Source organism: Kosakonia sp. S57 (assembly GCF_016516575.1).
Lineage (GTDB): Bacteria > Pseudomonadota > Gammaproteobacteria > Enterobacterales > Enterobacteriaceae > Kosakonia > Kosakonia cowanii.
The window spans coordinates 1-115,343 of sequence record NZ_JACVUL010000002.1 but is presented as its reverse complement, the minus strand read 5'-3'; the positions used below and the strand labels follow the sequence as shown (position 1 = coordinate 115,343).

Here is a 115,343-nt window from a genome sequence, read left to right as displayed (position 1 = left end):
AGATGATGGTGACACCGCAAGCCTTGGGCTCGGTTACAACCTGCCGCTCGGGCCGTTCCTGGCAACCGTTGGTGGTAAAGGCATCTACCTGAACCCGGATGAGGGCAGCGAAGGTTACGCCATTGCTGTCGGCGGCGGTTTGCAGTGGGAGATCGCCCGCAGCTTTAACATTTTCGGCGAGTATTACTACTCTCCGGACTCGCTCTCAAGCGGCGTCAAAGAGTACCAGGAAGCCAAGGCCGGTGCGCGTTATACCATTATGCGCCCGTTCACCGTCGAAGCCGGTTATCGCTACATTGAGATGGCAGGCAAAGATGGCCGCCGCGACAGCATCGTTGCGGATGGTCCTTATCTCGGCGCCAGTGCCAGCTTCTGATCCCCCGGCGCGGCAGCCGCCGCGCCCGTTTCCCTCTCTTTACCCTGTGCATGCGCTATAGTGTTTCAATCCCGATTGCAGGAGCGAACGATGTTAAATGTGGAGATGTTATCGACCGGCGATGAAGTGCTGCATGGCCAGATTGTCGATACCAATGCGGCCTGGCTGGCCGACGTATTTTTTTACCAGGGGTTGCCGTTAACGCGCCGCCATACCGTTGGCGATAACCTCGACGACTTGATTGCGATTTTGCGCGAGCGCAGCGAGCAGGCCGATGTGTTGATCGTCAACGGCGGTCTTGGGCCAACCAGCGACGATTTGAGCGCGCTGGCAGCGGCCACCGCCAAAGGCGAAACGCTGGTGCTGCACGAAGCGTGGCTTAAGCAGATGGAGCGCTTTTTTACCGATCGCGGCCGCGTGATGGCCCCCAGCAACCGCAAGCAGGCGGAGATCCCTGACAGCGCCGAGCTGGTCGATAACCCGGTCGGCACCGCCTGCGGGTTTGCATTGCAATTTAACCGCTGCCTGATGTTCTTTACCCCTGGCGTCCCCTCAGAATTTAAAGTGATGGTCGAGCAGGAGATCCTGCCGCGTCTGCGTGAGCGCTTTACTTTGCCGCAGCCGCCGGTCTGCCTGCGTTTGACCACCTTTGGTCGCTCCGAGAGCGATCTGGCAGAAAAACTCCAGCATCTCGATCTGCCGCCCGGCGTGGTAATGGGTTACCGCTCATCGATGCCGATTATCGAACTGAAACTGACCGGTCCGGCAGAGCAGCGCGCGGCGATGGAAGCGCTGTGGCCGGAAGTGAAAAACGTGGCGGGGGAAAGCCTGATTTTTGAAGGCACCGAGGGGTTACCGGCTGCGATTGCCTCCGCACTGCGTGAGCGTCAGCTGAGCCTCACCCTGAGCGAGCAGTTCACCAGCGGGCTTATCGCCTTGCAACTCTCCCGCGCCGGTGCACCTCTACTTGCCAGCGAAGTGCTGCCGTCGCAGGCGGAAGCGCTGGCACAAACCGCGCGCTGGACAACCGAGTCACGCAACCGGCATCTCGCCGGGCTGGCGTTAACCGTCACCGGGCTGGAAGAGGATCATCTCAACTTCGCGCTGGCGACGCCGGAAGGCACCCGCGCCCTGCGGGTGAAGTTCAACAGCAGCCGCCACAGCCTGGCGGTGCGCCAGGAAGTCTGTGCAATGATGGCGCTCAATATCCTGCGCCGCTGGCTGGCGGGCAAAGATATCGCCAGCGATCACGGCTGGATTGCGGTGGTTGAAACCCTCGCTGTGGAATAACTTGTAAAACAATCGCGGGCGTTAGCCTAATGCCCGCGCCAGCAGCGTAATGGGGTGTTCGCAGGGTTTGCCGGTGGACATCTCAATCTGCCATTTGCAGGTCTCACAATCCGTTACCACCAGATCCGCACCGCTGGCCTCGATTTGCGCAAACAGCGGTGCGCCAATGGCCTGCGAGGTGGCGTAGTTCTCCCGCTTAAAACCGTAGGTGCCCGCGATGCCGCAGCAGGCAGAATCGAGCACCGTCAACTCTAAACCCGGAATGCGCCGCAGCAGATCTAGCGTGTAGTGCGTCCAGCCCATCTTCTCCATATGACACGGCGTGTGATAAACCACTTTCAGCGGCATCTCTCTGAGCCGCAGAGTGTGCCCCTCATCGAGCTGTCGCCAGATCCAGCGGGTGGCTAAATCAATATGCGTGCGCAGATGGCTGTTATCGACCTCCAGCAGGTGTGGATACTCATCGCGCAGGGTGAAGGCGCAGGTGGAGGAGGTGGCGATCACCTGCATTCCATCCATGCCAATCGCCTGCTCCAGTGCGCTGAGGTTGAACTGCGCCTGCTTTTTCGCCTTTGCGAAGTAGCCGTTGGCAATCAGCGGGACGCCGCAACACTTCTCACGCTGCAATAACTGCACGCCAATGCCCATCTGGTTCAGCACGCGGATGAGGTCTTTCCCCAGTTGCGGATGGTTGTAATTGACATAGCAGCCGTGGAAAAACGCCACCTGCTCGCCGTAGGCCCGCTGCTGCGCCGCCACGCTGCGATACCAGTGGCGAAACGTGCCGCCGCTGGCATATTTCGGCAGCGTGCGGTGATGATCGATTTTTAACGCTTTATCCAGCAACTGGCGCACCGGCTTCAGGGAGGTCGCGGCATTGACCAGCGGCGCGAGAGGCGTCGACAGGGTACCCATCAAATCCGTATGGCTGAGAATGGCGTTACGCACTGAGAGCGGTTTCGCCGCATGCTGCACGCGGGCGCGCTGGATCAGATCGCCAATTTTTACCCCGGACGGGCAGGCGGTTTCGCAGCGCTTGCAGTTGGTGCAATATTTCAGCGCTTCATCATACAGCGCGGCATCTTTCAGCCGCAGCCGCTCGCCATCTGGCCCCGCCTGTTTTGGCCCGGGGTAGGCGGGGTTTACCCGGCTTACCGGGCAGGCGGTGGTGCAGGCGGTACATTTGATACAGCTTTCGAAAGAGTTATGCATTAGGGTTTTCCTCCCTGATCGAGGATCTGCTGCGCGGCATGCAGCGCCGTTACGGCGCAAACACCGCCGCCGCAGCCCTGCGCGATGGCGTCATAGCCGCCAAGTAGCGAGCCGATCGCATAGAGATTTTCAAGCGCTTGCCCGTCGCGCAGACCATGAAGCTGTTCATCGGTGCGCACGCCAAACTGGTGCCACGGCTGCGGGGCAAAGAGATCGTCGCCATACCACTCCCGGCGCGAGGCGCTTTGCAGGACATCGAGATTGAATACCGCTTCGCGCACGCTATCGCGTCCGGCGATGAGCCCGTTACTGAAAAAGCTGCCGCTGGCCAGCACGATATGGCGGGCGCGCAGCGGCAGATCGTCATGCTTGCGCGTCCAGAGCTGCGTTACCCGGCCTTGATTGATATCGGCGCGCAATACCTCATCGCCCGGCATCCAGCTGCCGCCACTGCGCAGAAAACGCTGCTGCAGGGCGTGCTGTAGGCGCATGCCCAACACCGAAGGGGGCAGCGTGGCGATCAGCCGCAGCGGGCAGGCCAGATCTTCGCTTAACTGCGTAAACACTTTGCTCTCTGTCAGGCCAAAACAGGCGGGGAGCCACAGCATCTCGTACCGCGTACTCAGCGGGCGCAGGGCGGCGCAGAGATCGGCGTAATGCTCAGGACGATCGAGCTGACGCGCGATGGTCACGGCGCGAAACTCGCTGGGGTTATCGCGAAGCGTGTCGAGAAGCGGTAGCGCAATCTCTTCCGCCCCGGCGGCAATGCCGCGCTGGCACAGCGCTTCTGTCGCCAGTTGGGGCTGAAAGTCGAGAAAGCCGCTGATGCCAACGACGCCGACGCGCAGCCCCTGCTGCGGTTTCAACGCAATCTCTTGCGGGCTGAGCCACGCCCGGCGCCAGGTGCCCAGCGGCGTGACGCGCAGGTGCGGCGTATCAACATCGCCTTGCATCTCTAGCCCGCAGTCGGCGAGCAGAGTTTGGGTTTGCCGCGCATAGTGACGCACGCGCTCGACGCCAAGCCGTGCATAGGGGTGCTCGGGGTGATGGTGTTGCAGATGCGCAATGGCCTCTGTCAGCGTGCCGGCCGGTTTACCCTCCGGCAGACGGGAGAGCAGATCGAGAGAGCCGGAAGAGAAGCTCAGCGCGCTCTGGCCGCGGCTGATAATCGCGCAGCGCTGGCCGCTCTCGCTCAGACGAATGCCGCACAGCAATCCCGCCAGCCCGCCGCCGATAATCACCGTATCAAATCTCATCATCCTGCTCCTTCTCCAGCCCGCACAGCCCCTGGTAAACCCAGCGGGTAAATTCGCTTTCACGCAGCGCATCGCCCCAGGCGATAGGTTTAATTCCCTTCCAGCGCTCGTTGAGAAACTCCGCCAGCTGCCTGCGCGCTTCGTTGTCGCGCGTGACATGCAGCCGGTTCAGCTGCCCGGCGGCGCGGCAGGCGCAGAGCTCGCCCTGGCAGGTGCCCATACCGACGCGGGTGCGGCGGCGCAGATCGAGCAGTGAGGTGACATTGAGGTTTTCCACCGCGTACTGCACTTCCCCGGCGGTGACGGCTTCGCACTCACACACCAGGCTGCGGTTGTGTCGGTCGCTGGCGAGCCACGCCGGGGCGCGATCGCCGTGGCGGTAGACCGCTGAACCGCGCAGCGGCGTTGGCAGGGAGATGATCTTCTTCAGTGCCTCGTCTGGTGAACCCAGCGATCCCGGCAGCGCTTTCGTCGCCGTGGTGCAGGCTACGTTATGGTTGAGCTTGCGGCAGACGGCATCCGTTGCCCATTCGGCCATCAGGCGGTAGGTCATCAGTTTGCCGCCGGTAATGGTGATAAACCCCTCCAGCCCGTCGCGCGCAGCGTGGTCGAGCAGCACGATGCCGCGGCTGACGTTGCGCCCGCTGGGATCATCATCGCTCGCCACCAGCGGACGCACGCCAGCGTAAGCGCGCAGGATGCGCGTTTGCCCCATTACCGGGGCCAGTTTCTCCCCTTCGCGCAGCAGAATATCGACCTCATCCGCCGTGACGCGCACGTTATCGATATCGCCATAATTAATCTGCGTTGAAGTGGTACCGATCAGCGAAATGGTGTCGCCGGGCACCAGGATATCGGCGTCGGCAGGCTTGCGGCAGCGGTTGATAACATGCTGGTTAATGCGGTGATCGAGGATCAGCAGTGCGCCTTTTGCCGGGAACATGTGAATGCGCAAATCGGCATACTCCGCGATGCGCTGGCCCCAAATCCCGGCGGCATTGACCACCACCGGCGCATGCAGGTCGCGGATTTCGCCGCTGGAGATATGGCGCAGGCGCACGCCATACACCGTGTCGCCCGTGCGCAGCAGGCCGCAGACTTCGTGGCCGGTAAGGATTTTTGCACCGTGCTCGCGGGCATCAAGCATATTGCTGGCGGTCAGGCGGAAGGGGTCGACAGTGCCGTCCGGCACGCGCACCACGCCGATAAGCTGCGGGTTGACGCTCGGCTCCATGCGCCTGGCTTCCTGTGGGCTAATGGCCTGTGCGGCAATCCCGGCGCGGGTGCAGGCCTCAGTGAAGTGTGTCTGGTAGCTCAGATCGTCTTCCGGCAGGGTGATAAACAGCCCGTCGGTCGCTTCAATACAGTGGCGGGCAATACGTTTGAGGATCTGGTTTTCGGCGATGCATTCACGCGCTGATTCGTTATCGGTCACCGCATAACGCGCGCCGCTGTGTAGCAAACCGTGGTTGCGGCCGGTGGCACCGGTGGCAATGTCGTGGCGTTCGAGCAGAACTGCGCGCAGGCCGCGCAGGGCGCAATCACGGGCGATACCGGCACCCGTTGCGCCGCCGCCAATAATGATCACATCGTAGTCGTTTGAGTAGGGCACGGTCGTCTCCTGGCTGGTCGACGTTCTTTACCGACTATTTAGCCATACCCTTACTGTGGTTTGTTTGATATCGCGCATATACGAACAAGAAACGAAAGTGAAATGCACTTTTCCGCACGAAGTTAGAGCTTTGTCATATTTCTGTAACATTATATGTGGCATTTCATTCTTTCTCGTCAAAACTTTCTCTACAATCCGCCGCGAACAACTCAAGCGATTTTCGTTTTCACTCATGACGCCTGATGTCATGACTTTTACCGTGCCACGGAGGCAGTTTATGTTGAGCATTTTCAAACCCGCCCCCCACCAGTCTCGCGTGCCCGACGCGCAGGTTGATCCTCTGTACCGCCGCTTACGCTGGCAAATCTTTCTGGGCATCTTCTTTGGCTACGCCGCCTACTACCTGGTGCGTAAGAACTTTGCGCTGGCGATGCCCTATCTGGTGGAGCAGGGCTTCTCGCGCGGCGATCTGGGCTTTGCGCTGTCGGGGATCTCAATTGCCTACGGCTTCTCAAAATTCATTATGGGCTCGGTGTCGGATCGCTCGAATCCGCGCGTTTTCCTGCCCGCTGGTCTGATCCTCGCAGCGGCAGTAATGCTGTTTATGGGCTTTGTACCGTGGGCCACCTCCAGCATTGCGGTGATGTTTGTGCTGCTGTTCCTCTGCGGCTGGTTCCAGGGGATGGGCTGGCCGCCGTGCGGACGCACGATGGTGCACTGGTGGTCGCAGAAGGAGCGCGGCAGCATTGTGTCGGTGTGGAACTGCGCCCATAACGTCGGCGGCGGTCTGCCTCCGCTGCTCTTCCTGCTGGGGATGGCGTGGTTTAACGACTGGCACGCGGCGCTCTATATGCCAGCCTTTGGTGCCATTCTGGTGGCGATTATCGCTTTTGCACTGATGCGCGATACGCCGCAATCCTGCGGTCTGCCGCCGATTGAAGAGTACAAAAACGACTACCCGGATGATTACAGCGACAAGCATGAAGAGGAGCTGACGGCGAAGCAGATCTTTATGCAGTACGTGCTGCCGAACAAGCTGCTGTGGTATATCGCCATCGCTAACGTCTTTGTCTATCTGCTGCGCTACGGCATCCTCGACTGGTCGCCGACCTATCTGAAAGAGGTGAAGCACTTCGCGCTGGATAAATCTTCCTGGGCCTACTTCCTCTATGAGTACGCGGGCATTCCCGGCACGCTGATCTGCGGCTGGATGTCGGACAAAGTCTTTAAGGGGAACCGCGGCGCGACCGGCGTCTTCTTTATGACGCTGGTGACCATCGCGACCATCGTTTACTGGCTCAACCCGGCCGGCAACCCGGGCGTGGATATGGCCTGCATGATCGTCATTGGCTTCCTGATTTATGGCCCGGTGATGCTGATTGGTCTGCACGCGCTGGAGCTGGCACCGAAGAAAGCGGCCGGTACTGCGGCGGGCTTTACCGGCCTGTTTGGCTATCTCGGTGGTTCAGTAGCGGCGAGCGCCATTGTTGGCTATACCGTCGATTTCTTCGGCTGGGACGGCGGTTTCATGGTGATGATCGGGGGCAGCGTACTGGCGGTACTGCTGCTGATCGTGGTGATGATTGGCGAAAAACGCCATCACGCTGACGTGCTTGCGCGTCGTCAATAACAGGAGATGTTATGAAATTGTCCTTTAGCCGCATTACGACAGGCCTGCTGCTGGCGGGCCTGATGGCAGGCCAGGCGCTGGCCGCCGAGAAGCTGGTGATCGCCCATCGCGGCGCCAGCGGGTATCTCCCGGAGCATACGTTGCCTGCCAAAGCGATGGCCTATGCCCAGGGCGCGGACTATCTGGAGCAGGATCTGGTGATGACCAAAGACGATCGTCTGGTGGTGCTGCATGACCACTATCTCGATCGCGTCACCGATGTTGCCGAGCGCTTTCCCGACCGCGCCCGCAAAGATGGCCGCTATTACGCTATCGATTTCACGCTGGATGAGATCCGCTCGCTGAAATTCACCGAAGGGTTTGAGTTAAAGAACGGCAAGAAAGAGCAGGTTTTCCCGGGCCGTTTCCCGATGGGCAAATCCGATTTCCGTATTCATACCTTTGAAGAGGAGATTGAGTTTGTGCAGGGGCTGAACCACTCGACCGGCAAAGATATCGGGATCTACCCGGAGATCAAAGCCCCGTGGTTCCACCATCAGGAAGGGAAGGATATTGCGAAGGCGACCCTCGAGGTGCTGAAGAAGTATGGTTACAGCAACAACAAGGATAAGGTCTATTTGCAGTGTTTCGACGCTGATGAGCTTAAGCGCATCAAAAATGAGCTTGAGCCGAAGATGGGGATGGATCTCAATCTGGTGCAGCTGATTGCTTATACCAAATGGAATGAGACCCAGCAGAAGCAGCCGGACGGTAAGTGGGTCAATTACGATTATGACTGGATGCTGAAACCCGGTGCGATGAAGCAGATTGCGCAGTACGCAGATGGTATCGGCCCCGATTACCATATGCTGGTGGCGGATGGTTCGACGCCGGGCCACGTGCAGCTAACCGCAATGGTGAAAGAGGCGCATGCCAGCCATTTGCAGGTGCACCCGTTTACGGTGCGCGCCGATCAGCTGCCGCCGTATGCCAGCGATGTGAATCAGCTTTATGAAGTGTTGTACCACCAGGCCGGGGTCGACGGGTTGTTTACCGATTTCCCCGATAAAGCGGTGCAGTTTTTAAAGCGGAAATAAAAGTGGGGCCTGGTAAGTGAAGTTGCCTGATGGCGCTTCGCTTATCAGGCCTAGGAAGGGATGAATGTGCAGTCAAGGTGGGTATTTTGCCTGATGGCGCTTCGCTTATCAGGCCTACGGAAAGGATGGGTGTGCTGAAACTGTAGGCCGGGTAAACGCAGTGCCACCCGGCATTGTTTACATCTCGATCTCGATATCGCCTTTCGCCCGGCAGCAGCAGGGCAAAATTTCCCCTTCGTTGATAAAGGCCAGCGGCTCGCTAATCCAGTCCACCTGGCCTGCTACCAGCCGACAGCGGCAGGAGCCGCAATAGCCTTCACGGCACTGGTATTCAACTTCCACCTGCTGGGACTCCAGCGCCACCAGCAGGGAGGGGTGCTCTTCCTGGCAATGCACCTGCGTGCCGGAAAGGCGGAGCGTAACCCGGCTCATCACAGCTGGAAGTTGCTCAGATCGTCGGTATCGACCTGCGAGTCGATCTGCCCGACGAGGTAAGAACTCACTTCCACTTCCTGCGGCGCCACCTGCACGTTATCGGACACCAGCCAGGTGTTGATCCACGGAATCGGGTTTGAGCGGGTCTGGAACGGCAGATCAAGACCCACCGCCTGCATACGGATGTTGGTGATGTACTCAACATACTGGCAGAGGATATCTTTGTTCAGACCAATCATTGAGCCGCCGGAGAAGAGATACTCCGCCCACTCTTTCTCCTGCTGCGCCGCCTGCACAAACAGGTCGTAGCACTCTTTTTTGCACTCTTCGGCAATCTCCGCCATCTCCGGATCGTCAACCCCGGAACGCAGCAGGTTCAGCATATGCTGGGTGCCGGTCAGGTGCAGGGCTTCATCGCGGGCAATCAGGCGGATAATTTTGGCGTTACCTTCCATCAGTTCGCGTTCGGCGAAAGCGAAGGAGCAGGCGAAGCTGACATAGAAGCGAATCGCTTCCAGCGCGTTCACGCTCATCAGGCAGAGATAGAGTTTTTTCTTCAGTTCGCGCAGGCTGATGGTGACGGTTTTGCCGTTCACGCTATGGGTGCCTTCGCCCAGCAGATGCCAGTAGTTGGTCATCTCAATCAGCTCGTCATAGAAGGAGGAGATCCCTTCCGCGCGCTTGAGGATCTGCTCGTTGGTAACGATATCGTCAAACACTACCGCCGGATCGTTAACGATATTGCGGATGATATGGGTGTAGGAGCGCGAGTGAATGGTTTCTGAAAACGCCCAGGTTTCCACCCAGGTTTCCAGCTCCGGAATGGAGATCAGCGGCAGCAGCGCCACGTTCGGGCTACGACCCTGAATTGAGTCCAGCAGCGTCTGATACTTCAGGTTGCTGATAAAGATATGCTTTTCATGTTCCGGCAGTGCCTGGAAGTCGATGCGATCGCGGGAAACATCAACTTCTTCCGGACGCCAGAAGAAGGAGAGTTGCTTTTCGATCAGCTTTTCGAAGATGTCATATTTTTGCTGGTCGTAGCGCGCCACGTTCACCGGCTGGCCAAAGAACATCGGCTCGAGCAGCTGATCGTTTTTCTTCTGAGAAAAGGTGGTGTATGCCATGAATGTGAGTCCTGTCTTGCGAAAAAAAGGGCGGGTTTCCCCGCCCCTTAGTTAGATCTTACATGCGCCGCTTTCGCAGCCATCGTCCTGGATAGAAGGGACCAGGTCATCCTGCGCATCTTCCGCGCCGTCGCGGGTGTTTTGATAGTAGAGCGTCTTCACACCAAATTTGTAGGCGGTCAGCAGGTCTTTCAGCAGCTGCTGCATCGGCACCTTGCCCGACGGGAAACGGGTCGGATCGTAGTTGGTGTTCGCTGAAATCGACTGGTCGATAAACTTCTGCATAATGCCGACCAGTTGCAGGTAGCCGTCATTGTTCGGCATTTCCCACAGCAGCTCGTAGGCATCTTTCAGCTCTTCATAATCCGGCACCACCTGGCGCAGGATGCCATCTTTCGACGCTTTGATGCTCACGTGGCCGCGCGGCGGCTCAATGCCGTTGGTGGCGTTGGAGATCTGCGACGAGGTTTCAGACGGCATCAGGGCAGAGAGCGTCGAGTTACGCAGGCCGTGCGTGGTGATATCGTCACGCAGCGCTTCCCAGTTGTAGTGCAGCGGCTCGCTGGTAATGCCATCGAGATCCTTTTTATAGGTATCGATCGGCAGAATACCTTTGGCGTAGGTGGTTTCGTTGAACCACGGGCAGGCACCTTGCTCTTTCGCCAGCTCGTTGGAGGCTTTCAGCAGCCAGTACTGAATTGCTTCGAAGGTCTGGTGCGTCAGGTTGTTGGCGCTGCCGTCGGAGTAGCGCTTGCCGTTTTTTGCCAGCCAGTAGGCGAAGTTGATCACGCCAATACCGAGGGTACGACGACCCATCGCGCCACGTTTCGCCGCCGGGATCGGGTAGTCCTGGTAATCAAGCAGGGCATCGAGTGCACGCACCGCAAGCGTTGCCAGCTCTTCCAGCTCGTCGAGGCTCTTAATTGCGCCAAGGTTAAACGCAGAGAGCGTGCAGAGCGCGATCTCACCGTTTTCATCGTTAACGTCTTCCAGCGGCTTGGTCGGCAGGGCGATCTCAAGGCACAGGTTGGACTGACGCACCGGCGCAACAGCCGGATCGAACGGGCTGTGGGTGTTGCAGTGGTCGACGTTCTGGATGTAGATACGGCCGGTCGAGGCGCGTTCCTGCATCATCAGCGAGAAGAGCTCGACCGCTTTAATACGCTGTTTGCGGATGGAGTCATCTTTTTCGTACTGCGTGTACAGGCGCTCGAACTCATCCTGATCGGCGAAGAAGGCGTCATACAGACCCGGCACGTCGGACGGGCTGAACAGGGTGATATCTTCACCTTTCAGCAGACGGGTATACATCAGTTTGTTGATCTGTACGCCGTAGTCCATGTGACGCACGCGGTTGCCTTCGACGCCGCGGTTGTTTTTCAGCACCAGCAGGCTTTCCACTTCCAGATGCCACATCGGGTAGAAGAGGGTCGCCGCGCCGCCGCGAACGCCGCCCTGCGAGCAGGATTTCACCGCGGTCTGGAAGTGTTTGTAGAACGGTACGCAGCCGGTGTGGAACGCTTCACCGCCGCGGATCGGGCTGCCCAGCGCACGGATGCGACCGGCGTTGATGCCGATACCGGCGCGCTGGGAAACGTACTTCACAATCGCGCTGGAGGTGGCGTTGATGGAGTCCAGGCTGTCGCCGCACTCGATCAGCACGCAGGAGCTGAACTGGCGCGTCGGCGTACGCACGCCGGACATAATCGGCGTCGGCAGCGAAATTTTGAAGGTCGAGACGGCGTCATAGAAACGCTTCACGTAGTCCAGACGGGTTTCGCGCGGGTAGTTGGAGAAGAGGCAGGCAGCAACCAGAATGTAAAGGAACTGCGCGCTCTCGTAGATCGCACCGGTCACACGGTTCTGCACCAGGTACTTCCCTTCCAGCTGCTTAACGGCCGCGTAGGAGAAGTTCATATCACGCCAGTGATCAATAAAGCCGTCCATCTGCTGGAACTCTTCTTCGCTGTAGTCTTCCAGCAGATGATGATCGTATTTACCCAGCGCAACCATGTTCTTCACGTGGTCGAACAGCGCAGGTGGTTCAAACTGGCCGTAAGCTTTTTTACGCAGGTGGAAAATCGCCAGGCGCGCGGCAAGGTACTGATAGTCCGGCGCATCGCGGGAGATGAGGTCCGCAGCGGCTTTAATAATGGTCTCGTGGATATCGGAGGTTTTGATACCGTCGTAAAACTGAATATGTGAACGCAGCTCCACCTGAGAGATGGAAACGTTGCTCAACCCTTCTGCGGCCCAATCCAGTACTCGATGAATTTTGTCGAGATTGATGCGCTCAGTGCCACCATCACGCTTTGTCACCAGCAGACTCTGATTCATTTGCTTACCTGTCCGTGAAATAAAAGTATCCCCCGTATTATCCACAAAGCAGCACTGTGACTAACTCTGTGGATAAATACTATATATAGGGGGTTTGCGATAAGAGAAACGCTATATGGTGAGTATTCTAGTAAGGATTCTTTTGAGTACAAGAGTTGATTTTGACGTTAACTTGAGGTTGCGAAAGCGTAATAAACGCTAAGTCCTCGTCGCATAAGGCTTGCAGAGGTTGTCAATAATCTGAAAAAAAAAATGAAATTTTGATCGAGTGCTGATTTCTTCATCGGCGGGGAAGATTGCGCGATTTGCGGCTGCGCAATCTTCATAACATTAATGCATGACGTTAGCGATTTTTCGCCGTTGTATGCAACATATAGTTAACATCAACGCCCGGTCCGAGGGTGAACTTATTCAGCAGCGGGTTAAAGTGTAACCCGGTGATGTGACGCTCCTGTAACACCGTATCGTCGATCCAGGTTAACAGCTCGGCAGGTTTGATAAACTTCTTCGCGTCGTGCGTGCCTTTCGGCACCATGCGCAGCACATACTCTGCGCCAACTACCGCCATCAGCCACGCTTTGCCGTTACGGTTGATGGTCGAGAAGAAGACGTGACCGCCGGGTTTCACAAGCTGTGCGCAGGCTCTGACCACCGATTGCGGATCCGGCACGTGCTCCAGCATCTCCATACAGGTGACGACGTCGTAGCCCTGCGCCTGTTTTTCGGCATGCTCTTCGACTGTCTCTTGTACATAGTCAACCTGCACGCCCGACTCCAGCGCGTGCAGACGCGCAACTTCCAACGGCTCCGCGCCCATATCCAGCCCGGTCACCTGCGCACCCTCTTTGGCCATGCTCTCGGCGAGAATGCCGCCGCCGCAGCCGACATCCAGCACGCGTTTGCCAAACAGGCCGCCGGCGTGTTCGGCGATATAGCCGAGGCGCAGCGGGTTAATACGGTGTAAAGGTTTAAATTCGCCTTCTGTGTCCCACCAGCGTGAAGCGACGGCTTCAAACTTGGCGATTTCTGCATGATCAACGTTCTGAGTAACCGACGGTTTTTCGGCATTCATGGGCGCATTTACTCCTCTCTCAATAAGACCTGTGAGTATATCAGGCCAACGGCATGAATAAACCTTTGCCGGGGTGTTATAGGTTTACCTGTATCAAACCGGTTGTGTTATAATTTGCGACCTTTGAATCCGGGATACAGTAGAGGGATAGCGGTTAGATGAGCGACCTTGCGAGAGAAATTACACCGGTTAACATTGAGGAAGAGCTGAAGAGCTCCTATCTGGACTATGCGATGTCGGTCATTGTTGGCCGTGCGCTTCCGGATGTCCGAGATGGCCTGAAACCGGTTCACCGTCGCGTACTTTACGCCATGAACGTATTGGGCAATGACTGGAATAAAGCCTACAAAAAATCTGCCCGTGTCGTTGGTGACGTAATCGGTAAGTACCATCCCCATGGTGATTCCGCGGTGTATGACACCATTGTTCGTATGGCACAGCCGTTTTCGCTGCGTTATATGCTGGTCGACGGCCAGGGGAACTTCGGTTCCATCGATGGCGACTCCGCCGCGGCAATGCGTTATACGGAAATCCGCCTGGCGAAAATCGCCCATGAGCTGATGGCCGATCTGGAAAAAGAGACCGTCGATTACGTTGATAACTACGACGGCACTGAGCGAATCCCAGATGTGATGCCAACCAAGATCCCGAACCTGCTGGTTAACGGCGCTTCCGGGATCGCTGTCGGTATGGCGACCAACATTCCGCCGCACAACCTGACGGAAGTGATCAACGGCTGCCTGGCCTATATCGATAATGAAGAGATCAGCATTGAAGAGCTGATGACCCATATTCCGGGGCCGGACTTCCCGACCGCTGCGATCATCAATGGTCGCCGAGGCATCGAAGAAGCCTACCGCACCGGTCGCGGCAAAATCTACATTCGCGCCCGCGCGGAAGTGGAAACCGACGCGAAAAACGGCCGTGAAACGATCATCGTGCATGAGATTCCCTACCAGGTGAACAAAGCGCGCCTGATTGAGAAGATTGCCGAGCTGGTGAAAGAGAAACGCGTTGAAGGTATCAGCGCGCTGCGCGACGAGTCTGATAAAGACGGTATGCGCATCGTGATTGAAGTGAAGCGCGATGCCGTCGGCGAAGTAGTGCTGAATAACCTCTACTCCCAGACGCAGCTGCAGGTCTCCTTCGGTATCAACATGGTTGCGCTGCACCATGGCCAGCCGAAGATCATGCCGCTGAAAGATATCCTGGCCGCGTTTGTGCGCCACCGCCGTGAAGTGGTGACGCGCCGTACCATTTTCGAACTGCGTAAAGCCCGTGACCGCGCGCACATCCTTGAAGCGCTCGCTGTTGCGCTGGCGAACATCGACCCGATCATTGAACTGATCCGTCGTGCGCCGACGCCGGCCGAAGCGAAAGCGGGCCTGATCGCGCAGCCGTGGGCTCTGGGCAACGTCTCTGCGATGCTGGAGCGTGCCGGTGATGACGCCGCGCGTCCTGAGTGGCTGGAGCCGGAGTTCGGTATTCGTGACGGTAAATACTACCTGACCGAACAGCAGGCACAGGCAATTCTGGATCTGCGTCTGCAGAAACTGACCGGCCTTGAGCATGAAAAACTGCTCGAAGAGTACAAAGAGCTGCTGGAGCAGATCGCTGAATTACTGCACATCCTCGGTAGCGCTGAGCGCCTGATGGAAGTGATCCGCGAGGAGCTTGAGCTGGTTCGCGAGCAGTTTGGCGACGAGCGCCGCACCGAAATTACCGCTAACACCGCAGATATCAACATCGAAGACCTGATCAACCAGGAAGATGTTGTGGTGACGCTGTCGCATCAGGGCTACGTGAAGTATCAGCCACTGACCGATTACGAAGCGCAGCGTCGCGGCGGGAAAGGTAAATCTGCCGCGCGCATTAAAGAAGAGGACTTCATCGATCGTCTGCTGGTGGCCAACACCCATGACACGATCCTCTGCTTCTCCAGCCGTGGCCGTCTCTACTGGATGAAGGTCTACCAGCTGCCGGAAGCGAGCCGTGGCGCGCGCGGTCGTCCGATCGTCAACCTGCTGCCGCTGGAGCCGAATGAGCGTATTACCGCCATTCTGCCGGTACGTGAATATGAAGAGGGCGTGAACGTCTTTATGGCGACCGCCAGCGGTACCGTGAAGAAAACCGCGCTCACCGAGTTCAGCCGTCCGCGCTCTGCGGGGATTATCGCCGTCAACCTGAACGAAGGCGATGAGCTGATTGGCGTAAACCTGACCGACGGCAGCGACGACGTAATGCTCTTCTCCGCCGCCGGGAAAGTGGTGCGCTTTAAAGAGAGCGCCGTGCGTGCGATGGGTCGTACCGCGACCGGCGTGCGCGGTATTCGCCTGGCGGAAAAAGACAGCGTAGTTTCGCTGATCGTGCCGCGCGGCGAAGGCGCAATCCTGACGGTGACGCAGAACGGTTACGGTAAACGTACCGCGGAAGCGGAGTACCCGACTAAATCTCGTGGTACGCAGGGCGTTATCTCTATCAAGGTGACCGATCGTAACGGTTCGGTAGTCGGCGCGGTCCAGGTCGATGATTGCGATCAGATCATGATGATCACCGATGCCGGTACGCTGGTGCGTACGCGCGTGTCGGAGATCAGCGTGGTAGGTCGTAACACCCAGGGCGTGATCCTGATCCGCACCGCGGAAGATGAAAACGTGGTGGGTCTGCAGCGTGTTGCTGAGCCGGTGGATGATGAAGAGCTGGACTCCATCGACGGCAGCGTTGCGGAAGGCGATGAGGACATCGCGCCGGAAGTCGATACTGACGACGACGCGGCGGACGACGAAGACGCCGAATAACGCGTTATCAAGGGCCGGGTTTCCGGCCCTTTTTCATTGCCTTGCGGCATCTGCGATTTATCGCTACTTTAAGCACACTCTTTTTTAACTTCCTTGTGGCGGAGTTTCCCCAGGTTGAAATACCTCGTCTCTTTTCGCAGTACCCTGAAAGTCTCCCGCTATCTGTTCAGGGCGCTGGCGCTATTACTCTGGCTGTTAATTGCCTTTTTTTCCGTCTTTTACATCGTTAATGCCCTGCATGACAAAGAGTCGGAGATCCGCCAGGAGTTCAACCTCAGTTCCGATCAGGCGCAGCGCTATATTCAGCGCACCTCTGATGTGATGAAGGAGCTGAAGTATATTGCTGAAAATCGCCTGACGGCGGACAACGGCATCCTGACGTCGCGCTCCCGCGACGACAAAACCAACGTGCCGGCCTTCTTACCGCTCTTTCCTGATTCCGACTGCTCGGCGATGGGCAGCGCCTGGCGCGGCTCGCTGGAGTCGCTGGCGTGGTTTATGCGCTACTGGCGCGATAATTTCTCCGCGGCGTACGATCTGAACCGCGTCTTTTTGATTGGCAGCGACAACCTCTGTATGGCCGATTTCGGCCTGCGCGATATGCCGGTCGAGCGGGATGACACGCTGAAGAGCCTGCATGAGCGGATCGTCAAATATCGCAATGCGCCGCAGGATGAGCGCAGCAACAACGTCTACTGGATGAGCCAGGGCCCGCGCCCGGGCATCGGCTATTTCTACGCGCTGACGCCGGTCTATCTCGGCAACCGCCTGCAGGCGCTGCTCGGCACCGAGCAGTCGATCCGGATGGAGAACTTCTTCACGCCGGGTACGCTGCCGATGGGTGTCACCATCCTTGATGAGAATGGCCATACCTTGCTTTCGCTGACCGGGCAGGAGAGTGGCATTACCGCCGATCCGCGCTGGCTGCAGGAGCGCTCCTGGTTTGGGTACACCTCCGGTTTCCGTGAGCTGATCCTCAAGAAGACGCTGCCGCCATCCTCCCTGAGCGTGGTCTACTCCGTGCCGGTGGACGTGGTGCTGGAGCGCATCCGCATGCTGATCCTCAACGCGGTGCTGCTTAATGTGCTGGTCGGGGTGGCGCTGTTTACCCTGGCGCGCCTCTATGAGCGGCGCATATTTATTCCGGCAGAAAACGATGCGCAGCGGCTTGAAGAGCATGAGCAGTTCAACCGTAAGATTGTCGCCTCCGCGCCGGTGGGGATCTGTATCCTGCGTACCCAGGATGGCACCAACATACTGAGTAACGAGCTGGCGCATAACTACCTCAACATGCTGACCCATGAGGATCGCCAAAGGCTGACGCAAATTATCTGCGGGCAGCAGGTTAACTTTGTTGATGTGTTAACCAGCAATAACACCAACCTGCAAATTAGCTTTGTGCATTCGCGCTATCGCAATGAGAACGTGGCGATCTGCGTGCTGGTGGATGTCTCCGCCCGCGTCAAAATGGAGGAGTCGCTGCAGGAGATGGCGCAGGCGGCGGAGCAGGCGAGCCAGTCGAAGTCGATGTTCCTCGCGACGGTCAGCCATGAGCTGCGCACGCCGCTCTACGGCATTATCGGTAACCTCGATCTGTTGCAGACCAAAGAGCTGCCGAAAGGGGTCGACCGCTTAGTGACCGCGATGAACAACTCCTCGAGCCTGCTGCTGAAGATCATCAGCGATATTCTCGACTTCTCGAAAATTGAGTCCGAACAGCTGAAGATTGAGCCGCGTGAGTTCTCGCCGCGCGAAGTGATGAGCCATATCACCGCCAACTATCTGCCGCTGGTGGTGCGCAAACAGCTCGGGCTCTACTGCTTTATCGAGCCGGATGTGCCGCTGGCGATTAATGGCGATCCAATGCGCCTGCAACAGGTGATTTCCAACCTGCTAAGTAATGCGATTAAGTTCACCGATATGGGCTGCATCGTGCTGCATGTGCAGTGTGATATGGAGTATCTCAGCATTCGCGTGCGTGACACCGGCGTGGGGATCCCTGGCAAAGAGGTGGTGCGCTTATTCGATCCCTTCTTCCAGGTCGGCACCGGCGTACAGCGCAACTTCCAGGGCACCGGCCTGGGGCTGGCGATTTGTGAAAAGCTGGTCAACATGATGGATGGCGATATCGCTGTCGATACTGAACCGGGCATGGGCAGCCAGTTCACCATTCGCATTCCGCTCTACAGCGCGGTGCCAACGGTGCAGACCGACGTAGATGGGCTGGCGGAAACCTGCTGCTGGCTGGCGGTACGCAACGCCTGGCTGTCGGCGTATCTGCATAACCTGCTGAAGTGGAACGGCATTCAGGTTAAGCAGTATGACGGCCATGAACTGGGCAACCAGGACACGCTGATTACCGATGATGAGCTGCCGCAGCCCTGGACCGGACGCGCGGCGGTTATCTTCTCCCGCCGCCATATTGGTATTCCGCTTGAGCGCGCGCCGGGTGAGTGGCTGCACAGCGTCGCCTCGCCGCACGATCTGCTGGCGCTGCTGGGCCGCATCTATCGCGTGCCGGTGGCCGAGGCGCAGGCGGCAAATGCCTTAGCATCGGATTCCGGCGAGATGGAGAATAACGAGGATATGATGATCCTCGTGGTGGACGATCATCCAATCAACCGCCGTCTGCTGGCCGATCAGCTGGGCTCTCTGGGCTATCAATGTAAAACCGCCAATGATGGCGTCGATGCGCTCAATGTGTTGAGCAAGAACCCGATCGATATTGTGCTCAGCGACGTGAACATGCCGAATATGGATGGTTACCGCCTGACGCAGCGCATTCGCCAGCTTGGGCTGACGCTGCCGGTGATCGGCGTGACGGCGAACGCTCTGGCAGAAGAGAAGCAGCGCTGTCTCGAGTCGGGGATGGATAGCTGTCTGTCGAAGCCGGTAACGCTGGACGTGCTGAAGCAGACGCTGGCTGCATACGCCGCGCGGGTAAGAAAAAGCAGGGAGTAGGGCTAAGAAAAACGAACCCCGGCGAGTGCCGGGGTTACGGGGATTACTCTTTTTCCGTCTGGGTGAGCGTCACGGAAGAGAGGTAGTTCAGCAGGGCGATATCGTTATCGACACCCAGTTTCATCATCGCTGATTTCTTCTGGCTGCTGATGGTCTTAATGCTGCGGTTCAGCTTCTTGGCAATCTCCGTCACCAGGAAACCTTCTGCGAACAGGCGCAGCACTTCACTCTCTTTCGGTGACAGGCGTTTATCGCCATAACCACCGGCGCTGATCTTCTCCAGCAGACGGGAGACACTCTCCGGGGTGAACTTCTTACCCTTTTGCAGTGCCGCCAGCGCTTTCGGCAGATCCGTCGGCGCGCCCTGTTTCAGCACGATACCTTCGATATCGAGATCCAGAACGGCGCTGAGAATTGCCGGATTATTATTCATGGTAAGCACGATAATCGACAGCGCCGGGAAGTGGCGCTTAATGTACTTGATCAGCGTAATGCCATCGCCGTATTTGTCGCCCGGCATTGACAGATCGGTGATCAATACATTGGCCTCAAGTTTCGGCAGGTTGTTGATAAGCGCTGTAGAGTCTTCAAATTCACCGACTACATTTACCCATTCGATCTGTTCAAGTGACTTGCGAATACCGAACAGTACAATCGGATGGTCATCGGCAATAATTACGTTCATATTGTTCATGTATTAGGCTACCTTGCTACAGCAAGCTTTTGACGTAAGCGTCAATGTCGCTGATGTAATTTTCTATGCCTGGAGCATCACTCTCGCGAATTAATTGCTCCAGCGTTTCACACAACTGCTTACCAGGTACCAGATTAAGCATGGCAAACACCCCCTTAAGGCGGTGGGCCGTCTGTGCCAGCGCAGCGAAATCGCGCGAAGCCGATTCAGTATACAACCTCTTAACATCATCGGGAACTGTGTCGACAAACAGCGCGTAATAGCCGCTGGCATGGAGTTCGGCATTCTCATCGCCGCCTAAAGGCGACTCCGTGACTTCCTCCTGCGCCAGCTGCTCCTCAATGAGCTGCAATATTGCTCCCTGCATTGCATTGCTCATATTAAAATTGACGCGCAACTGGCCTGGACCAATTTTCCGCACGCCGACCTCATCATCGCTTAAAAGCAATCCTGAAGCTGTAAGATTTGACGGATTATCTGTTAAAAAGAGATCGTATTCTTGATTTGATAATCGTTCATCGGGCGAAATGCAGCTCGCCCCCCAATTCTCAAGCTGGCGCACCACAATATTACGAATTTCGTTCGACGTAATATCAATCATCGCCACCACATCATCGAGCAATTTCTCTTCGCTCTCGCCCTGCTGCGCGCGTACGGCCATTTTCACATGCAGAGAGTAGCGGGTGCCGAGATCTTCACGCGCTTTAATATTGAGATGTCCGCCCAGTTTACGGGCCAACTGATCGCAAAGCCAGAAGGTGAGGGCATTTGCCTTGCCAAACTGATCGCCCTGCGTTTCGTTAAGGAACGGGAAGTGCAGATTATCAATCTCGCTGGCGTTAACGCCGACGCCGGTATCAAGGATACGGAAGGTCAGCCGGTCATCTGCTGATTCGTCCATGCTCACTTCGAGGGTGATTTTGCCCATCTGCGTGGTGGTCACCGCATACTGAATCAGCAGCAGCATGATTCGACGCAGCGCATCGCGATCGCCGTGACGCTCCTCATTGGCCGGAAGATGATTGTTGATCAGCAGCTGCAACCCTTTACGCTTGATCACCGGCAGCACTTCCGGCACCACTTCATCAATCAGATCCTGAATGGAGAAGAGGGAAGAGGAGCCTTTCCAGGTATCATTCTCCAGCATGTTTGCCAGCTGGAGTTCATCCACCAGTTGCACCAGTCGGTCGGCGTGATCGGCAAGGCGGTTAGCTTCGTTGCTCTCAATCGCCGCAGCGTCACTGGCCAGCGCTTTCACCGGCTGTTTGAGCGCCTCGGCGAGGTTATTCATAAACGCCGCGCGACCCTGCTGGTTTTTCTCATAGAGCCGTTGCGCCTGCTTGAGCTTCTTGTTGACCAGCACTTCGCGATCCTGGTCACGAATAATAAAGATCTGCGTACGCGACGCCACCTGGCTGCGGAACTGGCGGATCTCATAGAGCTCGTTATTGATGGTCGCCTGGATCACGCCCTGGTGCTGATCCGCCATCGCGGTAATGTTCTGCAAATTGAGGTGCGGCAGCAGGTGGTCGGCAATTTTATTACTCAGCACCGTGCGGTTGGCTTCCTGATCGTGAACCAGCAGACCCAGCGGCAGCAAAGAGACAATCTCTTCATTAAAGGCGCGCAGCACGCGCAGCTCATTATTCGCGCCCGGCGTCGCGAGCGTATCGCTCTTGCGCCCCGGCATCTGGCGAAAGGTGGTGTAACCAAACAGCGCCAGCGCCAGCAGGCCAATATTCAGCAGCAGCGGCAGCAGAACGTTTTGCAGGGTATCAAGCAGCAGTGTGCCGAACGGAACTTGCCACACCAGGCGTAAACCGGTGCCGTTTAGCGCAGAGGAGATCTCAATGCGCGAGCTGTTGAAGTTTACTGAGACGCTGTCGGTGTTCTCTTTATCCTGCGCGCGTGCGCTGCCCGGCGTGGTATCGGGATCGAGGCGGAAGCTGTCCAGCGTCATACCGGGCGGAATCAAATCATTGATTGGCAGATCGAAGGCGACGACGGTCGCCAGATGGCCTGGCTGGTTAAAGGTGGTGCGCAGCGTAAAGTAGTGGCCATTCTGCCAGGCAAGACGGCGCAGCGAGGAGAAACTTTCGCGCTCATCAAGGGCATTCGCCTGCTGGAGCATCTCCGCACGGCGGGTATCGACGATATTGCTGATCATCGAATCTTTAAAACCGGAGGTAAGATCCTTAAGCGGCAGCGTCGAGATAAGGATCATGCTGTTATCCTGGCCGTTAAGGTAGTACATCGACCACGGCACGGTTTCCGCGCCCCACAGCGTATCGAGATAGGTCGAGATACGCTGGGTCATCTCCAGCGTCGAACTGTCATGGGAGCCGAAAATCAGCGCTTCCGTCTTGCGGCGCGGTTTTTCGAGGTAGTAGACGTCCTGCTTTAAACGCGTCTCCTGCAGGCCTTCGCCGGAAGAGGCGGGGGCGGCAGCGATATTGTCGTAAATCTGCCAGGTCGCATAGCGCCAGATATCGATGCGCTTATGAATGGCGTGGGTGGTATCAACAATTTGATAACTTTTGTCCTTCAGCCACGCGTTGACGGCGCTCTGGATCATCACGCCCATGGTGACCAGCAGGACAATAATCAATAAAAGGAAGTAACGGGTAATGTTGCCCGGTATCAGGGAAAATTTGCCAGGAATCATTGTGTCCGATTGACTCATTCGTGTGTGTAACCCGTTATGACAACACGGCTGATAACTTTCAGCCTGCGCTGAGACAATGTTGCTGCCATGCCGTTAGCGTCGCGTTTGGTGGGCCGCGGGCGTAAAGGTAGTGTGCTGCAGAGTAATGTTCAGCAGGCAGTATATCGGTAAATGGGTGAATTTCCAGACTCTCTTTTCAGGAAATGCCTGGGGTGTGCATGAATATGCACTCTTTACCTGAAGCGCAGGAAAAATGTACAGATACGCAGCGCTGCAGGCCTATTTACCGTCTCGCCAGTAAAATATCGCACGAAATAACAAGATATTAACTTTATAAATATGTTTGAGGATCAACTCTGGTACGATTATTGATTAATTAATAGTCATTACAAATGGCGACTATATAAATCTTAAGTATCAACTGATGTAAAGAAAGGTAAAAAAAAACCGAATGCAGGGCATCCGGTTTGAAGAGGGGTAAACAGACATTCAGATTCGAATGACGGTAATAAATAAAGTTAATGATGATAGCGTCGATTATTTTAGACACCAATTCTGCTTTCGGTTTGGCATTCAGTGCTCTCATTTTATATTTTAGTAAGTTGCTGTTTTTATAAGTAAAGAACTGTATTTGATCCGCCTTTTTTCTTATTTATTAGCTTTTAGTGCTTTCAAAAAGTTCCTGCAAAATTACAATTGGAAACATTTAGCTTTAGGTATGAAACATCTTCAAAGTTTTCGTATCATATTCCTGTTGGATTATTTTTGATTTTTGCGCACAATGAATCGCCAGCTGATTTGAGGGTTAATCAGCATGCAGTGGCAATAAAAATGCATATAACAGAGGGTTAATAAAATGAAAGTTAAAGTTCTGTCCCTCCTGGTACCGGCTCTGCTGGTAGCGGGCGCAGCTAATGCGGCTGAAGTTTATAATAAAGACGGCAACAAATTAGATCTCTACGGTAAAGTAGACGGCCTGCACTATTTTTCTGACGACAACGGTTCTGATGGCGATAAGACCTATGTGCGTTTTGGCTTCAAGGGCGAAACTCAGGTTAACGATCAGGTAACCGGCTACGGTCAGTGGGAATACAACATCCAGGCGAACAAAGAAGAGGGTGCAAGCGATCAGGCATGGACCCGTCTGGCCTTCGCAGGTATCCGCGTTGCTGACACCGGTTCTTTCGACTACGGTCGTAACTACGGCATCATCTATGACGTGACCTCCTGGACCGACGTTCTGCCGGAATTCGGCGGCGACACCTATGGCGCGGATAACTTCATGCAGTCCCGTGCTAACGGCGTAGCAACCTACCGTAACACCGACTTCTTCGGTCTGGTTGATGGCCTGAACTTTGCTCTGCAGTACCAGGGTAAAAATGGCAGCGTCAGCGGTGAAAACACTAATGGTCGCAGCCTGCTGAACCAGAATGGCGACGGCTACGGCGCATCCCTGACCTACGATCTGGGCGAAGGCTTCAGCGTTGGCGGCGCGATGTCCTCCTCTAAACGTACTGCCGATCAGAACAGCATCAATGCGAACCTGTACGGTGACGGCGACCGCGCTGAAGTTTACAGCGGCGGCCTGAAATACGATGCCAACAATATCTACCTGGCAGCGCAGTACTCTCAGACTTACAACGCGACCCGTTTCGGTACCTCTAACGGCCGTACCCCAAGCTCTGCTTTCGGTTTTGCTAACAAAGCGCAGAACTTCGAAGTGGTTGCACAGTACCAGTTCGACTTCGGTCTGCGTCCGTCCATCGCTTACCTGCAGTCCAAAGGTAAGGACATCACCAACAACACCGGTACTGCTAACTTCGGCGACCAGGATCTGGTGAAATATGTTGATGTTGGCGCGACTTACTACTTCAACAAAAACATGTCCACCTATGTTGATTACAAAATCAACCTGCTGGACGACAACACCTTTACCCGCGCGGCCGGTATTGCGACCGACGACATTGTTGGCCTGGGCCTGGTCTACCAGTTCTAAGTCTGCAACAACGCGTATTAAAAGGGGCCGCAAGGCCCCTTTTTTATTGCCTGTTTCGGGCAAATCCCTTTTTCGTGTACGCTTGCGCCAGCAAGGAGATAACAACTATGGCGATCGCTTCTCTTCGTGCCGCGCTGATGGCGGCACTTTTTCTGTTAGCCGGCTGCGACACGGCAAGCCAGCCCACACCCACGGTGCTCGAAGGTAAAACCATGGGCACCTCCTGGCGCGTCAGCATGGTGGATATCACGCCGCAGCAGGCGACAGCACTACAAAAGAAAATCCAGGCGCAGCTTGATGGCGACGACTGGCTGATGTCGACCTGGAAAAAAGATTCAGCGCTGATGCGCTTTAACCGCAGCACCAGCACCGCGCCGTGGCCGGTCAGCGAAGCGATGGCGGATATTGTCACCACCTCGCTGCGCGTCGGTAAAAAAACCGATGGCGTGATGGATATTACCGTTGGACCGCTGGTGAATTTGTGGGGTTTTGGCCCCGACCAGCAGCCGATCAACACGCCAACGCAGGCGCAGATCGACGCGGCAAAAGCGCGTACCGGGCTGCAACATCTCACGGTAATCAACCGCGCCGGTGAACAGTTCCTGCAAAAAGATCTGCCCGATCTGTATGTCGATCTCTCGACAGTTGGCGAAGGTTACGCCGCCGATCATCTGTCGCACTTAATGGAGCGCGAGGGGATTGGCCGCTATCTGGTCTCCGTCGGAGGCGCCCTGGTCAGCCGCGGGATGAATGTTAAAGGGCTGCCGTGGCGTGTGGCGGTACAGAAGCCAACGGATCGTGAAAATGCCGTCGAGGCGGTGGTCGATATTAATGGTCACGGCATCAGCACCTCCGGCAGCTATCGCAACTACTATGAACTGGACGGTAAACGCATCTCTCACGTTATCGATCCGCGCAGCGGGCGGCCAATCAATCATAAGCTGGTGTCGGTGACGGTGATCTCGCCAACCGCGCTGGAAGCGGATGCCTGGGACACCGGCCTGATGGTGCTCGGCCCTGAGCGGGCAAAAGAGGTAGTGACGCGCGAAGGGCTGGCGGTGATGATGATCATGAAGGAGGGGGATGGCTTCACGACCTGGATGTCGCCGCAGTTCTCCGCCTTCCTGGTGAAGGATAAAAATTAAAGCGCAAGATTGCAGGTTTTTGCGCGCGCGCTAACCGCCACAGTAAGGCTAAGCTTAGATAAGGAGCCTGCGATGAACAATGCGATGTTAACCGATGATCAATGCTGGCAGGCGGTGCTGGCGCGCGACCCGAACGCCGACGGTCAGTTTGTCTTTGCTGTGCTGACCACGGCGATCTTTTGCCGCCCCTCCTGCACAGCGCGGCGCGCCCTGCGCCAGAATATACGCTTCTATAAAGATGTCGCCAGTGCGCTGGAGGCGGGGTTTCGTCCCTGCAAACGCTGCCAGCCGGATAAAACGCATCCGCAGCAGCAGCGGCTGGAGAAGGTCGCCGCCGCGTGCCGTTTGCTGGAGCAGGATCAACCCGTGACGCTGGCCGAGCTTGCCGCGGCGGTTGCCATCAGCCCTTATCACTTTCACCGACTGTTTAAAGCGGTGACCGGCGTGACGCCGAAAGCGTGGCAGCAGGCGTTTCGCGCCCGGCGCTTACGCGAAACGCTGGCGAACAGCGAGACCATTACCGATGCGGTGCTGGCGGCCGGGTTCCCGGACAGCAGCAGCTACTATCGAAACGCGGATGCGGCGCTTGGTATGACTGCCCGCGCCTTTCGCCGCGGCGGCGCGTCCTGCCCGGTCTGGTTTACGCTAACGGACTGTACGCTCGGCCGCTGCCTGGTGGCGGAGAGTGAACGCGGGATCTGTGCCGTACTGCTGGCACAGAGTGATGACGCATTACTGGCGCAGCTCAGCAACCTGTTTCCGCATGCTCACCAGGCAGAAGATGATCCGCAATTTACTGCGCGCGTGCAGCAGGTGATTGCGCATGTAGAGAGACCCGATTCGCCCTTTACCTTGCCGCTCGATTTACGCGGCACCGCGTTTCAGCTGCAGGTGTGGCAAGCGCTGCGCCAGATCCCGGCAGGGGAGAGGGTCAGTTACCAGGCGCTGGCGCAGAGTATTGGCAAGCCCGGCGCGGTCAGAGCCGTCGCCAGCGCCTGCGCGGCGAATAAGCTGGCGGTTATCGTTCCCTGCCATCGCGTGGTGCGCCAGAGCGGGGCGCTCTCCGGCTACCGCTGGGGCGCCGATCGCAAAGCGCAGCTGCTGGCGCGCGAAGCTAATCAACAGGAGACCTGATGCTCGATCTGTTTGCCGATGAACAACCGTGGCAGGAGCCACTGGCACCGGGTGCCGTGGTGTTGCGCCGCTTTGCCCTGGCGCACAGCGAGGCGCTGATGCGCGGTATCGCCGATGTGGTCAGCGTTTCGCCGCTGCGCCATATGGTAACACCCGGCGGTTACACCATGTCCGTTGCCATGACCAACTGTGGGCAGCTTGGCTGGACAACGGACAAGCGCGGCTATCTCTACGATGCCGCCGATCCGCAGACGCAGCGCCCGTGGCCCGCCATGCCGCAGGCCTTTGTGACGCTCTGCAACGCGGCAAGCGCCGCCGCTGGCTACCCCGATTTCCGCCCGGATGCCTGCCTTATCAATCGCTATGCGCCGGGAGCCAAACTCTCGCTACATCAGGATAAAGATGAGCCGGATCTGCGAGCGCCGATTGTCTCCGTTTCGCTTGGCCTGCCAGCGGTTTTCCAGTTCGGCGGGCTGAAGCGCAGCGATCCGCTCCAGCGTCTGCTGCTGGAGCATGGCGATGTGGTGGTGTGGGGCGGGGAGTCGCGCCTCTTTTATCACGGTATCGCGCCGCTGAAGCCGGGCTACCATCCGCTGACCGGCGAATGTCGCTATAACCTTACTTTTCGCCAGGCTGGCAATAGCGAACAAAAATAAGAATTATTCTTGATGAAAACAGGTAGCCGTTTAAACTGCTGGCTGTTTTTATTGACCGGATACGCTTATGGAACTTCTCCTTCTTGTCTGGCGGCAGTATCGCTGGCCGTTTGTGGCGGTACTGGCGCTGTCGCTTGCCAGCGCGGCAATGGGCATCGGGCTGATTGCCTTTATTAACCAGCGCCTGATTGAATCTGTCGATCTCTCTGTTGCCGTGCTGCCGGAGTTCCTCGGCCTGCTGCTGCTGTTAATGGCCGTCACCCTCGGCTCGCAGCTGGCGTTGACGACACTGGGCCACCACTTTGTCTACCGCCTGCGTAGCGAATTTATCAAGCGTCTGCTGGATACGCCGATCGAGCGCATCGAACAGCTGGGCAGCGCCTCGCTGCTGGCCGGGCTGACCAGCGATGTGCGTAATATCACCATCGCCTTTGTGCGCCTGCCGGAACTGGTGCAGGGGATTATCCTCACCGTTGGCTCCTGCCTCTATCTCGCCATGCTCTCCGGCAAGATGTTGCTGATCACCGTGATCTGGATGGCGCTGACCATCTGGGGCGGGTTTATGCTGGTGTCGCGCGTCTATAGACATATGGCGACCCTGCGCGAGACGGAAGATAAGCTGTATACCGATTTCCAGACGGTGCTTGAGGGGCGTAAAGAGCTTACGCTTAACCGCGAGCGCGCCGAGCACGTGTTTGAAAAGATGTACCTGCCGGATGCGCGCGAATACCGCCACCATATTATCCGCGCCGATACCTTCCACCTGAGCGCAGTGAACTGGTCGAACATTATGATGTTGGGCGCGATTGGTCTGGTGTTCTGGATGGCGAACGGGCTGGGCTGGGCGAATACTAATGTCGCGGCGACCTACTCATTGACGCTGCTCTTTCTGCGCACACCGTTGCTCTCTGCTGTTGGCGCGCTGCCAACGCTACTCACCGCTCAGGTGGCGTTTCGCAAACTCAAGCAGTTCGCGCTGGCACCTTATCGCCCGGAGTTTCCGCGCCCGCAGGCCTTCCCCGGCTGGCAAACCCTTGAGCTGCGCAATGTCACCTTTAAATATCAGGATAATGACTTTGCCATCGGGCCGATCAATATGACCCTCAAGCGCGGCGAACTGGTGTTTCTGATTGGCGGTAACGGCAGCGGGAAATCGACGCTGGCGATGCTGCTAACCGGCCTCTATCAGCCGCTCTCCGGCGAAATCCTGCTGGATGGCAAACCGATGGCGCAGGATAAGCCGGAAGATTACCGCAAGCTCTTCTCGGCGGTGTTTACCGATGTCTGGCTGTTTGATGAACTGCTTGGCCCAGAAGGGCAGCAGGCCGATCCGGCGCTGGTGGCGAAGTGGCTGGAGCAGTTAAAGATGTCGCACAAGCTGGAACTGGAGAACGGTAAAATCCTCAACCTGAAGCTCTCAAAAGGGCAGAAGAAGCGCGTCGCGCTGCTGCTGGCGCTGGCGGAAGAGCGCGATATTCTGCTGCTGGATGAGTGGGCGGCAGATCAGGATCCGCACTTCAGGCGCGACTTCTACCAGGTGCTGTTGCCGCTGATGCAGCAGATGGGCAAAACCATCTTCGCTATCAGCCATGACGATCACTACTTTATCCACGCCGATCGCCTGCTGGAGATGCGCAATGGCCACTTAAGCGAGCTGGAAGGTGAAGAGCGTCAGCTCGCCTCCCGCGACGCCGTTTCCCGCACCGCATAACAACAACGCTCCCTGCTGAACCGGGGAGCGTTGCCGTTTTTTTACCCAAACAACCGCACCGTTGAGCCTTTTTTTAGCACCTGGCGCTATGCTTAAGGCTATTCCGCCCGGATGAGAGGGCGCTTTCGATTCAGGATTGTCATGCCGGTTATCAAAAAGAACAGTGTCAAACTGCGCGAAGAAGAGCGCGCGCGCCTTATATGGTTGCTCACTACCCATAAAGCTCTGACCGCCACGCTGTTAGGCGAAATCACGCTGGTAGAGCAGGTGAACAGTGAAGTGCTCGATCAACACCTGCTTGAAGTGCGCGCCCTCGCCGCGCACCTGCCGCCGCCGGATCTGGCCGATACCCTCGAAGCGCTGCCGGTGGTTGAACGCCATGCGCTGTGGCGGGTGATTGAAGATGACAAGCGCGGCAAAGTGCTGCTCGAAGCCTCGGAAAATGTCTGGGACGATCTGATTGATGAGATGAGCGACCGTGCGCTGCTGGATGCGCTGGAAACCCTCAATATCGATGAGCAGATCTACCTGGTGCAGCATCTTCCGCGCAACCTGACCGGGCGCATGATGGCAACGCTACCGCCGAAAGAGCGCGCGCGGGTGCGCCAGGTGATGCGCTATGGCAAAAACTGTGTCGGCGCGATCATGGAGTTTGAGGTGATCACCATCCGCGCGGAGGTGACGCTGGCCGCCGTTCAGCGCTACCTGCGCCGTCTGGGAAAGATGCCGGAGAACACCGACAAGCTGTTTGTGGTCGATCGCGACAACCGGCTGGTTGGCGAGCTGACGCTGCAAACTCTGCTGCTGAACGCTACCGATCGTGAAGTGGGCGAGGTGATGGAGAGCGATCCCGTCACCTTCCTGCCGGAAGAGGAGGCGGAGCGTGTCGCGCGCACCTTTGAGCGTGACAATCTGCTCAGCGCAGCGGTGGTGGATGAGAACGGCATTCTGATGGGGCGGCTGACCGTCGATGAGATCCTCGACGTGGTCTATGAAGAGACCGATAACGATATGCGTCAGATGGGCGGCCTGAGTACCGAAGAGGATGTCTTCGCCCCCGTCACCAAAGCGGTAAAGTCACGCTGGGCGTGGCTGGCGCTTAACCTCTGCACCGCCTTTATCGCCTCGCGGGTGATTGATGGTTTTGAACACACCATCTCGCAGCTGGTGGCGCTGGCCTCGTTGATGCCGATTGTCGCCGGTATTGGCGGTAACACAGGTAATCAGACCATCACCATGATTGTGCGCGCGCTGGCGCTGCAAAACATTCAGCCGGGCAACTTCTCGTTTCTTATTCTGCGCGAAATGGGGGTGGCATTAATTAACGGCGTGGTGTGGGGCGGCCTGATGGGCTGCATCACCTGGTGGCTGTATGGCGACCCGGCGCTGGGCGGCGTGATGATGCTGGCGATGGTGCTTAACCTGCTGATGGCGGCATTAATGGGTGTGCTGATCCCGATGCTGATGATCCGGCTGGGGCGCGACCCGGCGGTCGGCTCCAGCGTGATGATCACCGCCATTACCGACACCGGCGGCTTCTTTATTTTTCTTGGTCTGGCGACGCTGTTTTTGCTGTAAACAGCGACTTTTCCCGCCACTTCGCAGGCGTTATCGCCAGCGTCACCACGCCGGCAACCACGCCAATTGCCAGGTTGCCGGTGCTGACGGTGGCAATCACCGTTATCACCATCACCACGCTCTCAACGAAAGGCGCCTGCTTCAGGGTGCCTGGCTTGAGGCTTCCCCAGTTAAAGGTCTTGAAGGCGACAATCGCCATGATCCCGGCCAGCACTACCATCGGGATTTTCGCCATCACCTCGCTTAACGCCGTGACCAGCAGCAGCAACACCAGCGCGGCGGCAACGGTTGAGAGGCGCGTGCGGCCTTTGCCCATCTCAACGTTCACGATGGTTTGACCAATCATCGCGCAGCCGGCAATGCCGCCGTAAAAACCGGCGAGGATATTGGCGATGCCAAGCCCGGTACTTTCACGCCCTTTGTTCGACGGCGTATGGGTTAAATCGTCGACCAGTTTGGCGGTCAGCAGCGACTCCATCAGCCCGACAAAAGCGATGCTCAGTGCGCAAGGCCAGATAATGCTCAGCGTATGCAAATCAAACGGCACCAGCCATTCGGTCAGCCCCGGCAGGCCGCCCTGCATCGGGCCTTCATCGCCCACGGTGGGTAACACCTGACCACTAAAGATGGTATAGGCGGTCAGCACGACAATGGCGACCAGCGGCGCAGGCACACTTTTCAGCCAGCGCGGCAGCCACAGCACAATCAGCAGCGTCAGGGCGAAGAGCGCCAGAATAAGCGGGTTTTTGCTCCAGAAGTGGGGCACCTGGGCGAAGAAGATCAGGATGCCGAGGGCGTTAACAAACCCGGTCATCACCGCATGGGGAATAAAGCGCATCAGGCGCGCCATGCCGGTCAGGCCGAAGATAATCTGGATCACGCCCGCCAGTAATACCGCAGGCAAAATGTATTCCACGCCGTTCTGGTTGACCATCGGACCGATAACCAGTGCGACTGAACCGGCAGCCGCCGTTACCATCGCCGGGCGACCGCCGAGAATGGACATCGCGAAGCAGAGCACCACCGAGGCGATCAGGCTCACTTTCGGATCAACGCCAGCAATTACTGAAAAGGAGATTACTTCCGGGATCAGCGCCAGCGCAGTGATCACACCGGCTAAAATTTCACGTGTAAACAGCTTCGGCGAGCGCAGTACGGCGCTTACCGAAGAAGAGGGGAGGAGTGTTTTGTCGGTCATAACGTTCCGCAAGTGGAGAGTGCCATAGAAGCAGAGGCAAACGGCATCCATGCGTTTGGCAAAGCGCAGGATAATAGCAGATTCAGGCGCCAGGCGGGCAACGATTAGTGTCAAAACTAATGCATAAAAGCAACTTATTAGTAACATTTATATAATTATTATTTAATGTTTAAACATTATTTAAATCTCGACTTTTAAGTGCTACGTTAGACGAGCTAACGACTTAACCCTCTATAAATGCGAATAAAGCAGCACTAAAAGTAAGGCAATATCATCATGAAAAGAATGACTGCCAGGCTGTTTTCGATGGCTGTCGGGCTTAATGCTGTCTCAAAAGCAGCAGACGCGTCCGCATCGAAAGAGCAGGAAACAGATGTGCTTTTAATCGGTGGTGGGATCATGAGTGCCACGTTGGGAACCTGGCTTTCGGATCTTGAACCGGACTGGTCAATTACGATGGTGGAGCGTCTCGACGCCCTGGCGCAAGAGAGTTCAAACGGCTGGAACAACGCCGGTACCGGGCATGCCGCCCTGATGGAACTCAACTACACCCCCCGCAGCGCGGACGGCTCTGTCAGCATCAAAAAAGCGATTGAGATCAACGAAGCGTTTCGCATCTCTCGCCAGTTCTGGGCGCACCAGGTAAAAAGCGGTGTGCTGCGCGACCCGCGCTCCTTTATCAATACCGTGCCGCATATGAGCCTCGTCTGGGGCGACGACAACGTCAACTTCCTGCGCGCGCGCTATAAAGCGTTGCAGCAGTGCTCCCTGTTTCGCGGCATGCGCTACTCCGAAGACCCTGAGCAGATCAAACAGTGGGCACCGCTGGTGATGGAAGGGCGCGATGCCACGCAAAAAATTGCCGCGACCCGCACGGAGATCGGCACCGATGTTAACTTTGGCGAGCTGACGCGCCAGATGATCGGCTCGCTGCAGAAGAAGGCGAACTTCGCTCTGCAACTGGCGACCGAGGTGCGCGGCTTAAAGCGCAACGCTGACCAGAGCTGGAGCGTGACGTTGCATAACCTGAACAGCGGCGCTGAGCAGGTGATCAAAGCGAAATTTATCTTTATCGGTGCCGGTGGCGCAGCGCTGAAGCTGTTACAGCAATCCGGCATTCCGGAAGCGGCCGATTACGCCGGTTTCCCGGTCGGCGGCCAGTTCCTGGTGGCGGAAGATCCGGCGGTGGTGAATCACCACCTGGCAAAAGTCTACGGTCAGGCGACCGTTGGCGCGCCGCCAATGTCGGTGCCGCATATCGATACGCGCATTATTGATGGCAAACGCGTGCTGCTCTTCGGGCCGTTCGCCACCTTCTCGACGCGTTTTTTGAAAAACGGATCGCTGTGGGATCTGCTGCGCTCAACCAACTCTTCCAATATTTTGCCGATGCTGACGGTCGGAATGACCAACTTCAGCCTGGTGAAATACCTGGTAAACCAGGTGCTGCAAAATGAGGATGACCGCTTTGATGCGCTGCGTGAATACTATCCGCTGGCGCAAAAAGAGGACTGGCGCTTGTGGCAGGCAGGGCAGCGGGTGCAGATTATCAAACGCGAAGCCGGGAAAGGCGGGGTGCTGCGTCTGGGCACCGAAGTGGTCAGCGACAAAGAGGGCACCATTGCCGCGCTGCTTGGCGCGTCGCCGGGTGCCTCAACCGCAGCACCGATCATGCTCGAGCTGATGGAGAAGGTGTTTACCGAGCGCTTCGCCTCAGAGGCCTGGCAAACCAAGCTGCGGGAGATTATTCCCTCCTTCGGCACTGAGCTGAATGGCAATATCGAAGCCGCTGACGCCGAGCTGCGCTACACCAGTGAAATTCTCGGCCTGAAGTGCGATGAATCGATGGTGGCGGATATTACGCCGCCGGTGCAGAAGCCGGTGACGCAACCGCATCACGACGATGGGCAGGTTGCAGATATCGCACTGTAATGCAAACAATCCCGGTCAGATGGCCGGGATTTTTCATCTCTATTCCTGCTCATCACCGTAATAGAGCTTGCCGATTTTAATCAGCGGTCGGCCCTGGGATTTACGGTGCAGGTTGCTGTCGCGCAGGGAGTAGACGCAGCCGCAGTACTCCTGCTGGTAGAAGCGCTCCCGTTTGCTGATCTCAATCATCCTTGCCGAGCCGCCTTGTTTGCGCCAGTTGTAATCCCAGTAAACCATTTCCGGGTAGTGCCCCGCCGCGCGCTGGCCGCAGTCATTGATTTGCTGCATGTTTTTCCAGCGGGAAATGCCCAGCGAACTGCTGATGGCTTTGAAGCCGTGCTCATGGGCATAGAGCGCCGTGCGCTCAAAGCGCATATCAAAACACATTGTGCAGCGCACGCCGCGCTCAGGCTCCCACTCCATCCCTTTTGCCCGCTCGAACCAGTTGTCGGTATCGTAATCCGCATCGACAAAGGGCACGCCGTGCTTCTCAGCAAAGCGGATATTCTCCTCTTTGCGCAGTTCATACTCTTTTTGCGGATGGATGTTCGGGTTATAGAAGAAGATGGTGTAGTCGATACCGGAAGCCTGGATCGCCTCCATCACTTCACCCGAGCAGGGGGCACAGCAGGAGTGGAGCAGCAGTTTATCGGCACCGTTGGGCAGCTGGAGTTGGGGACGGTTTAAGTCGGACATAGGTTTCACTCATCATAACAGGCATGAATTTGTCTCTATGTTAACATCCTGATTACGAATTGCTTACCCGTTTGCCGGAATAAAAGGGTTTTTGACGGGCAAAAAAAAACAGCAAGTTAAAGTAACTTGCTGTTTTTCTTCGTCTTGCCGAAAAGGATCAGGCAACACGGCGGGGAATTTTGGTCGGCACGAGAGGATTTGAACCTCCGACCCCTGACACCCCATGACAGTGCGCTACCAGGCTGCGCTACGTGCCGACATGTGGCGCTAATACTACCCGTTTCTTGCCTGATTGCAAGTACAGGGCAGGCTGAGTGATTCATAAATAATCAATCAGTTAGCGATAAACCGTTTTTCATCGGTCAGCACCTGCAGCAGTAAACTGAGCTGCGGTTTCTGATCGCGGATCTTCTCGCCCTGCGCATCCCAGGACTTATAGTTGCCGTTCTGATCGAGCACCAGCGTCATCTGCGGCGTGGTAATCGCCAACGTATTGCTGTTAGCGGCGGTGACCCAGTTGTGTCGGCGCGTGGCGGTAAAGAGATCTTGACCCTGCGAATACTCATTAGCCGGCGTGCTGACATGCAGCAGACGCTGCATCAGGGTGGTCATCACATCCTGATGATCCGTCAGCCTGGTAATACGCTGCGCGGGCGTGCCCGGCCAGTGTACGACCAGCGGCACATGCAGGCGGCTGCGCGACCAGTCGAAGGTCGTGTCCTGTTGATCTGCCGGGATGCCGCGACCGGCGGTGATAACCACTACCGTGTTGTCCATTTTTCCGGAGGCGCGCAGCGCATCCAGCACGCGGGCAATCTGCGCATCGACATCGGCGGCAGCACGGGGATACTTGCGGGCAAAGCCCGGCGTATCGGTATCAAGCGCGGCGGTACCGTTTAAGGAGACCCATGAGAACCAGCGGGTATCTTCCTGTGCGTCATGGGAGAGCCAGTTGATCCACTGATCGGCCGTCTGTGCATCACTCTGGCTTTTCGCCGGCGGCAGCGAGAAATCTGACAGCAGCGCCTGGCGATAGAGCGGGCTGCTGAAGCCGTCGGATGAGAAGAGGCCAAGCTGGTAGCCCTGCTGATTCAGCGCGGTGATGAGTGCTGCCGGAATACGTGCTGACATCACGCCATCCATATAGCTTGGCGAAATGCCGTAGAAGAGGCCGAAGTAGCCATTATCGGCGTTATTCCCGGCGCTCATATGCTGGGTAAAGTTAACGTTCTGCCCGGCAAAACTCGCCAGCTGCGGCATCTGTTTTTCGTAACGGGCGTAGTTCAGCCCATCGACGGTAATCAGCAGCACATTCTGCCCGGAGCCCATATCGAGATAGCGCAGCTCGCTTAACGGATACTGCACCGATACCGCTTCCGGATTGCCTTGCTCCACCAGGCGACGCTGGTAATCCTGCGCATCCAGCAGACCATGTTTTTCAAGGAAGCGGCGCGCGGTCATCGGGTAAGAGAGCGGCAGGTTGGCGCGCTGCATGGTGATCGGGCGATAGAAATTGGCGTCCGCCCAGATGTACATCACATGGGTGGCAATAAAGGAGACGAAAAAGAGGGCGGCCACCGGTTTGGCGAAGTGGCGGCGGCGCGTGAGGCTGCGCAGCTTCTGCCAGCTCCAGGTCGCAAACAGCATCTCAATCAGCAAAATGACCGGCACGCTGATAAACATCAGCTGCCAGTCGCGGGCCATCTCGTTCTGATCGGGGTTAATGACCAGCTCCCAGACCACCGGATTGAGGTGCAGGTGAAAACGGGTAAAGACTTCGCTGTCGATAAGCAGCAACGTCATGCCTGCGGTGGCGAGGATCGCCGAGAGCACGCGCATCAGCCGCTGCGACATCACAATAAAGGTCAGCGGGAAGAGGATCAGCAGATAGGTGGCAAACACCACAAAGCTGAAGTGGCCCACCAGGCTCAGCCAGGAGTAAATACGCCCGGAAAGCGTGGTCGGCCAGTCGGCAACAAACAGGTAACGGCTACCGAGCACGATGGACAACAAAATGTTGAACAGCGCGAACCAGTGCCCCCAGCTCACCATCTGGGAGACTTTTTCACGGTAGCGTTGACGATTAGTCACCATAAACTGTTGTGATTTCCCTTAGTGCGCTTTGTCGTCGCCAATGGACGATTGCAGTGCCTTTGCGAACGATGTCGCGATGGCCTGACGCTGCGCGGGGGCGACGCTGCTGTTAATCAGGTTGGTCACCATATTGCCCAGCACCATCAAAGAGAGGTCGGCCGGTGCTTTGTGTTTTTCCAGTACGTTGGCCAGCTCACTGAGCAGTTGTTCAACGTGTTCATCACTGTAGCGGGAGATTTGTGGCATAAATCGAAATCAGTCTGTTCATGAAAGGGCAACATCTTACCGTAGGAAGAGCTTTTTTTCTGCTTTTTTATCAGCAGTTGCACCGCGGCGTTGGTGGTGGTTGAATACCGCCGGTCAAAAAGGAGAGTTTATCATGAGTCTGGACATCAACCAGATTGCCCTGCACCAGCTTATCAAGCGCGATGAGCAAACCCTTGAGCTGGTGCTGCGCGATTCTTTGCTCGAACCCACCCCGCCCGTCGAAGAGATGGTAGCGGAACTGCACCGGGTCTATAGCGCAAAAAGTAAAGCCTATGGCCTGTTTAATGAAGAGAGCGAGCTGGCACAGGCGCTGCGTCTGCAACGTCAGGGCGAAGAGGAGTTTCTGGCCTTCAGCCGCGCGGCAACCGGGCGCTTACGTGATGAACTGGCGAAATACCCCTTTGCCGACGGCGGTATTGTGCTGTTTTGCCACTACCGCTATCTGGCGGTGGAGTATCTGTTGGTGGCGGTGCTGAACAACTTAAGCAGCATGCGCGTCAATGAAAACCTCGATATCAGCTCGACCCATTATCTTGATATCAATCACGCCGATATCGTTGCGCGCGTCGACTTAACCGAGTGGGAAACTAACCCGGAGTCAACGCGTTATCTCACCTTCCTGAAAGGGCGGGTAGGGCGCAAAGTCGCGGACTTCTTTATGGATTTCCTCGGTGCCAGCGAAGGGCTGAACGCGAAAGCGCAGAACCGCGGGCTGTTGCAAGCGGTCGATGATTTTACCGCCCAGGCAGAGCTTGATAAATCCGAGCGTCAAACTGTGCGTCAGCAGGTCTACACCTACTGTAACGAGCAGTTGCAGGCGGGCGAGGAGATTGAGCTGGCGTCGCTCTCAAAAGAGCTGGCGGGCGTAAGCGAAGTGAGCTTTGAAGAGTTTACCGCAGGCCAGGGCTACGAGCTGGAAGAGAGCTTCCCGGCGGATCGCAGCACCCTGCGCCAGTTGACCAAATATGCCGGCAGCGGCGGCGGGTTGACCATCAATTTTGATGCGCTGCTGCTTGGCGAGCGTATCTTCTGGGATCCGGCTACCGACACGCTGACCATTAAAGGCACGCCACCAAACCTGCGCGATCAGTTGCAGCGTCGGCTGAACGGCGGAAAATAGGCCATAAAAAAACCCCGCCGGAGCGGGGTTTTTTCTTCAACATGTCAGCGATTACGCGCGAACGAAGTCGATGTGAGTCAGTTTCGGCTTGAACGGGTGACGCTGAACAGCCTGAATCTTAACTTTAACTTCTTTGCCATCGAGAGCCAGGGTCAGAACTTCGCTGTAGAAGCCAGGCTTAGTCTGCATGTTCCACACTTTGTCGTGATCCAGTTCGATAGCAACCGGCGCTTCAGTTCCACCGTAGACGATAGCCGGGAACTTGTTCGCGGTGCGCAGGCGGCGGCTCGCACCCTTACCCTGCTCATTACGTACTTCTGCGTTAATAGTAAACATTTGAATCTCTCTTAAATAAATCCTGTTACAGGCGACCCAGCAACAGGCAGATGATCGGCTTTGCGGATGCAAAAGCGGGCGGTATTCTATCCCCTAATGATTGATACAGCAATCAAAAGTGCGCTTAGCCGCGCAATTCATGCGCCCGGCGAAAGCGACCTTCGTAATCAAACACTTTTTCCCGCACCTGCCAGTACTGCCCTTTCATACGTGCGACGACAAAATCGGGGTGGCGCAGCAGCGCCTGCTGGGCAACGATATCCGCCGCCACAATCCAGCGTAACGGCACGCCGGGCGTGCGCGTATGCGGACGCATAAAGAGCTGCTCAAAGGCGGTGCGCTGCGCCGGGGTCTGCAGGCGAAAGCGCTCGCTGACATCGGCGCCATCTTCATCGTAATAGGTGATTTTCAGCCATTCGCCTTTCTCATCCGCGCCGTGCTGCAATGTCATGCCACTACAGCGCAGCACCAGCGCATCTTTCAGCTTCAGCGCGGCTTTCAGCATATCGTCCGGGTCGACGAGAATCGCATCGCAGCTGCGGCAGCGGCGGGCGGCGATATCATTCTCCGCGTTGCAGTGCGGACAGTTTTTAAAGCGGAAACGGTAATCGCACTGCTCGCGATGCCCTTCATCATCTTCAAACCAGCCCTGGCAGCGGCGGCCAAAGTGCTCAATCAGCGTGCCGTCAGCAGTGGTTTTCCCCCAGAAGGTATTGGCAAAGCCGCAGCCCGGGCAGAAGACCTGCACCGGCACGTTATCGCTTTTGCCTTTCGGCGCGCCAATCTCCGGGGCGTAGAGGTCGTGCGGGTTACCGGCGTAATCCAGAATCAGGCAGTCGGTTTTCCCCGGTGCCAGGCGCAGGCCGCGACCGACAATTTGCTGATAGAGGCTGACGGATTCCGTCGGGCGCAAAATGGCAATCAGATCGACATGCGGGGCATCAAAGCCGGTGGTCAGCACTGCGACGTTGACCAGAAAGCGGAACTGCTGTTGTTTGAAAGCTTCAATTAAGGCGTCACGCTGCGGGCCGGGCGTTTCGCCGGTGATCAGCGCTGCGTCGTCCGCGGGCAGCAGGCCGGTGATCTCGCGGGCGTGCTCCACCGTGGCGGCAAAAATCATCGCCCCTTTGCGCGTCTGCGCAAACTCAACAATCTGGCTGACAATGTGCGGCGTAATGCGCTTCTGCTTCTTCAGTTCGCGGTTCAGCTCCGCTTCGCTGAACAGGCCATTGCTCTGCGTCTGTAAGCGGCTGAAATCGTACTGCACCACCGGCATATCCAGCCGCTCCGGCGGCGTCAGATAACCGTGTTTAATCATATAGCGCAGCGGCAGTTCATAAATACAGTCGCGGAACAGCGCTTTTTCATCTCCGCGTACCATGCCGTGATAGTGAAAGCGGTAAATCCACCCTTTGCCAAGACGGAAGGGGGTTGCCGTCAGGCCGAGCAGGCGAATGCGCGGATTCACCTCCTTCAGATGGGAAAGAATTTGCTGATACTGGCTGTCGTCGTCATCGCTGATGCGATGGCACTCATCCACCACCAGCAGGGAGAACTCACCCTGGAACTGATCAAGGTTGCGCGCCACCGACTGCACGCTGCCGAACACCACTTTGCCGTGGCTCTGCTTGCGCTTCAGCCCGGCGGCGAAAATATCTGCGTCCAGCCCAAGGGCGATATATTTGGCGTGGTTCTGCGCAACCAGCTCTTTCACATGTGCCAGTACCAGCACGCGACCGCGCGCCAGCCGCGCCAGCTCGGCAATTACCAGGCTTTTTCCGGCGCCGGTCGGCAGCACAATCACTGCGGGTTCGGCGTGTTGACGAAAATGGGCGAGGGTGGCATCCACCGCTTCGCGTTGGTAGGGGCGTAGCGTAAAAGTCATTGTCTCAACGGCGTTACAGATTGACGGCAGACAGTATGCCACGAAACTTTGCTTTAAGCGGTTTATGATGCTCGTTATACTTCAGGCTGTTCATCTCTTTTGTGGGCGCATTGCCCCCATTCAGCACCATACAGGCCAGAAAATTTCATGCGACTTGATAAGTTTATCGCTCAGCAGCTTGGCGTCAGCCGCGCCATTTCCGGGCGCGAAATCCGCGGCAGCCGTGTTACGGTCAATGGCGAGATCGTTCGCGATGCCGCCTTTAAACTGCAACCGGAACACGAGGTTGAGTACAACGGTAACACCCTCGTTCAGCAGACCGGCCCGCGCTACTTTATGCTGCATAAACCGGAAGGGTACGTCTGTTCTACCGAAGATCCCGATCACCCGACGGTGCTCTACTTCCTCGACGAGCCGGTCGCGCATAAGCTTCACGCCGCCGGGCGTCTCGATATCGACACCACCGGTCTGGTGCTGATGACCGATGATGGCCAGTGGTCGCACCGCATTACCTCGCCGCGCCATCACTGCGAAAAGACCTACCTGGTGACGCTGGAGTCGCCGGTTGCAGAAGACACCGCCGAGCAATTTGCCCACGGTGTTCAGCTGCATAATGAAAAAGATCTCACCAAACCCGCCGTGCTGGAGGTGATTACGCCGACGCAGGTGCGCCTTACCATTAGCGAAGGGCGCTATCATCAGGTGAAGCGCATGTTTGCCGCCGTGGGTAACCACGTGGTCGGCCTGCATCGCGAACGCATTGGTGGCATCCGTCTGGATGACGACCTGGCGCCGGGTGAGTACCGCGCGCTTACCGAGGATGAAATTGCCAGCGTTGGCATGCTCACCCGCTAACTTCAGGAGATTGCTGCCGTGACCAGCAGGCCACACTCATCACTGAGTATTGTCTTTATCCTTGGCCTGTTGGCCATGCTGATGCCGTTGTCGATTGATATGTATCTGCCCGCCTTGCCAGTAATTGCCGGGCAGTTCGGCGTACCGGCCGGCAGCGCGCAGATGACCCTGAGCAGCTACATTCTCGGCTTTGCCATCGGCCAGCTCTTCTATGGCCCGATGGCAGACAGCATCGGGCGCAAGCCGGTGATCCTCGGCGGTACGCTGGTGTTCGCCGTCGCGGCGGTGGCCTGCGCGCTGGCGCAGAGTATCGAGCAGCTTATCTTTATGCGCTTTTTGCACGGCCTCGCCGCCGCGGCAGCCAGCGTGGTGATTAACGCCCTGATGCGTGATATCTACCCGCGCGAAGAGTTCTCCCGCATGATGTCCTTTGTCATGCTGGTGACCACCATCGCGCCGCTGCTGGCGCCGATGATTGGCGGCGCGGTGCTGATATGGTTCAACTGGCACGCCATCTTCTGGATCCTCGCGCTGGCGGCGCTGCTGGCATCAGGCATGATCGCCTTTTTCATCCGTGAAACGCTGCCGGTAGAGAAGCGGCATAAGTTCCATTTCCGCACCACCCTTGGCAACTTTGCCTCGCTATTTCGCCACAAACGCGTGCTCAGCTATATGCTCGCCAGCGGCTTCAGCTTTGCCGGGATGTTCTCCTTCCTCAGCGCCGGGCCGTTTGTCTATATCGAAATCAACCACGTCTCGCCGCAAGACTTTGGCTACTACTTTGCGCTCAATATCGTCTTCCTGTTCATCCTGACCATTATCAACGGCCGCTTTGTGCGCCGGGTTGGCGCGCTGAATATGTTCCGCAGCGGGTTGTGGATCCAGTTTGTGATGGCGTTATGGATGGTGGTGACCGCGCTGCTCGGTGTTGGCTTCTGGGCGTTGGTGGTGGGGGTGGCGGCTTTTGTCGGCTGCGTCACGCTGGTAGCATCGAACGCGATGGCGGTGATCCTCGACGAATTCCCGCACATGGCTGGCACCGCTTCGTCGCTGGCGGGCACCTTCCGTTTCGGTATCGGAGCGATTGTCGGCGCGCTGCTGTCACTGGCCACCTTCAACACCGCCTGGCCGATGATCTGGTCGATGACCTTCTGCGCCACCTGCTCGGTTCTCTTCTATCTCTATGCCAGCCGCACCAAAAAAGCGGCATAAACCTATCTCAACGGGGAGCGTAACCCGCTCCCTCCATTGATGCATATCAAGCAAAAGCCGTTCTCTTTTTGGGCTTTTTGTTTCTTTTATGTAAAATCCTCTCGTGTAAAAAGTCACATCTTTGTAGTGAAAAAGGTTGAGTTAGATCTCATAAACGGGTACATATAGCCGAAAAGTTGGCCTGCCGACGCGTTCATAACATGCTGATAAAAGCGCGGCAAACCCACACACTACGCGGGGTGCAACCTTTTCTCTGCCGCTGGCAGGATGAAATGTGAATAGTGTGTTAATCTAGATGTGAAATATTTGTGAAGTGAAAGTGCTTCTGGGGAAAGAAAGTGAATACATTACAGCTCTCAATCATCCACCGTTTGCCCCAGTGCTATCGCTGGCGAGAAGGTTTTGCAGGTGCCAAAGTTGAACCGATTCCGCAAAATGGACATGCGGCTGACGACGCGCTGGTGGCATTAAAATTGCTCAGCCCGGACGGCGATAACGCCTGGCCGGTGATGCATAAACTCAGCCAGGCGCTCAGTGATATCGAAGTCGACTGCTCGGTGGTTGAGTGCGAAGGCGAGCCATGCCTTTTCGTTCACAGCCAGGATGAGTTTGCCGCGACCTGCCGCCTGAAAAACTTTGGCGTTGCCATCGCGGAACCCTTCTCCAACTACAACCCGTTCTGAACCTCAGCTCAGCGACAGCAGCTGGCGTGTATACGCCTGCTGAGGTTCGTCAAACACCCGCCGACACTCGCCCTGTTCCACCACTTCACCCTGCTTGAGCACAATCACCTGGTGGCAGAGGGTGCGCACCAGATGCAGATCGTGACTGATAAAGATATAGGCCAGCCGGTGCGTCTGCTGAAGCGACTTCAGGAGCGCGAGGATCTGCGCCTGCACGGTGCGGTCCAGCGATGAGGTTGGCTCATCCAGAATAATCAGCTCCGGCTTCATAATCAGCGCGCGGGCAATGGCGATACGCTGGCGCTGGCCGCCGGAAAACTCCGCCGGATAACGCTGGCGCGTCTGCGCATCCAGCCCCACTTCCTGCATCACCTCGATTACCCGCTGCTCGCGGGCTTCGCGCGACAGCTCAGGCTGATGCACGCGTAACCCCTCTTCGATAATCTGCTGCACATTGAGGCGCGGATTCAGCGCCGAATTAGGATCCTGAAACACCACCTGAATCCGGTGGCGCACCGGCAGCATCTGCTTGCGGCTCCACTTATGCAGCGGTTTGCCGTCGAAAAGAATCGTGCCTTCGGCGTTAACCAGCCGCAGCAGCGCAAGGCCAGTGGTGCTTTTTCCCGAGCCGGATTCACCCACCAGCCCCAGCGTTTCACCGGCGCGCAGGGTAAAGGAGATCCCTTTCACCACCGCATTTTGCGCGACCACGCGGCGGAAAATGCCTTTACGCACCGGGAAGCTGACGCCAAGTTTCTCCACCTGCAATAGCGGCTGATCGACGGGCGGCAGCGGCACCGGATCGCCGTGCGGCTCGCTGTTGATCAGTTTTTGCGTATAGGGGTGGTTCGGCGCGCTGAACAGGACTTGCGCACGGTTCTGCTCCACGCAGCGGCCGTTTTGCATCACCGCCACGTTATCCGCCAGCTTGCGCACAATGTTCAGGTTATGGGTGATAAACAGCAGCCCCATATTAAGCTCGTCGCGCAACTCCCGCAGCAGGGTGAGGATCTGCGCCTGCACGGAGACATCCAGCGCGGTGGTCGGTTCATCGGCAATCAGCAGCTCGGGGCGCGTCAGCAGCGCCATGGCGATCATCACACGCTGGCGCTCGCCGCCGGAGAGCTGATGCGGGAAGTCGCCGAGGCGGCTGCGCGCATTACGGATGCCGACGCGATCGAGGCAGTCGAGCATCTCGGCCCGCGCCGCTTCCCGGCGCATTCCCCGGTGCAGGGAGAGCACTTCATAAAGCTGTTTCTCCAGCGTATGCAGCGGGTTGAGGGAGACCATCGGCTCCTGAAAGATCATGGCAATCTTGTTGCCGCGCACGCCGCGCAGGGTGCGCTCGCTGGCATGCAGCAGGGATTCGCCATGAAACAGAATATCGCCCGAGGGATAGATCACTGGCGGCGAGGGGAGCAGGCGCAGAATCGACAGCGCGCTGACGCTCTTGCCGGAGCCAGACTCGCCCACCAGCGCCAGCGTTTCGCCCGCTTCAATACGCAGGGAGAGATCCTCCACCACCGTGCGGGTCGTCGCCTGCTGGCGAAAGGCGATGGTTAACGCGTCAATAGTCAGTAACGGGGAAGCCATTTACACCGCCTTATTAGGATCAAACGCGTCGCGCACCGCTTCGCCGATAAAGATCAGCACCGACAGCAGCAGCGCCGTTGAGACGAACGCCGCGATGCCGAGCCACGGAGCCTGCAAATTATTTTTGCCCTGTAGCAGCAGTTCGCCGAGAGACGGGGAGCCAAGCGGCAGCCCGAAACCGAGAAAATCGAGGGAGGTGAGGGTGCTGACCGAGCCGCTGAGAATAAAGGGGAAGAAGGTGAGCGTCGCCACCATCGCATTAGGCAGCATATGGCGCAGCATAATCGCGCCATCGCTGACGCCCATCGCCTGCGCGGCGCGGATATAGTCAAAATTACGCGTGCGCAGAAACTCGGCGCGCACCACGCTTACCAGCGTCATCCAGCCGAACAGCACGGTAATGCCGAGCAGCCACCAGAAACCGGGCTGGATCACGCTTGAGAGCAAAATAATCAGGAACAGCGTCGGCAGCCCGGACCACACCTCAATAAAGCGCTGGCCGAAGAGATCGATCTTGCCGCCGTAGTAGCCCTGCACGGCACCGACCACGATGCCAATGACGCTGGAGCAGAGCGTCAGCAGCAGGCCGAACAGTAAAGAGATGCGCGTGCCGTAGAGAATGCGCGCCAGCACATCGCCGCCGTTGGCATCGGTGCCGAGCCAGTTTTGCGCCGATGGCGGAGAGGGGAAGGGCTGTGTGGTGGCGTAGTTAATGCTGCGCGCGCCGAAACGCACCGGCGCCCACAGCGCCCAGCCGTGCTCGTTAAGCTGTTTTTGCAGCCACGGATCCTGGTAATCTGCGGGTGTGGCAAACGGGCCGCCAAAGTCTCTCTCGCTGTACTCTTTCACCAGTGGCACAAACCACTCGCCCTGGAAGCGCACCAGCAGCGGCTTATCGTTGGCGATCAGCTCCGAGCAGAGGCTCAGGACAAAAATCACGACAAAGATCCATAACGACCAGTATCCACGGCGGTTATGGCGAAAACGCGCCCAGCGCGCCTGGTTAACATAACTGAGTCTGAACATCAGCGCCCCTCGAAATCGATACGCGGATCGACCAGCGTATAGGTGATATCGCTGACAATATTCAGCAGCAGGCCGATAAGGGAGAAGATATAGAGCGTGCCGAACATCACCGGGTAATCCCGCGAGACGGTCGCTTCATAGCCCAGTAGGCCGAGACCATTGAGGGAGAAGATCACCTCGATCATCAGCGAACCGGTAAAGAACATGCTGACAAAAGTCGCCGGGAATCCGGCGATCACCAGCAGCATGGCATTGCGAAAGACATGTTTACGCATGATATTGCGTTCGCTCACCCCTTTGGCGCGCGCCGTCACCACGTACTGCTTGCGGATCTCATCGAGAAAGGAGTTCTTGGTGAGCATCGTCAGCGCGGCAAAGCCGCCAATCACCGTCGCCAGCACCGGCAGGGTAATGTGCCAGAGATAATCAGCGGCCTGTTTATACCAGGGCAGCGTGGCGAAATCCGTCGACACCAGCCCGCGCAATGGGAAGAAGTCATAATAGCTGCCACCGGCGAAGAAGATGATCAGCAAAATGGCGAACAGAAACGGCGGAATAGCGTAGCCGACAATAATCAGCGCGCTGCTCCAGATATCAAACCGGCTGCCGCTGTAGACCGCTTTACGTATCCCAAGCGGAATCGACACCAGGTAGATAATCAGCGTGCCCCACAGGCCAAGGGTGATAGAGACCGGCAGGCTCTCTTTGATCAGTTGCAGTACCGAGGCGCTGCGAAACAGGCTGTCGCCGAAATCGAAGCGCGCATAATCCCACAGCATTTTGAAGTAGCGCTCGGAGAGGGGTTTATCGAAGCCGTAGCGCTTTTTGATCTCCTCAATCACCTGCGGGTCGAGGCCGCGCCCGCCGCGATAGTGGCTATCGTTAGTCAGCGCATCGCCGACGCCGGTGCGCGCATGGCCTGCACCCATACCGCCATCACCCGTGCCGGGCAGCCGCCCCTGATCGCCAAACTCAATGGCGGCAATCGCCTGATCGACCGGGCCGCCGGGCGCAATCTGCACGATAAAAAAGTTGATGGTAATAATCGCCCACAGGGTGGGGATCAGCAGCAGTAAGCGGCGAATGAGATAAGCACCCATCCCGTCTCCTTAACGTCTGGCGGCGGGCAGTTTCGCCGCCTTGTTTACGTCATACCACCAGGTATCAAACCCAATTGAGTAGACGGGGCGAATGCCGGGCATGGAGAACTTGTCCCAGTACGCAAGGCGATCGGCCGCCATATACCACATCGGCAGCATGTAATAGTTCCACGTCAGCACGCGATCCAGCGCGCGCCCGAGCGGCAACAGCTTCTCTTTATTCCCCTGCCAGCGGGCAATCTGTTCGAGCAGGGTGTCGATAGCCGGGTTTTTTACCCCCGGCGCATTGTAGGAGGAGTCGATATAGGCGGAACCCCACGAGATTTGCAGGTCGCCGCTCGGCCACGGCTGCGCGCGCCACAGACGCGGCATCATGTCGTAATCGCGGCTGCGCATGCGGTTGGTCGCCTGTGAGTTATCAACCTGGCGCAACTCCATGGTGATGCCGAGACGAGCGAGATTGTGCTGGAAGGGCAGCACCCACTGCACATTCCCACCTGAGGGGAGCAGCAGTTCAAAAACAAACGGCTTGCCGGTTTTGGCATTCACCCGCTGCTGGTTTTTCAGCACCCAGCCGGCATCGTTCAGCAGCTTATCGGCTTTCAGCAGGTTCTGGCGATCGTAGCCGTCGCCGCTTGAGGTGGGCGGGGAGTAGATCTGCGTAAAGACTTCAGGCGGGATCTGATCTTTTAACGGTGCCAGCAGGGTTAGCTCATCGGCATCCGGGTAGTTACGCGCGGCATATTCGGTGTTGATAAAGTAGCTGTCCGCCCGGCTGTAGGCACCATAAAACAGGGCTTTGTTCATCCACTCGAAGTCGAAAGCCAGCGAGACCGCTTCACGTACCCGCCGGTCGGCGAACACCGGGCGCTGAGTATTAAATGCCAGCCAGCGCGCATCCTGCGCCGAGTGGTTGGGCTGTTCATCTTTGACGATATAGCCGCGCGCGAAATTGGTGCCGATATAGCGCGTGGCCCAGTTTTTCGGGCTATCTTCGCTGCGCAGATCGTAAGATCCAGCTTTAAAGGCTTCAAAGGCGACGTTGTCGTCGAGATAGTAGTCATAGCGAATATTGTTGAAGTTCCAGCGGCCGCGGTTGACCGGCAGGTCGGCAGCCCAGTAATCGCGCACGCGGGTATAGGCAATATACTGCCCCATACGCCAGCTGCTGATGCGATAAGGCCCGCTGCTCAACGGCGGGCGGGCAAGCGGCTCGCTGAGGTTATGATCTTTCCAGAACTTCTCCGGCATTACCGGCAGCGTCAGCAGGCTGAGCATATCCTCTTTGCCCGGCTTCGCCAGCTCAATGCGCACGGTTAAGGGCGAAATAGCTTTTACCGTCGTGCCTTTATAGACAATGCGAAACTGCGGCACCCCCTGAGTCATAAACTTCTGGAAGGTGAAGGCGACATCGCTGGCGCGGATCGGCGAGCCGTCATGGAAGCGGGCGCGGGGATTGAGCGAGATCTCCATCCACGAGAAGTCATCAGCGTAGCGTGTGGTTTCGGCAATCAGCGGATAGTAGCTGCCAGGCTCATCGTCGGAGGTGGTAAACAGGGCGTCGTACAGCGCATCGGTGCGCACCGCCGGGTTGCCGCGCAGGGCGAAACGGTTGAAGTTATCAAAAGTGCCGATATTGGCGAGCGTCACGTTACCGCCTTTCGGCGCAGCGGGATTCACATAATCAAAATGGGAAAAATTAACGGCGTATTTCGGTTCGCCGATAATCGCAAAGCTGTCACTCTCTTTAATGATCTGCGCCTGGCTGGCGAGGGCGATAAACGCCAGTAACAGAGCAACAATGCGCGCACACTTCATTTGCTGGATCCCTTTTACCGCAATGCGACGGAGGCGTGAATTTTTCTGCTTGAATAATAGGGGAGGGATCGGCGGTTGTGAACTCTTTCCGCCTACAGCCGGGCAGTAAATGTCGGCGGTCGCCAGTCGATAAACTGCTGCAGCGTCATCGGGCGGCTGAAAAAGTAGCCCTGCAGATAGTGCACGCCGCGATCGCGCAGCCAGCGCACCTGCTCCGGCGTCTCCACCCCTTCCGCCACGGTACGCATATTGAGCCGTTTCGCCAGCGTCAGCACGGCGTCAAGCACCGGGGAGGTGACGGTCTCCGTGCCGATGGCGTTAACAAAACCGCGATCGATCTTCAGGAAGTCGAGGGTGAAGCGCTCAAGGTAGATCAGCGCGCTATGACCGGTACCGAAATCATCAATGGCGATCTCAAACCCTTCATCATGCAGCCACTGGAAGATCTTATTGACCTCATCATGGTTGAGCATATCGCGCTCGGTGATCTCCAGCACCACGCTGAAGTAGTGAGGGGGAAGCGAGAGAGCAAACTGCTGCATATCTTCTTTAAAGCTCGGCGAATGCAGATGACCGGGCGCAATATTGACGCCCATTTTCACCCCTTCCGGCAGCAGCGTTTTTAAAACCGGCGCATCGCGGGCGATAAGCTTAAACAGATGCAGGGTCAGCGGCACAATTAACTGCTGCGCTTCGGCAAAATGAATAAAGGCATCGGGCGGAATTTCGCCGGCGGTTGGGTGCTTCCAGCGCATTAATACTTCAAAACCGGTCACTTTTAACTCTGCACCGCTGACCACCGGCTGATAGACCACATAAAACTGGTCGCGCTTAATCGCCGTGAGGATCTCCCGGCCGGGGCGCAGATGGATCGCGAGCATGGCAGCGCTCAGCAGACCGGCAAGCATACCGACAGTGGCACCCAGCAGCAGCGCGAACTGCAGATCTTCCACTCGCCATTTATCGGCGTAGAGATAGAGCCTGACCGGCGAGCCTTCAACCTGCGCGCTCAGGTAGGGCGTTTGATGCAGGGCACTTAACAGCAGTGGTCTGCCTGCGAAGGTGGTCAGCGCGCGATCGCCGATACCGAGCGCAAGGCCGTTAAGATCGGGCATCTGCGTGGTGTAAAGCATATAGGGCGCGAGGTTGATATTGAGCGTCGCGAGCACGCCGCGGTTATCCAGCAGCGGGCTGCGAAACCAGAGCGCAATCACCGGCTGCGTCGGCATCATCGGCGTACCGGGTAAAATCACCATATCGGTGGTTTTATTAATATCGATACCTGGAATCAGCCGTTTCATCGGCTCATCCATATCGCCGGTGGCCGACGAACAGTAGGCGTGCTGATCTTTTACCAACAGAAAGGCGCGCACATTCTGGCTGAAGGCGGCTTTCGAGGTGAGCTCGCTGGCAGCCTCTTCGCAGCTGTTGAGCGTGAGCGGGTGCAGCGATTCTGCTGCGGTGCGGATAGTGCTGAAGTAACTGGCATAAGAAGCCTGAATGCTGCTCAGCAGGGTATCGTAGCGGGCTTCACGCTTTTGCTGCTCCAGCCAGAACTGAATACCGCCGACCAGCAGGGCGACGAGCGCGCCGGTCAGCAGGCTGATGAGCACAACGCGTCGATTAACGGTGACGTTACGGGTAAGCATGATGCTGAGCCTATGTTAGCGGTTCATCATATTTCGCCTGTAAAGCAGGGAATATAAGCGAAATAAAACCCGGAAAGTTTCGTATAGCATATTGCAGGCACAAAAAAACACCGCCGAAGCAGTGTTTTTTATAACTTTACGCCAGCCAAGGGTAACTGGCATAAAGCGATTAGCTGCGTGTCAGGATGCGTCGCGCTTCGTTATAGCGCTTCTTCCAGTATGGTTCATCAAGGTTGGAAATCATCACACCACTGCTGGTGGAGGCATGAACGAATTGGTTATTACCAATATAAATGCCGACATGACGTCCGGTAGAGCCTGCGCGGAAGAGAACCAGATCGCCGGTGCGCAGACTGGTGCGCGAAATAGACTTACCGGTTTCCTGCTGTTCCCATGTGGAACGCGGCAGCTCTAAACCAAACTGTTCGCGGAAGGTGCGCTGCACAAAGCCAGAACAGTCGATGCCTTTCTTGGTGTCGCCGCCGAGACGGTAGCGAACGCCTTTCCAACTTGCATACTGATCCATAAGCCGGTTTTTAACATCCAGATTACGTACCAGGTTTTCAAATTCATCCTGAGAGGCTTGCAGTGAAGAGCTATCTTCGGGCACAGCATGCGTCTCAGGATGCATATTCTTGGCGGTATTTGTTGAACAAGCTGAAAGCAGAACCGCTACTGCGATCGCGGGTATCGCCCGCACGATATATCTCAAGATCGGCTGAGACTTGACCATGTTGCTTATTTTCCCTTGAAGTCCTTAACGATAATATCGTTATGAAAAATGCTAAACGCAGCGAGATTAATTATCTGAATGTTTCAAGACAAATACTCGAGCCAGAATTTGTGGCGAGACGCACAAATTACCGCGCAGAGAGTAAAAGAGCACTCTTTGCGACAAGACGGACCGAGGTTACCTGAACATCTAATGCAAGGCGAGTGCTTTTCATCACTTTTTTATAAGAAATTGTGATACAGAAAGTGAATTTATGCGTTTGGTCAATAAATGGACGAATAAAGAGAAATAGCGGGCAAAATGCTCTTTTTAAAGGCGATTGAGTTGGCTAAAAAGTGACACAATCAGGCATCCGCCGGGAATTTACATTAAGGACGCTAATGATCGCCTCTTCCCGGCGGCGCTAAATGTTATTCAAGTGTTTAAATTTTGTGTTTCCCGGGCAAATAGCGATCAAATAACGCCACGATCTTATCGCTCAGTGGCGTCATCAGACACCAGGGCAGGCCAATCAACACCGCAGAGAGTGAACCGACGGCAATATCTGTAAACCAGTGCGCGCCAATCATTACCCGGGGGAAAGCAAATATGACAAATATAAGTATCCCGATGGCGAATGCTTTTTTACCGAAATAACGCAGCATCACCGAGGCAAAAATCAGCAGCATCATTCCGTGGTCGCCCGGGAAGCTATCTTTCGAGGCATCTTTGGTCGGGAAGTTGAGCAGATCGCTCACCCGATAAGTGTCGGTAAAGGAGATCGACGGGCTGGCGCGCTTCACCGGCATCATATGCTGCGCAAGCTGGTTGATCACCAGCGCCAGCAGCAGCATGGTCAGGCCAATCATCACCACACGCCGACGCCCGGCCGGATCTGCCGGCAGCCAGAAAGAGAGCATCAGACAGCCCATCGCCACCAGCGAACAGGCATCAAACGCGCGGTTGTTGGTTAGGGCCACAAACCATAAGTAGGCGCGATTCTCGGCGAGGCCATGGTTGAAAAAGTGGAAAATCGCTGAATCGAGCGGGAACCAGAAACCATGATTCACTGGCAGATACCAGGAGAAAAACAGCGCGAGGCCAGCAGCATTCAGCAGCACGATGAGAGGCAGTCGGGTTTTCATTTTGCAGGCTCTTTTAGGTTTAAGGGACGCCACGGTAGTCTGGCTAACTTAAACGAAGCTTCAACAGCGCTGATTGAAGCGTGTTCCAGTCAGCCTCGCTGTCGGTGATTAACTCTATCCGGCTATCGGGTGGCGCAACGTTTTGCGTCTCAATATGCAAATCCTGACCCTGGCGGTTTACGCGCAGCAACCCTTCGGGAATACGCATTACCCCTTTTACCCGCGACACCGGTGCAAGCCGCGCCCACTCCAGCAGACCAATAGTGTCGAAAACCGTATCGGCATCGAAAATCCAGCCGCAGGCATGGTGCCCCTGGCCACTATTCAAATTGCGACGCCAGCGCTGATGCGCCGGTAAACTCAGTGCCGCCAGCCCCTTTTTCTCACCGTGCGCGTGATCGTGCGCGGCGCTGGCGGGCAGGGCGCGCAGATTACGGCGCGGTTGGTCGAGCAGGCTGCCGTCAATCGCCCCCTGCGTGGCGTTCACCCGCAGGCGATCGCCGCCAAACTCAGCCCACCATGCGTCAAATGCCTGCTGGCTCTCGGCGCTGGCGCGATCCTCTTTATTCGCAACGATAATATCCGCTGCCGCTAACTGGTCGCGGAAGTTCTCATTGTTCAGCGCTTTCTCATCCAGCAGCTGGCGCGGGTCGAGCAGGCAGAGCGTGGCGCGCAGATCGATCCACGGCTCATAGACCGGGGCGGTAAGCATATCGAGGATCTGCTTCGGGTGGCCCAGCCCGGTCGGTTCAATCAGCAGGCGATCGGGTTTGCCCTGACGCAGCAGGGTATTGAGGCCGACCTGCATCGGCAGGCCGTTGACGCAGCACATGCAGCCGCCTGGGATCTCTTTAAGCAGCGCGCCGCTGTCGCTGAGCAGGGCGCCATCAATGCCGACCTCGCCAAACTCATTCACCAGCACCGCCCACTTCTCCTGCGGATCTTTATGGGCCAGCAAATGCAGAATGGAGGTGGTTTTGCCGCTTCCGAGAAAGCCGGTAATCAGATTGGTCTTCGTCACAGGAACTCCGCGTCATCAAAAAGCACAAGCGGACAATCCTGGCGAAAAAAAGGGGAAAAGAGAAGAGCGCGGACGGCGCATCGCACTATCCGTCCGCGTTGAGGGCAAAAAATGTTAAGGGTTGACCGCCTGCTGCACCGCGCCGTGTGCGCCGAGGGTATCAATAGCGCGCCAGGCCTGGCTGATGGCATCGACAAACACCGGGTTATGCGGCAGATCGTTACCGAAGATCTCTTTCAGGGTCAGCAGCGCAGTGACGCGCTCGTCGCTGCTGCTGGTCTCAACGATGGCACGGATTTTATCCGCCAGCGGATCGCGAATATCAATGGTCTCGCCCGCATCATCGACGCCGCTGACATAGCGCATCCAGCCCGCGACGCCAAGTGCCAGCAGCGGCCAATCGCTCTGGCGCTGAAGATGAATACGGATCCCGTCCAGCAGGCGCTGCGGCAGCTTCTGGCTACCATCCATCGCAATCTGCCAGGTGCGGTGTTTCAGCGCCGGGTTAGCAAAGCGCTCAAGCAGGCTGTCGGCATAGGCATTAAGATCAACGCCTTTGATGCGCAGCGTCGGTGCCTGCTCATTAAGCATCAGCTGGCGCGCCGCCGTACGGAAGGCCGCGTCCTGCATACACTCATTAATATGGGCAAACCCGGCGAGATAACCTAAATAGGCGAGGAAGGAGTGGCTGCCGTTAAGCATGCGCAGCTTCATCTGCTCCCACGGCTGCACATCGTCCACTAACTGCACGCCCGCGGTTTCCCACGCCGGACGCCCGGCGACAAAGTTATCTTCGATTACCCACTGAATAAACGGCTCGCAGCTGATGGCGCAGGGATCGAAAACGCCCAGCACATCGGCAATCTCCGCCAGCGACTCGTCGGTCGCCGCCGGAACGATGCGATCGACCATGGTGGCCGGGAAGCTGACATGCTCCGCTATCCACTGCGCCAGCTCCGGCGAGCGGGTCTGCGCCATGCCGAGCACGGCGTTTTTCACCACGTGGCCGTTGTCAGGAATGTTGTCGCAGGAGAGCACGGTGAAGGGCGGCAGCCCGCGTTCGCGGCGGCGGTGCAGGGCTTCTACCAGAATGCCCGGCGCAGAGTGCGGCTCGTGCGGGTATTTCAGATCGTGCTCAATACGCGGCTGGATAAGATCAAGTTCACCGCTGGCCGGATCAATGCAGTAACCCTTTTCGGTGATGGTCAGGGAGACAATCGCCACCTGCGGCTCGCAGAACTTCTCAATAATCGCCGCCAGCGTGTCGAGTTTGGCATTCAGGCACTCGTTCACCGCGCCAATAATAATCGGCTGATTTCCGTCCGCGCCTTTCTCCAGCACCGTATAAAGATGTTCCTGCTCGCGCAGCTGCGACATTAAAACATCGCCGCTAAACAGGCTGATTTCGCAAATGCCCCAGTCGCCGCCTTGCGCATTCAGCACCCGGTCGGTTAATAACGCCTGATGGGCGCGGTGAAAGGCACCAAAACCGAAGTGGACGATGCGCGAACGGAGCTGGCTGCGATCGTACTGAGGCTGTTGCACCGAAGCGGGCAGCGTGGCGGAGGCAATTGTTTTCATCTCTATACACCTGATTAACCAATAATTAACAATAGCAGTGTAAAGTTATATGACAGCAAAAAGAATTGGTATGCCTTAAATATCCGGGGAATGTGAGCTGGATCAATCATTGCTGTGGCAGGATTTGACCGCTATCCATAAGCATGTATGGTAGTCGTCATTTTTCACGCTGTATTGGTATAACAACTTTTTTGAGGGGAAGACGATGGAACAAACCTGGCGTTGGTATGGACCGAACGATCCGGTTTCTCTTGATGATGTTCGTCAGGCAGGCGCGACCGGCGTGGTCACCGCTCTGCACCACATTCCGAACGGCCAGGTGTGGCCGGTGGAAGAGATCAAAGCCCGCCAGGCCCTGCTGGCTGAAAAGGGGCTTTACTGGTCCGTTGTCGAAAGTATCCCGGTACATGAAGAGATCAAAACCCACTCCGGCGACTGCGACAAATGGATTGCCAACTATCAGCAGAGCATTCGTAACCTCGCCAGCTGTGGGATTGATACCGTCTGCTACAACTTTATGCCGATCCTTGACTGGACGCGCACCGACCTGGAATACCAGCTGCCGGATGGCTCGCGCGCGCTGCGCTTCGACCAGATAGCCTTTGCCGCGTTTGAGCTGCATATCCTTAAACGCGAAGGGGCGCAGGCCGATTACAGTGACGAGGAGCAGCGCCAGGCGCAGGCCTATTTCAATGCGATGAGTGATGCGGAAGTGGAAAAGCTGACGCGCAATATCATCGCTGGTCTGCCGGGGGCGGAAGAGGGCTATACGCTGGATCAGTTCCGCGCGCGTCTGGCGGAGTATGACGGTATCGACAAAGCACAGCTGCGCGAAAATATGGCCTGTTTCCTGCGCGCCATTGTGCCGGTGGCGCAGGAAGTGGGCGTGCGTCTGGCGGTTCACCCGGACGATCCGCCGCGCCCGATCCTCGGCCTGCCGCGCATTGTCTCCACCATCGAAGATATGCAGTGGCTGAAAGAAGCGGTGGACAGCATCAACAACGGCTTTACCATGTGCACCGGCTCCTACGGCGTGCGGGCGGATAACGATCTGGTGCGGATGATCGAGACCTTCGGCGATCGCATTCACTTTACTCACCTGCGTGCCACCTGCCGCGAAGAGAACCCGAAAACCTTCCACGAAGCGGCGCACCTGCAGGGTGATGTCGATATGGTGTCGGTGGTGGCGGCAATCCTTAGCGAAGAGCAGCGCCGTAAGAAAGCAGGCGATCTGCGCCCGATCCCGTTCCGCCCGGATCATGGTCACCAGATGCTTGACGATCTGCACAAGAAAACCAACCCTGGTTACTCGGCGATTGGCAGGCTGAAAGGGATGGCTGAAGTGCGCGGCGTTGAGCTGGCGCTGAAGAAGACGCTGTTCCGCGACCTGCTGTAATAGCCCCAGGTAAACGCTCTGCTCGCTTTCGCGGGCGAAAAAAAAGCCTCCATGCGGAGGCTTTTCTATTTAATCAGCGCGGCCCATATAGCGGCGCTCTTCGATATGAATGCGGATCTTCTCGCCGGTGGTCAGGTACTCCGGCACCTGTACCACCAGGCCAGTGTTCAGCGTGGCAGGCTTGGTACGGGAGCTGGCAGATGCGCCTTTAATGCCCGGTGCGGTTTCAACGATTTCGAGATCTACGGTCTGCGGCAGCTCAAGCGCCAGCAGCTGGCCATCCCACAGCAGCACCTGCATATCCGGCATGCCACCTTCCGGAATAAACAGCAGCTCATCTTCAATCTGATCTTTGGTAAAGGTATAGGGCGTGTAATCTTCTTTATCCATGAAGACGTATTCGTTGCCGTCTACATAGGAGAAGTCAACGAAACGGCGGTTCAGGGAGACGGTATCAACAATGTCGTCGCCTTTAAAACGCTCTTCAACTTTCAGGCCGGTGCGGACATCAGCAAAGCGCATTTTATACAGCGTTGCTGCGCCACGGGCGCTCGGTGACTGAATATCAATGTCTTTTACAATCAGCAGCTTGCCGTTGTAGTTCAGCACCATACCTTTTTTGATTTCGTTCGCTCTTGGCATTGCCAGGTTCCTGTAAAAAAGAAATTCACCAAAATATCGCGACAAACTACTCGCGAGGGCCTTTTCAGGCAAGGGGAATTGCTGAGTTTTGCGTTGGATGGGCAAAAGATGATAGCGTGCCTCGCAGCGCGCTATTTCAGCGCGTCGACGCTAATAAGAGAGCCGCTATGCACTGCCGCCCGGACTGCGGAGCCTGCTGTACCGCCCCGTCCATTACCAGCCCGATCCCCGGCATGCCCAACGGTAAACCGGCCAACACGCCCTGCGTTCAGCTTGATGAACATCAGCGCTGCAAGCTTTTTGGTTCGCCACTTCGGCCAACAGTGTGCGCCGGCCTGCAGCCCGGCCTGGAGATGTGCGGTTCAACGCGCGAACAGGCGATGATCTACCTCCTCGATCTCGAACAGCAAACCGCGCCGTAATACCTTTCAAAGCTGAACAGGCTGAAGGCGATAAGCTGACGGCCAAATCCGCGTCAGCAAATTTCCCTTAACGGACTGTAAAATGTGCAGTGCCTCAAAATTCTTAAATGCCAAATGAGAGATTTCTTGATCGTTGAGCAAAAAAGGTCAAGACTCCTTGAAACGTTTCAGCGTCATCGCATTGTCTCTGAACCACGGCGGTGACGTAACCTTTCTTATGTAAGCTGAAACGATTCAATTTCAGCGGGAGACGAGTCACATGTTCCAGTTATCCGTTCAGGACATCCATCCAGGCCAGCAGGCCGGTAATAAAGAAGAGGCCATCCGCCAGATCGCGGCGGCACTGACCGAAGCCGGCAACGTGGCTGAAGGCTACGTCAATGGCATGCTCGCACGCGAGCAGCAAACCTCCACCTTTCTTGGCAACGGCATCGCCATTCCGCACGGCACCACCGACACGCGCGACCAGGTGCTGAAAACCGGCGTCAAAGTGTTCCAGTTCCCGCAGGGTATTCTGTGGAGCGAAGGGCAGGTGGCTTACGTTGCTATCGGTATCGCCGCCAGCTCTGATGAACACCTCGGCCTGCTGCGTCAGCTAACGCACGTGCTGAGCGATGATGCTGTCGCCGCGCAGCTGCAATCCGCGACCACCGCTGAAGAGCTGCGTGCGTTGCTGATGGGCGAAAAGCAGAGCAGCGCGCTGAAGCTGGATAACGAAACCCTGTCGCTGGACGTCAACGCCAGCTCGCTGATGACGCTGCAGGCGCTGAACGCCGCGCGTCTGAAAGAGGCGGGCGCGGTAGACAACGTCTACGTCACCCGTGCTATTAACGAACAGCCGCTGAACCTCGGCCAGGGCATCTGGCTGAACGACAGCGCCGAGGGCAACCTGCTGAGCGCAGTGGCCGTCAGCCGTGCCGCCACGCCGTTTGACGTGGAAGGCGAAAACGCCGCCGTGCTGGTGAGCGTCGCGATGGCCGATGAGCAACCCGTTGCCGTGCTGAAGCGCCTGAGCGATCTGCTGCTGGCGAATAAAGCTGACCGTCTGCTGAATGCCGACGCCGCCACGCTGCTGGCGCTGCTGACCAGTGATGACGCGGTTGCGGACGATCTGCTCAGCGAAGAGTTTGTTATTCGTAACGAGCACGGCCTGCATGCCCGTCCGGGCACCATGCTGGTCAACACCATTAAACAGTTCAATAGCGAAATTACCGTCACCAACCTCGATGGTTCAGGCAAACCGGCAAATGGCCGCAGCCTGATGAAAGTGGTTGCGCTGGGAGTGAAGAAAGGACACCGCCTGCGCTTTACCGCACAGGGCGAAGATGCTGAACAGGCGCTGAAAGCGATTGGCGACGCCATCGCCGCGGGCCTGGGAGAGGGAGCGTAAATGAGCAGAAGAGTCGCAACAATTACATTAAACCCGGCCTACGATCTGGTGGGTTTCACCCCGGAAGTTGAGCGTGGCGAAGTCAACCTGGTGCGCACCACCGGGCTGCACGCCGCCGGTAAAGGGATCAACGTCGCCAAAGTGCTGAAAGATCTGGGCATCGACGTCACCGTAGGCGGTTTCCTCGGTAAAGATAACCAGGACGGTTTTCAGCAACTGTTCAGCGAGCTGGGCATTGCCAACCGTTTCCAGGTGGTGCAGGGGCGTACGCGCATCAACGTTAAGCTGACCGAGAAAGATGGTGAAGTGACCGACTTTAACTTCTCCGGTTTCGAAGTCACCCCGGCCGACTGGGAGCGTTTCGTCGCCGACTCGCTCACCTGGCTTGGCCAGTTTGATATGGTCTGCGTCAGCGGCAGCCTGCCGTCCGGCGTCAGCCCGGAAGCCTTTACCGACTGGATGACGCGCCTGCGCAGCCAGTGCCCGTGCATCATTTTCGACAGCAGCCGTGACGCGCTGGTTGCCGGGCTGAAAGCCGCACCGTGGTTAGTGAAACCTAACCGCCGCGAGCTGGAGATTTGGGCCGGTCGTAAACTGCCGGAATTGCAGGACGTTATTGAAGCCGCTCACGCGCTTCGCGAGCAGGGGATCGCCCACGTGGTGATTTCGCTGGGCGCAGAAGGGGCGCTGTGGGTCAACGCTTCGGGTGAATGGATCGCCAAACCGCCGTCAATGGAAGTGGTAAGCACCGTTGGCGCAGGGGATTCGATGGTTGGCGGCCTGATTTACGGCCTGCTGATGCGTGAGTCCAGTGAGCACACTTTACGCCTGGCCACCGCTGTCGCTGCACTGGCGGTCAGTCAGAGTAACGTAGGGATTACCGATCGTACCCAGTTAGCCGCGATGATGGCGCGCGTTGACTTAAAACCCTTTAACTAACAGCAGGAGAGGCATAATGAAAACGCTGCTGATCATCGACGCTGAACTCGGACAGGCCCGTGCCTATATGGCAAAAACCCTGCTGGGCGCGGCGGCGCAAAAAGCGAATCTGCAATTTGTTGATAACCCTGGCGACGCGGAACTGGCGATCGTGCTGGGTAGCCAGCTGCCGAACGACGCGGCGCTGAGCGGGAAGAAAGTCTGGCTGGGCGATATCAATCGCGCGGTCGCGCACCCGGAGCTGTTCCTGAGCGAAGCGAAGAACCACGCCGCGCCTTACAGCGCTCCGGCTGCTGCACCTGCGGCGGCGGCTCCGGCCGCTGGGCCGAAACGTATCGTGGCCGTGACCGCCTGTCCGACCGGCGTCGCGCACACCTTTATGGCGGCAGAAGCTATTGAAACCGAAGCGAAAAAACGCGGCTGGTGGGTGAAAGTTGAAACGCGTGGCTCCGTGGGCGCAGGCAATGCCATCACCCCGGAAGAGGTGGCGCAGGCGGATCTGGTTATCGTCGCGGCGGATATCGAAGTGGACCTGGCGAAGTTTGCCGGCAAACCGATGTACCGCACCTCGACGGGGCTGGCACTGAAGAAAACGGCGCAGGAGCTGGATAAAGCGGTAGCGGAAGCGAAGCCGTACCAGCCATCCAGCAAAGGGCAGTCTGAATCTTCAGAAGGTAAAAAAGAGAGCGCGGGCGCCTATCGTCACCTGCTGACCGGCGTCTCTTACATGCTGCCGATGGTGGTGGCGGGCGGTCTGCTGATCGCACTCTCCTTCGCCTTTGGTATTACCGCGTTTAAAGAAGAGGGCACGCTGGCGGCGGCGCTGATGAAGATCGGCGGCGGTACGGCGTTTGCGCTGATGGTGCCGGTACTGGCGGGCTTTATCGCCTTCTCGATTGCTGACCGTCCGGGTCTGACGCCGGGTCTGATCGGCGGTATGCTGGCGGTGAGCACCGGGTCTGGCTTTATCGGCGGTATCATTGCCGGTTTCCTTGCCGGTTACATCGCGAAAGCGATCAGCAAAGGCTTTAAGCTGCCGCCAAGTATGGAAGCGTTGAAACCGATTCTGATTATTCCGCTCTTCTCCAGCCTGATTGTTGGCCTGGCGATGATCTACCTTATCGGTACGCCGGTAGCGAAAATCCTCGCGGGTCTCACCTCATGGCTGCAAACCATGGGCACGGCGAACGCCGTTCTGCTGGGCGCAATCCTCGGTGGCATGATGTGTACCGATATGGGCGGTCCGGTGAACAAAGCGGCCTACGCCTTTGGTGTCGGGCTGCTGAGTACGCAAACCTACGCGCCGATGGCGGCGATTATGGCGGCCGGTATGGTGCCTCCGCTGGCGATGGGTCTGGCGACGCTGGTTGCACGCAACAAGTTCGACAAAGGTCAGCGTGAAGGGGGTAAAGCGGCGCTGGTGCTGGGTCTGTGTTTTATCTCTGAAGGCGCGATTCCGTTTGCGGCGCGCGATCCGATGCGTGTTATTCCGTGCTGTATCGCCGGTGGCGCGCTGACGGGTGCCATTTCGATGGCGATTGGCGCCAAACTGATGGCACCGCACGGTGGTCTGTTCGTGCTGCTGATCCCGGGTGCTATCACCCCGGTGCTCGGTTACCTGCTGGCGATCGTTGCCGGTACGCTGCTGTCGGGCCTGCTTTATGCCCTGCTGAAACGTCCGGAAACGGAGATGGCCGCGAAAGTTGCCTGAGCCGTAAAAACAGAAAAAGGCCGCTAAGCGGCCTTTTTTATGCCCGCAAAAGGGCAGATTTGCTTTTGTAGGCCTGATAAGCGCAGCGCCATCAGGCATCACGCCCTTGCCGGATGGCGGCTAGCGCCTTATCCGGCCTACGGTTTGCAGAGGATTTTGCTTTTGTAGGCCTGATAAGCGTAGCGCCATCAGGCATTGCGCCCTTGCCGGATGGCGGCGAATGCCTTATCCGGCCTACAGGTGGAGATGGTTTGGTGTTGTAGGCCTGATAAGCGCAGCGCCATCAGGCATCACGCCATTGCCGGATGGCGGCGAACGCCTTATCCGGCCTACAGGTGGATATGGTTTGGTGTTGTAGACCTGATAAGCGTAGCGCCATCAGGCGTTACGGCATTGCCGAATGGCGGCGAACGCCTTATCCGGCCTACGGGTAGGAATGGTTTGGTGTTGTAGGCCTGATAAGCGTAGCGCCATCAGGCATTGCGCCATTGCCGGATGGCGGCGAACGCCTTATCCGGCCTACGGTTCGCAGGGGATTATCCGGCGGTGGTTTCCGCGTACTGCTGCGCTTTCAACCACGCTATCTCTTCCACCCAGATATCCGGGTTAACGGTCTCGAGGATCAGCGGAATGCCGTCGAAGCGCGTGTCGCGCATAATCCAGCGAAACGCATCGTGGCCGATATTGCCTTCACCGAGGCTGTGATGGCGGTCAACCCGGCTGGCAAAGCCGCTTTTCGCATCATTCAGGTGCATCCCGCGCAGGTATTTAAAGCCCACCACGCGGTCAAACTCGGCAAAGGTGGCGGCGGTTGCCTCTTCGCTGCGCAGATCGTAACCGGCGGCAAACGCGTGACAGGTATCAATACAGACGCCGACGCGGGATTTATCCTCCACGCCCTCGATGATCGCCGCCAAATGCTCAAACCGGAAGCCGAGGTTGCTGCCCTGACCGGCGGTGTTCTCAATCACTGCGGTGACGCCTTCGGTCTGCGCCAGCGCAATGTTGATGGATTCGGCAATGCGCGCGAGGCACTTCTCTTCCGGGATCTGCTGCAGGTGGCTGCCGGGGTGGAAATTGAGCAGCGTCAGCCCAAGTTGCTGACAGCGGGAAAGCTCATCAATAAACGCCTCGCGGGATTTCTCCAGCGCCTCATCAACCGGATGACCGAGGTTAATCAGGTAGCTGTCGTGGGGCAGGATTTGCGCCGGGGAGTAGTTGTGCGCTTCGCACGCGGCTTTGAACGCATCAATCGTTTCCGTGGTTAACGGCGCGGCGCGCCATTGACGCTGATTTTTGGTAAACAGCGCGAACGCCGTTGCGTCCAGCTCGGCGGCGCGGATGGCCGCATTTGCGACGCCGCCTGAGGCGCTAACATGCGCACCAATGTATTTCATAAACACTCCTGTAAAGACCCGCCGGGGGAAAACCGACATCATAGCGGGTCTGCAGGGCAGAGATGTAGTGCTTTATGCCATCACCGTGTGAACCAGCAGATTGATAGCGCCACCGCCGACAATCAGCCAGATAAAGAGCAGCAGCCCCATCACCAGTGGTTTCGCCCCGGCGTTTTTCAGTGCACTGATATGAGTAGTCACGCCCAGCGCCGCCATGGCCATTGCCAGCAGCAGCGTATCCAGCGTGTTAAGCGTATTCACCGCTGCGGGCGGCAACAGGTGAAAGGAGTTAAATACCGCCACCGCCACAAAGCCTAAGGCAAACCACGGGATCGTCACCTTACTCTTCTCGTTACCCTCTTGCGGACTGAGCTGTTTCACCCGCGCAGCCAGCAGCAGTAAAAAGGGAGCCAGCATCATCACGCGCAGCATTTTGGCAATCACCGCCGCATTCTCTGCCTCCGGGCTGACGGCGTGACCGGCGGCGACCACTTGCGCCACTTCATGCACCGTCGATCCAATCCAGATGCCATAGGTTTGTGGGCTGAACCACGGCGCAAGCAGCGGCCATAGCGCCGGATAGATAAAGATCGCCAGCGTGCCGAAAATCACTACCGTGGCGATGGCAACGGTCACTTTGCTCGCCTCCGCTTTTACTACCGGCTCCGTTGCCAGCACCGCCGCCGCACCGCAGATACTGCTACCCGCGCCAATCAGCCAGCTGGTTTTTTTATCCAGCCCGAAAACTTTTTGCCCAAGAAAACAGGCCAGCATAAAGGTGCTGGAGAGGGTCAGCACATCGATCAGCACGCCGCTGACGCCGACGTCAGCAATCTGGGAAAAGGTCAAACGAAAGCCATAAAGAATAATGCCGAGCCGGAGCAGGTGCTGTTTGGCAAACAGCACGCCGCTGTCGCAGTGGCGATGCAGCGCCGGGTAGAGCGTATTGCCCAGCACCATACCGAGCAGGATCGCCAGCGTTAACGCGCTCAGGCCAAGGCCAGCAACGGCGGGCAGGGAACCCAGCCACAGCGCGGCTGCGGTAATCGCGCCGCTCAGCAGCAGGCCGGGCATAACGCGCCAGACGCGAGAGTGATGAGAGTGTAATGTGATGTCGGTCATAGCCTTCTCCTCTTGTTGCTGAAAAGGGTACGGCGCGCTGGCTTAAAGGTAAAATTGATTATATATTTATAATTAATCTTTATAAGTGGTAAGTGACTCCCTATGCACATAACCCTGCGCCAGCTTGAAGTGTTCGCGGAAGTGCTGAAAAGCGGCTCCACCACCCAGGCCTCCCAGCGTCTGGCGCTGTCGCAATCAGCGGTGAGCGCCGCGCTGACGGATCTGGAGGGGCAGCTTGGCGTGCAATTGTTTGATCGCGTCGGCAAACGGCTGGTGGTCAATGAGCACGGGCGGCTGCTCTACCCGCGCGCGCTGGCGGCGCTGGAGCAGGCAAGCGAAATCGAACAGCTGTTTCGCGAGGCCAACGGTGCCATCCGCGTCTTCGCCAGCAGCACCATCGGTAACTACATTCTGCCGGAGGTGATCGCCCATTACCGGCGTGATTTTCCCGAGCTGCCGCTGGAGTTAAGCGTCGGCAATAGCCAGGATGTGATCACCGCCGTGGCCGATTTTCGTGTTGATATCGGGCTTATCGAAGGGCCGTGCCATGCGGCGGAGATCATTGCTGAACCCTGGCTGGAGGATGAACTGGTGGTGTTTGCGCCGCCCTCGTCGGCGTTGTTGCAACGTGAGGTGACGCTGGAAGCCCTTGCCGCTGCACCGTGGATACTGCGCGAACGCGGCTCCGGTACCCGCGAAATCGTCGACTATCTACTGCTCTCACACCTGCCGCAGTTTCAGCTAGGCATGGAGCTTGGCAATTCCGAAGCGATCAAGCATGCGGTACGCCACGGGCTGGGCATCAGCTGCCTGTCGCGCCGGGTGATTGCCGAACAGCTGGAAACCGGCACGCTGATGGAAGTCCCGCTGCCGTTACCTCGCCTGGTGCGCACCCTGTGGCGCATTCATCACCGCCAGAAACATCTCTCCAGCGCGTTGACCCGCTTTATCCGCTACTGCGATATCTGATTGCACCATCAGCAGGCACCTGCACCGTTTTAGGGGTGCAGGCCTCCTCACGTTTCCCTGCACTCCCGCTGAATCAGGCACTGGCTTCGTTGGCACATTAGTTGCAAAAAGTGATTCAAAGAATCTTTTGTTTCATGGGCGATGAGGTGTTGAGATGAAAAAGTGGATGATGGCGACGGCCAGTGCAGCAGTAATGATGATCTATTCCGCCCAGGCGCTGGCGGATCAGTTGCAGGATATTCAACAGCGCGGCGTGCTGCGCGTGGCCGTCCCGCAGGATTTCCCGCCGTTTGGCTCAGTAGGCACCGATTTGCAGCCGCAGGGCTACGATATCGACATGGCCACCTATCTGGCGAAAGGGATGAAGGTGAAGCTGCAACTGGTGCCGGTCACCAGCGCAAACCGCGTGCCCTACCTGCAAACCAATAAAGTTGACCTGGTGATCTCAAGCCTCGGTAAAAACGCCGAGCGCGAGCGGGTAATCGATTTTAGCCGTGCCTATGCGCCGTTCTTCCTCGGCGTCTTTGGTCCGAAAGACGCAACCCTTGCCGATGCGAAAGCCCTGAGCGGCAAAACCATCGGCGTCACGCGCGGCGCGGTGGAGGATATGGTGCTGAGTGATATCGCGCCAAAAGATGCCCAGGTGAAGCGTTATGAAGATAACAACACCACGCTCTCGGCCTATCTCTCCGGCCAGGTTGCCTTCCTTGCCACGGGCAACGTGGTAGTGGCGGCCATTGCCCGCCAGAACCCGCAACACGCGCCGGTGAGCAAATTTATGCTCAAGGACTCTCCCTGTTTTATCGGCTTGATGAAAAACCAGCCGGCGCTGAAGGCCGAGGTCGATAAGCTGGTCGATCAGGCGCAGAAAGAGGGCACGCTGAACAACTTCTCGCAGAAGTGGATGCGGGCGCCGCTGCCCGCGAACTTTGGTGCATAAGCGATGACGGTGACGCTTGATTTCGCCGCGCTCTGGCCCTTCTGGCCGGAACTGCTGGCCGGATTGTGGACAACCATCACCCTGACGCTGCTGGCAACGGTAGGTGGCGTCGCGCTTGGCATCCTCGGCGCGGCGCTGCGCAGCGGCAAACCGGGCGTGCTGCGCACGCTGTGGGGGATCTATGTTGAGGTGATCCGCAATACGCCGTTTGTCGTGCAGCTCTTCTTTATTGTTTTTGGTTTGCCGGGGCTGGGGCTGAAGCTCACCGCCGGGCAGGCGGCGCTGATCGCCATGCTGATTAACCTTGGCGCCTACAGCACGGAGATTATCCGCGCGGGCATTCAGGTGACGCCAAAAGGGCAGTGGGAAGCGGCGCGCGTACTTGGCATGACAAAGGTTCAGACCTTCCTGCGCGTGGTGTTGCCGCCCGCACTGGCGCGGATCTACCCGGCGCTGGTCAGCCAGTGCGTGATGGTAATGCTCGGTTCGTCGGTAGTTTCGCAGGTCTCTTATGAGGAGCTGACGTTTATGGCGAACCTTATTCAGTCGCGCACCTTCTTAAGTTTTGAAGTCTATTTCGTCACCACGCTGATTTACCTCGCGCTCTCGTTGCTGATGCGCCAGGCGCTGCTGGCGATTGGGCGCAAATGGTTAGGGAGCAGAGCATGATGAGTACTTTTACCGACTGGGATATTGTGCGCAACCTGCTGCTGGCCGCCCGCTGGACGGTGCTGCTCTCGCTGATTGCCTTTTTCTGCGGCACGCTGGTCACCCTGCCGCTGCTGATGGTACGGCTTGGCCGCTGGCGCTGGCCGCAGCGTTTTGTCAGCGCCTATGCCGCGCTGTTTCAGGGCACGCCGCTGCTGATGCAGCTGTTCCTCGCCTTTTTTGGCCTCGGGCTGTTCGGTATTGATGTCAGCGCCTGGACTGCCGCCACGCTTGCTTTAACGCTGTTCACCAGCGCCTTTCTGCTCGATATCTGGTACGGATCGATTCGCGCCCTGCCGAAAGGGCAGTGGGAAGCCAGCCGCTGTCTCGGGCTGAGCTTTGGTCAGACGCTGTTTCGCGTTATCGCCCCGCAGGCGATCCGCATTGCCATTGCGCCGACGGTGGGGTTTTCCGTGCAGGTGGTGAAGGGCACGGCGCTGGCGTCAATTATCGGTTTTGTCGAGCTGACCAAGGCGGGCACCATGCTGAATAACGTCACCTTTGCGCCATTTAAGGTCTTCGGCCTCGTCGCCGCGGGCTACTTCCTGCTGTGTTATCCGCTGTCGCGCTACAGCCGCTATCTGGAGAAAAAGTTCCATGCCGCTCATCACCATTAATGATGTTCAGAAATATTATGGCGACAACCATGTGCTGAAGGGCGTAAGCCTGGATATTGAGATGGGCGAAGTGGTGTCGATTATCGGGCGCAGCGGCTCGGGCAAAAGCACGCTGTTGCGCTGCATGAACGGGCTTGAGGGCTACCAAGATGGCAGCATCAAACTCGGCGGTATGACGGTGACCGACCGTGAATCGCAGGCGCGGGAGATTAGCCGATCCGTCGGGATGGTGTTTCAGAGCTTCAACCTCTTTCCCCACATGACGGCGCTGGAAAATGTGATGCTGGCACCGCGCCGGGTGCTGAAAATGCCGGCTGAAGCCTGCCGCGAGCTGGCGGTGGAGATGCTGGAGAAAGTCGGGCTTGGCGATCGCATCGATTACGCGCCGTCGAGCCTCTCCGGCGGTCAGCAGCAGCGCGTTGCCATTGCCCGCGCGCTGGCGATGAAGCCGAAAGTGTTGCTCTGCGATGAGATCACCTCCGCGCTCGATCCCGAACTGGTCGGCGAAGTGCTGCGGGTGCTCGAAAAGCTTGCCGCAGAAGGGATGACGCTGATTCTGGTCACCCATGAGATGAATTTCGCCCGCGAAGTGGGCGATCGGGTGGTGTTCATGCATCAGGGCAAAGTGTGGGAGCAGGGGGCAAGTAAAACCTTCTTCAGCCAGCCGCGCACGCCTGAGTTACAGCAGTTTATCGCTTCGGTACGCGGTCTCGCCTGACCGCGCGTTTTCGCCTCGCAACATCCTCCATTCACTGCTTTACTTATAATTCGCGGCCAATTATGAAGGTCTCTAATAAGAGACCTTTTCCACCGGAAGGGCCGCGTTTCGTCTGCTACAATCGCGCCTCATTTTTTGGATGGATAGCTTTTTCTTATGGTTTCCGAAACAAAAACCACAGAAGCGACCACGCTTCGTCGTGCACTGAAAGCGCGTCATCTGACGATGATCGCAATTGGCGGCTCCATCGGGACCGGTCTTTTCGTCGCCTCCGGGGCGACCATCTCCTCAGCGGGGCCGGGCGGCGCGCTGCTCTCCTATATGCTGATTGGCCTGATGGTCTATTTCCTGATGACCAGCCTTGGCGAACTTGCCGCCTTTATGCCGGTTTCCGGCTCCTTTTCGACCTACGGGCAGAAATATGTCGAAGAGGGCTTCGGCTTCGCCCTCGGCTGGAACTACTGGTACAACTGGGCGGTAACCATCGCCGTTGACCTGGTGGCTTCCCAGCTGGTGATGACCTGGTGGTTCCCGGATACGCCGGGCTGGATCTGGAGCGCGCTCTTCCTGGTCGTCATCTTCCTGCTTAACTACATCTCGGTGAAAGGTTTTGGCGAGGCGGAATACTGGTTTTCGCTGATCAAAGTGACCACGGTGATCATCTTTATCATCGTCGGCGTGATGATGATTGTCGGCATTTTCCAGGGGGAAAAACCGGCGGGCTGGAGTAACTGGAGCATCGGCGACGCGCCGTTTGCCGGCGGTTTCTCGGCGATGATTGGCGTGGCGATGATTGTTGGCTTCTCCTTCCAGGGCACCGAGCTTATCGGTATCGCGGCTGGTGAATCCGAAGATCCGGAGAAGAACATTCCGCGCGCGGTGCGTCAGGTCTTCTGGCGAATCCTGCTCTTCTACGTCTTCGCGATTTTGATTATCAGCCTGATCATTCCCTATACCGATCCAAGCCTGCTGCGTAACGACGTGAAAGATATCAGCGTCAGCCCGTTCACGCTGGTGTTTGAACACGCCGGTCTGCTCTCAGCGGCGGCGGTGATGAATGCGGTGATCCTGACGGCGGTACTCTCGGCAGGCAACTCGGGGATGTATGCCTCCACCCGTATGCTCTACACGCTGGCCTGCGATGGCAAAGCGCCGCGCATCTTCGCCAAACTGTCGAAAGGCGGCGTGCCGCGCAATGCGCTGTATGCCACCACGGTGATTGCCGGTCTCTGCTTCCTGACCTCGATGTTTGGCAACCAGACCGTTTACCTGTGGCTGCTTAACACCTCCGGCATGACGGGCTTTATCGCCTGGCTGGGCATTGCCATCAGCCACTACCGTTTCCGCCGCGGTTATGTTGCGCAGGGCCATTCGCTGGATAACCTGCCGTACCGCTCCGGATTCTTCCCGATTGGTCCGATCTTCGCCTTTGTGCTCTGCCTGATTATTACCCTTGGGCAGAACTACCAGGCCTTCCTCGAAGACGCTATCGACTGGGGCGCAGTGACGGCGACCTATATCGGCATTCCGCTCTTCCTGGTGATCTGGCTGGGCTACAAGTTCAGCAAAGGGACGCGCTTTGTGCGCTACAGCGAGATGGAGTTCCCGGAACGCTTTACCAAATAACGACCTCTTTCACGCCCTCTGCCCAGAGGGCGTTTTTTTATCACTTTCTCCTCCCATTTACCCGCCCTCCTTTACATAACTTTAAGTTTGTGAAATTGATAATCATTCTCGTTTGCACTAAGGTAAGCGTCTGAAAAAAAAAGGAACCCGGCGGGATTCATGCGCCTGATGTTTCCACAATCTATAACGCTGCCGTCAATGTAACGGTGCGCGGTTTTGCAATACGTGAGCAAATTTTTCAATCTTTTTCAGACCTCATGGAGTTACGGAATGTTTACCTTGAATCCCATTATGCGGGGAGGCCTCTGTGCGTCCGCGTTAACGCTGGCGCTACCGGTGATGGCCGCCGCAGGGGAGGGTGAAACGCTGGTGGTGACCGCTTCGGCCAGCGAGCAGAACCTGAAAGATGCGCCCGCCAGCATCAGTGTCATCACGCAGCAGGATTTACAGCGCAGGCCGGTGCAAAACCTGAAAGATGTGCTGAAAGAGGTGCCCGGCGTGCAGAGGGGATAACCGCAAAGGTGTCAGCCTGCGCGGGCTGAACAGCAGCTACACCCTGATCCTGATTGATGGCAAGCGCGTCAACTCGCGCAATGCCGTCTTCCGCCACAACGATTTTGACCTCAACTGGATCCCGGTAGAAGCGATTGAGCGCATTGAAGTGGTGCGTGGCCCGATGTCGTCGCTATATGGCTCCGACGCCCTCGGCGGCGTGGTGAATATCATCACCAAAAAAATCGGCCAGCGCTGGAGCGGCTCAATCACCGCGGATACCACCATTCAGGCGCACCGCGATCGCGGCGATACGCAAAATGGCCAGTTCTACACCAGCGGGCCACTGATTGACGGCGTGCTCGGGCTGAAGGCCTTTGGCGGCGTGGCGAAGCGCGAAAAAGATCGGCAGCAGGCCTCGCAAACCGCCGCCAGCGGTGAGTCGCCGCGCATCGAGGGCTTTACCAGCCGCGATGGCAATGTTGAACTGGCCTGGACGCCAACCAAAGATCACGACTTTACCGCTGGTTACGGTTATGACCGCCAGGATCGCAACTCTGATTCACTGAATAAAAACCGCCTCGATCGCCAGAACTACTCGCTGGCGCACAACGGGCGCTGGGGCAGCGCCAATAGCGAGCTGCGCTTCTATGGCGAGAAGATCGATAACAAAAACCCCGGCAACGCCAGCGCCATCCGTTCAGAAAGTAATACCGTGGATGGCAAAGTGGTGCTGCCGCTCGGTGAGATCAATCAATTAGTGACGCTGGGTGGTGAATGGCGTCATGACAAACTCAGCGATCCCATTAACCTGACCGGCGGTAACAGCAGTAAAACCTCCTCCAGCCAGTACGCGCTGTTTATTGAAGATGAGTGGCGGATTATTGAACCGCTGGCGCTGACCACCGGCCTGCGCATGGATGACCATGAAACCTATGGCGATCACTGGAGCCCACGCGCCTACCTGGTGTGGAGTGCTACCGATACCATCACGGTGAAAGGGGGCTGGGCAACGGCCTTTAAAGCGCCGTCGCTGTTGCAGCTAAGCCCCGACTGGGCGAGCAACTCCTGTCGCGGCAGTTGCCGGATTGTCGGCAGCCCGGAGCTAAAACCGGAAACCAGCGAAAGCTTCGAACTGGGGCTTTACTACAGCGGCGAAGAGGGCTGGCTGGAGGGCGTGCAGGGGAGCGTTACTGCCTTCCAGAACAATATTGAGGATATGATCAATATCAGCCGTACTGCCAGCCTGACCGAAGCGCCGGGCTATCCGAACTTTGTCGGCTTTGAGCGTAACGCTCGTGGGGCGCGGGTACCGGTGTTCCGCTACTACAACGTTGATAAAGCGCGGATTCAGGGCGTCGAGATGGAGGTGAAAATCCCGTTCGATGAGGCGTGGAAACTAACGCTGAATTACACCTATAACGACGGGCGCAATCTGAGCGGCGGCGGCAATAAGCCGTTGCAGGATCTGCCGTTCCACACCGCTAACGGTACGCTGGACTGGCAGGCTAACGACGCGTGGTCGTTCTATGTCTCGGCGAACTACAGCGGCGAGAAACGCTCGGTTTCACAGGGCGCAACGCCGGGCGGATATGTTATCTGGAATGCGGGCGGTGCGTGGCAGGCGACGAAAAACGTCAAACTGCGCGCGGGCGTGCTTAACCTCGGCGATAAAGATCTTAGCCGGGATGACTACAGCTTTAACGAAGATGGACGTCGCTACTTTGCGGCGATTGATTACCGCTTCTGATGAGAGATCCCGGCGCGAAAACGCCGGGGAAATACTTAGCGGAAGAGGTGCTGCGCATGGAAGCGCAGATGATCTTCAATAAACGAGGCGATAAAGAAGTAGCTGTGATCGTACCCCGGCTGAATGCGCAGGGTCAGCGGCCAGCTTTTCTGCCGCGCCACTTCTGCCAGCCGCGCTGGCTGGAGCTGATCGGCGAGGAACTGATCGCTGTCCCCCTGATCGATAAGGGTCGGAATGGCGTCACCTTCGCCGCTTTCCAGCATCAGCGCACAGCTGTCCCACTCGCGCCACTGGCTGGCATCCTCACCTAAATAGGCAGTAAAGGCTTTCTGCCCCCACGGCACCTGTAACGGGTTCACAATCGGCGCAAAGGCCGAGACGCTGGTGTAACGGCCCGGGTTTTTCAGCGCCATTATCAGCGCGCCGTGGCCGCCCATTGAGTGACCGCTGATTGCCGCCTGGGTGCTGACGTTAAACTCGCTCTGGATAAGGGCCGGGAGTTCGTCGCGCAGATAATCAAACATTCGGTAGTGCGCGGCCCACGGCTGCTGCGTGGCGTTGAGATAGAAGCCGGCCCCTTTACCCAGATCGTAGCTGTCGGCGTCAGCCACCTCATCGCCGCGCGGGCTGGTGTCCGGCATCACCAGCACAATGCCCAGCTCAGAGGCGACGCGCTGCGCCCCGGCTTTGGTGGTGAAATTCTCATCATTGCAGGTCAGGCCGGAGAGCCAGTAAAGCACCGGCGGGCGCGCATCGCTACGCTGCGGCGGTAAAAAGATGCTGAACGTCATGGCGCAGTTCAGGACGCTGGAGTCGTGACGCCAGCGCTGCTGCCAGCCTTCAAAACAGCGGTGCTCTTCGAGCAATTCCATGCGGGGCTCCTCAGGTTTCACAGAGATAAACAGAGTGATAACCCTGCATAATACAGATAATTCACGCCGCTGTGAGTAACTTTCACTTCCGCACTTGCGCAACATACTGCATTATAAACATAACTTTACATTAACATTTGGGGGCTGGGATGGCGCTACGCGTCGCGCTGTGCGGTTTTATCGTGCTGGTGGTGGTGATGGGTATTGGCCGCTTTGCCTTTACGCCGCAGGTGCCGTTGATGATCCGCGACGGCCAGCTCACCCTCACCAGCGCCGGGCTGGTGGCAGCCATTAACTACCTGGGTTATCTGCTCGGTGCCTGGGATGCGATGCGCGCGAAGCGGCATATCGAAGTGCGCCTGTGGCTTGGCATTGGCGGCGCGGTGCTGCTCACTTTCCTCTCTGCGCTGGCAGACAACGCGCTGCTGCATGGCGCAATTCGGCTGATTATCGGCGCGATGAGCGGCTGGGGAATGGTATTGATTGCCGCCTGGACCAATGAGCGGCTGGCCCATGCCGGAAAGCCGGGCCTCAGCGCGGCGGTGTTTGCCGGGCCGGGCGCGGGCATCGCGTTAAGCGGGTTGCTGGCGGTAGCGATTCAGGCCAAAGGCTTAAGCGCTGCGTCAGCCTGGCAAGTGTATGGCGTGCTGGCGCTGCTGCTGGTGGCGCTGATTGCCCGCTACTTGCCGAAGCCCGGTGAGTGGCACCGCCCGGAGGCGAAGACGCAGCCTCTGCACCTGACCACCGATCTGAAACGGCTGGTCTGGAGCTATAGCCTGGCCGGGTTTGGCTATATTCTGCCCGCCACCTTTTTGTCGCAGATGGCGGCGCTGCGCTTTCCCGGCAGCCTGTTTGCCCAGTTTGTCTGGCCGGTTTTTGGCCTCGCGGCGGTGATCGGCATTGGCCTTAGTATTCTGCTGCGCCACTGCGGGCAGAGCCATCAGCGGCTGGCGATAGTCCTCTGGTTGCAGGGCGCCGGCGTGCTGGCGGCCTGGCTTCTGCCGGGGTTGAGCGGTCTGGTGTGCGGCGCGGTGCTGGTCGGCGGCGGTTTTCTCTGTGCGGTGCAGCTTTCACTGCTCTATGGTCGCGAGCTGGCACCCTATCACGCGCGTTATATGGCGGGGCTGCTCACCACCGGCTATGCCGTCGGGCAACTGGTCGGCCCGATGACCTCCGCGCTCTCGACCTGGCTTACCGGACGCCTTGAGCCGGCGCTCGGTATCGCGGCGGTTGCGCTGGTGATTGGCGGTGTTCTGGTGTGGAAACGTCGCGCCTGAAAGGCAGCGGCAATTTCAATAATTATCCCCGGCGGGCTGGATTATGTGCGCGACCTCACGCACAATGTTGCCTCACTTCGCCGCAACACGCGAAGCACGCCATACCTGCAGGAGAAGAAGAAAATATGTCATCACTCAGTAAAGAAGCGGCGCTGGTGCACGAGGCGCTGGTTGCCCGTGGTCTGGAAACCCCGCTGCGCCCCCCGGTGCAAATGGATAATGAATCCCGTAAACGCCTTATCGCCGGCCATATGACCGAGATCATGCAGCTGCTCAATCTCGATCTGAATGATGACAGCCTGATGGAAACGCCGCATCGCATCGCCAAAATGTATGTCGATGAGATCTTCTCCGGTCTTGATTACGCCAATTTCCCGAAAATCACCGTCATTGAAAATAAGATGAAGGTCGATGAGATGGTGACCGTGCGCGACATCACGCTTACCAGCACCTGCGAACACCACTTTGTCACTATCGACGGTAAAGCGACCGTGGCTTACATCCCGAAAGAGTCGGTGATTGGCCTGTCGAAAATCAACCGCATTGTGCAGTTCTTCGCCCAGCGCCCGCAGGTTCAGGAACGCCTGACCCAGCAGATCCTCACCGCGCTGCAAACCCTGCTTGGCACCAACAATGTCGCGGTATCGATTGATGCGGTCCATTATTGTGTGAAAGCGCGCGGCATTCGCGATGCCACCAGCGCCACCACTACCACCTCACTCGGTGGCCTGTTTAAGTCGAGCCAGAACACTCGCCAGGAGTTCCTGCGCGCCGTTCGCCACACTAACTGATTGCAGGAGCCGCCGACATGGGAAGGAGCGTCACGCTCGATTTTATCCGTGGCCTCGCCATTCTCGGCATTCTGCTGCTCAATATCACCGCCTTTGGTCTGCCGAAGGCGGCCTATCTTAATCCCGCCTGGTATGGCGACATCACCCTGCATGATGCCTGGACCTGGGCGCTGCTCGACCTTTTTGCGCAGGTAAAATTTCTCTCGCTGTTCGCCATTCTCTTTGGTGCGGGGTTGCAGATGCTGCTGCCACGCGGCAAGCGCTGGATCCAGTCGCGCCTGACGCTGCTGGTGCTGCTCGGTTTCATTCACGCACTCTTCTTCTGGGAAGGCGATATTCTGCTGGCTTATGGCCTGGTAGGGCTTATCGGCTGGCGAATGATTCGCGATGCGCAGAGCGTGAAAGCGATGTTTCATACCGGCGTAGTGCTCTATCTCATCGGCATTGTCGTGTTGCTGCTGCTGGGGGCGATCTCCGGTACCACGCCAAACCGCTCCTGGCTGCCCGATGCCGCCAATGTGCAGTATGAAGCCTGGTGGCGCACCAGCGGCACGCTGGTGGAGGGGCTGAGTAACCGCAGCGATCTCTTGTCAAACGCCTTGCTGGCGCTCGGCGTGCAGTATGGCTGGCAGCTGGCCGGGCTGATGTTGATTGGTGCTGCACTCATGCGCAGCGGCTGGATGAGAGGGCAGTTCCCGCTGCGCCACTACCGGCGCGTCGGCGCCGTGCTGGTGGTGACGGGAATGGCAGTGAATATTCCCGCCATTGTCGCCCAGTGGCAGCTCGGCTGGTCTTACCGCTGGTGCGCCTTCTTTTTGCAGGCCCCGCGCGAGCTGAGCGCGCCAGTGCAGGCCATCGGCTATGCGGCGCTGGCGTGGGGCTTCTGGCCGCAAATTTGCGCCAGTAAACTGGTGAGCGCAATCGCCTGCGTCGGGCGTATGGCGCTCACTAACTATCTGTTGCAGACCCTGATCTGCACCACGCTGTTTAACCACTTCGGTCTGTTTATGCGCTTTGACCGCCTGCAACTGCTGGCGATCGTCCCCGCCGTCTGGGCGGTTAACATCCTCCTCTCCGTGCTCTGGCTCAGGCGTTTTCGTCAGGGCCCCGTCGAATGGCTGTGGCGACAACTCACCGCCCGTGCGGCGGGCAGCGCATTACCGCCTACAAGCAGATAACGATCTGGATCACAATCGTTAACAAATGCGATGTAACCGTTTCCATTGATGTGATGCCTCTCACGTAGCAAAGCCACCGCGACTGCCAGAATAGCCTCCTTACTTTACCCAGGGGGTGCCTGTGACGTGCCGCCATTCAGACAAGGTGGGAAATAATGATCACCATTCGTGACGTTGCCCGTCATGCGAACGTCTCCGTCGCGACGGTTTCCCGCGTACTCAACAACAGCGCCCTGGTCAGCCAGGAGACGCGCGAAACCGTGATGCAGGCGGTTGCCCAGCTCGGTTATCGCCCCAACGCCAACGCCCAGGCGCTGGCGACGCAGGTGAGTGACACCATCGGCGTGATCGTAATGGATGTCTCCGACGCCTTCTTCGGTGCGCTGGTCAAAGCGGTGGATACCGTCGCGCAGGAACATCAAAAGTATGTGCTGATTGGCAACAGCTACCATGAGGCGGAAAAAGAGCGCCACGCCATTGAGGTGTTGATACGTCAGCGCTGTAACGCCCTGATTGTGCACTCAAAAGCGCTCAGCGATGAAGAGCTGACGGGCTTTATGGAGCAGATCCCCGGCATGGTGCTGATCAACCGCGTAGTGCCCGGTTACGCCCACCGCTGCGTCTGCCTTGATAACGTCAGCGGGGCAGTGATGGCGACGCGCATGCTGCTGAATAACGGTCATCAACGCATCGGCTACCTCGCCTCCAGCCATCAGATTGAAGATAACGATTCGCGCCGCGAAGGGTGGTTCCGCGCGCTGGAAGAGCAGGGCATTGCCGCGCCGGACAGCTGGGTTGGCACCGGTTCGCCGGATATGCAGGGCGGGGAGGCGGCGATGGTAGAACTGCTGGGGCGCAATCTGCAATTGACCGCCGTTTTTGCCTACAACGACAGCATGGCAGCGGGTGCGCTGACGGCGCTGAAAGATAACGGCATTGCGGTGCCACAGCATTTGTCGCTGATTGGTTTCGATGATATTCCCATTGCCCGTTACACCGATCCGCAATTAACCACCGTGCGCTACCCGGTGGCGTCAATGGCGCGGCTGGCTACGGAGCTGGCGCTACAGGGGGCGGCGGGCAAGCTCGATCCGCAGGCGGCACACTGCTTTATGCCGACGCTGGTACGCCGTCATTCCGTGGCGTTGCGACAAAGTGTGGCGCCGATCACTAACTCGTAATGCGTCGCGATGTAACCGTTTTCAATCTGTGAGTAAATTCACAGTATCTTAACAAGGCGCTGACTATGATGTCAGCGTTTTGGAAGCTGAAACACGATGTAACGGTGAGTATTCATTTTTAATGAAACGTTCACGTAAAAGCATCGGATAAAGCGATCTTCTGGAGCGTTACCGAACACGGACGATTGAATTTTTTTAGCGTGGACGTCGGGTGTCAGTAACCTCTTCTTAACATACTGACCCGCCGAGCACTATTCACTAGCACTACCCTGCATATAATAAAACCGGAGATACCATGAATAAGAAGGTGTTGACTCTGTCTGCTGTCATGGCAAGCATGCTGTTTGGCGCAGCCGCACACGCAGCGGATACCCGTATTGGTGTGACCATCTATAAATATGACGACAACTTCATGTCCGTTGTGCGTAAGGCGATTGAGAAAGACGGTAAAGCAGCACCGGATGTGCAGCTGCTGATGAACGACTCCCAGAACGACCAATCCAAACAGAATGATCAGATCGACGTCCTGCTGGCAAAAGGGGTTAAAGCCCTTGCCATCAACCTGGTTGACCCGGCTGCGGCGGGTACGGTGATTGAGAAAGCGCGCGGCCAGAATGTGCCTATCGTCTTCTTCAACAAAGAGCCTTCCCGCAAAGCGCTGGATAGCTATGACAAAGCTTACTACGTCGGCACCGACTCCAAAGAGTCCGGCGTGATTCAGGGCGACCTGATTGCCAAACACTGGGTGGCAAACCCAGGCTGGGATCTGAACAAAGATGGGCAGATTCAGTTCGTACTGCTGAAAGGCGAGCCGGGCCACCCGGATGCTGAAGCGCGTACCACCTACGTGATTAAAGAACTGAACGATAAAGGCATCAAAACCCAGCAGCTGGCATTAGATACTGCAATGTGGGACACCGCCCAGGCGAAAGACAAAATGGATGCGTGGCTCTCTGGCCCGAACGCCAACAAAATCGAAGTGGTGATTGCCAACAACGATGCGATGGCAATGGGTGCGGTTGAAGCGCTGAAAGCCCACAACAAATCCGCCATTCCGGTATTTGGCGTCGATGCACTGCCAGAAGCACTGGCGCTGGTGAAATCGGGCGCGATGGCCGGTACCGTGCTGAACGATGCCAACAACCAGGCGAAAGCGACCTTCGATCTGGCGAAAAACCTTGCTGATGGCAAAGGCGCGGCAGATGGCACCACCTGGAAAATTGAGAACAAGATTGTCCGTATTCCTTACGTCGGTGTTGATAAAGACAACCTGGCGCAAATTACCGGTAAATAAGATTTAGTTCGACCGTTCTCACTGGGCGTATTGTTTAATACGCCCTTTTATAAAAATGATATGCCAGGCCAACAAGGTAGAATTATGGTCAGCAATAATACTCAGTCGTCAGGTGAATTCTTGTTGGAAATGAGCAATATCAACAAGTCCTTTCCCGGCGTAAAGGCGCTCGATAATGTCAATTTAAAAGTCCGTCCTCACTCTATTCATGCATTGATGGGTGAAAACGGTGCGGGTAAATCGACATTATTAAAATGCCTTTTTGGGATCTACCAAAAAGATTCCGGCAGCATTCTATTTCAGGGTAAAGAGATCGATTTCCACTCCGCCAAAGAGGCGCTGGAAAACGGTATTTCGATGGTGCACCAGGAGTTGAACCTGGTATTACAACGTTCGGTGATGGATAACATGTGGCTCGGGCGTTACCCGACCAAAGGCGTGTTTGTCGATCAGGATAAGATGTACCACGACACGAAAGCCATCTTCGATGAGCTGGATATTGATATCGATCCCCGTGCGCGTGTCGGGACATTATCCGTTTCCCAGATGCAGATGATCGAAATTGCGAAGGCATTCTCCTATGACGCCAAAATCGTCATTATGGATGAGCCGACCTCATCGCTGACCGAAAAAGAGGTCAACCATCTGTTTAAAATTATCCGCAAGCTGAAAGAGCGTGGCTGCGGCATTGTTTATATCTCGCACAAGATGGAAGAGATATTCCAGCTGTGCGATGAGATTACCGTTCTGCGCGACGGTCAGTGGATCGCTACCCAGCCGCTGGAAGGGTTGGATATGGATAAGATCATCGCCATGATGGTCGGTCGCTCCCTGAACCAGCGCTTCCCGGACAAGCACAACACGCCGGGCGAGACCATTCTGGAGGTGCGTAATCTCACCTCTCTGCGTCAGCCGTCGATCCGTGATGTGAGCTTTGATCTGCGTAAGGGCGAAATTCTCGGGATTGCCGGGCTGGTGGGTGCTAAACGTACCGATATCGTGGAGACGCTGTTTGGTATCCGTGAAAAATCGGGCGGTACCATTAAGCTGCACGGTAAGGCGATTAATAACCATACCGCCAATGAAGCCATTAATAACGGCTTTGCCCTGGTCACCGAAGAGCGTCGCTCGACGGGTATTTATGCCTATTTAGATATTGGATTTAACTCATTAATCTCCAATATCCAGAACTACCGTAACAAAGTGGGCTTGCTGGATAACAGCCGCATGAAGAGCGATACCCAATGGGTTATTGACTCGATGCGGGTAAAAACGCCTGGCCACCGTACGCAAATTGGTTCCCTTTCCGGCGGTAATCAGCAGAAAGTGATTATTGGACGCTGGTTGTTAACCCAGCCGGAAATTTTGATGCTTGATGAACCGACGCGCGGTATTGACGTGGGTGCGAAGTTTGAAATTTATCAGCTGATTGCTGAGCTGGCGAAAAGAGAGAAGGGGATCATTATTATCTCCTCTGAAATGCCTGAGTTGTTAGGCATCACTGACCGTATTCTGGTAATGAGCAATGGCCTCGTTGCTGGAATTGTTGATACTAAAACGACAACGCAAAACGAAATTCTCCGTCTTGCGTCTTTGCACCTTTAAGATCAGGGGCTCCTCATGAGTGCGTTAAATAAAAAGACTTTTCTCAATTATCTGAAAGATGGCGGTATTTACGTCGTTCTTTTAGTGTTGCTGGCCATTATTATTTTCCAGGACCCTACGTTCTTAAGCCTGCTGAACTTAAGTAATATTCTGACCCAGTCTTCGGTGCGTATTATTATCGCACTCGGCGTCGCGGGCCTGATTGTTACCCAGGGCACCGACCTCTCTGCCGGACGTCAGGTCGGGCTGGCGGCAGTGGTGGCGGCAACGCTGCTGCAATCGATGGAGAATGCCAACAAGGTGTTCCCGGAGATGGCAACAATGCCGATTATCGTGGTGGTGCTGATCGTCTGCGTTATCGGCGCGATTATCGGCCTTATCAACGGTATTATCATCGCTTACCTGAATGTGACGCCGTTTATCACCACGCTGGGTACGATGATTATCGTGTACGGTATCAACTCCCTGTACTACGACTTTGTCGGCGCGTCGCCGATCTCGGGCTTCGACAGCGGCTTCTCCACCTTTACCCAGGGCTTTATTGCGCTCGGCAGCTTCCGCCTCTCTTACATCACCTTCTACGCGCTGATCGCCGTGGCGTTTGTCTGGGTGCTGTGGAACAAAACCCGTTTCGGTAAGAACATTTTCGCTATCGGCGGCAACCCGGAAGCGGCAAAAGTGTCTGGTGTGAACGTCGCGCTGAACCTGCTGATGATTTATGCCCTCTCCGGCGTCTTCTACGCCTTCGGCGGGCTGCTGGAAGCGGGCCGTATCGGCTCGGCGACCAACAACCTCGGCTTTATGTATGAACTCGACGCGATTGCCGCGTGCGTGGTGGGCGGCGTCTCCTTCAGCGGCGGTGTCGGTACCGTGCTGGGCGTGGTGACCGGTGTGATCATCTTTACCGTTATCAACTACGGTCTGACCTATATCGGCATCAACCCTTACTGGCAGTACATCATCAAGGGCGGGATCATTATCTTCGCCGTGGCGCTGGACTCCCTGAAGTACGCGCGCAAGAAGTAATCTTTCTGCTCCGCTCTCAAGCCCGCCCTGTGCGGGCTTTTTTATTGCTCTGCTATTAGAAAACTTCATCTATTCGACATGGAGAAATCCCGCGTCGCTGCTACGCTTTATTAAGTCCCAACATTTATAAGGAGATTAGGATGAAGAATGAATTCGCTTTTCCGGCATTCCCCGTCACTGGATGGCAAGTGGGCGCGGTAGACAAGCAGCAGAGCATCGTTGTGAAATTTGGTTACAGCACTTCGCCATATGGCCCGGGTGCATCGACTTTTGACTCGCAGTTTTTCAGCTTAACCCCCGATATGGTGCGCAGCCTGATCTACGATTTGCAGCGCAGCCTGACGGAGCATGAAATCGAGCACGAAAAAGTCGCCTGAGTTTCCCCTTTTTACCTCCGCAAAGGCACGTGTCATGCAGCTTGCGCTGCGTTGTCGTGTGCCTTGTTTGTGCTTTTAAAATCCCGCTCTGCGCGCATCTTATTGAAGAACCGATCAAATTTAAGGGGATTCTGAAGGCCTTCATCGCAGCGGCTACATACGCTTAAAGGACAATCTTTGAGAGTTGTGATTGCAGCTCAAGGGGCGCTTATGAATTTTGTTTTTTTTAGAGTTGACCACGCACCGCATGAAAAAACCAGTCAGGTGAATTTCGTTTTAAAAAATGTTGAACTGCTTCGTGATGGCGAAGTGATTGCTGTAATCGGCGATCTCACCGTCACGTCATTGCCGTTTTTCTACTTCTGCTCGGTGCAGACCGGGTTTCGCAAGATCGAGTACAGAATGGCTAACAACCCGCCGGCACGCATCACCTGCAGCGCAGGCTATCTGAAAACGGGTGACTATCTGGTGGAGACGCCGGAAGGGGAGAAGGTGATGCAGTTTAATGCGCTAAACGGCACATGGACGCTGGAGCGGAATGCCTCTGCCGTCATCGATCACCAGGGATTTCTTGCCCGTGATTTCACGCTTGTCCGCCCGGCGAAAAGCAGTGGCCGTACGGTGCCCTTCAATTAATCCGCTCTGCTACTTCTTTTTTTGCATATCAACTAACTGCTCGGCCGTGACTGCCGGATAGCCCTGAGCATCCTCCGGCACTTCATGCATCGCAGGGATCGGCACCAGAGGCCCAAGGAAACGGGGTTCACGTTTAAACAGATAGAGATCTGCAATCGTCCCGAGCCGGGCGCCAAATTCGCGCGCCCGCACGCTCCACATATCTTTAGGCGACGGCACGGCGTAACACTGCGCCTGAATGCCTAAGTGGCGGGCGATAAACAGCGCGCGTTCACAGTGGAAGCGCTGGGTGATAATAATGAAGTCATTGGTATCAAACACCTTGCGGGTGCGGACAATCGAGTCCAGGGTGCGGAAACCGGCGTAATCGAGCACGATATCCGCAGGATCAACGCCGCCAGCGATCAAATCTTTGCGCATGGTCACCGGCTCGTTATAGCTCTGTTGTGCGTTATCACCGCTCAACAGCAGGTAGTTCACCTTGCCGCTGTTATAGGCGTTAAGGGCACCCTGAATGCGGTAGCGGTAATATTGGTTGATCACACCGGTGCGGTAATATTTGGCAGTGCCAAGCACCACGCCGACCTGACGCCAGGGGAGATCCTGCAGGTCGTCGTAGATATAGGGGGCGGTTTTCCAGCTCATCCAGCGATCGAGACCCAGCGCGGTTAACACCAGCAGACCAATCAGGACTATCAGGCTGTAAAAAACACGCTTTAACATGAAGCAGGCTCGGTAAGGGATTGAAATTGCACTCAGGCTACTTTACCCACACCGCAAGCGCAAGAAACGGCAGCTCAATCGCGCTGTTTTTCATCACTGCGGCCTTAACCGCAGTGATGCGCATCATAGCGTTACGCGCTCAACCGCTTCGCAACCTAACGCACGCAGCGTTGCCGTTGTTGCATCCCACTGCGTTAACGGCGCGTCAGCGCGTTCCGCCAGTACGGCGCGCGTAATATCCGGGTAGTCGAATCCGCTCAGGCTGAGCAGGTTAAGCGCGCCCTGCAACGGCGGCAGCGTTGGGTTAAACGCCGCGTTCTCCGCATAACGTCCGCTGAAGATCTGCCCATCGTGGCAGAGCAGAGCAACGCCGGAAGGGGAGTGGGTATAAGGGGAGTGGCTCTGGCTGGCTGCGGTAATCGCCGCCTGCGTCAGCGCATCGCCGCGCGGGGCGAAACCGTGATCCTGGGCGTCCATCAGCAGGGTTTTAATCTCAAGATCTTTCGGCCCGAAGGCATCCGGCAGGTAATCACCGAGCGTATGCGGCGTGCGGCCTGGCAGATTAATGCGCAGCGAAAGCCCGCTGTTGAGTTCATTCATAAACTGTCGGCAGTGGCCGCACGGCGTGTAGTTTACAGTCACCGATTCCAGTGCGGTCTCACCGCGCAGCCAGGCGTGGCTGATGGCGCTCTGCTCAGCGTGCACCGTCTGCTGCATGGTGGCACCGATAAACTCCATATTGGCACCGAAATACCAGCTGCCGCTGACGCCGCGGGCAATCGCGCCAACATTAAAATGGGAGAGGTCGGTGCGGGCGCAGGCGGCAGCGAGGGGCAGCAGCGCGAAGGCCAGCGCATCGGCATCGAGCTGTGTCGCGCTTTGCAACGTTGCCACCTGCTCCGCGCTCAGCATAGCGGGGAAGTGTTCATCCGCCAGCAGAGGCGCCAGCGCGGTCTGAAGTTCACCCGGCAGGCCGGAAAAAGCAGTGTGAAAACGGGAATGCATAGCAGTGCCTCATAGCAGTGTATTGGAGAGACAGTGTACGGGCCTGCTTTGCTTTTATATGTGATTCAAATCACACTATTTATGCAACTAATGAAACGCATTGAAGAATTGCGCGACACATCGCAAATTTTAACCCCACAGCGCAATCAGCAGCGGAAAAAGGAACGGCGCGATAAGCGAGGTGATAATCCCGCAGATCACCAGCGCCAGCGAGCTGAAGGCGCCCTCCTGGTAATCCAGCTCCGCGCTGCGCGCGGTGCCCAGCGCGTGCGAGGCGGTACCCATTGCCAGCCCGCGTGCCGATTTGGTCTTGATGCCCATCAGGTTGAGTAAGGTGTGCCCGAAGACCGCGCCTAGCACGCCGACAAAAATCACGCACACCGCGCTGATTGCCGGAATGCCACCAATGCTGCCGCCCACCGCCATCGCAATCGGCGTGGTAACGGATTTCGGTAATATCGAGGCGGCAATCTCCGGCGTTGCCCCCATCAGCAGCGCGATAAGCGTCCCGCTGATCATCGCCACCAGGCTGCCAATAAAGCAGATGGTAATAATCGATTTCCAGCGCGCGCGGATCTGGTGCAGCTGTTCATAAAGAGGAAACGCCAGCGCCACGACTGCCGGTTGCAGCAGATCGTTGAGCACTTTACTGCCCTGGAAGTAGTGATCGTAGGGCGTACCGGTCAGCAACAGCAGCGGTATGATCACCACCATCGCGATAAGTAAAGGGTTAAGCAGCGCCAGCTTAAAGCGCGCGGCCAGTTTGCGGGCAGCGAAAAAGACCGCCAGCGTTAACGGCAGGGACCACCAGATATAGGCCATCACTCTTTTGTTTCCTCACGACCGGCCACTTTACGCTCGCCGTGTACCAGATGGGTACTCCAGCTCACCACTAAAAAGACCACCAGCGTGCTTACCGCGCAGGAGACCACAATCGGGCCGAACTGCGCGCGCAGCACGTCGTAATACTGCATAACGCCGACGCCAATAGGCACAAACAGCAGCGCCATGTAGCGAATAAGCAGAAAACAGCCGGGATTGACCCACTTCGCCGGCAGGATTTGCAGCGCCAGCAGGACAAACATAATCAGCATGCCAATAATGCTGCCTGGAATGGCGATCGGCAGCAGAGAGGCGACAAAAATACCCGCATATAAGCAGGCATAGATGAGTGCGAAGGCTCGCAGGTACTGCCAGATGATTATCAGTGATTTATTCATGGTGGAAATCCTTGCTGAAACGCATTCATCATACAATTAAAGCTAAAAACGTGCTACCGATCACATCATGAATTTTGAGCATACCAGACATCCCATTTGGTTAAATTATGTGTTCAAACCGGCCAGAGTGTGAAAAAAAGGGGCGCTAAGCCTTCAGCGCTCGATGATAATGGCACTTTCCTCGCTACCGGAGAGCGGCTACTATGTCGCCTCATTTTTTCGGGGTGATTTATGCGTGTATTACTGGCTCCAATGGAGGGCGTGCTCGATTCTCTGGTGCGCGAGCTGCTGACTGACGTTAATGATTATGATCTCTGCATCACCGAGTTTCTGCGCGTGGTCGATCAGCTGCTGCCGGTAAAATCCTTCCATAAAATCTGCCCGGAATTGCAGCGCCAGAGCCGCACCTCCTCCGGCACATTAGTGCGCGTTCAGCTGTTGGGTCAATATCCGCAGTGGCTGGCGGAAAATGCCGCCCGCGCGGTTGAACTCGGCTCGTGGGGGGTTGATCTGAACTGCGGTTGCCCGTCGAAACTGGTCAACGGCAGCGGCGGTGGGGCGACATTGCTCAAAGATCCGGAGCTGATTTACCGCGGTGCGAAGGCGATGCGCGAAGCGGTGCCGTCGCATCTGCCGGTGACGGTGAAAATTCGTCTTGGCTGGGAGAACTCCGCCCGCCAGTTTGAAATTGCCGATGCGGTAGAGCAGGCGGGTGCCAGCGAACTGACGGTGCATGGCCGCACGAAAGAGGATGGCTATAAAGCCGAGCGCATCAACTGGCAGGCGATTGGTGAGATCCGCCAGCGCCTGTCGATCCCGGTTATCGCCAACGGTGAAATCTGGGACTGGCAGAGTGCGCAGGCCTGCATGGCAGCGACCGGCTGTGATGCGGTGATGATTGGCCGCGGCGCGCTCAATGTGCCAAACCTCAGCCGGGTGGTGAAATATAACGAGCCGCGCATGCCCTGGCCTGAAGTGGTTGCGCTGCTGGCGAAATACAGTCGGCTTGAGAAGCAGGGTGATACCGGTTTGTATCACGTTGCCCGTATCAAGCAGTGGCTGGGCTATCTGCGCAAAGAGTACGCTGAAGCTGGCGATCTATTTGCGGAAATTCGCACCTACAAAACCTCTCAGGATATTGCGGCAGCTATTGCGCGCGTCGAAATATAGGATCCTGCAACGCTACGATGTAATTGCCTCAATTCGTAGCGTTATCTGAGTCACACTTTTACGCTCTTACCTAAATTGCTCGTAGATTATTTCCATGTGGGATGGTATTTATTTACCCACACCATCTCAGGGTTGTTACTGTTAAACAGGCAAAACCTAAACCATCAAATTCACCGCTTGTGAATTTTGGGTTTGGGTTTTTTTGTTTTGATGGTGTGCATAAATAAAAGCTGTAAAGCAAATAACTATAAGGAATTGTCTGAGCCTTACGCGTTAGCACTATTTTTAACGCGGCAGTTGCGGCCAGCAATATAAAAATGGAATAGAAATGGCACATATTAAATTCGCCTTACCTTTGGCGTTCCTGTCAGGTATTAGCGGTACTTGCGCTTTTGCTAATAGTGAACTGCCCAACACTCAGGGTTTTATTGAAAATAGTCGGTTCGATGTCACGTTAAAAAATGTCTGGATGATTAATACTAATAACCAGCACTCAGAAGCCGGTATTGGTGACCAGAAAGCGTGGGCACAGGGCGCGCTGCTTGATTATCAGAGCGGCTGGTACCGGGATGCTATCGGTATTGATGCCTCATGGTATAGCGTGGTCAAGCTCTACGCGAACAAAGACTTTGCCGGGCGCGATCTGCTGCGCGATAACAACGGCCATGCGGAAGGGTTCAACAAAGTTGGGCAGCTTTACGCCAAGCTCAAATGGGAGGATGAGCATGCGTACGCCAGGCTCTACGCGGGCTGGAAGCAGCTTTATAAGTTTGGCACGCTCAGCGTCACGCGCAGCCGGGCCGCACCAAGTTCATGGCAGGGGGTAAGTCTTGAGAGCGGCATTGGCGATCTCTCTGCCCGCGCCGCCTGGGTCACCCGTTTTTCAGAACGTGATGAACCGGAAAAGCGCCGCATTTATACTTTAAAAACTAATAAGCCCATCGATCATATTGTTACCGGTGATATAAGCTGGAGTCCTGATAAAAATACCCGCGTAAGCTGGCTGGCAGGCGAAAGTGATAATTATCTTTTGCGCCAGGGAATAGAGGCGCAATTTGCGTTGCCGCTGGCTGAAAAAGAGTCTCTGTTATTACGCAGTGCCTGGTATTACAATCGCGGGCTGGCAGAGTGGGAAGGCGCGCGTGGATTTACGCATAGCGCGCAGCATATTTTTGCGCTGGTGGGCTATCAATATTACGCAATGGAGTCAGGTGTCGCCTGGTCAAAAACAAAAGCGCCGTTGGATAATGGCCTCGGGCACTTTTATTGGCATATGGGTAAAAACACCCGTGGCGCATTTAATAGCCCGGCGGATGGCGAAGGCAATGATTACGTCAATGATAATGAGCAGATGATTTATTGGTACGGTAAATATGTTCTCTCGCCGGAATTGACCACAGGTATTTTCGCTAATTATGGTTTTGGGGCGAAATATCAGGGCGTCAAATTAAATCAGTGGGAGTATGGCGGTTTTATTGCGTGGACGCCGAAAGCTCTCTCTGGCTTATCGCTGTTTGCTGGCTTTGGTCCGAGCTACAGCTGGAAGCTGGTAAAAGGCAAACCCTGGCTGACGGACGATAAGCGCGATTTCCACCGTTCACATGGCCTCGGCGGCGGCATCACCATGGAATACAAATTTGGTCTGCATAATCAATAAGGAGATTCACCGTGAATAAAACGTTACTGGCACTTTTGCTCACCGCACTTGCCTCCACCGGCGCTCACGCGGCTGAACGCGCAACGCGCATTTTACTGGTCAACGACGACGGCTGCGACTCCATCGGCACGATCTCCTTACAGGAAAAACTGACCGCCAAAGGCTTTGATGTCTGGATGGTGGCACCCGCCACCAATCAGAGCGGCATTGGCTCGGCGATCACTTTCAAACCCAACAAAATCTTCGATGTGAAGAAAGTGGCGGAAAAACGCTACTGCTTCCCAGGCACGCCTGCGGATGCCATCGATTTCGGCCTGCTCGGCATTCTGAAAGAGAACCCGCCGGACCTCGTCATTTCCGGTGTCAACGATGGCCCGAACACCGGCGTCACGCAGCTTAACTCTGGCACCGTGGGCGCAGCGGTGCGCGCCGTGCGCTACGGCTACCCGGCGATTGCCGCCAGCATCGGTTACCTGTTCACGGCAGAGGAGCAAAAAGCGGGCTGGCCCAGCACGCATAAATACTGGCCGGACTCGGTCGATTATGTGGTCTCGCTGGTCGATAAGCTTCAGGCAAAACGCCAGCCCGGTCAGCCGCTGCTGCCAGCCGGCTCCGGCCTGAGCATCAACTACCCTCCGCTGGCGAAAAGCGCGGTGAAGGGTGAGAAATTTATTGGTAATGAATCCTTCCCCGAAGCGCAGCACAGCTATGTGCTGCTGGAAGATGGCCGTGCACAGCAGGTGATCAATGAAAAGATGCTGATGCCGAACGAGTCGGACACCGATACCGGCTGGCTCAACAAAGGCTATATCACCCTGACGGTGTTCGATGGCCAGTGGAATGCGCCGCAGTATGAAGCCCAGTATCAGGCCCTGTTTCGCTGATGGTGTCACACATCGGCGAGGCCGGTTTCTCTTCCGGTCTGGTTCCGGCGGGCGGCATGCGTATCGCCAAAATATTAAACAATAACGTCGCCGTGGTGCTGGACGAGCAGCAGCGCGAGCAGGTGGTGATGGGGCGCGGTATCGCATTTCAGAAGCGTCCCGGCGATCGGCTCGACGAGGGCGCGATTGAAAAGGTCTTCGCACTGCAAAGCGACGATCTGGTGCGCCGCCTGGGTGAGCTGCTCAATCAGATCCCGCTGGAGGTGATGACCACCTGCGATCGCATTATTGCGCTGGCCAGCGAACGGCTGGGGAAGTTGCAGGAGAGCCTCTATATCACGCTCACCGATCACTGCTACTTCGCCATCGAGCGGCAGAAAAAAGGGCTGCTTATCCGCAACGGGCTGCTGTGGGAGATCAAGCGTCTCTACCCGAAAGAGTTCGCGCTCGGGCATGAAGCGCGCGCGATCATCGCCAGGCGGCTCGGTGTGACGCTACCGGAAGATGAAGCGGGTTTTATTGCGCTGCATCTGGTGACGGCACAGTTAAACAGCGCGATGCCGGAGGTGATGCATATCACCCGTGCGATGCAGGAGATCCTGCATATCGTGCAGTATCAGTTAAAGCTGGAGTATGACGAAGAGGGGCTGAGCTATCAGCGCTTTGTAACCCATCTGAAGTTCTTCTCCCAGCGCATGCTGAACAGCACGGTGGTTGACGACGACGATCTCAGCCTCCACCAGGCGGTGAAAGATAACTACCCGCTGGCGTGGAAGTGCGCCGAGAAAGTGGCGCTTCACCTGGCCAGCACCTATCAGCGGCGGCTGACCAGCGAAGAGACAATGTTTCTCGCGCTCCATATCGAGCGCGTGAGGAAAGAGCAGCGCTAACTGCACCTATGGGTTGTTACTGCATTAACGTGTGCAGGCAAAACCTGAGTCCGTCGCCGCAAGGTGGCGTGGCTCAGGTTTTTTTTTACTCAGACACAAGAGGTAAGGACACAAGCATGGATTATCAAACGCTGGCGAACGTCATTCTCAGCCACGTTGGCGGCAAGGAGAACATCAGCAGCGTGGTGCATTGCGCTACGCGGTTACGCTTTAAACTCAAAGAGATGAAAAAGGCCGATGCCGACGGGCTAAAAAAAGAGCCCGGGGTCATCATGGTCGTGGAGAGCGGCGGACAGTTTCAGGTGGTGATCGGCAACCACGTGCACGACGTCTGGCTGGCGGTATGCGACGCGGCCGGGCTAAAGGAGGATGCGCCGGTCGTTGCAAGCGATGACAAAAGTTCGCTCTTTAGCCGTTTGATCGACATTATCTCGGGCATATTTACCCCCTTTATCGGCATTCTGGCCGCGTCCGGGATCCTGAAAGGCATTCTGGCGCTGGCGGTGGTCTGCAACTGGCTGACGCCAGAGAGCGGCACCTATAAAATCTGGTTCGCCGCCAGCGATGCGCTCTTCTTCTTCTTCCCGCTGGTGCTGGGTTATACCGCCGGGAAAAAATTTGGCGGCAACCCGTTTATCACCATGGCAATTGGCGGAGCGTTAACCCATCCGCTGATGATCGCCGCCTTTGACGCTGCGCAGATGAGCGGGGCGGTGAGCGAAACCTTCCTCGGCATTCCGGTCACCTTTCTCAACTACAGCGGCTCGGTGATCCCGATTATTCTCGCCTCATGGGTCAGCTGCTGGCTGGAGAAGCAGGGCAACCGCTTTTTGCACTCAGCCGTGAAGAACTTCTTCTCGCCGGTGCTCTGCATCGCCGTCACTGTGCCGCTCACCTTTTTGATTATCGGCCCGGTTGCCACGTGGCTGAGTCAGGGGCTGGCGAATGGTTATCAGGCCATCTACACCCTCTCTCCCTGGCTGGCGGGTGGCGCGATGGGTGCACTATGGCAGGTGTGCGTGATATTTGGTCTGCACTGGGGATTAGTGCCGCTGATGATCAACAACATGGCCGTCTTTGGTCAGGACTCAATGCTGCCGATCCTGCTGCCTGCGGTGCTTGGTCAGGTGGGCGCTACGCTGGGTATTTTTCTGCGCAGCCGTGACAAACAGCAAAAAACGCTGGCGGGTTCAGCCGTGGCGGCGGGGATTTTCGGCATCACTGAACCGGCGGTCTATGGCTTAACCCTGCCGCTGCGCCGTCCGTTTATTTTTGGTTGCCTGGGCGGCTCGCTGGGGGGAGCAATTGTCGGTTTTAGCGGCACACACACCTACTCCTTCGGCATGGCGAACGTTTTCTCTTTTGCTCAGATGATCCCGCCGGGCGGCATCGACGCCACGCTGTGGGGCGGTATTGTCGGCAGCGCAGCGTCGTTTATGCTGGCATTACTGCTGACCTGCATTGCCGGGCTGCCGAAAGCACCGGCAGCCGTTGCGGCACCTGCGCAAAAACCAGATACAGATGGGATGACGCTGCTGGCACCGATGAGCGGCAGCGTGCTGGCGCTGGACCAGGTGACGGATGTCACCTTCGCCAGCGGTGTGCTGGGGGATGGCGTGGCGATTATTCCGGTGGACTGCCGGGTCGTCGCACCGTTTGCCGGAGAAGTGGCCTCACTGTTTGAAACCAAACATGCGATTGGTTTGCTCAGCGATAGCGGGGTAGAGATGTTGATCCATGTCGGTATCGATACCGTCAAGCTGGACGGGAAACCCTTCACCGCGCATGTCAGCGTCGGCGACAGAGTGGAGCCAGGCGATCTGCTGCTTGAATTCGATCGCGCCGCGATCCTTGAAGCCGGCTTCGATCTCGCCACGCCCATTATCATCAGTAATAGCGAAAACTTTGCCAGCGTAAATAACGTGGCACCCACCTCTGTTCAGGCCGGGAAACCGCTTCTGGCGGTAGCCGTGTAATCAAAGGAGAAGAGAATGAAAGCATTTCCAGCAGGATTTTTATGGGGCGGTGCCATTGCCGCCAATCAGGTTGAAGGCGCATGGCAGGAGGATGGCAAAGGGCCTTCGACATCCGATATGCAGCCGAACGGCGTATTTGGGGAGCTTGTTGAGCGCCAGGAGGGCGACAGCGCGCTGAAAGATGTGGCGATCGACTTCTACCACCGCTACCCGGAAGATATCGCCCTGTTTGCCGAAATGGGCTTTAACTGCCTGCGTATCTCCATCGCCTGGACGCGTATTTTCCCTAACGGCGATGAGAGTACGCCGAATGAAGCGGGGCTGGCATTTTACGACGACCTGTTTGACGAGCTCGCAGAGCACGGCATCACGCCGCTGGTGACGCTGTCGCACTACGAAATGCCGTGGGGATTAGTCAAAGAGTACGGCGGCTGGGGCAGCCGGGAGACGATCCGCTGCTTTGAACACTATGCCCGCACGGTATTTAGCCGCTATCAAAACAAAGTGAAGCTGTGGCTCACCTTCAATGAGATCAATATGTCGCTCCATGCGCCGATGACCGGCGTCGGGTTGCCCAACAGCAGCAGCAAAGCGGAAGTCTACCAGGCGATTCACCATCAGCTGGTGGCGAGTGCGCTGGCGGTTAAAGCGTGCCATGAGATTATCCCGGACGCCAAAATCGGCAATATGCTGCTCGGCGGGCTGATGTATCCACTCAGCTGTAAGCCGGAAGATGTGTTTGAGACGCTGCAGCAGAACCGTAGCTGGGCCTTCTTTGGCGACGTACAGTGCCGCGGGGCCTATCCCGGCTATATGCTGCGCTACTTCCGTGATAACGGCATTGAGATTGAGATCACCGACGCGGATCGCGAAGCGCTGCGCACCACGGTCGATTTCATCTCCTTCAGCTACTACATGAGCGGCTGCGTCACCGCCGATGAAGCGCTTAACGAGCAGCTGCGCGGCAATATTCTCAGCATGGTGCCGAATCCGCATCTGCCCAGTTCCGAGTGGGGCTGGCAGATCGATCCGCTTGGCCTGCGCACGCTGCTGAATATGATGTGGGATCGCTGGCAGAAGCCGCTGTTTATTGTTGAGAACGGGCTGGGCGCGAAGGATCATGTGGAGGCGGACGGCAGCATTCATGATGATTACCGCATCGCCTACATGAACGACCATCTGCTTCAGGTGCGTGAAGCGATTGAAGATGGCGTCGAGATGCTGGGCTACACCAGTTGGGGGCCTATCGATCTGGTGAGCGCCTCGAAAGCGGAAATCTCCAAGCGCTACGGTTTTATCTACGTTGATCGCGAAGATGATGGCAGCGGCACGCTGGCGCGCAGCCGCAAGAAGAGCTTCTTCTGGTATCGCGATGTGATCGCCAGCAACGGCGCGAACCTGGAGTAAACGCCCTGGCAGAGCGTCAGACGATAAGCGCAGCGATAAAGGTTTTGAGCCACATCACCGCCGGATCGCTGCTGTGGCGCTGATGCCAGAGCATGGCCACTTCAATTAGTTCCGCATCGAGCGGTAACGGGCTGCGCATCAATCCACGGGTGCGCTGCCACTCATCCGCCAGCCCGGCGGGCACCGTTGCCAGTGCGGGCATCGTCTCCAGTAAACCCGGCAGCGCGGCGAAGTGCGGCGTGGTGTAGTGGATCTGCCGCTGATAGCCGCTTTTTGCCAGCAGGGTATCAAAATGGCTGCTGCTCGCTTCGCGATAGCTGACCATCAAATGTCGCTGCGCGGCAAAGGTCTGCACATCCAGCGGCGCGCTGAGTGTTAACTGCTGCGGATGCCACAGGGTGGCAAACGGCATGGTGGTTAACACTTCGCGCTCCAGCCAGCGCGGCCCGCCAACCGCGACGCTGACCGCCATATCCATTTCTCCGCCCTCAAGCCGTGTGGCATCGCTGAAGGGATCGCTTGCCACCACGTTCAGGCGGATGCCGGGCGCATGCTGCATCAGCGCCGGAATCAGCTTCGGCATCAGCCATATCTCGACCCAGTCCGCCATGCCCAGCGTCAGCGTCGCCTTTGCGGTTTGCGCATCGAACGCCGCCTGTTGAAACAGTGCGCTCTGCAACTGCTCCAGCAGCGGCAGCAGTTCACTGTGCAGTTCGCTGGCGCGGGCGGTGGGCTGCATTTTATGACCGCTGCGAATAAACAGCGGATCGTCAAACAGCGTACGCAGGCGCGACAGCACGCCGCTCACCGCTGGCTGCCCCAGATGCAATTTATCCGCTGCCGCAGAGACGCTCTGCTCGCGATAAAGCACGGCAAAAGCGATCAGCAGGTTCAGATCGATCTTGCGGAAATCATTCTCTTTGATAGTCACTATTACTCCAATCAATTGGAGTGATAGTAGCGGGCGAAGCATACTGGCGCAATGCAAAACAGGAGAGAAATAATGAAATATTATCCGCTACTGCTGGCGCTTACTGCCGCCGGGCTGACTATGCAACACGCCATCGCCACGCCGCTTTCCACCCAGCAGGCTCAGGCGCCGGGCTACTACCGGATGGCATTGGGTGACTGGCAACTCACTGCCGTCTCGGATGGGACGGTTAAGGTGCCGCTGGACAAGCTGCTGATCAATATCACGCCGCAGCGCTTACAGACGCAGATGGCGCAGGCCAATATGGCAGTGCAGGCCGAAACCTCCATCAACGCCTTTGTCATCAACACCGGTAAGCAGCTGATTCTGGTCGATACAGGTGCCGGAGCGCTGATGGGCGATGCGGGCGGGCATCTGCCGGAGAATCTGCGCGCTGCGGGGATCGATCCGGCCGCCATTGATCTGGTGCTGCTCACCCATATTCATGGCGACCACTCCGGTGGTGTGCAGCGTGATGGCAAACCGGCGTTCCCGAATGCCACCGTGCGCGTCGACCAGCGCGATGTCGATCTGTGGCTTAATCCGAAGCGGGAGTCGGAGGTAGAGGAGGGGCAACGCCACACCTTTGCCGAATCGGAACGCTCGCTACGCCCGGTGATCGATGCCGGTAAGCTAAGCACGTTCCATGCGCCAACAACAATCCTCCCCGGCATTGAGGCGATCCCGGCAGCCGGACATACGCCTGGCAGCGTGATCTACCGCGTTACGCACGGCGGAAAAACCGTGATGCTGTGGGGTGACATTATTCACGCTCAGCCAGTGCAACTGCCCGACCCCAAAGTGGCGATTCATTTTGATGTCGATCGTAAGCAGGCGGTGGCAACGCGCGAGAAGGTGCTTGCGCAGGTGGCGCGTGAAGGTGACTGGGTAGCGGCGGCGCATATCGCCTTCCCCGGAATTGGCAAAGTGATAAAAGCCGGGAACGGTTATCGCTGGGTGCCAATCAATTACAGCGCGAAGGGCGAGTAACATTTGCAAAAGGCCCGGTGGCATTAACGCGCACCGGGCCTGGATTTCCCAGGCCGGATAAGGCTTCGCCGCCATCCGGCAATGTCGTAATGCCTGATGGCGCTTCGCTTATCAGGCCTACAACAAAAAGCCCGGTGACGTAAACGCGCACCGGGCCTGGATTTGGTAGGCCGGATAAGGCTTCGCCGCCATCCGGCAATGTCGCAATGCCTGATGACGCTTCGCTTATCAGGCCTACAACACCCGAGTCATTCCGCTGAAGCCGCCATCCGGCAGGGGTCTTAGAAAATCATCTTAAAGACGCCGGTTACCACCAGCAGGCCAATCAGGAAAATAATCAGGATCGCCCAAAGTAAAAATTTCATCATTTTCGTCTTCCTTCTCATGTGTTAGTTACAGCAAGCCTAGTCAATCTCTCAACATTGCGCCTTTTTTCTATACTTAACTGCTTATTAAATAATCGGAGAGAAGCGCATGTCGGCAAACAAAGTAGCAATCGTCACCGCCGCAGACTCGGGCATCGGCAAGCAGAGCGCGCTGATGCTGGCAGAGCGGGGGTTTGATATTGGCATTACCTGGCACTCGGATGAGCGCGGCGCGCAGGAGACAGCGCAAAAAGTAGAAGCTTTTGGCCGCCGGGCTGAGACCATCCAGCTTGATCTCAGCCATCTGCCGGAGGGCGCGCAGGCGATTGAAACCCTTATTGCCCGCTTCGGGCGTATCGACGCGCTGGTCAATAACGCCGGTGCGATGAGCAAAGCCCCGTTTCTCGATCTCACTTTTGAGGACTGGCGCAGTATTTTCACTGTCGATGTCGATGGCGCGTTTCTCTGCTCGCAGATCGCTGCCCGTCATATGGTTAAGCAGGGGCAGGGCGGGCGCATCGTCAATATCACTTCCGTTCACGAGCACACGCCGCTGCCGGAAGCGACTGCCTATACCGCGGCAAAACATGCGCTTGGAGGGCTGACGAAATCAATGGCGCTGGAACTGGTGCCGCACAACATTCTGGTTAATGCTGTTGCGCCCGGTGCCATCGCCACGCCGATGAACAACATGAGCGATGATGATGCGAAACCCGGCTCGATGCCGAACATCCCGCTGGCGCGACCGGGCACAACGCGGGAGATCGCCAGCATGGTCGCCTGGCTCTGCGCCGATGATGCCAGCTACACCACCGGCCAGTCGTTTATCATTGATGGCGGCTTTATGCTGGCAAACCCGCAGTTCAAACCGCAAAAAGCTTAGTTATCGCCCGGATTCTCTTCACGTTTTTTCCTGCGGTGGCGAAACCACCACCGCAGGCAGAAGACCAGCGCAATGGCAATAACCACCCAGATCCAGCGCTTCGCATGCTGATCGAAGGACTCCAGCCACGGCGTAATCACTTCCCCGCCAACATAACCCAGCGTGGTAAAGATCAGTGCCCAGATAAACGCGCCTAAGATATTCAGCGGCAGAAAGATTTTCGGTTTTAAATGGCTGGTACCAATCAATATCGGCCCGATAATACGAAAGCCATACATAAAGCGTGTACCAATCACAAACAGATAGGGGTGACGGCGAATAAGCGCCTGCGCCTGATGGATCTTGCCGCGGTAGCGGGTGAAGCGGCGCAAAATTTTAACGCCATAGCGGCGGCCAACAAAGTAGAGCAACTGATCGCCAATGATGCCCCCCATGGCAACCGCGAGCACCACCAGCGGAAAGCGCAGCAGCCCCTGATGCACCGCCACACCGCCAAGCAGGGTGATGGTTTCGCCTTCGGCGAGGCTGCCGACCAGCAGCGCGGCGTAGCCATACTGGCTAATAAGCTGATTGATATCCAGTGTCATTACATCCTCCTGTAAAACGTCTTTAAGCATATACCTGCATCCGGCTTTGCGCTGCGTTCAATCATTTCGGCTTTTTTCTGCTGTACAAAAAATAATCATAAAAGTGACGTATACTTACAGCTCGATGTTCGGGCTTTCAGTGAGGGGGCGTTATGAACCATGTCTGGGGACTCCTGTCCCATCCCGATCGTGAAATGCAGGTGATCAAACGCGAAAACGAGACCGTTTCGCACCACTACACCCACCATGTGCTTATCATGGCGGCCATTCCCGTAATCTGTGCATTTATTGGTACCACGCAGTTTGGCTGGAGCTTCGGCGAGAATGTTGTCGTGCCTCTGTCCTTATCTACCGGTTTCTACCTGGCAATTCTCTTTTATGGCCTGATGCTGGCGGGCGTCGCGGTGATGGGGCGCGTTATCTGGTGGATGGCGCGTAACTATCCGCAGCGTCCGTCGCTGGCGCGCTGCATGGTGTTTGCCGGTTATATCGCAACCCCGATGTTTCTCAGCGGTATTGTGGCGCTCTATCCGCTAGTGTGGCTCTGCGCGCTGGTCGGCACCGTCGCGCTCTTTTACACCGGTTATCTGCTCTATGTCGGCATCCCAACCTTCCTTAACATCAACAAGGAAGAGGGACTCAACTTCTCCAGCTCGACGCTTGCCATCGGCGTACTGCTGTTGGAGATCCTGCTGGCGCTGACGGTGATCCTCTGGGGTTACGGCTACCGCCTGTTTTAACTCTCCCGGCGTTGCTGGCACACCCTGCTGGCAACGCAATTTCTCGCAACGATTCTTCTCTGGCGGCAACCCTGCGCGGCGGCTATTATGCCAGAGCCAGCCCTGTTATAACTCTCATGAACAGAAGCGGTGTGCGTTATAACGCGCGTGAATAATTTTCAGAAGCCTTACCATGCAGAAATTTCGAGTCTCTCTTTTAAGCCTGGCCCTTGCACTGAGTGCGCCCTTCGCGCCGATGGCGCAGGCAAAAACAGCCGTTGCGGTTGCCGCAGCCCAGCCGGAAATCGCCTCCGGCAGCGCGATGATTGTCGATCTGCAAACCAATAAGGTGATCTACTCAAGCCACCCCGATCTGGTGCGCCCGATTGCGTCTATTACCAAGTTGATGACCGCGATGGTGGTGCTGGATGCGCGCCTGCCGCTGGATGAAAAATTAAAAGTCGATATCAGCCAGACGCCAGAGATGAAAGGGATCTACTCCCGCGTGCGGCTGAACAGTGAGATCAGCCGCAAAGATATGCTGCTGCTGGCGCTGATGTCGTCGGAGAACCGCGCGGCCGCAAGCCTCGCGCACCACTATCCCGGCGGCTATAAAGCCTTTATCGCCGCGATGAACGCCAAAGCGCGCGCGCTGGGCATGACCCATACGCGCTACGTCGAGCCGACCGGCTTGTCGATCCAGAACGTCTCCACCGCCCGCGATTTAAGCAAGCTGCTGATCGCCACCAAACAGTACCCGCTGATTGGCCAGCTCAGCACCACGCGCGAAGAGATGGCGACCTTTGCTAATCCGGCCTATACGCTGCCGTTTCGCAACACCAACCATCTGGTCTACCGCGATAACTGGAATATTCAGCTGACGAAAACCGGCTTTACCAACGCTGCGGGCCACTGCCTGGTAATGCGCACGCTGATTGGCAACAAACCGGTGGCGCTGGTGGTGATGGATGCCTTTGGCAAATATACCCACTTTGCCGATGCCAGCCGCCTGCGTACCTGGATTGAGACCGGCAAAGCCCAGCCGGTGCCCGCTGCCGCGTTAAGCTATAAGCGCCAGAAAGCGGCGCAGATGGCACAAACGCCGCCAGGCTCGGCGGGCGAACTGACCGCGCAGAACGATTAATTACTCCGGCAGCGTCCAGTCACCGTCGTTGAGTGGACGCTGCATAATCAACGTATCCCGCCAGTCTCCCTGCTTATAGCCGACGCTGCGCAGCTGTCCGGCCACTTCAAATCCATGTTTTTTATGCACTCTTAGCGAACCGGCATTGTTATGCCCGTCGCCAATCACCGCGATCAGTTGCCGCCACGGCCCCTCTTCACAGCGGGCGATCAGCGCGCCAAGCAGCGTCGAGCCGATGCCGCGCCCGGTCATGCTGGCATCGACATAAATCGACTCTTCAAGGGTGTAGCGATAAGCCGGACGCGGGCGATAAAAACCGGCGTAGCAGTAGCCGACAATCACGCCGTGAAAGAGCGCTACCAGCCACGGCAACCCGTCGGCGGCGAGCTTGCTCATGCGGCTGCGCATCTCATCAATCGTGGGGGGCACTTCTTCAAACGAGGCGCGGCCATTCAGCACGTGCCAGGCGTAGAGGGAGGCAATGGCGTGTACATCGTCGGGGCGGGCGTCACGCACCTCGACCGCAGGACCAGAGAGAATATCAACAGCTGACATCGGGCGCGCTCCTTTCAACGCAACGCGCCAGAGAGAGGATTCTCTGGCGCTGTCGCTACTCTATTACGAAAGGCGCGCGCAGCACAAAACGGCGAGGGGCTACTTTATCGCCGGATCGGCGGGATGCTCTGCCTGAGCTGCCTCCTGCCAGAATTTGCGCTTACTGGTCTTGCCAATACCGGGGTTCATGCTGTTAGTCGGATCATTTTCCCGATAAAAACGTTTCAGCGCATCCGGCGCTTCATAGAGATGACCGACGTTATGCTCGGCGGGATATTGCGCCCCGCGCTGCGCCAGCAGTGCCAGCATCTGCTCCTTCAGGGCGTGCACATCGACGCCTTTTTTAACAATGTAATCCTGATGGAAAACGTGGCACATAAAGTGGCCGTAATAGAGCTTGTGCACCAGCTGGCTGTCAATCTCTGGCGGCAGGTGCTCAAACCACTCAGTGTCGTTGCGGCGCAGGGCGATGTCGAGCGCCAGAATATCCTCCACCTCGTCGGCATGCACCGCCTGATAGCGGATCGCGGCCCCGGCGGCGGCAAATCGGTGCAGAAACGCTTTGCTCCCTTCCTCCGGCGTACAGACAAAGAAGTCCCCTTCGGCGTCAGCGAAAAAGGCCTTCAGCCAGTTTTGCGCCTCATCAATGCCGCCGCCGGACATCTTCAGCAGCAGATGGTGCTGATACTTATCGCGCCACTCCTTCATGCGTGAGGGGAGGTGCGAAGGGAAGAGACCACTGATTTTTTGCAATGAACGATCGATAAAGTGCGGTTTAAACACCGTCGCTTTATCGAGCAGCGCGTCGGTGCGCCCTTTGATATTGAAAAAGAGCGGCATCTTGTCAGTGCCGAGCTTGTCGATCATCAGGAAGGTGTCTTTGCCATAGCGCTCGGCGATATCGTAAATATCGCGGTGCATATACTCCCCGGCGACCGGCAGGTGGTCGAAATCGGCCAGAATATGGCGGCGGATCTCCGTCAACACCGCAGTCTGGTTGGTGCCGATATAGAACACCTGCTGGCGCGCTTCTGCCGGGAAGGTGTCGAGACGCACGGCAAATACCGCCAGCTTGCCCGCACAGCCGGAGGATTCAAACAGGCGATCGGGGTCGGCGTTATAGCGCGCCGGGGTTTCGGCTTCAACATCGCGCACGCGGTTGATGTAATCATGATCGTGGCCGTGGCGCTGGTCGTGAAGCACATCGCTCGGGTTGATACGATCGTCATCCAGTTTGCCGAGGATCTGTTCAGGCGTTTCGCCAAGCTTAATGCCCAGATGATTGACCAGTTGCAGACGGCCCTGATCGTCAATGCGCGCAAATAGCGACATCTCGGTGTAGGCCGGGCCGCGCTGCACCAGCGATCCGCCGGAGTTATTGCAGATACCGCCAATCACCGACGCACCAATGCAGGAGGAGCCAATCACCGAGTGCGGCTCGCGTCCCAGCGGTTTGAGGGCTTTTTCCAGCGAGTAGAGCGTGGTGCCCGGGTAGGCCAGCACCTGCTCGCCATTATCCAGCAGGTGCAGTTTGTCGAGGCGCAGGGTGCTGATAATGACGATATCGCGGTCGTAATCATTGCCGTTCGGCGTCGAGCCTTCCGTCAGGCCGGTATTTGCCGCCTGCATCAGAATAATTTTGTCGGCAATCACGCAGGCGTTAAGAACGCGCCATAATTCAACCAGCGTGCCGGGAAAGACCACCGCCAGCGCATCGCCCTGGCCGGAGCGGAAACCTTTACGGTAGCGGGCGGTTTTGGCCGGATCGGTAAGCAGGTGAGAAGCACCTACTAATCGTTTGAGTTCGTTAATGAAAGTGTTATTTGACTGGGTCACGATCCACTCCTTGTGGCGAAGCATGAATAAAAAGGATGCTCTGCTTCACGCCGGTTGCAGGCTGCGTGAATGATATTGTGAATATTTCGTTACTAATGTTAGCTCCAGAGGAGGCCCGAAGGGGAGCGAATTAACATAAAAATCAGAGCCTGGCGCTGCAAGACGTGCCAGGATTATGGCACACTGCGTTTTTCCGCGGCCCGTTACCGCGGTTTTTGCTGAAAATACAAGAGAGTAAACGACATGAAATGGCTATGTTCTGTAGGTGTCGCTGTGAGCCTTGCGCTGCAACCCGCGCTGGCCGAAGAGATGATTGCTAACCATCCTTTGACGCCGCAAGCCAGGGACGCCTTTGTCACTGACCTGCTTAAAAAGATGACCGTGGATGAGAAAATAGGCCAGCTGCGCCTGATAAGCGTCGGGCCGGATAACCCGAAAGAGGCGATCCGCGAGATGATTAAAGCAAGCCAGGTCGGGGCTATTTTTAACACCGTCACCCGCCAGGACATTCGTGCCATGCAGGACCAGGCGATGCAGCTTAGCCGCCTGAAAATTCCTCTCTTCTTTGCCTACGATGTGGTGCACGGTCAGCGCACCGTTTTCCCAATCAGCCTTGGCCTCGCCTCCAGCTTTAACCTCGACGCGGTGAAAACCGTCGGACGCGTCTCCGCTTATGAAGCCGCCGATGATGGCCTGAATATGACCTGGGCACCGATGGTCGACGTCTCGCGCGATCCGCGCTGGGGACGCGGCTCGGAAGGCTTCGGGGAAGATACTTTCCTGACCTCTGAAATGGGCCGCACCATGGTGGAAGCGATGCAGGGCAAAAGCCCGGCTGATCGCTACTCGGTGATGACCAGCGTCAAACACTTCGCCGCGTATGGCGCAGTGGAGGGTGGTAAAGAGTACAACACCGTCGACATGAGCCCGCAGCGTCTGTTCAACGACTATATGCCGCCCTACAAAGCGGCACTCGACGCCGGTAGCGGCGGGGTAATGGTGGCGCTTAACTCTTTGAACGGCACACCGGCTTCCTCCGATTCGTGGCTGCTTAAAGATCTGCTGCGCGATGAGTGGGGCTTTAAAGGCATCACCATTTCCGATCACGGCGCGATTAAGGAGCTGATCAAACACGGCACCGCCGCCGATCCGGAAGATGCCGTGCGCGTGGCGCTGAAGTCCGGCATCAACATGAGCATGAGCGATGAGTACTACAGCAAATACCTGCCGGGGCTGATCAAATCCGGTAAGGTGACGATGGCGGAGCTGGATGACGCCACGCGCCATGTGCTGAACGTCAAATATGATATGGGGCTGTTTAACGATCCCTACAGCCACTTAGGGCCGAAAGAGAGCGACCCGCAGGACACCAACGCCGAAAGCCGTCTGCACCGCAAAGAGGCGCGGGAAGTGGCGCGCGAAAGTATGGTGCTGCTGAAAAACCGTCTGGAAACGCTGCCGCTGAAAAAATCGGGCACCGTGGCGGTGATTGGGCCGCTGGCGGACAGCAAGCGCGACTCGATGGGCAGCTGGTCTGCCGCCGGGGTTGCCGATCAGTCGGTCACCGTGCTGACCGGTATTCGTGACGCGCTGAAGGACAAAGGCGAGGTGATCTACGCCAAAGGGGCGAATATCACCAACGATAAAGGCATTGTTGATTTCCTTAACCTCTATGAACCGGCGGTGGTGGTTGATCCACGCTCTCCGCAGGCAATGATCGACGAAGCGGTAGCCGCAGCGAAGAAATCTGACGTCGTGGTGGCGGTAGTCGGTGAAGCGCAGGGGATGGCGCACGAAGCCTCCAGCCGCACCGATATCACCATTCCGCAGAGCCAGCGCGATCTGATTACCGCCCTGAAAGCGACCGGCAAGCCGCTGGTGCTGGTGCTGATGAACGGGCGTCCGCTGGCGCTGGTGAAAGAGGATCAGCAGGCTGACGCTATCCTCGAAACGTGGTTTGCCGGTACCGAAGGCGGCAACGCCATCGCCGACGTGCTGTTTGGCGACTACAACCCTTCCGGCAAGTTGCCGATGTCCTTCCCGCGCTCCGTGGGGCAGATCCCGGTCTATTACAGCCACCTGAATACCGGCCGTCCTTATAACGCCGATAACCCGAACAAATACACCTCCCGCTACTTTGATGAAGCTAACGGCCCGCTCTATCCCTTTGGCTATGGTCTGAGTTACACCACTTTCAAAGTGTCGGATGTGAAGATGTCTGCGCCGACCCTGATCCGCGGTGGCAGCGTGGATGCAAGCGTCGAGGTGACCAACACCGGCAAGCGCGAAGGGGCGACGGTGATCCAGATGTATGTGCAGGATGTCACTGCGTCGATGAGCCGCCCGGTGAAACAGCTGCGCGGCTTTAAGAAGGTCAACCTGAAGCCGGGTGAGACGCAGACCGTCAGCTTCCCGATCGATGTCGACGCGCTCAAGTTCTGGAACCAGCGCATGAAGTACGACGCCGAGCCGGGCAAGTTCAACGTCTTTATCGGCGTCGACTCCGCTCGAGTCAACCAGGGCGAATTTGAATTAAAGTAACCACTCATCAGGCCGGGCAACCGGCCTTTTTTAATACCCGCTTTACCGTTTCGCACCGCTTCACCTTCGCGTCGCTATTTTTCAGCTACGCTTTTTTCTCAAGCTGCTGATAAAGGCAGTAAAAAAATGAGGGATAAATTATGACACTCAGCCGAAAACTTGCCTGCTCAGTGGCGCTAATCGCCGCCGTAAGCTTACCGTTGCAGGCCGCAGAACCGATCAAAGTGGGATCGAAAATCGATACCGAAGGGGCGCTGCTGGGCAATATCATTTTGCAGGTGCTGGAGAGCCACGGCGTAAAAACCGTCAATAAAGTGCAACTCGGCACCACGCCGGTAGTGCGCGGCGCGATTACTTCTGGGGAGCTGGATATCTACCCGGAGTACACCGGCAACGGTGCGTTCTTCTTTAAAGAGGAGAACGATCCGGCGTGGAAAAACGCGCAGCAGGGCTACGAGAAGGTGAAAAAACTCGATGCTGAGAAGAACAAGCTTATCTGGCTGACGCCTGCACCGGCCAATAACACCTGGACCATCGCCGTACGTCAGGATCTGGCGCAGAAGAACAAACTCACCTCCCTCGACGATCTCAGCCGTTACCTGAAAAACGGTGGCGAGTTCAAACTGGCCGCGTCGGCAGAGTTTATTGAGCGTGCCGATGCGCTGCCTGCTTTTGAAAAAGCCTACGGCTTCGATCTGAAGCAGGATCAGCTGCTGTCGCTGGCTGGTGGTGATACCGCAGTGACCATTAAAGCGGCGGCGCAGCAAACATCCGGCGTTAACGCTGCGATGGCTTACGGCACCGACGGCCCGGTGGCGGCGCTCGGCTTACAGACATTAAGCGATCCGAAAGGCGTACAGCCGATCTACGCCCCGACGCCAGTGGTGCGTGAAGCGGTGCTGAAAGCCTACCCGGAGCTGGATAGCTGGCTGAAGCCGGTCTTTGCCAGCCTCGATGAGAAGACCCTGCAAAAGCTGAATGCCAGCATCGCGGTGGAGGGGCTGGATGCGAAGAAAGTCGCGGCGGACTACCTGAAAGAAAAAGGCCTGGTGAAATAAGGCGTGATGGAGGGATCGAAACGCTGCCACAACCGCGTGCTGCTGCTGCTGGTTGTGCTGGGAGGGCTGGCGGCGTGGCTGCCGTTTATCAACTATGCGCCAAACCGGCTGGTTTCCGGCGAAGGGCGCGCGCTGTGGCAGCTGTTTAGCGGCCTGTGGCTGCTTGCGCCCGCGCTTCTGCTGATCCTCTGCTTTATACCGGGGCGCAGTGCGCAGGCGGCAACGCTGCTGCTGGCTGAACTTCTCTTCTGCCTACTGGTGTGGAGCGCAGGCCGCGCGGCAACGGATCTGGCGCAGAGCGGCAGCGCGCTGGCGCGTACCTCGCCCGGTAGCGGCTTATGGCTATGGCTGGCGCTCAGCCTGCTCGCCTGTAGCGATGCCATTCGCCGCCTTGTTGCTCACCCGGTGTGGCGCTGGCTGCTGCATGTGCAGATTTGGCTGTTGCCGCTCTGGCTGCTGCTTAGCGGCGAGCTGGATAACCTCTCGCTGCTGCATGAGTACCGCAACCGCCAGGAGGTGTTTGATGACGCGCTGGCGCAGCACTTAACCTTGCTGTTCGGCACGCTGCTCCCGGCATTAGCCATCGGTTTCGCGCTCGGGCTGTGGTGTTATCGCCATCCGGCGCGGCAGGGGCCGGTCTTTACCGCGCTCAACATTATCCAGACTATCCCCTCGGTGGCGCTGTTTGGCCTGCTGATTGCACCATTGGCCGGGCTGGCGCAGCACTTCCCGTGGCTCGCATCGATAGGCATTGCCGGTACTGGCATCACCCCGGCGCTGATTGCGCTGATCCTCTACGCGCTGTTACCGCTGGTGCGCGGCGTGGTTGCCGGACTGAATGAGGTCTCTGCCGACGTGCTGGAGAGCGCGCAGGCGATGGGCATGAGCGCTGCGCAGCGCTTCTGGCAAGTGCGGATTCCGCTGGCGCTGCCGCTATTACTGCGCAGCCTGCGGGTGGTGGCGGTTCAGACGGTTGGCATGGCGGTGATCGCCGCGCTGATTGGCGCAGGCGGCTTTGGCGCGCTGGTCTTCCAGGGGCTGCTCAGCAGCGCGCTGGATTTGGTGCTGCTCGGGGTGATCCCGGTTATCGGCCTGGCGGTGGTGATTGACGCCCTGTTTGATCTTGCCCTCGCGCTGTTGAAGGTAAAACACCATGATTGAATTTCACAACGTTTCCAAAACTTTTGCCGGGCAGCGGGCGGTTAATCAGCTCAATTTGCAGATGAAAACCGGCGCGTTTTCGGTGCTGATTGGCACCTCCGGCTCGGGAAAATCGACCACCCTGAAGATGATTAACCGCCTTGTCGAACACGACGAGGGGACAATCACCTTCGCCGGAGAGGAGATCCGCAGCCTGCCGGTGCTCGAACTGCGCCGCCGTATGGGCTACGCCATTCAATCGATTGGGCTTTTCCCCCACTGGACGGTGGCGCAGAACATCGCCACCGTGCTGCAACTGCAAAAGTGGTCGCGCGGCAAACGCGAGGCGCGGGTGGAGGAACTGATGGCGCTGCTCGGGCTGGAGCCGGGGCTGCGCGATCGTTTTCCACACCAGCTTTCCGGCGGGCAGCAGCAGCGTGTTGGCGTTGCCCGCGCGCTGGCCGCCGACCCGGAAGTGCTGTTGATGGATGAACCCTTCGGCGCGCTCGACCCGGTCACCCGCAGCGCCCTGCAACAGGAGATGGTGCGCATTCACCGTCTGCTCGGGCGCACCATTGTGCTGGTGACCCACGATATTGATGAAGCGTTGCAGTTAGCCGATCACCTGGTTTTGATGGATGGCGGCAACGTCGTGCAGCAGGGGACGCCGCTGGAGATGCTGACCGCGCCGCAGAATAACTTTGTGCGCGAATTTTTTGGCCGCAGCGAGCTGGGCGTGCGCCTGCTCTCTCTGCGCCAGGTGAGCGACTATCTGCGTGATGAAACGGTCAGCCACGGCGAGCCGTTGCAGGCACAGATGAGCCTGCGCGAGGCGCTCTCCGCGTTTGTCGCCCAGCGCTGCGAGGTGTTGCCAGTGCAGGATGCCTATGGGCAGCCCTGCGGCAGCCTCCATTTCCGCGATCTGTTACGCGGGGAGGCGGGCCGTGAAAATATTGCGTGATCCGCTGCTCTGGCTGCTGGCGCTGTTTATTGCGCTGCTGATGTGGTTGCCTCACAGCGCGCCGCTGTTTAGCGCGCTCTTTCCGCAACTGCCGCGCCCGGTCTATCTGCAGGAGAGCTTTGTCGCGCTGACCCTTGCCCACTTCTCTTTGGTCGCGCTCTCAAGCGTTATTGCGGTAGCGATTGGCATGGGCGTCGGTATTGCCGTAACGCGACCCGGTGGGGAAGAGTTTCGCCCGCTGGCAGAAACTATTGCCGCCGTCGGGCAGACCTTTCCGCCGGTGGCGGTGCTGGCGATTGCGGTGCCGGTGATGGGCTTTGGCAAAGCGCCCGCCATTATTGCGCTGGTGCTGTATGGCGTGCTGCCCATTTTACAGGGGACGCTGGCGGGGATCGCTGCGGTTCCGGCAAGCGTACAGAGCGTGGCGCAGGGGATGGGCATGAGCGGCTGGCAGCGGTTGCGTAATGTGGAGTTGCCGCTGGCCGCACCGCTGATTGTCGCCGGGGTTCGCACGTCGGTGATTATCAATATCGGTACGGCAACCATTGCTTCTACGGTCGGTGCAAGCACGCTGGGAACGCCGATCATCATCGGCCTGAGCGGGTTTAATACGGCCTATATTGTGCAGGGGGCAGTGCTGGTGGCGCTGGCGGCAATCATTGTCGATCGGGGCTTTGAACGGCTGGCGCTGCGGCTCAACCGGCACCGCCGCGCACGATAAACGAATAACCAGCCAGCATTACGCCGCCGATCCCGCCGATGGCCATCAGCAGAAAGATCGCGATGACAAGAATTTTACCAGGCTTCATCTCAGGCTCCTTTTAAGTGAGGCCGGCATTATAAAGGCATTGTGAGTTGTTAATGAAACATTAAATGCCGAGAAGCCACACCTGATGCCCCGTCTCCTGCCAGGCCTGCAACTGCTGCTGTTGCGCGGAGGAGGGGGAGTCGCCGCACCACACCAGCAGCATCTTACCTTTGAACATCTCCGGATGAAACTGAGTGAACGGGTGCGCAAGAATGCCGACCTGCCACTCCTGCTGGCTGGCGATCCAGCCTTCAATCCACATCCGCGTGCTGTCCTGGACACCCCAGCCGACCACCAGCGCCGGACGGCCATGCGCCTGCTGCCGCGACGCCGATAAGTTGTCGGCTATCAGGCTAATCAGAATGCCATCCAGCAGGCTAAGCTTTGCCTGATAAGCGGGGCGCGTGCCCTGCAAGCGTGCGCGTAAGGGGTTAATCAACTGCTGTGCCAGCGTTTTTGCCGGGTGGTCGCGCATCAGCTCGCTTAGCCACTGCTGGAGGGTGTTGCCATCTCGCTGTTGCAGCAGATGCATCGCCCGCTCCTGATGGCTTTGCCAGACGTAGTGACGCTTGTCGCTGCTGTTCGCCAGCAGCGCCTGGACTTTACTCACCTGCACGCCCGATTCAACCCAGTGCTGGATTTCACGAATACGATCGATGTCCGCCTCGCTGAAGAGCCGGTGGCCGCCATCCGTGCGTTGCGGGGTTAACAAACCGTAGCGGCGTTGCCACGCACGCAGTGTGACGGGGTTGATATCGCATAACAGAGCAACTTCACCGATAGTGTAAAGCGCCATGATCTCTCCTTTGCTTCCCGAATGCCGGTATAACTGTAGACCTTTCTTAGGGGTGAAGACAACAACAGTAACGTTTTGTTTACTCTTTATTCATAACTGCGCATACCCAGGCACAATATGTGACTCAGAGCACGAATTTCTCTTTTTTTAACCTCTGTCGAAGAAACCATCGCCGACTCGCTGTATGTTACGCGCTTTATGTGATGCGGTGTGGCGGGTATGTACGAGTTCAATCTGGTGTTGCTGCTGCTTCAGCAGATGTGTGTGTTTCTGGTGATCGCCTGGCTGATGAGCAAAACGCGCCTCTTTATTCCGCTGATTCAGGTCACCGTGCGCCTGCCGCACAAGCTGCTCTGTTACGTCACCTTCTCCATTTTCTGTATTCTCGGCACCTATTTCGGTCTGCATATTGAAGACTCCATCGCCAATACCCGTGCGATTGGCGCGGTGATGGGCGGCCTGCTTGGCGGCCCGCTGGTCGGCGGGCTGGTGGGGCTGACCGGCGGATTGCACCGCTACTCAATGGGCGGCATGACCGCACTGAGCTGCATGTTCTCGACCTTTATCGAAGGGCTGCTCGGCGGGCTGGTGCACAGTTTTCTTATCAAGCGCGGGCGTACCGACCGCGTGTTCAATCCCTTTACCGCCGGGGCGGTCACCTGCGTGGCGGAGCTGTTACAGATGGTGATCATCCTGCTGATTGCCCGTCCCTTTGAAAGCGCGCTGCATTTAGTGCAGAGCATCGCCGCGCCGATGATGGTGACCAATACCGTCGGCGCGGCGCTGTTTATGCGCATCCTGCTCGACAAGCGCGCCATGTTTGAGAAATACACCTCGGCGTTTTCCGCCACGGCGCTGAAAGTGGCGGCCTCCACCGAAGGGATTCTGCGCCAGGGCTTTAATGAAGAGAACAGCATGAGGGTGGCGCAGGTGCTCTATCAGGAGCTGGATATCGGCGCGGTGGCGATCACCGATCGCGAACGGCTATTAGCCTTTACCGGCGCGGGGGACGATCACCATCTGCCGGGAAGGCCTATCTCCTCCGTCTGGACGCAGCGAGCGATTGAGACCGGCGAAGTGGTCTACGCCGACGGCAATGAGGTGCCGTACCGCTGCTCGCTGCACCCGCAGTGCAAGCTCGGCTCGACGCTGGTGATCCCGCTGCGCGGTGAAAACCAGCGCGTGGTCGGTACTATCAAACTTTATGAGGCGAAAAACCGCCTCTTTAGCTCCATCAACCGCACGCTGGGGGAGGGGATTGCGCAGCTGCTCTCGGCGCAGATCCTCGCCGGGCAGTATGAGCGGCAAAAAGCGCTGCTGACCCAGTCGGAGATCAAACTCCTGCACGCGCAGGTTAATCCGCACTTCCTGTTTAACGCGCTCAACACCATTAAAGCGGTGATCCGCCGCGACAGCGATGAGGCCGGGCTATTGGTGCAGTATCTCTCGACCTTTTTTCGTAAGAACTTGAAACGCCCCGCAGAAATCGTCACCCTTGCGGATGAGATTGAGCATGTGAATGCCTATTTGCAGATTGAAAAAGCGCGCTTTCAGGCGCGGCTGCAGGTACGGCTTGAGGTGCCGGAAGCGCTGGCGCACTTACACTTGCCCGCTTTCACGCTGCAACCGATAGTCGAAAACGCGATTAAACACGGCACGTCTCAGCTGCTGGGCGTGGGCGAGATCACGCTGCGTGCCAGCCAGCAGTCGCAGCATATGGTGCTGGATATTGAGGATAACGCCGGGCTTTATCAGCCGAAAAACGATGCCGGTGGCTTAGGGATGAGCCTGGTGGATAAGCGGCTGCGCGCCCGTTTTGGTGACGAGTGCGGCATCAGCATTGCCTGCGAGCCGGATCTTTTTACCCGCATTACCTTACGACTCCCTCTGGAGGAAGAGGCATGTTAAGAGTGCTGATTGTTGATGATGAACCGCTGGCGCGGGAAATGTTACGCAGTCTGCTGCAGGAAGAGCGCGATATCGAGGTGGTGGGTGAGTGCGGTAACGCCATTGAAGGAATTAGCGCGGTGCATAAACTGCGCCCCGACGTGCTGTTTCTTGATATCCAGATGCCGCGCATCAGCGGGCTGGAGATGGTCGGTATGCTCGATCCCGGCAACCGGCCCTACGTCGTGTTTCTCACCGCTTTTGATGAGTATGCGGTGCAGGCGTTTGAAGAGCACGCTTTTGACTACCTGCTCAAGCCGATTGAAACGCAACGGCTGGCGAAGACTCTCAACCGCTTACGTCAGGATCGCGGCGTGCAGGATGTGTCGCTGCTGGCGGAAAATCAACAGCCGCTGAAGTTTATCCCCTGCACCGGGCATAGCCGCATCTGGTTACTGCAGATGGAGGAGGTGGCGTTTGTCAGCAGCCGGATGAGCGGCGTCTATGTCACCAGCCACGAAGGCAAAGAGGGCTTTACCGAGCTGACGCTGCGCACGCTGGAGAGCCGCACGCCGCTGGTGCGCTGCCACCGACAATATCTTGTTAATATGGCTTTTCTTAAGGAGATCCGCCTTGAGGATAATGGCCAGGCCGAGCTGCTGCTGCGCGACGGGCTGACGGTGCCGGTGAGTCGACGCTATCTGAAAAATTTAAAAGAGGCGTTGGGGTTGTAAATTCCTGCGCGATGCCTACACTGCGCGCTGGTTCATCATTTCGGAAAGAGACATGCTAAATAACGATATCCTGCGCAGCCTGCGTTACACCCTGCAGGTCGACAACACCGCGCTGGTGCGCATTCTGGCGCTGGCGGACACTGAAGTCACGGCTGAACAGCTGGTTCCGTGGCTGCGTAAAGAGGATGAGGAGGGGTATAAACCCTGCCCGGATATTGTGCTGTCGGCGTTTCTTAATGGGCTGATTTATGAGAAGCGCGGCAAAGATGAGAGTGCGCCGCCGCTCGCCATGGAGCGCAAGCTCAATAACAATATCGTGCTGAAGAAGCTGCGCATCGCCTTCTCGTTAAAGACCGACGATATTCTGGCGATCCTCACCGAGCAGCAGTTCCGCGTCTCAATGCCGGAAATTACCGCCATGATGCGCTCGCCGGAGCATAAGAATTTCCGCGAATGCGGCGACCAGTTTTTGCGCTACTTCCTGCGCGGGCTGGCAGCACGTGGGCAGAAACCAAAGAGTTAACGGGCGTTTTTAGCCGATAAAAAAACCGCATACACGCGAGGTGATGCGGTTTAATTAGCCCGGCAGACAAAGTGCTACCGGGCAGTAAACGACTTATTTGACTTCTTTAAAGCCGCGCGCTTTCAGCAACTCTTCTGACTGCTTCATGCTGATTTTACCGTTAACCGTGCCGGTAAATTCAGAACCCTGCAGGCTGTTCAGCTGAGCGAAGTCCACTTCGTTGTAGTCAACTTCCAGCGTCTCCTGAGCATAGGTCTCTTCATACGCTACGCTCTCTTTCACGCCTTTCACGCTCTGGTATTTTTTGCTAATCGGATCCAGAACTTTCATCGCTTCTTCTTTGGTTTTCGCGCCAATAGAGGAGTATTCGATTTTGTTCTTCGCGGTCTGACGCTCTACTTCATCACCCTTGTAGTAGTAAGTCAGCGTCACTTCCGTGCCGCCTGTCGCCCAGGTAAAGGTCTTGCTCTCTTCTTTATCACCACAGCCGGTCAGGCCAACAACTAAAGCGACAGAAAAGAGTGCTGCAATGATTTTGCTGAATTTCACGATAATCCCCTATTTTCCATGTGAGGTAATGTTTTGTAAGACTGCGTATAACAGTATAGAAAAAGGCGCTGAATTCAGCGCCTTATTTTTTATTTAACTTGTTGGCCCGCTTTTGCACCGCTATCCGGGCTGAGCAGGAAGATATCGCTGCCGCCAGGACCCGCTGCCATCACCATCCCTTCCGAGATGCCAAAGCGCATTTTGCGCGGTGAGAGGTTAGCCACCATCACCGTCAGGCGGCCAATCAGCGCGCTCGGATCCGGGTAGGCGGAACGAATGCCGGAGAAGACGTTGCGCTTCTCACCATCAAGATCGAGCGTCAGGCGCAGCAGCTTATCTGAGCCTTCGACAAACTCGGCGTTCTCAATCAGCGCCACGCGCATATCGACTTTGGCGAAATCGTCAAAAGTGATGGTCTCCTGAATCGGGTTGTCAGCCAGCTCGCCCGTTACCGGTGCGGCAGCGGCTTTGACTTCCTCTTTCGACGCTTCCACCAGCGCTTCCACCTGTTTCATCTCGATGCGGTTATAGAGCGCTTTAAACGGATTCACTTTATGGCCGAGCAGCGGTTCGTTAATCGCATCCCACGTCAGCGTGGTGTTGAGGAACGCTTCGGTGCGCGCGGCCAGCGATGGCAGAACCGGTTTCAGCCAGGTCATCAGTACGCGGAACAGGTTGATACCCATTGAGCAGATGGCCTGCAAATCGGCATCGCGCCCTTCCTGCTTCGCGACAACCCACGGTGCTCGCTCATCAACATAGCGGTTCGCCACGTCGGCCAGCGCCATGATTTCGCGCACCGCTTTACCAAACTCGCGGCTCTCCCACGCGCTGCCAATGGCGGCGGCGGCATCGGTAAAGGTTTTATACAGCGCCGGATCGGCCAGCTCTGATGCCAGCACGCCGTCGAAGCGTTTAGCGATAAAGCCCGCGTTACGCGAGGCCAGGTTCACCACTTTGTTAACGATATCGGCGTTCACGCGCTGGACGAAATCCTCCAGGTTGAGGTCGATATCATCAATGCGCGACGAGAGCTTGGCGGTGTAGTAGTAGCGCAGGCTGTCGGCATCAAAATGGTTCAGCCAGGTGCTGGCTTTAATAAAGGTGCCGCGCGATTTGGACATCTTCGCGCCGTTAACCGTTACATAGCCGTGCACGAACAGGTTGGTCGGCTTGCGGAAACCGCTGCCTTCCAGCATCGCCGGCCAGAAAAGGCTGTGGAAATAGACGATATCTTTACCGATAAAGTGATAGAGCTCGGCGTCGGAATCTTTTTTCCACCAGTCGTCAAAGTTGAGATCGTCGCGCTTGTCGCACAGGTTTTTGAACGAGCCCATATAGCCAATCGGCGCATCCAGCCAGACGTAGAAATATTTGCCCGGCGCGCCCGGAATTTCAAAGCCGAAGTAGGGCGCATCGCGGGAGATATCCCACTGTTGCAGACCGGATTCGAACCACTCCTGCATTTTGTTCGCCACCTGCTCCTGCAGCGCGCCGCTGCGGGTCCACGCCTGCAGCATTTCGCTGAACGACGGCAGGTCGAAGAAGAAGTGCTCGGAATCACGCATCACCGGCGTCGCGCCGGAGACCACCGACTTCGGCTCAATCAGCTCGGTCGGGCTGTAGGTCGCGCCGCACACTTCGCAGTTATCGCCATACTGATCCGCCGCTTTACATTTCGGGCAGGTGCCTTTTACAAAGCGGTCCGGCAGGAACATGCCTTTTTCCGGATCGTAGAGCTGGGAGATGGTGCGGTTTTTAATAAACCCGTTCTCTTTCAGACGGGTGTAGATAAGCTCGGCCAGCTCGCGGTTCTCATCGCTGTGCGTTGAGTGGTAGTTGTCGTAGCTGATGTCGAAGCCAGCAAAATCGGTCTGATGCTCCTGACTCATTTCGCCAATCATCTGCTCCGGGGTGATCCCCAGCTGCTGTGCTTTCAGCATAATCGGCGTGCCGTGGGCATCGTCCGCGCAGATGAAGTTGACCTGGTGGCCGCGCATTCGCTGGTAACGGACCCAGACATCAGCCTGGATGTGCTCCAGCATATGGCCGAGGTGGATGGAGCCGTTGGCGTACGGCAGCGCGCACGTTACCAGAATTTTCTTCGCGACTTGAGTCATAGTTGGCATTACATCTTCTTGAGAAAAAGGGTTTTCGATATTACCAAAAGGGTAACAATCGCGCCAAGCGATAAGGGCATTAATCCATAAATGGATAATTATTCCCTTTGGGGTAAACTTGAGCGCTACAAATGTCGTTTTCAGAACAACTACAAAGGAGTCGGGATGAGTTCGCAATCCCAGGCCAAATCCCCGGAAGCCTTACGGGCAATTGTCACCGGGACGCTGGCCGATTTTCAGCACCCCACCCTCAAACATAACCTGACAGCGCTGAAAGCCGTCCACCATGTTGCATGGCTGGATGAGACGCTGCATGTCGAATTGCTGATGCCGTTCGTCTGGAGCAGCGCTTTCGAAGAGCTGAAAGCGCAGTGCAGCGCCGAACTGCTGCGTCTGACCGGTGCGAGCGCCATCGACTGGAAGCTATCGCACAATATCGCCACCCTGAAGCGGGTGAAAAACCAGCCGGGCGTTAATGGCGTGAAGAATATTATCGCCGTCAGCTCCGGCAAGGGCGGGGTAGGGAAATCCTCTACCGCCGTTAACCTTGCGCTGGCGCTGGCTGCGGAAGGGGCGAAAGTCGGTATTCTCGATGCCGATATCTATGGCCCGTCGATCCCGATGATGCTGGGCGCGGAAAATGAGCGTCCGACCTCGCCAGACGGCACGCACATGGCACCGATTATCGCTCATGGCCTGGCAACCAACTCAATTGGTTACCTGGTGACGGACGATAACGCGATGGTGTGGCGCGGGCCGATGGCCAGCAAAGCGCTGCTGCAGATGTTGCAGGAGTCCATGTGGCCGGATCTCGATTACCTGGTACTCGATATGCCGCCAGGCACCGGCGATATCCAGCTGACGCTGGCGCAAAACATTCCGGTGACCGGCGCGCTGGTCGTGACCACGCCGCAGGATATCGCGCTGATTGATGCTAAAAAAGGCATTGTCATGTTCGAGAAAGTAGAGGTGCCGGTGCTCGGAATCGTGGAGAACATGAGCATGCATGTGTGCAGCAACTGTGGTCACCATGAGCCGATTTTCGGCACCGGCGGCGCAGAGAAGCTGGCGGAGCAGTATCACACGCAACTGCTGGGCCAGATGCCGCTGCATATCTCGCTGCGTGAAGATCTCGATAAGGGTACGCCGACGGTGATCAGCCGCCCGGATAGCGAGTTCACCGCTATCTACCGCAATCTTGCCGGTCGCGTAGCTGCCCAGCTTTACTGGCAGGGTGAAATCATCCCCGGTGAGATCGCGTTTCGCGCAGTGTGATTGAAGATGCCGGATGGCGGCTTCGCCTTATCCGGCCTACGGGCACGAATTCGCTGAAACGGAGTAGGCCGGATAAGCGTTTTACGCGCCATCCGGCAATGGGGTTGGATTAGTGGAATGGTTCCGTTCACCAGGCGTGCGGCGGAATGTTTTACTCATCGGTGCGGTGAACGGGACAAGGGGAGCGGCCGCGCTCCCCTTGTCAATCCC

At 57.1% G+C, this 115,343-nt stretch carries 96 protein-coding genes, 1 tRNA gene and 2 pseudogenes (1 of these 99 running past the window's edge); 57 read left to right on the top strand and 42 right to left on the bottom strand.

Annotation, left to right across the window (positions count from 1 at the left end):
* Both IAE48_RS02345 and IAE48_RS02340 read left to right on the top strand, forming a co-directional pair.
* Positions 1 to 376: the 3' portion of a YfaZ family outer membrane protein gene (locus IAE48_RS02345; RefSeq protein ID WP_023479894.1), read on the top strand. Its footprint begins 167 nt before the window's first position; 376 of the gene's 543 nt are visible here — the last part of the coding sequence; the start codon falls outside the window, past its left edge; the stop codon is at positions 374 to 376.
* Between the two features lie 90 nt (positions 377 to 466).
* Positions 467 to 1,666, top strand: coding sequence for a nicotinamide mononucleotide deamidase-related protein YfaY (locus tag IAE48_RS02340; RefSeq protein WP_200133349.1), 1,200 nt, complete (start codon positions 467 to 469; stop codon positions 1,664 to 1,666).
* Positions 1,667 to 1,687: 21 nt separating this feature from the next.
* Here IAE48_RS02340 and glpC read toward each other — a convergent pair whose 3' ends face one another.
* From glpC to glpA, 3 genes are read right to left on the bottom strand one after another with little or no spacing between them, the layout of a single operon-like run.
* Positions 1,688 to 2,878, bottom strand: a complete 1,191-nt coding sequence (gene glpC / locus IAE48_RS02335) for an anaerobic glycerol-3-phosphate dehydrogenase subunit GlpC (RefSeq protein ID WP_200133348.1) — start codon at positions 2,876 to 2,878, stop codon at positions 1,688 to 1,690.
* Positions 2,878 to 4,134 (bottom strand): glycerol-3-phosphate dehydrogenase subunit GlpB, encoded by a 1,257-nt coding sequence (gene glpB / locus IAE48_RS02330; RefSeq protein ID WP_200133453.1) that lies wholly within the window; start codon positions 4,132 to 4,134, stop codon positions 2,878 to 2,880. The genes glpC and glpB overlap by 1 nt, the downstream gene beginning before the upstream one ends.
* Complete coding sequence (glpA, locus tag IAE48_RS02325) at positions 4,124 to 5,746, bottom strand: anaerobic glycerol-3-phosphate dehydrogenase subunit A (protein WP_200133347.1); 1,623 nt, start codon at positions 5,744 to 5,746, stop codon at positions 4,124 to 4,126. Before glpA ends, glpB begins: the two co-directional genes overlap by 11 nt.
* Positions 5,747 to 6,023: 277 nt before the next feature.
* Here glpA and glpT point away from each other — a divergent pair, with 277 nt between their 5' ends.
* Both glpT and glpQ read left to right on the top strand, forming a co-directional pair.
* Entirely contained in the window at positions 6,024 to 7,376 is a 1,353-nt protein-coding gene (glpT, locus tag IAE48_RS02320) for a glycerol-3-phosphate transporter (protein WP_023479895.1), read from the top strand.
* A gap of 11 nt (positions 7,377 to 7,387) precedes the next feature.
* Positions 7,388 to 8,452: a glycerophosphodiester phosphodiesterase gene (gene glpQ, locus IAE48_RS02315; protein ID WP_200133346.1), complete on the top strand. Its 1,065-nt coding sequence runs from the start codon at positions 7,388 to 7,390 to the stop codon at positions 8,450 to 8,452.
* A 177-nt stretch (positions 8,453 to 8,629) separates the two neighbouring features.
* Here glpQ and yfaE read toward each other — a convergent pair whose 3' ends face one another.
* From yfaE to ubiG, 4 genes are all read right to left on the bottom strand, one after another.
* On the bottom strand, positions 8,630 to 8,884 hold the full coding sequence (gene yfaE, locus IAE48_RS02310; protein ID WP_042713436.1) for a class I ribonucleotide reductase maintenance protein YfaE: 255 nt from the start codon (positions 8,882 to 8,884) through the stop codon (positions 8,630 to 8,632).
* Positions 8,884 to 10,014 (bottom strand): class Ia ribonucleoside-diphosphate reductase subunit beta, encoded by a 1,131-nt coding sequence (gene nrdB / locus IAE48_RS02305; RefSeq protein ID WP_023479667.1) that lies wholly within the window; start codon positions 10,012 to 10,014, stop codon positions 8,884 to 8,886. Before nrdB ends, yfaE begins: the two co-directional genes overlap by 1 nt.
* Before the next feature lie 51 nt (positions 10,015 to 10,065).
* On the bottom strand, positions 10,066 to 12,351 hold the full coding sequence (nrdA, locus tag IAE48_RS02300; protein WP_094421212.1) for a class 1a ribonucleoside-diphosphate reductase subunit alpha: 2,286 nt from the start codon (positions 12,349 to 12,351) through the stop codon (positions 10,066 to 10,068).
* Positions 12,352 to 12,694: 343 nt separating this feature from the next.
* Positions 12,695 to 13,423 carry a bifunctional 2-polyprenyl-6-hydroxyphenol methylase/3-demethylubiquinol 3-O-methyltransferase UbiG gene (gene ubiG, locus IAE48_RS02295; RefSeq protein ID WP_200133345.1) on the bottom strand — a complete coding sequence of 243 codons (729 nt, stop codon included), beginning with the start codon at positions 13,421 to 13,423 and terminating at the stop codon, positions 12,695 to 12,697.
* Positions 13,424 to 13,581: 158 nt separating this feature from the next.
* On the opposite strand from ubiG, the gene gyrA reads away from it, so the two are divergent.
* Positions 13,582 to 16,221, top strand: coding sequence for a DNA topoisomerase (ATP-hydrolyzing) subunit A (gene gyrA / locus IAE48_RS02290; RefSeq protein WP_200133344.1), 2,640 nt, complete (start codon positions 13,582 to 13,584; stop codon positions 16,219 to 16,221).
* Positions 16,222 to 16,335: 114 nt separating this feature from the next.
* Entirely contained in the window at positions 16,336 to 19,182 is a 2,847-nt protein-coding gene (gene rcsC / locus IAE48_RS02285; protein WP_200133343.1) for a two-component system sensor histidine kinase RcsC, read from the top strand.
* 43 nt (positions 19,183 to 19,225) lie between these two features.
* On the opposite strand, the gene rcsB is transcribed toward rcsC, so the two are convergent.
* Entirely contained in the window at positions 19,226 to 19,876 is a 651-nt protein-coding gene (gene rcsB / locus IAE48_RS02280) for a response regulator transcription factor RcsB (protein WP_007371125.1), read from the bottom strand.
* 16 nt (positions 19,877 to 19,892) lie between these two features.
* Positions 19,893 to 22,559 (bottom strand): phosphotransferase RcsD, encoded by a 2,667-nt coding sequence (rcsD, locus tag IAE48_RS02275; RefSeq protein WP_200133342.1) that lies wholly within the window; start codon positions 22,557 to 22,559, stop codon positions 19,893 to 19,895.
* A gap of 838 nt (positions 22,560 to 23,397) precedes the next feature.
* Here rcsD and IAE48_RS02270 point away from each other — a divergent pair.
* The 6 genes from IAE48_RS02270 to mgtE all read left to right on the top strand — a co-directional run bounded on the left by IAE48_RS02270 (position 23,398) and on the right by mgtE (position 30,761).
* Positions 23,398 to 24,537: a porin OmpC gene (locus IAE48_RS02270; protein ID WP_200133341.1), complete on the top strand. Its 1,140-nt coding sequence runs from the start codon at positions 23,398 to 23,400 to the stop codon at positions 24,535 to 24,537.
* 107 nt (positions 24,538 to 24,644) lie between these two features.
* Complete coding sequence (apbE, locus tag IAE48_RS02265; RefSeq protein WP_200133340.1) at positions 24,645 to 25,682, top strand: FAD:protein FMN transferase ApbE; 1,038 nt, start codon at positions 24,645 to 24,647, stop codon at positions 25,680 to 25,682.
* Between the two features lie 72 nt (positions 25,683 to 25,754).
* Positions 25,755 to 26,816 (top strand): bifunctional DNA-binding transcriptional regulator/O6-methylguanine-DNA methyltransferase Ada, encoded by a 1,062-nt coding sequence (gene ada / locus IAE48_RS02260; RefSeq protein WP_200133339.1) that lies wholly within the window; start codon positions 25,755 to 25,757, stop codon positions 26,814 to 26,816.
* Entirely contained in the window at positions 26,816 to 27,472 is a 657-nt protein-coding gene (gene alkB, locus IAE48_RS02255; RefSeq protein ID WP_200133338.1) for a DNA oxidative demethylase AlkB, read from the top strand. The genes ada and alkB overlap by 1 nt, the downstream gene beginning before the upstream one ends.
* A 67-nt stretch (positions 27,473 to 27,539) precedes the next feature.
* A complete protein-coding gene (locus IAE48_RS02250; RefSeq protein WP_200133337.1) occupies positions 27,540 to 29,183 on the top strand; it encodes a multidrug ABC transporter permease/ATP-binding protein in 1,644 nt (547 codons plus the stop codon).
* Positions 29,184 to 29,324: 141 nt separating this feature from the next.
* Positions 29,325 to 30,761 (top strand): magnesium transporter, encoded by a 1,437-nt coding sequence (gene mgtE / locus IAE48_RS02245; protein WP_094421197.1) that lies wholly within the window; start codon positions 29,325 to 29,327, stop codon positions 30,759 to 30,761.
* On the opposite strand, the gene IAE48_RS02240 is transcribed toward mgtE, so the two are convergent.
* Positions 30,724 to 31,959: a SulP family inorganic anion transporter gene (locus IAE48_RS02240; protein ID WP_200133336.1), complete on the bottom strand. Its 1,236-nt coding sequence runs from the start codon at positions 31,957 to 31,959 to the stop codon at positions 30,724 to 30,726. The genes mgtE and IAE48_RS02240 overlap by 38 nt on opposite strands.
* A 276-nt stretch (positions 31,960 to 32,235) precedes the next feature.
* Between IAE48_RS02240 and mqo the strand changes: the two genes are divergently transcribed.
* Positions 32,236 to 33,891, top strand: coding sequence for a malate dehydrogenase (quinone) (mqo, locus tag IAE48_RS02235; protein WP_200133335.1), 1,656 nt, complete (start codon positions 32,236 to 32,238; stop codon positions 33,889 to 33,891).
* 39 nt (positions 33,892 to 33,930) lie between these two features.
* Here mqo and IAE48_RS02230 read toward each other — a convergent pair whose 3' ends face one another.
* The 4 genes from IAE48_RS02230 to IAE48_RS02215 all read right to left on the bottom strand — a co-directional run bounded on the left by IAE48_RS02230 (position 33,931) and on the right by IAE48_RS02215 (position 36,927).
* On the bottom strand, positions 33,931 to 34,587 hold the full coding sequence (locus IAE48_RS02230) for an epoxyqueuosine reductase QueH (RefSeq protein WP_094421191.1): 657 nt from the start codon (positions 34,585 to 34,587) through the stop codon (positions 33,931 to 33,933).
* A gap of 180 nt (positions 34,588 to 34,767) precedes the next feature.
* Positions 34,768 to 34,844, bottom strand: a tRNA-Pro gene (locus IAE48_RS02225).
* A gap of 76 nt (positions 34,845 to 34,920) precedes the next feature.
* Positions 34,921 to 36,681, bottom strand: a complete 1,761-nt coding sequence (gene yejM / locus IAE48_RS02220) for an LPS biosynthesis-modulating metalloenzyme YejM (protein WP_139965252.1) — start codon at positions 36,679 to 36,681, stop codon at positions 34,921 to 34,923.
* 18 nt (positions 36,682 to 36,699) lie between these two features.
* Complete coding sequence (locus IAE48_RS02215; RefSeq protein ID WP_023479697.1) at positions 36,700 to 36,927, bottom strand: YejL family protein; 228 nt, start codon at positions 36,925 to 36,927, stop codon at positions 36,700 to 36,702.
* 133 nt (positions 36,928 to 37,060) lie between these two features.
* On the opposite strand from IAE48_RS02215, the gene yejK reads away from it, so the two are divergent.
* Entirely contained in the window at positions 37,061 to 38,068 is a 1,008-nt protein-coding gene (gene yejK, locus IAE48_RS02210; protein ID WP_200133334.1) for a nucleoid-associated protein YejK, read from the top strand.
* A 51-nt stretch (positions 38,069 to 38,119) separates the two neighbouring features.
* Here the strand turns inward: yejK and rplY are convergent, their stop codons facing one another.
* Together rplY and IAE48_RS02200 are read right to left on the bottom strand one after the other, a co-directional pair.
* Positions 38,120 to 38,404 carry a 50S ribosomal protein L25 gene (gene rplY, locus IAE48_RS02205; protein WP_042713291.1) on the bottom strand — a complete coding sequence of 95 codons (285 nt, stop codon included), beginning with the start codon at positions 38,402 to 38,404 and terminating at the stop codon, positions 38,120 to 38,122.
* A 124-nt stretch (positions 38,405 to 38,528) separates the two neighbouring features.
* The gene (locus IAE48_RS02200) at positions 38,529 to 40,289 is read right to left on the bottom strand and encodes a DEAD/DEAH box helicase (protein ID WP_139965370.1); all 1,761 of its coding nucleotides are present in this window, start codon (positions 40,287 to 40,289) and stop codon (positions 38,529 to 38,531) included.
* Between the two features lie 147 nt (positions 40,290 to 40,436).
* Here IAE48_RS02200 and rsuA point away from each other — a divergent pair, with 147 nt between their 5' ends.
* From rsuA to IAE48_RS02185, 3 genes are all read left to right on the top strand, one after another.
* On the top strand, positions 40,437 to 41,144 hold the full coding sequence (gene rsuA, locus IAE48_RS02195; RefSeq protein ID WP_094421092.1) for a 16S rRNA pseudouridine(516) synthase RsuA: 708 nt from the start codon (positions 40,437 to 40,439) through the stop codon (positions 41,142 to 41,144).
* Between the two features lie 18 nt (positions 41,145 to 41,162).
* Entirely contained in the window at positions 41,163 to 42,356 is a 1,194-nt protein-coding gene (locus IAE48_RS02190; RefSeq protein WP_094421090.1) for a Bcr/CflA family multidrug efflux MFS transporter, read from the top strand.
* A 338-nt stretch (positions 42,357 to 42,694) separates the two neighbouring features.
* Positions 42,695 to 43,039 carry a YejG family protein gene (locus IAE48_RS02185; RefSeq protein ID WP_023479706.1) on the top strand — a complete coding sequence of 115 codons (345 nt, stop codon included), beginning with the start codon at positions 42,695 to 42,697 and terminating at the stop codon, positions 43,037 to 43,039.
* Positions 43,040 to 43,042: 3 nt separating this feature from the next.
* On the opposite strand, the gene yejF is transcribed toward IAE48_RS02185, so the two are convergent.
* The 9 genes from yejF to IAE48_RS02140 all read right to left on the bottom strand — a co-directional run bounded on the left by yejF (position 43,043) and on the right by IAE48_RS02140 (position 54,684).
* Positions 43,043 to 44,632, bottom strand: a complete 1,590-nt coding sequence (yejF, locus tag IAE48_RS02180; RefSeq protein ID WP_200133333.1) for a microcin C ABC transporter ATP-binding protein YejF — start codon at positions 44,630 to 44,632, stop codon at positions 43,043 to 43,045.
* Complete coding sequence (locus tag IAE48_RS02175) at positions 44,633 to 45,658, bottom strand: microcin C ABC transporter permease (protein WP_200133332.1); 1,026 nt, start codon at positions 45,656 to 45,658, stop codon at positions 44,633 to 44,635.
* Positions 45,658 to 46,758 (bottom strand): microcin C ABC transporter permease YejB, encoded by a 1,101-nt coding sequence (gene yejB / locus IAE48_RS02170; protein ID WP_023479694.1) that lies wholly within the window; start codon positions 46,756 to 46,758, stop codon positions 45,658 to 45,660. The genes IAE48_RS02175 and yejB overlap by 1 nt, the downstream gene beginning before the upstream one ends.
* A gap of 9 nt (positions 46,759 to 46,767) precedes the next feature.
* The gene (locus IAE48_RS02165) at positions 46,768 to 48,576 is read right to left on the bottom strand and encodes an extracellular solute-binding protein (RefSeq protein ID WP_200133331.1); all 1,809 of its coding nucleotides are present in this window, start codon (positions 48,574 to 48,576) and stop codon (positions 46,768 to 46,770) included.
* Positions 48,577 to 48,668: 92 nt separating this feature from the next.
* On the bottom strand, positions 48,669 to 50,225 hold the full coding sequence (locus tag IAE48_RS02160) for a cyclic di-GMP phosphodiesterase (RefSeq protein ID WP_200133330.1): 1,557 nt from the start codon (positions 50,223 to 50,225) through the stop codon (positions 48,669 to 48,671).
* Positions 50,226 to 50,394: 169 nt separating this feature from the next.
* Complete coding sequence (gene mepS, locus IAE48_RS02155; RefSeq protein ID WP_023479708.1) at positions 50,395 to 50,958, bottom strand: bifunctional murein DD-endopeptidase/murein LD-carboxypeptidase; 564 nt, start codon at positions 50,956 to 50,958, stop codon at positions 50,395 to 50,397.
* A gap of 422 nt (positions 50,959 to 51,380) precedes the next feature.
* Positions 51,381 to 52,082, bottom strand: coding sequence for a phosphatase PAP2 family protein (locus tag IAE48_RS02150; protein ID WP_094421081.1), 702 nt, complete (start codon positions 52,080 to 52,082; stop codon positions 51,381 to 51,383).
* A 43-nt stretch (positions 52,083 to 52,125) separates the two neighbouring features.
* On the bottom strand, positions 52,126 to 53,103 hold the full coding sequence (locus IAE48_RS02145) for a GTP-binding protein (RefSeq protein ID WP_200133329.1): 978 nt from the start codon (positions 53,101 to 53,103) through the stop codon (positions 52,126 to 52,128).
* Positions 53,104 to 53,217: 114 nt separating this feature from the next.
* Positions 53,218 to 54,684 (bottom strand): mannitol dehydrogenase family protein, encoded by a 1,467-nt coding sequence (locus IAE48_RS02140; protein WP_200133328.1) that lies wholly within the window; start codon positions 54,682 to 54,684, stop codon positions 53,218 to 53,220.
* Positions 54,685 to 54,889: 205 nt separating this feature from the next.
* On the opposite strand from IAE48_RS02140, the gene uxuA reads away from it, so the two are divergent.
* On the top strand, positions 54,890 to 56,080 hold the full coding sequence (uxuA, locus tag IAE48_RS02135) for a mannonate dehydratase (protein ID WP_200133327.1): 1,191 nt from the start codon (positions 54,890 to 54,892) through the stop codon (positions 56,078 to 56,080).
* Between the two features lie 69 nt (positions 56,081 to 56,149).
* Here the strand turns inward: uxuA and yeiP are convergent, their stop codons facing one another.
* Positions 56,150 to 56,722, bottom strand: a complete 573-nt coding sequence (yeiP, locus tag IAE48_RS02130; protein WP_023479652.1) for an elongation factor P-like protein YeiP — start codon at positions 56,720 to 56,722, stop codon at positions 56,150 to 56,152.
* Positions 56,723 to 56,889: 167 nt separating this feature from the next.
* Here yeiP and IAE48_RS02125 point away from each other — a divergent pair, with 167 nt between their 5' ends.
* From IAE48_RS02125 to fruA, 4 genes are all read left to right on the top strand, one after another.
* On the top strand, positions 56,890 to 57,144 hold the full coding sequence (locus IAE48_RS02125; RefSeq protein ID WP_042715737.1) for a YkgJ family cysteine cluster protein: 255 nt from the start codon (positions 56,890 to 56,892) through the stop codon (positions 57,142 to 57,144).
* Positions 57,145 to 57,403: 259 nt separating this feature from the next.
* The gene (gene fruB / locus IAE48_RS02120) at positions 57,404 to 58,534 is read left to right on the top strand and encodes a fused PTS fructose transporter subunit IIA/HPr protein (protein ID WP_200133326.1); all 1,131 of its coding nucleotides are present in this window, start codon (positions 57,404 to 57,406) and stop codon (positions 58,532 to 58,534) included.
* A complete protein-coding gene (gene fruK, locus IAE48_RS02115) occupies positions 58,535 to 59,473 on the top strand; it encodes a 1-phosphofructokinase (protein WP_023479738.1) in 939 nt (312 codons plus the stop codon).
* Positions 59,474 to 59,489: 16 nt separating this feature from the next.
* Positions 59,490 to 61,184, top strand: coding sequence for a PTS fructose transporter subunit IIBC (fruA, locus tag IAE48_RS02110; RefSeq protein ID WP_200133325.1), 1,695 nt, complete (start codon positions 59,490 to 59,492; stop codon positions 61,182 to 61,184).
* Positions 61,185 to 61,720: 536 nt separating this feature from the next.
* Here fruA and nfo read toward each other — a convergent pair.
* Positions 61,721 to 62,581 (bottom strand): deoxyribonuclease IV, encoded by an 861-nt coding sequence (gene nfo / locus IAE48_RS02105; RefSeq protein WP_094421072.1) that lies wholly within the window; start codon positions 62,579 to 62,581, stop codon positions 61,721 to 61,723.
* Between the two features lie 72 nt (positions 62,582 to 62,653).
* Positions 62,654 to 63,703 carry a YeiH family putative sulfate export transporter gene (locus IAE48_RS02100; protein WP_200133324.1) on the bottom strand — a complete coding sequence of 350 codons (1,050 nt, stop codon included), beginning with the start codon at positions 63,701 to 63,703 and terminating at the stop codon, positions 62,654 to 62,656.
* 102 nt (positions 63,704 to 63,805) lie between these two features.
* Here IAE48_RS02100 and yieE point away from each other — a divergent pair, with 102 nt between their 5' ends.
* From yieE to cirA, 7 genes and pseudogenes are all read left to right on the top strand, one after another.
* Positions 63,806 to 64,672, top strand: a complete 867-nt coding sequence (gene yieE / locus IAE48_RS02095; protein ID WP_200133323.1) for a DNA-binding transcriptional regulator YeiE — start codon at positions 63,806 to 63,808, stop codon at positions 64,670 to 64,672.
* A gap of 154 nt (positions 64,673 to 64,826) precedes the next feature.
* Positions 64,827 to 65,612, top strand: a complete 786-nt coding sequence (locus tag IAE48_RS02090) for a transporter substrate-binding domain-containing protein (RefSeq protein ID WP_200133322.1) — start codon at positions 64,827 to 64,829, stop codon at positions 65,610 to 65,612.
* Between the two features lie 3 nt (positions 65,613 to 65,615).
* Positions 65,616 to 66,281 carry an amino acid ABC transporter permease gene (locus tag IAE48_RS02085; RefSeq protein ID WP_200133321.1) on the top strand — a complete coding sequence of 222 codons (666 nt, stop codon included), beginning with the start codon at positions 65,616 to 65,618 and terminating at the stop codon, positions 66,279 to 66,281.
* Entirely contained in the window at positions 66,281 to 66,937 is a 657-nt protein-coding gene (locus IAE48_RS02080) for an amino acid ABC transporter permease (protein ID WP_023479714.1), read from the top strand. The genes IAE48_RS02085 and IAE48_RS02080 overlap by 1 nt, the downstream gene beginning before the upstream one ends.
* Positions 66,918 to 67,655, top strand: coding sequence for an amino acid ABC transporter ATP-binding protein (locus IAE48_RS02075; protein ID WP_124967808.1), 738 nt, complete (start codon positions 66,918 to 66,920; stop codon positions 67,653 to 67,655). The genes IAE48_RS02080 and IAE48_RS02075 overlap by 20 nt, the downstream gene beginning before the upstream one ends.
* A 156-nt stretch (positions 67,656 to 67,811) precedes the next feature.
* Positions 67,812 to 69,281, top strand: a complete 1,470-nt coding sequence (locus IAE48_RS02070) for an amino acid permease (RefSeq protein WP_200133320.1) — start codon at positions 67,812 to 67,814, stop codon at positions 69,279 to 69,281.
* A 270-nt stretch (positions 69,282 to 69,551) separates the two neighbouring features.
* Positions 69,552 to 71,523, top strand: a pseudogene (cirA, locus tag IAE48_RS02065) (catecholate siderophore receptor CirA).
* Between the two features lie 35 nt (positions 71,524 to 71,558).
* On the opposite strand, the gene fghA reads toward cirA, so the two are convergent.
* The gene (gene fghA / locus IAE48_RS02060) at positions 71,559 to 72,395 is read right to left on the bottom strand and encodes an S-formylglutathione hydrolase (RefSeq protein ID WP_200133319.1); all 837 of its coding nucleotides are present in this window, start codon (positions 72,393 to 72,395) and stop codon (positions 71,559 to 71,561) included.
* A 149-nt stretch (positions 72,396 to 72,544) separates the two neighbouring features.
* Here fghA and IAE48_RS02055 point away from each other — a divergent pair.
* From IAE48_RS02055 to IAE48_RS02015, 9 genes and pseudogenes are all read left to right on the top strand, one after another.
* A pseudogene (locus IAE48_RS02055) lies at positions 72,545 to 73,694 on the top strand (YbfB/YjiJ family MFS transporter).
* Between the two features lie 103 nt (positions 73,695 to 73,797).
* Entirely contained in the window at positions 73,798 to 74,463 is a 666-nt protein-coding gene (gene folE, locus IAE48_RS02050; RefSeq protein ID WP_042717583.1) for a GTP cyclohydrolase I FolE, read from the top strand.
* Between the two features lie 17 nt (positions 74,464 to 74,480).
* Positions 74,481 to 75,641, top strand: coding sequence for a DUF418 domain-containing protein YeiB (yeiB, locus tag IAE48_RS02045; protein WP_200133317.1), 1,161 nt, complete (start codon positions 74,481 to 74,483; stop codon positions 75,639 to 75,641).
* Between the two features lie 155 nt (positions 75,642 to 75,796).
* Positions 75,797 to 76,822 carry an HTH-type transcriptional regulator GalS gene (gene galS, locus IAE48_RS02040; RefSeq protein WP_054804180.1) on the top strand — a complete coding sequence of 342 codons (1,026 nt, stop codon included), beginning with the start codon at positions 75,797 to 75,799 and terminating at the stop codon, positions 76,820 to 76,822.
* Positions 76,823 to 77,117: 295 nt separating this feature from the next.
* Positions 77,118 to 78,116 (top strand): galactose/glucose ABC transporter substrate-binding protein MglB, encoded by a 999-nt coding sequence (mglB, locus tag IAE48_RS02035; RefSeq protein WP_200133316.1) that lies wholly within the window; start codon positions 77,118 to 77,120, stop codon positions 78,114 to 78,116.
* A gap of 84 nt (positions 78,117 to 78,200) precedes the next feature.
* Entirely contained in the window at positions 78,201 to 79,721 is a 1,521-nt protein-coding gene (gene mglA / locus IAE48_RS02030) for a galactose/methyl galactoside ABC transporter ATP-binding protein MglA (RefSeq protein ID WP_042715899.1), read from the top strand.
* A gap of 15 nt (positions 79,722 to 79,736) precedes the next feature.
* Entirely contained in the window at positions 79,737 to 80,747 is a 1,011-nt protein-coding gene (gene mglC / locus IAE48_RS02025) for a galactose/methyl galactoside ABC transporter permease MglC (protein ID WP_200133315.1), read from the top strand.
* A gap of 140 nt (positions 80,748 to 80,887) precedes the next feature.
* A complete protein-coding gene (locus IAE48_RS02020; RefSeq protein ID WP_023479777.1) occupies positions 80,888 to 81,124 on the top strand; it encodes a bssS family protein in 237 nt (78 codons plus the stop codon).
* A 186-nt stretch (positions 81,125 to 81,310) separates the two neighbouring features.
* Entirely contained in the window at positions 81,311 to 81,760 is a 450-nt protein-coding gene (locus IAE48_RS02015; RefSeq protein WP_241175038.1) for a hypothetical protein, read from the top strand.
* A 9-nt stretch (positions 81,761 to 81,769) separates the two neighbouring features.
* Here IAE48_RS02015 and sanA read toward each other — a convergent pair whose 3' ends face one another.
* The 4 genes from sanA to IAE48_RS01995 all read right to left on the bottom strand — a co-directional run bounded on the left by sanA (position 81,770) and on the right by IAE48_RS01995 (position 84,708).
* Positions 81,770 to 82,483, bottom strand: a complete 714-nt coding sequence (gene sanA / locus IAE48_RS02010; protein ID WP_042715904.1) for an outer membrane permeability protein SanA — start codon at positions 82,481 to 82,483, stop codon at positions 81,770 to 81,772.
* A gap of 123 nt (positions 82,484 to 82,606) precedes the next feature.
* The gene (gene cdd, locus IAE48_RS02005) at positions 82,607 to 83,488 is read right to left on the bottom strand and encodes a cytidine deaminase (protein ID WP_200133314.1); all 882 of its coding nucleotides are present in this window, start codon (positions 83,486 to 83,488) and stop codon (positions 82,607 to 82,609) included.
* Between the two features lie 129 nt (positions 83,489 to 83,617).
* A complete protein-coding gene (locus IAE48_RS02000) occupies positions 83,618 to 84,313 on the bottom strand; it encodes a CidB/LrgB family autolysis modulator (RefSeq protein ID WP_042715907.1) in 696 nt (231 codons plus the stop codon).
* Positions 84,310 to 84,708 (bottom strand): CidA/LrgA family protein, encoded by a 399-nt coding sequence (locus IAE48_RS01995; protein WP_054804179.1) that lies wholly within the window; start codon positions 84,706 to 84,708, stop codon positions 84,310 to 84,312. Before IAE48_RS01995 ends, IAE48_RS02000 begins: the two co-directional genes overlap by 4 nt.
* Positions 84,709 to 84,939: 231 nt before the next feature.
* Between IAE48_RS01995 and dusC the strand changes: the two genes are divergently transcribed.
* The 6 genes from dusC to IAE48_RS01965 all read left to right on the top strand — a co-directional run bounded on the left by dusC (position 84,940) and on the right by IAE48_RS01965 (position 92,692).
* Positions 84,940 to 85,878: a tRNA dihydrouridine(16) synthase DusC gene (dusC, locus tag IAE48_RS01990; RefSeq protein ID WP_200133313.1), complete on the top strand. Its 939-nt coding sequence runs from the start codon at positions 84,940 to 84,942 to the stop codon at positions 85,876 to 85,878.
* A 328-nt stretch (positions 85,879 to 86,206) separates the two neighbouring features.
* Positions 86,207 to 87,535, top strand: coding sequence for an OprD family outer membrane porin (locus IAE48_RS01985; protein ID WP_200133312.1), 1,329 nt, complete (start codon positions 86,207 to 86,209; stop codon positions 87,533 to 87,535).
* An 11-nt stretch (positions 87,536 to 87,546) separates the two neighbouring features.
* The gene (gene surE, locus IAE48_RS01980) at positions 87,547 to 88,419 is read left to right on the top strand and encodes a 5'/3'-nucleotidase SurE (protein WP_200133311.1); all 873 of its coding nucleotides are present in this window, start codon (positions 87,547 to 87,549) and stop codon (positions 88,417 to 88,419) included.
* Between the two features lie 56 nt (positions 88,420 to 88,475).
* On the top strand, positions 88,476 to 89,309 hold the full coding sequence (gene bglG, locus IAE48_RS01975; RefSeq protein ID WP_094422933.1) for a transcriptional antiterminator BglG: 834 nt from the start codon (positions 88,476 to 88,478) through the stop codon (positions 89,307 to 89,309).
* A gap of 116 nt (positions 89,310 to 89,425) precedes the next feature.
* Positions 89,426 to 91,285, top strand: a complete 1,860-nt coding sequence (bglF, locus tag IAE48_RS01970; RefSeq protein WP_200133310.1) for a PTS beta-glucoside transporter subunit IIABC — start codon at positions 89,426 to 89,428, stop codon at positions 91,283 to 91,285.
* 15 nt (positions 91,286 to 91,300) lie between these two features.
* Positions 91,301 to 92,692, top strand: coding sequence for a glycoside hydrolase family 1 protein (locus tag IAE48_RS01965; protein ID WP_200133309.1), 1,392 nt, complete (start codon positions 91,301 to 91,303; stop codon positions 92,690 to 92,692).
* A gap of 16 nt (positions 92,693 to 92,708) precedes the next feature.
* Here the strand turns inward: IAE48_RS01965 and IAE48_RS01960 are convergent, their stop codons facing one another.
* Positions 92,709 to 93,623, bottom strand: a complete 915-nt coding sequence (locus tag IAE48_RS01960; protein ID WP_200133308.1) for a LysR family transcriptional regulator — start codon at positions 93,621 to 93,623, stop codon at positions 92,709 to 92,711.
* Between the two features lie 72 nt (positions 93,624 to 93,695).
* On the opposite strand from IAE48_RS01960, the gene IAE48_RS01955 reads away from it, so the two are divergent.
* The gene (locus IAE48_RS01955; RefSeq protein WP_200133307.1) at positions 93,696 to 94,652 is read left to right on the top strand and encodes an MBL fold metallo-hydrolase; all 957 of its coding nucleotides are present in this window, start codon (positions 93,696 to 93,698) and stop codon (positions 94,650 to 94,652) included.
* 281 nt (positions 94,653 to 94,933) lie between these two features.
* On the opposite strand, the gene yohP is transcribed toward IAE48_RS01955, so the two are convergent.
* Positions 94,934 to 95,038, bottom strand: a complete 105-nt coding sequence (gene yohP / locus IAE48_RS01950; RefSeq protein WP_223284180.1) for a small membrane protein YohP — start codon at positions 95,036 to 95,038, stop codon at positions 94,934 to 94,936.
* 88 nt (positions 95,039 to 95,126) lie between these two features.
* Between yohP and IAE48_RS01945 the strand changes: the two genes are divergently transcribed.
* Entirely contained in the window at positions 95,127 to 95,900 is a 774-nt protein-coding gene (locus IAE48_RS01945) for an SDR family oxidoreductase (protein ID WP_200133306.1), read from the top strand.
* Here IAE48_RS01945 and IAE48_RS01940 read toward each other — a convergent pair.
* Complete coding sequence (locus IAE48_RS01940) at positions 95,897 to 96,481, bottom strand: DedA family protein (RefSeq protein ID WP_094422931.1); 585 nt, start codon at positions 96,479 to 96,481, stop codon at positions 95,897 to 95,899. The two genes, IAE48_RS01945 and IAE48_RS01940, sit on opposite strands and share 4 nt — an antisense overlap.
* 158 nt (positions 96,482 to 96,639) lie before the next feature.
* Between IAE48_RS01940 and IAE48_RS01935 the strand changes: the two genes are divergently transcribed.
* On the top strand, positions 96,640 to 97,227 hold the full coding sequence (locus IAE48_RS01935) for a Yip1 family protein (protein ID WP_094421034.1): 588 nt from the start codon (positions 96,640 to 96,642) through the stop codon (positions 97,225 to 97,227).
* A gap of 172 nt (positions 97,228 to 97,399) precedes the next feature.
* Complete coding sequence (gene pbpG / locus IAE48_RS01930) at positions 97,400 to 98,350, top strand: D-alanyl-D-alanine endopeptidase (RefSeq protein WP_094421032.1); 951 nt, start codon at positions 97,400 to 97,402, stop codon at positions 98,348 to 98,350.
* Here the strand turns inward: pbpG and IAE48_RS01925 are convergent, their stop codons facing one another.
* A complete protein-coding gene (locus IAE48_RS01925) occupies positions 98,351 to 98,905 on the bottom strand; it encodes a GNAT family N-acetyltransferase (protein WP_042715932.1) in 555 nt (184 codons plus the stop codon).
* Positions 98,906 to 99,004: 99 nt separating this feature from the next.
* Positions 99,005 to 100,741 carry a D-lactate dehydrogenase gene (gene dld, locus IAE48_RS01920; protein WP_370568927.1) on the bottom strand — a complete coding sequence of 579 codons (1,737 nt, stop codon included), beginning with the start codon at positions 100,739 to 100,741 and terminating at the stop codon, positions 99,005 to 99,007.
* A gap of 243 nt (positions 100,742 to 100,984) precedes the next feature.
* On the opposite strand from dld, the gene bglX reads away from it, so the two are divergent.
* The 5 genes from bglX to IAE48_RS01895 all read left to right on the top strand — a co-directional run bounded on the left by bglX (position 100,985) and on the right by IAE48_RS01895 (position 107,162).
* Entirely contained in the window at positions 100,985 to 103,282 is a 2,298-nt protein-coding gene (bglX, locus tag IAE48_RS01915; RefSeq protein ID WP_200133304.1) for a beta-glucosidase BglX, read from the top strand.
* Positions 103,283 to 103,422: 140 nt separating this feature from the next.
* Positions 103,423 to 104,340: an ABC transporter substrate-binding protein gene (locus tag IAE48_RS01910; protein WP_124967825.1), complete on the top strand. Its 918-nt coding sequence runs from the start codon at positions 103,423 to 103,425 to the stop codon at positions 104,338 to 104,340.
* Positions 104,341 to 104,346: 6 nt separating this feature from the next.
* Positions 104,347 to 105,501, top strand: a complete 1,155-nt coding sequence (locus IAE48_RS01905; RefSeq protein ID WP_200133303.1) for an ABC transporter permease — start codon at positions 104,347 to 104,349, stop codon at positions 105,499 to 105,501.
* Positions 105,494 to 106,441, top strand: coding sequence for an ABC transporter ATP-binding protein (locus IAE48_RS01900; protein ID WP_200133302.1), 948 nt, complete (start codon positions 105,494 to 105,496; stop codon positions 106,439 to 106,441). Before IAE48_RS01905 ends, IAE48_RS01900 begins: the two co-directional genes overlap by 8 nt.
* Positions 106,425 to 107,162: an ABC transporter permease gene (locus IAE48_RS01895; RefSeq protein WP_200133301.1), complete on the top strand. Its 738-nt coding sequence runs from the start codon at positions 106,425 to 106,427 to the stop codon at positions 107,160 to 107,162. Before IAE48_RS01900 ends, IAE48_RS01895 begins: the two co-directional genes overlap by 17 nt.
* On the opposite strand, the gene IAE48_RS01890 is transcribed toward IAE48_RS01895, so the two are convergent.
* Together IAE48_RS01890 and IAE48_RS01885 are read right to left on the bottom strand one after the other, a co-directional pair.
* Positions 107,137 to 107,250 carry a protein YohO gene (locus tag IAE48_RS01890; protein ID WP_023479821.1) on the bottom strand — a complete coding sequence of 38 codons (114 nt, stop codon included), beginning with the start codon at positions 107,248 to 107,250 and terminating at the stop codon, positions 107,137 to 107,139. The two genes, IAE48_RS01895 and IAE48_RS01890, sit on opposite strands and share 26 nt — an antisense overlap.
* A gap of 60 nt (positions 107,251 to 107,310) precedes the next feature.
* Positions 107,311 to 108,045 (bottom strand): MerR family transcriptional regulator, encoded by a 735-nt coding sequence (locus IAE48_RS01885; protein ID WP_200133300.1) that lies wholly within the window; start codon positions 108,043 to 108,045, stop codon positions 107,311 to 107,313.
* 219 nt (positions 108,046 to 108,264) lie between these two features.
* On the opposite strand from IAE48_RS01885, the gene IAE48_RS01880 reads away from it, so the two are divergent.
* Genes IAE48_RS01880 through IAE48_RS01870 form a run of 3 tightly spaced genes read left to right on the top strand, consistent with a single transcriptional unit; the run spans position 108,265 to position 111,189 of the window.
* A complete protein-coding gene (locus tag IAE48_RS01880) occupies positions 108,265 to 109,953 on the top strand; it encodes a sensor histidine kinase (protein ID WP_200133299.1) in 1,689 nt (562 codons plus the stop codon).
* Positions 109,947 to 110,666, top strand: a complete 720-nt coding sequence (gene btsR, locus IAE48_RS01875) for a two-component system response regulator BtsR (RefSeq protein ID WP_200133298.1) — start codon at positions 109,947 to 109,949, stop codon at positions 110,664 to 110,666. The genes IAE48_RS01880 and btsR overlap by 7 nt, the downstream gene beginning before the upstream one ends.
* Before the next feature lie 52 nt (positions 110,667 to 110,718).
* Positions 110,719 to 111,189, top strand: coding sequence for a DUF1456 family protein (locus tag IAE48_RS01870; protein ID WP_023479843.1), 471 nt, complete (start codon positions 110,719 to 110,721; stop codon positions 111,187 to 111,189).
* Positions 111,190 to 111,282: 93 nt separating this feature from the next.
* On the opposite strand, the gene IAE48_RS01865 is transcribed toward IAE48_RS01870, so the two are convergent.
* Together IAE48_RS01865 and metG are read right to left on the bottom strand one after the other, a co-directional pair.
* Positions 111,283 to 111,738 carry a YehR family lipoprotein gene (locus tag IAE48_RS01865; protein ID WP_023479721.1) on the bottom strand — a complete coding sequence of 152 codons (456 nt, stop codon included), beginning with the start codon at positions 111,736 to 111,738 and terminating at the stop codon, positions 111,283 to 111,285.
* 89 nt (positions 111,739 to 111,827) lie between these two features.
* Positions 111,828 to 113,858, bottom strand: a complete 2,031-nt coding sequence (gene metG, locus IAE48_RS01860; protein ID WP_200133452.1) for a methionine--tRNA ligase — start codon at positions 113,856 to 113,858, stop codon at positions 111,828 to 111,830.
* A gap of 165 nt (positions 113,859 to 114,023) precedes the next feature.
* On the opposite strand from metG, the gene apbC reads away from it, so the two are divergent.
* The gene (apbC, locus tag IAE48_RS01855) at positions 114,024 to 115,133 is read left to right on the top strand and encodes an iron-sulfur cluster carrier protein ApbC (protein ID WP_200133297.1); all 1,110 of its coding nucleotides are present in this window, start codon (positions 114,024 to 114,026) and stop codon (positions 115,131 to 115,133) included.
* The last annotated feature ends 210 nt before the right edge of the window (positions 115,134 to 115,343 follow it).

Coding starts and splice junctions, on each gene's coding strand:
- IAE48_RS01870 (WP_023479843.1), top strand. CDS start 110,719: ATGCTAAATAACGATATCCTGCGCAGCCTGCGTTACACCCTGCAGGTC.
- metG (WP_200133452.1), bottom strand. CDS start 113,858: ATGACTCAAGTCGCGAAGAAAATTCTGGTAACGTGCGCGCTGCCGTAC.
- IAE48_RS01880 (WP_200133299.1), top strand. CDS start 108,265: ATGTACGAGTTCAATCTGGTGTTGCTGCTGCTTCAGCAGATGTGTGTG.
- IAE48_RS02160 (WP_200133330.1), bottom strand. CDS start 50,225: ATGCTTACCCGTAACGTCACCGTTAATCGACGCGTTGTGCTCATCAGC.
- IAE48_RS01900 (WP_200133302.1), top strand. CDS start 105,494: ATGATTGAATTTCACAACGTTTCCAAAACTTTTGCCGGGCAGCGGGCG.
- glpB (WP_200133453.1), bottom strand. CDS start 4,134: ATGAGATTTGATACGGTGATTATCGGCGGCGGGCTGGCGGGATTGCTG.
- mepS (WP_023479708.1), bottom strand. CDS start 50,958: ATGGTCAAGTCTCAGCCGATCTTGAGATATATCGTGCGGGCGATACCC.
- IAE48_RS01995 (WP_054804179.1), bottom strand. CDS start 84,708: ATGAATAAATCACTGATAATCATCTGGCAGTACCTGCGAGCCTTCGCA.
- bglF (WP_200133310.1), top strand. CDS start 89,426: ATGGATTATCAAACGCTGGCGAACGTCATTCTCAGCCACGTTGGCGGC.
- IAE48_RS02175 (WP_200133332.1), bottom strand. CDS start 45,658: ATGTTCAGACTCAGTTATGTTAACCAGGCGCGCTGGGCGCGTTTTCGC.
- yejK (WP_200133334.1), top strand. CDS start 37,061: ATGAGTCTGGACATCAACCAGATTGCCCTGCACCAGCTTATCAAGCGC.
- ada (WP_200133339.1), top strand. CDS start 25,755: ATGAACAATGCGATGTTAACCGATGATCAATGCTGGCAGGCGGTGCTG.
- yeiP (WP_023479652.1), bottom strand. CDS start 56,722: ATGCCAAGAGCGAACGAAATCAAAAAAGGTATGGTGCTGAACTACAAC.
- yfaE (WP_042713436.1), bottom strand. CDS start 8,884: ATGAGCCGGGTTACGCTCCGCCTTTCCGGCACGCAGGTGCATTGCCAG.
- IAE48_RS01945 (WP_200133306.1), top strand. CDS start 95,127: ATGTCGGCAAACAAAGTAGCAATCGTCACCGCCGCAGACTCGGGCATC.
- IAE48_RS02250 (WP_200133337.1), top strand. CDS start 27,540: ATGGAACTTCTCCTTCTTGTCTGGCGGCAGTATCGCTGGCCGTTTGTG.
- bglX (WP_200133304.1), top strand. CDS start 100,985: ATGAAATGGCTATGTTCTGTAGGTGTCGCTGTGAGCCTTGCGCTGCAA.
- yejM (WP_139965252.1), bottom strand. CDS start 36,681: ATGGTGACTAATCGTCAACGCTACCGTGAAAAAGTCTCCCAGATGGTG.
- IAE48_RS01985 (WP_200133312.1), top strand. CDS start 86,207: ATGGCACATATTAAATTCGCCTTACCTTTGGCGTTCCTGTCAGGTATT.
- yieE (WP_200133323.1), top strand. CDS start 63,806: ATGCACATAACCCTGCGCCAGCTTGAAGTGTTCGCGGAAGTGCTGAAA.
- IAE48_RS02090 (WP_200133322.1), top strand. CDS start 64,827: ATGAAAAAGTGGATGATGGCGACGGCCAGTGCAGCAGTAATGATGATC.
- IAE48_RS01935 (WP_094421034.1), top strand. CDS start 96,640: ATGAACCATGTCTGGGGACTCCTGTCCCATCCCGATCGTGAAATGCAG.
- glpQ (WP_200133346.1), top strand. CDS start 7,388: ATGAAATTGTCCTTTAGCCGCATTACGACAGGCCTGCTGCTGGCGGGC.
- sanA (WP_042715904.1), bottom strand. CDS start 82,483: ATGTTAAAGCGTGTTTTTTACAGCCTGATAGTCCTGATTGGTCTGCTG.
- gyrA (WP_200133344.1), top strand. CDS start 13,582: ATGAGCGACCTTGCGAGAGAAATTACACCGGTTAACATTGAGGAAGAG.
- apbC (WP_200133297.1), top strand. CDS start 114,024: ATGAGTTCGCAATCCCAGGCCAAATCCCCGGAAGCCTTACGGGCAATT.
- IAE48_RS02140 (WP_200133328.1), bottom strand. CDS start 54,684: ATGAAAACAATTGCCTCCGCCACGCTGCCCGCTTCGGTGCAACAGCCT.
- glpC (WP_200133348.1), bottom strand. CDS start 2,878: ATGCATAACTCTTTCGAAAGCTGTATCAAATGTACCGCCTGCACCACC.
- yejB (WP_023479694.1), bottom strand. CDS start 46,758: ATGGGTGCTTATCTCATTCGCCGCTTACTGCTGCTGATCCCCACCCTG.
- mglC (WP_200133315.1), top strand. CDS start 79,737: ATGAGTGCGTTAAATAAAAAGACTTTTCTCAATTATCTGAAAGATGGC.
- IAE48_RS02240 (WP_200133336.1), bottom strand. CDS start 31,959: ATGACCGACAAAACACTCCTCCCCTCTTCTTCGGTAAGCGCCGTACTG.
- IAE48_RS02165 (WP_200133331.1), bottom strand. CDS start 48,576: ATGAAGTGTGCGCGCATTGTTGCTCTGTTACTGGCGTTTATCGCCCTC.
- IAE48_RS02270 (WP_200133341.1), top strand. CDS start 23,398: ATGAAAGTTAAAGTTCTGTCCCTCCTGGTACCGGCTCTGCTGGTAGCG.
- IAE48_RS01965 (WP_200133309.1), top strand. CDS start 91,301: ATGAAAGCATTTCCAGCAGGATTTTTATGGGGCGGTGCCATTGCCGCC.
- nrdA (WP_094421212.1), bottom strand. CDS start 12,351: ATGAATCAGAGTCTGCTGGTGACAAAGCGTGATGGTGGCACTGAGCGC.
- IAE48_RS02100 (WP_200133324.1), bottom strand. CDS start 63,703: ATGACCGACATCACATTACACTCTCATCACTCTCGCGTCTGGCGCGTT.
- rcsB (WP_007371125.1), bottom strand. CDS start 19,876: ATGAACAATATGAACGTAATTATTGCCGATGACCATCCGATTGTACTG.
- bglG (WP_094422933.1), top strand. CDS start 88,476: ATGCGTATCGCCAAAATATTAAACAATAACGTCGCCGTGGTGCTGGAC.
- yejF (WP_200133333.1), bottom strand. CDS start 44,632: ATGGCTTCCCCGTTACTGACTATTGACGCGTTAACCATCGCCTTTCGC.
- nrdB (WP_023479667.1), bottom strand. CDS start 10,014: ATGGCATACACCACCTTTTCTCAGAAGAAAAACGATCAGCTGCTCGAG.
- folE (WP_042717583.1), top strand. CDS start 73,798: ATGTCATCACTCAGTAAAGAAGCGGCGCTGGTGCACGAGGCGCTGGTT.
- IAE48_RS01905 (WP_200133303.1), top strand. CDS start 104,347: ATGGAGGGATCGAAACGCTGCCACAACCGCGTGCTGCTGCTGCTGGTT.
- fghA (WP_200133319.1), bottom strand. CDS start 72,395: ATGGAATTGCTCGAAGAGCACCGCTGTTTTGAAGGCTGGCAGCAGCGC.
- glpT (WP_023479895.1), top strand. CDS start 6,024: ATGTTGAGCATTTTCAAACCCGCCCCCCACCAGTCTCGCGTGCCCGAC.
- fruK (WP_023479738.1), top strand. CDS start 58,535: ATGAGCAGAAGAGTCGCAACAATTACATTAAACCCGGCCTACGATCTG.
- IAE48_RS02085 (WP_200133321.1), top strand. CDS start 65,616: ATGACGGTGACGCTTGATTTCGCCGCGCTCTGGCCCTTCTGGCCGGAA.
- btsR (WP_200133298.1), top strand. CDS start 109,947: ATGTTAAGAGTGCTGATTGTTGATGATGAACCGCTGGCGCGGGAAATG.
- IAE48_RS01910 (WP_124967825.1), top strand. CDS start 103,423: ATGACACTCAGCCGAAAACTTGCCTGCTCAGTGGCGCTAATCGCCGCC.
- alkB (WP_200133338.1), top strand. CDS start 26,816: ATGCTCGATCTGTTTGCCGATGAACAACCGTGGCAGGAGCCACTGGCA.
- IAE48_RS02020 (WP_023479777.1), top strand. CDS start 80,888: ATGAAGAATGAATTCGCTTTTCCGGCATTCCCCGTCACTGGATGGCAA.
- IAE48_RS02230 (WP_094421191.1), bottom strand. CDS start 34,587: ATGTCCGACTTAAACCGTCCCCAACTCCAGCTGCCCAACGGTGCCGAT.
- cdd (WP_200133314.1), bottom strand. CDS start 83,488: ATGCATTCCCGTTTTCACACTGCTTTTTCCGGCCTGCCGGGTGAACTT.
- ubiG (WP_200133345.1), bottom strand. CDS start 13,423: ATGAATGCCGAAAAACCGTCGGTTACTCAGAACGTTGATCATGCAGAA.
- galS (WP_054804180.1), top strand. CDS start 75,797: ATGATCACCATTCGTGACGTTGCCCGTCATGCGAACGTCTCCGTCGCG.
- fruA (WP_200133325.1), top strand. CDS start 59,490: ATGAAAACGCTGCTGATCATCGACGCTGAACTCGGACAGGCCCGTGCC.
- IAE48_RS01885 (WP_200133300.1), bottom strand. CDS start 108,045: ATGGCGCTTTACACTATCGGTGAAGTTGCTCTGTTATGCGATATCAAC.
- rplY (WP_042713291.1), bottom strand. CDS start 38,404: ATGTTTACTATTAACGCAGAAGTACGTAATGAGCAGGGTAAGGGTGCG.
- IAE48_RS01955 (WP_200133307.1), top strand. CDS start 93,696: ATGAAATATTATCCGCTACTGCTGGCGCTTACTGCCGCCGGGCTGACT.
- yeiB (WP_200133317.1), top strand. CDS start 74,481: ATGGGAAGGAGCGTCACGCTCGATTTTATCCGTGGCCTCGCCATTCTC.
- apbE (WP_200133340.1), top strand. CDS start 24,645: ATGGCGATCGCTTCTCTTCGTGCCGCGCTGATGGCGGCACTTTTTCTG.
- mqo (WP_200133335.1), top strand. CDS start 32,236: ATGAAAAGAATGACTGCCAGGCTGTTTTCGATGGCTGTCGGGCTTAAT.
- yohP (WP_223284180.1), bottom strand. CDS start 95,038: ATGAGAAGGAAGACGAAAATGATGAAATTTTTACTTTGGGCGATCCTG.
- mglB (WP_200133316.1), top strand. CDS start 77,118: ATGAATAAGAAGGTGTTGACTCTGTCTGCTGTCATGGCAAGCATGCTG.
- IAE48_RS01925 (WP_042715932.1), bottom strand. CDS start 98,905: ATGTCAGCTGTTGATATTCTCTCTGGTCCTGCGGTCGAGGTGCGTGAC.
- IAE48_RS02080 (WP_023479714.1), top strand. CDS start 66,281: ATGAGTACTTTTACCGACTGGGATATTGTGCGCAACCTGCTGCTGGCC.
- pbpG (WP_094421032.1), top strand. CDS start 97,400: ATGCAGAAATTTCGAGTCTCTCTTTTAAGCCTGGCCCTTGCACTGAGT.
- nfo (WP_094421072.1), bottom strand. CDS start 62,581: ATGAAATACATTGGTGCGCATGTTAGCGCCTCAGGCGGCGTCGCAAAT.
- mglA (WP_042715899.1), top strand. CDS start 78,201: ATGGTCAGCAATAATACTCAGTCGTCAGGTGAATTCTTGTTGGAAATG.
- IAE48_RS01890 (WP_023479821.1), bottom strand. CDS start 107,250: ATGAAGCCTGGTAAAATTCTTGTCATCGCGATCTTTCTGCTGATGGCC.
- fruB (WP_200133326.1), top strand. CDS start 57,404: ATGTTCCAGTTATCCGTTCAGGACATCCATCCAGGCCAGCAGGCCGGT.
- mgtE (WP_094421197.1), top strand. CDS start 29,325: ATGCCGGTTATCAAAAAGAACAGTGTCAAACTGCGCGAAGAAGAGCGC.
- rsuA (WP_094421092.1), top strand. CDS start 40,437: ATGCGACTTGATAAGTTTATCGCTCAGCAGCTTGGCGTCAGCCGCGCC.
- IAE48_RS02200 (WP_139965370.1), bottom strand. CDS start 40,289: ATGACTTTTACGCTACGCCCCTACCAACGCGAAGCGGTGGATGCCACC.
- IAE48_RS02070 (WP_200133320.1), top strand. CDS start 67,812: ATGGTTTCCGAAACAAAAACCACAGAAGCGACCACGCTTCGTCGTGCA.
- IAE48_RS02075 (WP_124967808.1), top strand. CDS start 66,918: ATGCCGCTCATCACCATTAATGATGTTCAGAAATATTATGGCGACAAC.
- IAE48_RS02340 (WP_200133349.1), top strand. CDS start 467: ATGTTAAATGTGGAGATGTTATCGACCGGCGATGAAGTGCTGCATGGC.
- uxuA (WP_200133327.1), top strand. CDS start 54,890: ATGGAACAAACCTGGCGTTGGTATGGACCGAACGATCCGGTTTCTCTT.
- rcsD (WP_200133342.1), bottom strand. CDS start 22,559: ATGAGTCAATCGGACACAATGATTCCTGGCAAATTTTCCCTGATACCG.
- IAE48_RS02215 (WP_023479697.1), bottom strand. CDS start 36,927: ATGCCACAAATCTCCCGCTACAGTGATGAACACGTTGAACAACTGCTC.
- dusC (WP_200133313.1), top strand. CDS start 84,940: ATGCGTGTATTACTGGCTCCAATGGAGGGCGTGCTCGATTCTCTGGTG.
- IAE48_RS02150 (WP_094421081.1), bottom strand. CDS start 52,082: ATGAAAACCCGACTGCCTCTCATCGTGCTGCTGAATGCTGCTGGCCTC.
- IAE48_RS02125 (WP_042715737.1), top strand. CDS start 56,890: ATGCACTGCCGCCCGGACTGCGGAGCCTGCTGTACCGCCCCGTCCATT.